This is a genomic window from Psychrobacter sp. NPDC064578 (genome assembly GCF_044901245.1).
Classification (GTDB): Bacteria; Pseudomonadota; Gammaproteobacteria; order Pseudomonadales; family Moraxellaceae; genus Psychrobacter; species Psychrobacter cibarius_C.
The window spans coordinates 1-115,343 of the sequence record NZ_JBJDPI010000002.1 but is presented as its reverse complement, the minus strand read 5'-3'; the positions used below and the strand labels follow the sequence as shown (position 1 = coordinate 115,343).

At 42.1% G+C, this 115,343-nt stretch carries 86 protein-coding genes, 3 tRNA genes and 1 other RNA gene (1 of these 90 running past the window's edge); 48 read left to right on the top strand and 42 right to left on the bottom strand.

Annotated elements, in window-relative coordinates:
- Together ACI2JM_RS02455 and ACI2JM_RS02450 are read left to right on the top strand one after the other, a co-directional pair.
- Positions 1-1,169, top strand: partial view of a hypothetical protein gene (locus ACI2JM_RS02455; RefSeq protein WP_404641850.1) — the 3' portion only. The gene continues 331 nt to the left of window position 1, outside the view; 1,169 of the gene's 1,500 nt are visible here — the last part of the coding sequence; its start codon lies off the left edge, out of view; it ends in the stop codon at positions 1,167-1,169.
- 185 nt (positions 1,170-1,354) lie between these two features.
- A complete protein-coding gene (locus ACI2JM_RS02450) occupies positions 1,355-2,257 on the top strand; it encodes an AAA family ATPase (protein WP_404641848.1) in 903 nt (300 codons plus the stop codon).
- A gap of 65 nt (positions 2,258-2,322) precedes the next feature.
- Here the strand turns inward: ACI2JM_RS02450 and ACI2JM_RS02445 are convergent, their stop codons facing one another.
- The 3 genes from ACI2JM_RS02445 to ACI2JM_RS02435 all read right to left on the bottom strand — a co-directional run bounded on the left by ACI2JM_RS02445 (position 2,323) and on the right by ACI2JM_RS02435 (position 5,379).
- A complete protein-coding gene (locus ACI2JM_RS02445) occupies positions 2,323-2,523 on the bottom strand; it encodes a hypothetical protein (RefSeq protein WP_404641846.1) in 201 nt (66 codons plus the stop codon).
- A 186-nt stretch (positions 2,524-2,709) separates the two neighbouring features.
- Complete coding sequence (creC, locus tag ACI2JM_RS02440) at positions 2,710-4,551, bottom strand: two-component system sensor histidine kinase CreC (protein WP_404641844.1); 1,842 nt, start codon at positions 4,549-4,551, stop codon at positions 2,710-2,712.
- 45 nt (positions 4,552-4,596) lie between these two features.
- The gene (locus ACI2JM_RS02435; protein ID WP_404641842.1) at positions 4,597-5,379 is read right to left on the bottom strand and encodes a response regulator; all 783 of its coding nucleotides are present in this window, start codon (positions 5,377-5,379) and stop codon (positions 4,597-4,599) included.
- Positions 5,380-5,752: 373 nt separating this feature from the next.
- On the opposite strand from ACI2JM_RS02435, the gene ACI2JM_RS02430 reads away from it, so the two are divergent.
- Together ACI2JM_RS02430 and ssrA are read left to right on the top strand one after the other, a co-directional pair.
- The gene (locus ACI2JM_RS02430; protein WP_404641840.1) at positions 5,753-6,424 is read left to right on the top strand and encodes an alpha/beta hydrolase; all 672 of its coding nucleotides are present in this window, start codon (positions 5,753-5,755) and stop codon (positions 6,422-6,424) included.
- An 85-nt stretch (positions 6,425-6,509) separates the two neighbouring features.
- Positions 6,510-6,887, top strand: a transfer-messenger RNA (tmRNA) gene (gene ssrA, locus ACI2JM_RS02425).
- A gap of 77 nt (positions 6,888-6,964) precedes the next feature.
- Here the strand turns inward: ssrA and ACI2JM_RS02420 are convergent.
- From ACI2JM_RS02420 to ACI2JM_RS02380, 9 genes are all read right to left on the bottom strand, one after another.
- On the bottom strand, positions 6,965-7,879 hold the full coding sequence (locus ACI2JM_RS02420) for a hypothetical protein (RefSeq protein WP_404641838.1): 915 nt from the start codon (positions 7,877-7,879) through the stop codon (positions 6,965-6,967).
- Positions 7,845-8,180 carry a transposase gene (locus ACI2JM_RS02415; RefSeq protein WP_404642203.1) on the bottom strand — a complete coding sequence of 112 codons (336 nt, stop codon included), beginning with the start codon at positions 8,178-8,180 and terminating at the stop codon, positions 7,845-7,847. Before ACI2JM_RS02415 ends, ACI2JM_RS02420 begins: the two co-directional genes overlap by 35 nt.
- Before the next feature lie 163 nt (positions 8,181-8,343).
- Complete coding sequence (locus tag ACI2JM_RS02410; RefSeq protein ID WP_404641836.1) at positions 8,344-8,682, bottom strand: IS630 transposase-related protein; 339 nt, start codon at positions 8,680-8,682, stop codon at positions 8,344-8,346.
- A 141-nt stretch (positions 8,683-8,823) separates the two neighbouring features.
- Positions 8,824-9,804: a hypothetical protein gene (locus ACI2JM_RS02405; protein WP_404641834.1), complete on the bottom strand. Its 981-nt coding sequence runs from the start codon at positions 9,802-9,804 to the stop codon at positions 8,824-8,826.
- 1 nt (position 9,805) lies between these two features.
- On the bottom strand, positions 9,806-11,929 hold the full coding sequence (locus ACI2JM_RS02400) for a LysM peptidoglycan-binding domain-containing protein (RefSeq protein ID WP_404641832.1): 2,124 nt from the start codon (positions 11,927-11,929) through the stop codon (positions 9,806-9,808).
- A gap of 13 nt (positions 11,930-11,942) precedes the next feature.
- Positions 11,943-13,364, bottom strand: coding sequence for a DUF2345 domain-containing protein (locus ACI2JM_RS02395; RefSeq protein WP_404641830.1), 1,422 nt, complete (start codon positions 13,362-13,364; stop codon positions 11,943-11,945).
- A gap of 504 nt (positions 13,365-13,868) precedes the next feature.
- On the bottom strand, positions 13,869-15,158 hold the full coding sequence (locus ACI2JM_RS02390) for a DUF2931 family protein (protein WP_404641828.1): 1,290 nt from the start codon (positions 15,156-15,158) through the stop codon (positions 13,869-13,871).
- Between the two features lie 136 nt (positions 15,159-15,294).
- The gene (locus tag ACI2JM_RS02385) at positions 15,295-16,620 is read right to left on the bottom strand and encodes a T6SS phospholipase effector Tle1-like catalytic domain-containing protein (protein WP_404641826.1); all 1,326 of its coding nucleotides are present in this window, start codon (positions 16,618-16,620) and stop codon (positions 15,295-15,297) included.
- Positions 16,620-19,490, bottom strand: a complete 2,871-nt coding sequence (locus tag ACI2JM_RS02380; RefSeq protein ID WP_404641824.1) for a contractile injection system protein, VgrG/Pvc8 family — start codon at positions 19,488-19,490, stop codon at positions 16,620-16,622. The genes ACI2JM_RS02385 and ACI2JM_RS02380 overlap by 1 nt, the downstream gene beginning before the upstream one ends.
- Before the next feature lie 216 nt (positions 19,491-19,706).
- Between ACI2JM_RS02380 and ACI2JM_RS02375 the strand changes: the two genes are divergently transcribed.
- The 18 genes from ACI2JM_RS02375 (at position 19,707) to ACI2JM_RS02290 (ending at position 42,669) form a co-directional block, all read left to right on the top strand.
- On the top strand, positions 19,707-20,153 hold the full coding sequence (locus ACI2JM_RS02375; protein ID WP_404641822.1) for a hypothetical protein: 447 nt from the start codon (positions 19,707-19,709) through the stop codon (positions 20,151-20,153).
- A 19-nt stretch (positions 20,154-20,172) separates the two neighbouring features.
- Positions 20,173-20,952, top strand: a complete 780-nt coding sequence (locus ACI2JM_RS02370; protein WP_404641820.1) for a hypothetical protein — start codon at positions 20,173-20,175, stop codon at positions 20,950-20,952.
- A gap of 21 nt (positions 20,953-20,973) precedes the next feature.
- Positions 20,974-21,486, top strand: a complete 513-nt coding sequence (tssB, locus tag ACI2JM_RS02365; RefSeq protein ID WP_404641818.1) for a type VI secretion system contractile sheath small subunit — start codon at positions 20,974-20,976, stop codon at positions 21,484-21,486.
- Between the two features lie 3 nt (positions 21,487-21,489).
- The gene (gene tssC, locus ACI2JM_RS02360; protein WP_404641816.1) at positions 21,490-22,980 is read left to right on the top strand and encodes a type VI secretion system contractile sheath large subunit; all 1,491 of its coding nucleotides are present in this window, start codon (positions 21,490-21,492) and stop codon (positions 22,978-22,980) included.
- Between the two features lie 51 nt (positions 22,981-23,031).
- Positions 23,032-23,535, top strand: coding sequence for a type VI secretion system tube protein Hcp (locus ACI2JM_RS02355; RefSeq protein WP_025651832.1), 504 nt, complete (start codon positions 23,032-23,034; stop codon positions 23,533-23,535).
- Positions 23,536-23,635: 100 nt separating this feature from the next.
- Positions 23,636-24,127 (top strand): type VI secretion system baseplate subunit TssE, encoded by a 492-nt coding sequence (gene tssE, locus ACI2JM_RS02350; protein ID WP_404641813.1) that lies wholly within the window; start codon positions 23,636-23,638, stop codon positions 24,125-24,127.
- 77 nt (positions 24,128-24,204) lie between these two features.
- Entirely contained in the window at positions 24,205-26,028 is a 1,824-nt protein-coding gene (gene tssF, locus ACI2JM_RS02345) for a type VI secretion system baseplate subunit TssF (protein WP_404641811.1), read from the top strand.
- Positions 25,992-27,047: a type VI secretion system baseplate subunit TssG gene (gene tssG / locus ACI2JM_RS02340; RefSeq protein ID WP_404641809.1), complete on the top strand. Its 1,056-nt coding sequence runs from the start codon at positions 25,992-25,994 to the stop codon at positions 27,045-27,047. The genes tssF and tssG overlap by 37 nt, the downstream gene beginning before the upstream one ends.
- Before the next feature lie 287 nt (positions 27,048-27,334).
- Positions 27,335-30,289: a type VI secretion system ATPase TssH gene (gene tssH, locus ACI2JM_RS02335; RefSeq protein ID WP_404641807.1), complete on the top strand. Its 2,955-nt coding sequence runs from the start codon at positions 27,335-27,337 to the stop codon at positions 30,287-30,289.
- Complete coding sequence (gene tssA, locus ACI2JM_RS02330; protein ID WP_404641805.1) at positions 30,289-31,446, top strand: type VI secretion system protein TssA; 1,158 nt, start codon at positions 30,289-30,291, stop codon at positions 31,444-31,446. Before tssH ends, tssA begins: the two co-directional genes overlap by 1 nt.
- A 106-nt stretch (positions 31,447-31,552) precedes the next feature.
- On the top strand, positions 31,553-34,264 hold the full coding sequence (locus ACI2JM_RS02325; RefSeq protein ID WP_404641803.1) for a type VI secretion system Vgr family protein: 2,712 nt from the start codon (positions 31,553-31,555) through the stop codon (positions 34,262-34,264).
- A gap of 54 nt (positions 34,265-34,318) precedes the next feature.
- Positions 34,319-35,239 (top strand): hypothetical protein, encoded by a 921-nt coding sequence (locus tag ACI2JM_RS02320; protein WP_404641801.1) that lies wholly within the window; start codon positions 34,319-34,321, stop codon positions 35,237-35,239.
- A gap of 18 nt (positions 35,240-35,257) precedes the next feature.
- On the top strand, positions 35,258-37,870 hold the full coding sequence (locus ACI2JM_RS02315) for a T6SS effector BTH_I2691 family protein (RefSeq protein WP_404641799.1): 2,613 nt from the start codon (positions 35,258-35,260) through the stop codon (positions 37,868-37,870).
- A 2-nt stretch (positions 37,871-37,872) separates the two neighbouring features.
- The gene (locus ACI2JM_RS02310; RefSeq protein WP_404641797.1) at positions 37,873-39,075 is read left to right on the top strand and encodes a DUF6708 domain-containing protein; all 1,203 of its coding nucleotides are present in this window, start codon (positions 37,873-37,875) and stop codon (positions 39,073-39,075) included.
- A gap of 62 nt (positions 39,076-39,137) precedes the next feature.
- A complete protein-coding gene (locus ACI2JM_RS02305; protein WP_404641795.1) occupies positions 39,138-39,392 on the top strand; it encodes a hypothetical protein in 255 nt (84 codons plus the stop codon).
- Between the two features lie 257 nt (positions 39,393-39,649).
- Positions 39,650-40,225: a hypothetical protein gene (locus ACI2JM_RS02300; protein WP_404641793.1), complete on the top strand. Its 576-nt coding sequence runs from the start codon at positions 39,650-39,652 to the stop codon at positions 40,223-40,225.
- 30 nt (positions 40,226-40,255) lie between these two features.
- Positions 40,256-41,317: a hypothetical protein gene (locus ACI2JM_RS02295; RefSeq protein ID WP_314885279.1), complete on the top strand. Its 1,062-nt coding sequence runs from the start codon at positions 40,256-40,258 to the stop codon at positions 41,315-41,317.
- A gap of 50 nt (positions 41,318-41,367) precedes the next feature.
- Complete coding sequence (locus tag ACI2JM_RS02290; RefSeq protein WP_404641791.1) at positions 41,368-42,669, top strand: hypothetical protein; 1,302 nt, start codon at positions 41,368-41,370, stop codon at positions 42,667-42,669.
- 189 nt (positions 42,670-42,858) lie between these two features.
- Here ACI2JM_RS02290 and ACI2JM_RS02285 read toward each other — a convergent pair.
- The 6 genes from ACI2JM_RS02285 to ACI2JM_RS02260 form a co-directional block, all read right to left on the bottom strand.
- Positions 42,859-42,945, bottom strand: a tRNA-Leu gene (locus ACI2JM_RS02285).
- 163 nt (positions 42,946-43,108) lie between these two features.
- Positions 43,109-43,182 (bottom strand) — tRNA-Cys (locus ACI2JM_RS02280).
- 238 nt (positions 43,183-43,420) lie between these two features.
- Positions 43,421-44,518, bottom strand: a complete 1,098-nt coding sequence (locus ACI2JM_RS02275) for a formate dehydrogenase accessory sulfurtransferase FdhD (protein ID WP_270895147.1) — start codon at positions 44,516-44,518, stop codon at positions 43,421-43,423.
- Positions 44,519-44,603: 85 nt separating this feature from the next.
- A complete protein-coding gene (locus tag ACI2JM_RS02270; protein WP_404641789.1) occupies positions 44,604-46,976 on the bottom strand; it encodes an FdhF/YdeP family oxidoreductase in 2,373 nt (790 codons plus the stop codon).
- Between the two features lie 233 nt (positions 46,977-47,209).
- Positions 47,210-48,178 carry a c-type cytochrome gene (locus ACI2JM_RS02265; RefSeq protein WP_404641787.1) on the bottom strand — a complete coding sequence of 323 codons (969 nt, stop codon included), beginning with the start codon at positions 48,176-48,178 and terminating at the stop codon, positions 47,210-47,212.
- Complete coding sequence (locus ACI2JM_RS02260; RefSeq protein ID WP_404641785.1) at positions 48,178-49,554, bottom strand: cytochrome c; 1,377 nt, start codon at positions 49,552-49,554, stop codon at positions 48,178-48,180. Before ACI2JM_RS02260 ends, ACI2JM_RS02265 begins: the two co-directional genes overlap by 1 nt.
- A gap of 266 nt (positions 49,555-49,820) precedes the next feature.
- Between ACI2JM_RS02260 and ACI2JM_RS02255 the strand changes: the two genes are divergently transcribed.
- Positions 49,821-51,926: a PhnD/SsuA/transferrin family substrate-binding protein gene (locus tag ACI2JM_RS02255; RefSeq protein ID WP_404641783.1), complete on the top strand. Its 2,106-nt coding sequence runs from the start codon at positions 49,821-49,823 to the stop codon at positions 51,924-51,926.
- 36 nt (positions 51,927-51,962) lie between these two features.
- On the top strand, positions 51,963-52,640 hold the full coding sequence (locus ACI2JM_RS02250) for a response regulator transcription factor (RefSeq protein ID WP_404641781.1): 678 nt from the start codon (positions 51,963-51,965) through the stop codon (positions 52,638-52,640).
- Positions 52,641-52,740: 100 nt separating this feature from the next.
- On the opposite strand, the gene ACI2JM_RS02245 is transcribed toward ACI2JM_RS02250, so the two are convergent.
- The 6 genes from ACI2JM_RS02245 to ACI2JM_RS02220 all read right to left on the bottom strand — a co-directional run bounded on the left by ACI2JM_RS02245 (position 52,741) and on the right by ACI2JM_RS02220 (position 61,375).
- Positions 52,741-53,535: an ABC transporter ATP-binding protein gene (locus tag ACI2JM_RS02245; protein ID WP_045446787.1), complete on the bottom strand. Its 795-nt coding sequence runs from the start codon at positions 53,533-53,535 to the stop codon at positions 52,741-52,743.
- Between the two features lie 31 nt (positions 53,536-53,566).
- Positions 53,567-54,466: an ABC transporter permease gene (locus tag ACI2JM_RS02240; RefSeq protein ID WP_045446789.1), complete on the bottom strand. Its 900-nt coding sequence runs from the start codon at positions 54,464-54,466 to the stop codon at positions 53,567-53,569.
- 430 nt (positions 54,467-54,896) lie between these two features.
- Entirely contained in the window at positions 54,897-55,937 is a 1,041-nt protein-coding gene (locus ACI2JM_RS02235; protein WP_404641778.1) for an ABC transporter substrate-binding protein, read from the bottom strand.
- 146 nt (positions 55,938-56,083) lie between these two features.
- Positions 56,084-57,136, bottom strand: a complete 1,053-nt coding sequence (locus ACI2JM_RS02230; RefSeq protein ID WP_198329733.1) for an ABC transporter substrate-binding protein — start codon at positions 57,134-57,136, stop codon at positions 56,084-56,086.
- A gap of 313 nt (positions 57,137-57,449) precedes the next feature.
- Positions 57,450-59,561, bottom strand: coding sequence for a methionine--tRNA ligase (gene metG / locus ACI2JM_RS02225; protein ID WP_404641775.1), 2,112 nt, complete (start codon positions 59,559-59,561; stop codon positions 57,450-57,452).
- A 398-nt stretch (positions 59,562-59,959) separates the two neighbouring features.
- On the bottom strand, positions 59,960-61,375 hold the full coding sequence (locus tag ACI2JM_RS02220) for a GntP family permease (protein WP_404641773.1): 1,416 nt from the start codon (positions 61,373-61,375) through the stop codon (positions 59,960-59,962).
- A 347-nt stretch (positions 61,376-61,722) separates the two neighbouring features.
- On the opposite strand from ACI2JM_RS02220, the gene ACI2JM_RS02215 reads away from it, so the two are divergent.
- The 8 genes from ACI2JM_RS02215 (at position 61,723) to dcd (ending at position 69,409) form a co-directional block, all read left to right on the top strand.
- The gene (locus tag ACI2JM_RS02215) at positions 61,723-62,436 is read left to right on the top strand and encodes a CoA transferase subunit A (protein WP_055124355.1); all 714 of its coding nucleotides are present in this window, start codon (positions 61,723-61,725) and stop codon (positions 62,434-62,436) included.
- A gap of 175 nt (positions 62,437-62,611) precedes the next feature.
- Positions 62,612-63,241, top strand: a complete 630-nt coding sequence (locus ACI2JM_RS02210) for a CoA transferase subunit B (protein ID WP_404641771.1) — start codon at positions 62,612-62,614, stop codon at positions 63,239-63,241.
- A 61-nt stretch (positions 63,242-63,302) separates the two neighbouring features.
- A complete protein-coding gene (locus ACI2JM_RS02205) occupies positions 63,303-64,103 on the top strand; it encodes a 3-hydroxybutyrate dehydrogenase (RefSeq protein WP_404641769.1) in 801 nt (266 codons plus the stop codon).
- A gap of 171 nt (positions 64,104-64,274) precedes the next feature.
- Positions 64,275-65,627: a magnesium transporter gene (gene mgtE / locus ACI2JM_RS02200; RefSeq protein WP_404641767.1), complete on the top strand. Its 1,353-nt coding sequence runs from the start codon at positions 64,275-64,277 to the stop codon at positions 65,625-65,627.
- A gap of 171 nt (positions 65,628-65,798) precedes the next feature.
- Positions 65,799-67,022, top strand: coding sequence for an iron-sulfur cluster carrier protein ApbC (apbC, locus tag ACI2JM_RS02195; protein WP_404641765.1), 1,224 nt, complete (start codon positions 65,799-65,801; stop codon positions 67,020-67,022).
- Positions 67,023-67,104: 82 nt separating this feature from the next.
- Positions 67,105-67,542, top strand: a complete 438-nt coding sequence (locus ACI2JM_RS02190) for a hypothetical protein (RefSeq protein WP_404641763.1) — start codon at positions 67,105-67,107, stop codon at positions 67,540-67,542.
- A 12-nt stretch (positions 67,543-67,554) separates the two neighbouring features.
- Positions 67,555-68,697: a DUF2804 domain-containing protein gene (locus ACI2JM_RS02185; RefSeq protein WP_404641761.1), complete on the top strand. Its 1,143-nt coding sequence runs from the start codon at positions 67,555-67,557 to the stop codon at positions 68,695-68,697.
- Between the two features lie 136 nt (positions 68,698-68,833).
- Positions 68,834-69,409 (top strand): dCTP deaminase, encoded by a 576-nt coding sequence (gene dcd / locus ACI2JM_RS02180; RefSeq protein WP_011513914.1) that lies wholly within the window; start codon positions 68,834-68,836, stop codon positions 69,407-69,409.
- A gap of 107 nt (positions 69,410-69,516) precedes the next feature.
- Here dcd and ACI2JM_RS02175 read toward each other — a convergent pair whose 3' ends face one another.
- From ACI2JM_RS02175 to ACI2JM_RS02150, 6 genes are all read right to left on the bottom strand, one after another.
- The gene (locus tag ACI2JM_RS02175) at positions 69,517-69,954 is read right to left on the bottom strand and encodes a ClpXP protease specificity-enhancing factor (RefSeq protein WP_045446801.1); all 438 of its coding nucleotides are present in this window, start codon (positions 69,952-69,954) and stop codon (positions 69,517-69,519) included.
- A 254-nt stretch (positions 69,955-70,208) separates the two neighbouring features.
- Positions 70,209-70,823 (bottom strand): glutathione S-transferase N-terminal domain-containing protein, encoded by a 615-nt coding sequence (locus ACI2JM_RS02170; RefSeq protein ID WP_198329725.1) that lies wholly within the window; start codon positions 70,821-70,823, stop codon positions 70,209-70,211.
- A gap of 195 nt (positions 70,824-71,018) precedes the next feature.
- Positions 71,019-71,735 carry a cytochrome c1 gene (locus ACI2JM_RS02165; RefSeq protein ID WP_045446804.1) on the bottom strand — a complete coding sequence of 239 codons (717 nt, stop codon included), beginning with the start codon at positions 71,733-71,735 and terminating at the stop codon, positions 71,019-71,021.
- On the bottom strand, positions 71,735-72,955 hold the full coding sequence (locus tag ACI2JM_RS02160; protein WP_372815435.1) for a cytochrome bc complex cytochrome b subunit: 1,221 nt from the start codon (positions 72,953-72,955) through the stop codon (positions 71,735-71,737). The genes ACI2JM_RS02165 and ACI2JM_RS02160 overlap by 1 nt, the downstream gene beginning before the upstream one ends.
- 7 nt (positions 72,956-72,962) lie before the next feature.
- A complete protein-coding gene (gene petA, locus ACI2JM_RS02155) occupies positions 72,963-73,547 on the bottom strand; it encodes a ubiquinol-cytochrome c reductase iron-sulfur subunit (protein WP_045446807.1) in 585 nt (194 codons plus the stop codon).
- A 471-nt stretch (positions 73,548-74,018) separates the two neighbouring features.
- Positions 74,019-75,962: an ATP-binding cassette domain-containing protein gene (locus ACI2JM_RS02150; protein WP_404641757.1), complete on the bottom strand. Its 1,944-nt coding sequence runs from the start codon at positions 75,960-75,962 to the stop codon at positions 74,019-74,021.
- 241 nt (positions 75,963-76,203) lie between these two features.
- Between ACI2JM_RS02150 and ACI2JM_RS02145 the strand changes: the two genes are divergently transcribed.
- The 7 genes from ACI2JM_RS02145 to ACI2JM_RS02115 all read left to right on the top strand — a co-directional run bounded on the left by ACI2JM_RS02145 (position 76,204) and on the right by ACI2JM_RS02115 (position 90,434).
- Positions 76,204-76,476, top strand: coding sequence for a SlyX family protein (locus ACI2JM_RS02145; protein ID WP_045455183.1), 273 nt, complete (start codon positions 76,204-76,206; stop codon positions 76,474-76,476).
- Positions 76,477-76,712: 236 nt separating this feature from the next.
- Positions 76,713-78,107, top strand: coding sequence for an outer membrane protein transport protein (locus tag ACI2JM_RS02140; protein ID WP_201501507.1), 1,395 nt, complete (start codon positions 76,713-76,715; stop codon positions 78,105-78,107).
- A gap of 406 nt (positions 78,108-78,513) precedes the next feature.
- Complete coding sequence (locus ACI2JM_RS02135) at positions 78,514-79,920, top strand: hypothetical protein (protein WP_404641754.1); 1,407 nt, start codon at positions 78,514-78,516, stop codon at positions 79,918-79,920.
- A gap of 504 nt (positions 79,921-80,424) precedes the next feature.
- Entirely contained in the window at positions 80,425-81,813 is a 1,389-nt protein-coding gene (locus tag ACI2JM_RS02130; protein WP_201605251.1) for a hypothetical protein, read from the top strand.
- A 242-nt stretch (positions 81,814-82,055) separates the two neighbouring features.
- Entirely contained in the window at positions 82,056-84,095 is a 2,040-nt protein-coding gene (locus tag ACI2JM_RS02125; RefSeq protein WP_404641752.1) for a transferrin-binding protein-like solute binding protein, read from the top strand.
- Between the two features lie 686 nt (positions 84,096-84,781).
- Positions 84,782-88,744 carry a transferrin-binding protein-like solute binding protein gene (locus ACI2JM_RS02120; RefSeq protein WP_404641750.1) on the top strand — a complete coding sequence of 1,321 codons (3,963 nt, stop codon included), beginning with the start codon at positions 84,782-84,784 and terminating at the stop codon, positions 88,742-88,744.
- 139 nt (positions 88,745-88,883) lie between these two features.
- Entirely contained in the window at positions 88,884-90,434 is a 1,551-nt protein-coding gene (locus ACI2JM_RS02115) for a surface lipoprotein assembly modifier (RefSeq protein WP_404641748.1), read from the top strand.
- A gap of 90 nt (positions 90,435-90,524) precedes the next feature.
- Here ACI2JM_RS02115 and putP read toward each other — a convergent pair whose 3' ends face one another.
- Both putP and ACI2JM_RS02105 read right to left on the bottom strand, forming a co-directional pair.
- The gene (gene putP / locus ACI2JM_RS02110; RefSeq protein ID WP_045446819.1) at positions 90,525-92,024 is read right to left on the bottom strand and encodes a sodium/proline symporter PutP; all 1,500 of its coding nucleotides are present in this window, start codon (positions 92,022-92,024) and stop codon (positions 90,525-90,527) included.
- A 472-nt stretch (positions 92,025-92,496) separates the two neighbouring features.
- On the bottom strand, positions 92,497-93,369 hold the full coding sequence (locus ACI2JM_RS02105; protein ID WP_045446822.1) for a LysR family transcriptional regulator: 873 nt from the start codon (positions 93,367-93,369) through the stop codon (positions 92,497-92,499).
- A 476-nt stretch (positions 93,370-93,845) separates the two neighbouring features.
- Here ACI2JM_RS02105 and leuC point away from each other — a divergent pair, with 476 nt between their 5' ends.
- The 6 genes from leuC (at position 93,846) to ACI2JM_RS02075 (ending at position 100,375) form a co-directional block, all read left to right on the top strand.
- Positions 93,846-95,264, top strand: coding sequence for a 3-isopropylmalate dehydratase large subunit (gene leuC, locus ACI2JM_RS02100; RefSeq protein WP_404641745.1), 1,419 nt, complete (start codon positions 93,846-93,848; stop codon positions 95,262-95,264).
- A gap of 25 nt (positions 95,265-95,289) precedes the next feature.
- On the top strand, positions 95,290-95,754 hold the full coding sequence (locus tag ACI2JM_RS02095; RefSeq protein WP_404641743.1) for a hypothetical protein: 465 nt from the start codon (positions 95,290-95,292) through the stop codon (positions 95,752-95,754).
- Between the two features lie 47 nt (positions 95,755-95,801).
- Entirely contained in the window at positions 95,802-96,452 is a 651-nt protein-coding gene (gene leuD / locus ACI2JM_RS02090; RefSeq protein WP_055124341.1) for a 3-isopropylmalate dehydratase small subunit, read from the top strand.
- A 141-nt stretch (positions 96,453-96,593) separates the two neighbouring features.
- Positions 96,594-97,343, top strand: coding sequence for a hypothetical protein (locus ACI2JM_RS02085; RefSeq protein ID WP_404641741.1), 750 nt, complete (start codon positions 96,594-96,596; stop codon positions 97,341-97,343).
- Positions 97,344-97,644: 301 nt separating this feature from the next.
- Positions 97,645-98,748, top strand: coding sequence for a 3-isopropylmalate dehydrogenase (leuB, locus tag ACI2JM_RS02080; RefSeq protein WP_404641739.1), 1,104 nt, complete (start codon positions 97,645-97,647; stop codon positions 98,746-98,748).
- A 430-nt stretch (positions 98,749-99,178) separates the two neighbouring features.
- Positions 99,179-100,375 carry a L,D-transpeptidase family protein gene (locus ACI2JM_RS02075; RefSeq protein WP_404641737.1) on the top strand — a complete coding sequence of 399 codons (1,197 nt, stop codon included), beginning with the start codon at positions 99,179-99,181 and terminating at the stop codon, positions 100,373-100,375.
- Between the two features lie 304 nt (positions 100,376-100,679).
- On the opposite strand, the gene infA is transcribed toward ACI2JM_RS02075, so the two are convergent.
- The 7 genes from infA to dinB form a co-directional block, all read right to left on the bottom strand.
- Positions 100,680-100,901 (bottom strand): translation initiation factor IF-1, encoded by a 222-nt coding sequence (infA, locus tag ACI2JM_RS02070; RefSeq protein ID WP_045446828.1) that lies wholly within the window; start codon positions 100,899-100,901, stop codon positions 100,680-100,682.
- A gap of 121 nt (positions 100,902-101,022) precedes the next feature.
- The gene (truA, locus tag ACI2JM_RS02065) at positions 101,023-101,862 is read right to left on the bottom strand and encodes a tRNA pseudouridine(38-40) synthase TruA (protein WP_198329719.1); all 840 of its coding nucleotides are present in this window, start codon (positions 101,860-101,862) and stop codon (positions 101,023-101,025) included.
- 58 nt (positions 101,863-101,920) lie between these two features.
- Positions 101,921-103,006: an asparaginase gene (locus ACI2JM_RS02060; RefSeq protein ID WP_404642201.1), complete on the bottom strand. Its 1,086-nt coding sequence runs from the start codon at positions 103,004-103,006 to the stop codon at positions 101,921-101,923.
- Between the two features lie 177 nt (positions 103,007-103,183).
- Complete coding sequence (locus tag ACI2JM_RS02055) at positions 103,184-104,812, bottom strand: FimV/HubP family polar landmark protein (RefSeq protein WP_201501496.1); 1,629 nt, start codon at positions 104,810-104,812, stop codon at positions 103,184-103,186.
- Between the two features lie 51 nt (positions 104,813-104,863).
- Positions 104,864-106,618: a FimV family protein gene (locus ACI2JM_RS02050; RefSeq protein WP_404641734.1), complete on the bottom strand. Its 1,755-nt coding sequence runs from the start codon at positions 106,616-106,618 to the stop codon at positions 104,864-104,866.
- A 111-nt stretch (positions 106,619-106,729) separates the two neighbouring features.
- Positions 106,730-107,950 carry a tRNA preQ1(34) S-adenosylmethionine ribosyltransferase-isomerase QueA gene (gene queA / locus ACI2JM_RS02045; protein WP_404641732.1) on the bottom strand — a complete coding sequence of 407 codons (1,221 nt, stop codon included), beginning with the start codon at positions 107,948-107,950 and terminating at the stop codon, positions 106,730-106,732.
- Between the two features lie 166 nt (positions 107,951-108,116).
- Entirely contained in the window at positions 108,117-109,202 is a 1,086-nt protein-coding gene (dinB, locus tag ACI2JM_RS02040) for a DNA polymerase IV (RefSeq protein ID WP_193836969.1), read from the bottom strand.
- A 508-nt stretch (positions 109,203-109,710) separates the two neighbouring features.
- Here dinB and ACI2JM_RS02035 point away from each other — a divergent pair.
- Complete coding sequence (locus ACI2JM_RS02035) at positions 109,711-109,956, top strand: hypothetical protein (protein ID WP_193836968.1); 246 nt, start codon at positions 109,711-109,713, stop codon at positions 109,954-109,956.
- A 65-nt stretch (positions 109,957-110,021) separates the two neighbouring features.
- On the opposite strand, the gene ACI2JM_RS02030 is transcribed toward ACI2JM_RS02035, so the two are convergent.
- A tRNA-Leu gene (locus tag ACI2JM_RS02030) sits at positions 110,022-110,107 on the bottom strand.
- Positions 110,108-110,250: 143 nt separating this feature from the next.
- A complete protein-coding gene (locus tag ACI2JM_RS02025) occupies positions 110,251-111,024 on the bottom strand; it encodes a ferredoxin--NADP reductase (RefSeq protein ID WP_055124273.1) in 774 nt (257 codons plus the stop codon).
- A gap of 509 nt (positions 111,025-111,533) precedes the next feature.
- On the opposite strand from ACI2JM_RS02025, the gene tsaA reads away from it, so the two are divergent.
- Positions 111,534-112,424, top strand: a complete 891-nt coding sequence (tsaA, locus tag ACI2JM_RS02020) for a tRNA (N6-threonylcarbamoyladenosine(37)-N6)-methyltransferase TrmO (RefSeq protein WP_404641729.1) — start codon at positions 111,534-111,536, stop codon at positions 112,422-112,424.
- An 85-nt stretch (positions 112,425-112,509) separates the two neighbouring features.
- Complete coding sequence (locus tag ACI2JM_RS02015; RefSeq protein WP_087815020.1) at positions 112,510-114,297, top strand: GspE/PulE family protein; 1,788 nt, start codon at positions 112,510-112,512, stop codon at positions 114,295-114,297.
- Positions 114,298-114,350: 53 nt separating this feature from the next.
- On the opposite strand, the gene ACI2JM_RS02010 is transcribed toward ACI2JM_RS02015, so the two are convergent.
- A complete protein-coding gene (locus ACI2JM_RS02010; protein ID WP_404641727.1) occupies positions 114,351-115,016 on the bottom strand; it encodes an acyltransferase in 666 nt (221 codons plus the stop codon).
- Positions 115,017-115,343: the final 327 nt, after the last annotated feature.

Sequence of the window (115,343 nt, the reverse complement as noted above, 5' to 3'; positions counted from 1 at the left end):
GGAAATCAAGCTATTCAAGAATTTTTAAGAAGTTATGCTGGAGTAGAGCACCAAATATAGAATTGAAAACTAATATTTTTAGAAGCGATCGAACTCAGCAGCAAGTTGAGATAAAAATAGGTTTTGAAGGGCAAGATATTGATTGGATATGGAATCAAAGTAATGAAAGTCATTCTCTGTTAAAGTCTATATTCGTATTCGATAGTGAATGTAGTGAAGTCTATATAAATAAAGATAACCCAGCTGAATATAAACCTGTTGGCATAGATTTGCTCGAAAGCTTAATCGATGTTTTTAATCAAATACAATCTAAGCTAAAATTGGAAATTTCACAATATAATGCAGGCAAGCCCGCTTTGCCAGATTCACCAGTTAACGTACCAATCTCTAGCTGGTATAGTCAGATTGAGAATGTTGATAATAAGCAGTTAAATGATTCTATCCAATTTAATCAAAGCGATATTGACAGAAAAATTTTTTTAGGAAGTATTTTAGATAGCCCAAACCCAAGCAGAGATATACAAGATTTAAGGGTTATTAAAAGCAACTTACAAAGTTACTTTCAAAAAATATCAGGAATTAAAAATTATTTCAGTACTCAAGCTCTAGTTAATATTCGAGATTTAAAGCAAAGTTTTGACGATACTAAACAGGCTTATGAAATAGCTAGCAATGAACTGAATGATTTAAATACTTTCCAAAGCTTTGGTACAAGCCCATGGAGAATTCTGTGGAGTTCAGCTCAGGATTTTGCTCACAGTTCTAATATGTCTGATGGACAAACCTTTCCATCAAATGAATCCTTGGATAAGTGTGTATTGTGTCAGCAAGATCTTGATGAAAAAGCTAAGAGGAGAATGCTACAATTTGAGCAATTTGTTCTTAATGACATATCAAGTCAACATAATGAATTAAATCGAGTATACGATAATAAAAAAATGCTTTACTCAAACATGTCTGTTTCGGCTTATGACAATATTGATGAAATAGAACGCTATGTTAATAACTTTAATGAAATATTTCAGAAATTTGAACAAGAAGTTCGTTTTGCTATCAATTCAATTTTGACTTATTTAGAAAATGGGGGAGGATTGGTATTCCCTATTCCAGTGATGCCAGTAGATATCGAGCCTATATTAGAAGATATTAGTAAAAAATTTACGAACTAGCTCAGGTACAGCAAAATAGAAATAATTTCTGGATTGAATATCACAATATTGCTGCAAAAGAATTCATATTTAATAACAAAGCTATTATCATCCAATATCATAAAGAATTTAAGTATAAACAATGGTTAAGCCATCTAATTAAACAGTTGAATACCTCGATAATATCTAAAAAAATCGGTGATATTATGACTGATGAAGCTATTAATCTACAGCATGATGAGTTCATCGCTCATCTGAACTGTTTTAATTCTGAACTATCTAATAAAGTAAAGATTTCTAAAAGCAGAACGACTATAGGTCAAGCTTTCATGAAATGTAAGTTCAGTGAAGTTAGCGACGATATGGGTACTATTCTAAGTGAAGGCGAACAACGTATTGTTTCACTCTCAAATTTCTTAGCAGAATGTACGATTGATAATAAATTAAATAGTATTATTTTCGATGATCCTGTTACTTCTTTAGATACGGATTATAGAGAGCTTATCGCAGTCAAATTAGTTAATTTAGCTCAAACTAGACAGATTATTGTACTGACGCATGATTTATCCTTTATGCGATTGCTTATGGATATTCATAAAACTGAGACCTCAAATGATTGTGAGATAATAGGAATTGATAAATATAACGGAGTAACAGGTATTGTAACAGATGAAATTCCATATTTAGCTAAGAATCTTCAGGAAAGAATTAACTCAATCCAAAGAATACTCAGAGAGCATGACTCACTTTCAATAACAAATGCTCATGAGCGGGAAGTTAAGTTAGACTCTGCTAGGAAAAGGTTCAGAATGCTATTAGAAAGGTCTGTTGAAGAAGTGCTATCAAACCGTACATATGAACGCTTTTCAAAGAATATTAATTTGAAAAGAAGCCACTTATCAAGCTATGTCGTTACTGAGGAAACTGATATTAATTTCATATTAGATTTGTTCGGTAAATATTCTATTACTGAACATGATGGAGGGATATCAACTATACCTAGGTTACCTAGTAAAACTGACATAGAAGATGATATTAGAGAATTTAGTTTGTGGAAAAATAGCTTTAAAACTAAACTTAAAGCATTTAGAGATACCAGTGTGGGTTAATTTTTGGTGAATCTTAATATTTTAAAGTTAATAAAATTTATTCCGATTTTAGATGACTAGAATCACTAAGCCGCTACTTGATAGTGGTCAATAGCCACGCATTGCTGATGACGAAATACCAATAGCAGTTGTTGACTGGGAATGGCTAACCAATGCCCAAAATCAATACTATCAATCCCTTCACCTGACAGCGCTTGTAAGCAAAAATGACGACTACCGCCTAAGCAGTTTTCTATAATTTGATTTTGTTCAATAGCGTCTTTCATGGCCTTTCTATCCTTAATAGGGATTACGAATTTGAATAACGCTATCGTAAAACAAGCAGATAGAAAACCTGTGTAGGAATGATGGAAAATTCATGGACTGGCATTATTGCTAATCGAAAATAATTTAATGAATTTGAGTAACTGTCTATTTTATCTATCTTATCTTATCTAAGCTAAGCTAAGCCTCTATTCTTTAGTCAAAGGCAAGGTAATACTAACCATCACGCCTGAATATCGCTTAATAGCAGCGTTTTTTTCATTACTATTTTGACTACTGTTATCGCTATTTGCTTTAATATTAGTAATGGCAACATGACCGTCATGATGCTCAATAACTTGCTTCACAAGGGTTAAACCAAGGCCAGTGCCTTTTTTTAAGGTATTACTTGTGACATTGGGCTGCTGTGCTTGTTTGATTTCTAACTTGGAAGATTTATCTGGTGCATGCTCTGAGGCTTTTTCAGCAGCTTGGCTCTGATGCGATAAGCTAAAATAACGGTCAAACGCTTTATCAACGGCATACTCAGGGAGCAATTTACCATTATTAAAGATATCAATAGTCACAGTTTGCGCTGAACCATGTTGCGCGATGCTGTGCAGATAAATAACGACTGTGCTATCGGCAAAATGAATGGCATTGTCCAATACATTTTGCAGCACTTGTACCAACCAAAACTGGTCAGCGAAAACGCTGGTATTTGCCAAGGCATCTGGTGATAAAAGGTCTGTTTCACTAACCCGTTTATTATCAAGATAGATGTCGATAGGCGCTAGGTGCTGCTGTTGCAATTTAGCGCTATTGTCTTTTGCAAGGGTTTGCAACAACGGTAATAGAGGGGTCAGCTGGCGATTCAGCTTAAAAGTCGGTTGCTCAACTTTGGCAAGTAATAGCAGCCGATCAATCAATTGCTGCATTTTGATACTTTGTTCACCAATGGACTGTATGAGCATCTGTTGATCTTCTTTATCGAGCCCATCATCTTCTAGCAACTCACTACTGGCACGAATGGCGGTTAACGGACTTTTGAGCTCATGGGTCAGAGTATGAACATAGTCAGTAACATAGGCGCGATTTTCCAATCGATGTTTCATAGACTCAATGGTATCCGTTAGGCTATTAAGTTCATGACCTAAGTAAAAATAGGGCTTTTTGGTGTCTTCTGCCAGTGCACTGGTATATTGGGTCACAAGGCTGATGCTTTGCTTGAGCCACCAGGCGACCAGTCCTGCTAATATAAGGGCAGCAATACTCATGAGCAGCGCTGTGATAAGCATGCGATTGCGCGTATCGTCTAAATAAGGCAACACGCTAGCGACAGGTTTGCCTACGCTAATGATACCAATCAAGTTGCCAGTGTTATCCTCTATTGGCTGTGCCACATACATCACCGTACCATCTCGCTGATTATGATCTAGCGTTGTACTTCTCGCGCCATACTGACCATTTAACGTTAGATAGACATCATTCCAGCGGCTGTAATCTTGTCCTTCATCATTGTCAGGTTCGGGTAGTGAGTCGTATATGACAACGCCTTTATCATCGGTGACATATATCCGAAAGCTACTAGGGCTTTTATTTTTATATTCTGGATCTGTTGTTTTACTTATCGTGGGCGCACCGATAAATGCCGCATCGAGTTTCGTTTGATACTGCTCATCGTATAGCTGTCCTGAAGATAATGGCATCTTTAAACTTGCTGCCAGCAATTTGCTGGTATCTAACAACGTATCTTCGATGACTTGCTGCGCCGTCGGTTTGACATAACCAAACAGCTGAGTAAATGCGACCACACCGCAGATAATCAGCACTAACGCCAACGCGAGCCAAATCCTAAAAAATATACTTAAATTCAGCAGTCGTTTTGGTTTAGTCGTTTGCTGCGCGGTGCCGATAGGATGCAGTTTTGCATACCAATTGCTTTGGCTGGCATGCGCGCTGTTATCAGCCTTATTAATATGAGTATTAGGATGGCTGTTAGCACTATCGTTGGTTTTATGATTCATATTTTTAGGTGTATTATTTGACATTATAGAAGGTCGGTTTTAATCAAAATATGGCTATGGGTAGTGCAGCTAGGCGGGACACAAGGCGTAACCCAAGCCGCGATGGGTATGGATAACATCAATGCTCGCGTCGACGGTCGCTAGTTGCTTACGAATGGACTTGATATGACTGTCTATAGTTCTCGCCAAGCGATGATCAGGGTAATCGCTCACCGCGCTCAGCAGTTGCTCACGGCTAAAGACTTGATTGGGCGCTTTTAACAGGGTCAATAAGATTTTGCGTTCGGTGTTACTCAGCTCAAGCTTCTGCTCTTGCCACATCAACGAGTAATTAAGCGGTTGGTAGTGCCAGATGCCAGATTGACATTCAAACGTTAAGGCTTGCCCCGACATATTGCTAGAAGAATTGTCATTAACGGTATTATCTGCTGCTGTTGTATGATTAGTAGACTGCTGAGACAATAATTGCTCACGTCGCCAAATGGCTTTTAGACGGGCGACCAACTCGCGCGGGCTAAATGGCTTGGCACAATAGTCATCGCCGCCTACCTCTAAGCCTAAAATACGATCGACCTCATCGCTACGCGCCGTCAAGAAGATGATAGGAATGTCTTTTAAGCCGTCAATATCAGGGGTGTGGCGTATTTGTTGGCAGAGGCTAAGACCATCACCATCTGGCAACCCAACATCCAAGATAATCGCTGATAAATCTTTTGCCTCATCGCTATGTAGCATCGGCAGGACGCTACTGGCATTATCTAGCCATGTAATGTTCCAGCCTTCACGCTTGCAAGTGACTTTCAGTGACATCGCGATAGCAGGATCGTCTTCTACCAATAAAATATGGGTCATAAGCTCTATATCGCTATATAAAGAAAAACTGTTTAAGATAAAGGGGTTATTAATATCTAATGAGATAGGAACATTGAAAAATGATAGTAGGGCATCATACAGTAGCTAGAGTCGGTAGCTAGAGTGCTATCTAAGTTGACGAATTTATCGTAGCACAAAAGTCGCACTCGCTTTTGCTATCAGGCCTTAAAAGATGTGAAAAGTTGATGGAAATTGGCATTATTAGCGAAGACTTTTTTGACTAGCAGTTTTGATGAAAGGCTGTAAAATAATCAGTATTATTATAAAAAATATTGAAATATAGTGCGAATGTCAGTTTTACTAAAAATAGGTTTGATGCGCCTACCATTTTTATTGAAAGGAATTTAAAGATATGAGTAAGTATTTAGATGCGGTCATCGTTGAGCATAATCCAACGCAAAAAAAGATAGACAGAGCCATTATTTGGCTGCATGGTTTGGGCGCGAGTGGTCATGATTTTGAGCCAGTGGTACCACAGCTCGGTTTAGCGGATGATATGGCAGTGCGTTTTATTTTCCCGCATGCACCAAAGCGCCCAGTGACGGTGAATGGTGGTATGATAATGCCAGCATGGTACGACATCTTAGAGATGAGCCTAGAGCGTAAAGTCGATGTCGCTCAGATTGAAGAGTCTGCGCAGCAAATCCGTGATTTGATCAGCCGTGAGATAGAGCGTGGTGTTAAGCCTGAACACATTGTAATCGCAGGATTTTCGCAAGGTGGGGCAGTGGCATATCATGTGGCACTTGGCTACCCGCAGCGTTTAGCTGGCTTGATGACACTCTCTACTTATCTAGCGACTAATGATAATATTAGCTATAGCGCTGCTAATAAAGATATGCCAATATTGATTGAGCATGGTACGCATGATCCAGTTGTTCCTGTAATTTTGGGCGAGCAGGCGCAGCAGTTATTATCCGCTAAAGGCTATAATGTTGCTTATCATACTTATCCGATGGCACATCAAGTTTGCATGCCGCAGATTCAAAATATCGGTAAATGGCTCAATAAAGTACTGGCTTAGAGAGATCAGCTGTAACGTAATGTAATATAAATATTATATATGTTGAAAGTCGACCTATAAGTCCTATATAATAGATGACCTTATTGGGGATGTTCTGGCTTCGACGCTGGTAATGAAACTCAATGATGCATGTCGAGAGTATATGTCCTCTCGTTAATCAAACATATATTGTTATAGTCGCAAACGACGAAAATTACGCTCTAGCAGCTTAAACCCTGTTTACATGGTTTAAACCTGTTTACTTAGTTGCTGATCACCTACAGTTGGTCAACTAAGTTGAAGCGTCCGCATGTAGGCTCGCCACAAGTGATTGTCTCAATCGCTTGGGTTCAAAAGTAGAGAATCGTCCAATCCATCCTGACTGTCGGATCGGTGCGGATTAAATCTAAAGACAGAAACTAAACATGTAGATTCATGAGCGTAATGCTGGCGGACGCGGGTTCAACTCCCGCCATCTCCACCAAATATTAAAAATCCGACCACTTAATGTGGTCGGATTTTTTTTGGTTTAATTTTAAATGTAGATAGTTGAAATAAAAGTTAAAAGGGACAATTAACTGATTCTTCATTAGCAAAAAAAGTTATTTCGTAATTATAAGTATTATTGACGCAAATCTGTGCATCATTGACAGTAGTAAATTGCTCGGCGGTTAGAGTAATAGCCATTGTAAAATCGATCACTTGCTGTGGCGATCTCAAATCTTTAGTTAAGTCATTAGCAGTAAAGTGAATCTTAGCGATGTGGTTCTCAATATTCACTGTAAAGCTATCATTGCCAAAATTACTAGACTCAAACCCTAGTTTTTTCTCTTCTGGTGTTAAACCGTTCAAGTATTCTTGAATAGTGTTCTTTAGTGGTGAATCTTTATCTACATGTCGAATAACATAGCCATAGTCATCCATATTTGGGTTTATAAAGTATACTTTGACCGCTAGTTTATCTTTAATTGACTGCTTGCTCATTTTATTAAGATAGCTTTTATAGTTTTTGGTATATATTTTTTCGATGAGAGTATCAGGTTCATTAGCAAGATGAGGTTCTGTAGCAGCTATATATTCATCCACGAACGGCCATAGAAAATAGGATGAACAAGCATCACTTTGACATATCAAGTTTAAATTATTATGATTTTTATCAATTAATTCAATTCTAGAATTAGGATAGATATTCGCTTCATATACCTTATCTTTGTATGTAATTTTAGTGGAAGCTGTAAATGCAAAATCAATAGGAGACAAATCACGAATATTATTAATAGTGCCGTTATATTCTTTAAGGTTTTTTAAGTTTATGATACTGTCAAACTCATTAAAATTCTTCCAGTAGTCACATAATAAGAGTTGATCATTATTAAGTTCGAAATCATCACAGTTTAAGGTAATATTATATTGAACACTATTGGATTCTCGATTGATATAGTCAATCCAAGATAAAAGAAGTACAGCCCATATCATGAAACAGTTTTGGTAGATTATTCTCCATCCAACCTTGGCGTAGAAACTTAGCTTGTGCCCATTTCTTTTCAATAGGATTCAAGTCAGGGCTATAAGGTGGTAAAAATAACAGGCGATGGCCGTGTCTATTAAGTAGCTTTTGCACGCGTTTATGAAAGCTTGCATTATCCATTACGATTACGCACTTGGTTTTCAGGCTCGGTATTAGCGTGTACTTGCACCAGTCATAAAATATATGGCTGTTGATATTCTGTTCAAAGTAATCAAGCGCAAATAGCATCTTTTTATACAAAGCACCGATGACATTAGTACGCTTTTTTGCTTGCCAGTTGTAGCTGTCGATACAGGGTTTGCCTCTCGGTTACTATCCGTAAGGTCTGATAGTTTCAGCTTCAAAACCGCTTTCATCCATATAAACGATGGGATAGCCTTGAGTCATATAATCATTTAAATGATTGAGATACTTAGCTCTTTTTATCAAACAGGCTTTTGGATGTTCTAAGGTCTTTTTTTTGACTGATACCTAGCCGTTTTAATGCGGCTTCTATACCTGATTTACTACAGCCTAAACGCCGTGCTCGCTCGTACATATAATCGTCTGGATGCTGCTCAACATCTTTCAATAAGGCTTGATTTGATATTTTAGTCGGTGCTTTATTTCTGGTGGTTTTAGGAACTAAGCTCTGCTGCCAGCTGTGAATCGAGCTTGTGCTAAGCTGATAAAAGTTAGCTGCTTCTCGAATGGTCATGCCGTCTTTAATGCTAAGCAGTACTTGTTTGCGAAAGTCGATTGAATAAGTCATCGTTTGTTTCATTTAATGCAATTGTTAATAGGATTGTATCTGTTTTATCTAAGATTGACTATACCGTATTCAATACCTGAGCTGTCCGTTTTATGTGGTTTGATATTGATATTGTGATTTTTACAATCTAGTCAATGGGTATCAATTTAAAAAATAATCACACTCTCTGTGCTCCTTTATTAGCTTATTACTTTTTTTATAGCGATAATCGCAATCGACTAATTGAAATTGGCTACCATTGTTTTCTAAATTTAATTTAAACTTATATGTTAGGGTTTTTTCTCTACTGAAATCAACTTGAGAGTTCTGTAATCTTGGAATATTATTAATATTAATTGTATAAACTCCATTCTTTACTTTTACATCGCCTAGGTATATTTCGTCTCTTTCATAGTCATTTTTTTTCGTGACCCCAGTACGTTTGATATCTTGCCTTACACAGCCTTCTGGGTAAAAATCCATGATTTTATTCGACTTTTTATGGTAAAGGTATAAGCAAGAACTCCAACTATAATCTTCAAAATGTAAGGCAGACCCTTCGCTTTCAATACTTAGTATTGAAATATTGTCGTCGGAATAATTTGAACTTATATGAATGTATTCTTTATTCTTAAAACTAACATTCAGTCTTTTCTTACTTTTTCCTGATACAAAATATGTATCAAAGTTATTACTAAATACTTTTCTAGCTTCTTCTTGACCATCAGTAATTGTAGGAACCTTAATAACTTTAATAGGATTGGAATTCGTTACAACAGCAATAGGCGTAGCATTTTCAGATGGAGGGTCTTCTGAATATATCTTAGTCAAAAGCTTCTTACTGTACTGACTCGAAGGGTAATCCATTGCACGAATAAAGAAGTCATCTGTTACTTCGAGATTAATATTATTTGATAAAGGGTCTATCTCAAGTATGCTTGTAGACTCTTTGTTGCTAGTTTCATGAGTTTCGTAAGATGATGGTGCATTAATATTTTTCTTTTGCTTTTCAGTTTGAGCTACAGAATTATCTTCAGAATATTTATCTGATAGATCCTTGTTATGCTGTTTGGCTTCACCAAAACTACAAGCAGTACCGCTCAGGCAGATGCTCATTGGTATGAAGAGTAATTTAATACTCATTTTATTGGACTCCGTTTTCAGTAGTTGAGCAATTATCTAATAGGGGAAAAGGATCATATCGATATTCAAGTTTTGTATTACCACCTAAAGACTTAGTTACTTCATCTCTGACTTCAAAATGAAGATGAGAACCTTTAGAGATAGAGGTCATACTACCTGCATTACCTGAATTACCGCTAAGACCAATCGGTTTTGTAATGTCTTCAATTAACTCATCGGCGTCAACCTTAATTTTGTTTAAGTGACAATAGACGAAATATACAATATCTTTATCAAAGTTTAATTTATTTTTTAGAATATTCTGTTTGCTTTTTGGTAAATCATCAATATTACACTGTAAAATTATCGAATTACCATAGCTACCGTATGAAGTGGCAAATACGATACGTCCTTTACAAACCGTATAGACAGGACTATTGAGGGCTGCTTCTAAGTCGTTGCCCTGATGCAGCTTTGAATGACGCTTAGAAGTTTTACCGTGTCTTGATATCTCATTTGTAGCTAACTCTAAATTCTTTTTGTTATAACTATTGCTTTTATAAGTCAACGGAGCAGAGCCATAACCGAAGCGTCTAACTTGGCAGGTATCAAGTGGATTTCGCCATTGATTCCCTCCACCCACATTAGCAGTGTTTTTTGCAGGAGCAGGAGCAGGAGCAGGAGCAGGAGCAGGAATACATTTTTCATTACTCTTACTTTTATATGAAACGCCTCCCAAGATGACAATAATAGCGTCAAGACTATTTATACAGATATTATCAGGAATTTTATGCATAAAATTTTTAACATTTATGTACGAATCAATATAATCTCTAATCCAAGTTTGATAAGCTTTAACCCCATTTTGATTAGCTTCTTTCATATACTTTCTAAACTTGTCTTTTTCTCCTATTTGTATAATGAGCTTTTTTTTCATTAAGCTACTACTTGTGTACTCATTTTTTATTAGTCTTTCAGAACCTGATGGTCCATCATGATGAGCAAGATAAGCTATCTTAGCTAAATCAGCTTTACTAGTGATTTTATTAATAGGTAAACGTTTTCCTAGAGTCTCAAGATTCATTTTAGCGTAGACCATTCCTGCATCAATCGAAAGTTCAGGATTATATTTAAGTTTTAATAATTGCGCATCTGTGAGAGGATGCTTTTGTTTGTACTTATAAAGTAGTGAGTCAGACCTTTTGGAAATGTCACGCCAAGTACCATCTAACATTTGAGTCATTCCGCCTGCTGATGTTGTTGGATTCTGAGAGTCTGCTTTCCAACGACCTTTCAATGAACCACTGCCTATTTTTGCTGATTCTGCGTTAATTATTGCAGCTGTAGTAGGAGCATTGAATCCATGCCTTTTAGCTGCACTAATTATAAATTGACGATATATTTCGTTATTTGGATGAAGTTTTAAATTTTCATCATTGAAGAATTCTGCCAATACATGGGTCGGAGTGCCGCCATCTGTACGAATTACTTCATTGTGATCTTTCACAGGAGAGTTTTGATTATTAGTTTTTGTTGGAGCTTTACTTGATGTTTTGGACTTATCGGTTTGAGTGCTTTTATTATCATCCGACTTACTTTCAACTTCCTTTTGAATAGGAGGAGTTGGTTGTCGGTTTTCTTTTTCTAAGACCTTGCTTAAGTCTTTTAGCTTTTCTAATTGATGCCCTTTTTCTGGAAGATTACTCCCAGAAACTTTCATCATTCTTGAGGTTAAAGTCAAACTTTTTTTCCCTAAAGGAAGAGTAGTGTGATGAGCAATTAATTGAAACTTTTTATGGACATTTAAAAAATAGATCTTGATACCTGTATGTCTATCCTTGATCAAAATATCTACAGTTATACTGTTAGTAATTGCGATAGTTTCGCATTTACTATCATATTCGAGTTGAAGAGTAGCTTTATTGATAGGTTTAAAAGCAGAGTCCAAAAGTTTTATTCTTAAAGTCGTATCATAACTTTCACTTTCGTCAAGGTGTAAAAATATTTTTTGTCCAATACTTAATTGATGTATTTTTTTACCCTTAATTTTATTCCAGTCAGCTAACTGTTTGACACTAACGTCATAAAATTGACCTATGCCCCAGAGTGTGTCGCCTTTTTTTACAATATGTGTTTTTTTAGTCATTATAAAGCCTTAATTAGGGTTCTTGAGAACCATGTTCACCTAAAATAATTTCTTCATCCTCATCCTCATCTTCGCCTTCAATATCTTCGTCTTCAAAATGACTTGACCATTGATCAAAGCCAATTAGAGAATCATATTGCAGATAATTATCATCTTGTAATAGCATAGTCATGCCTGAGTTGTCTGTTTCCGCTTCAGAAATAATCTCATGATTGTCTGGGTTAAAAAGAATAACTTTAGCTTGTTCAATTCCTTTACCAAGTAAACTCATAAAACTAAACTGAACTACAAAAGGAGGAGAGTTTAAAAACTCTAAAGGCTTGTAACTAACCCTTGCCCCACTAACAAGAGCTTTCTTCACCGCCTGCACTTTAATCGTCCCCGGACATATCAGCTTAATCCCGCTGTCATCGATGGTAATCGAAGCACCAGCTGACGTTTGCAGCTTAATGCGCTTAGGACTACTTATGTTAACCTGTCCCGACTCACTACCAATCGTCATACCTCGCTTGCTGTGCAATTGCAACTCACCGCCTTGTGCTTGTATGGCAACAGGTTTGGTATTGGCACTAATATGTAATCCTGACAGATCGACTTGACCACCTACGCCTGAGAGTGAGTCAATCGTATTTGCCGTCAGCGTATAATTGCCTGCCACCACATCCGACTGGGTGCTGCCTGATTGTCTGACGATTGTTTTTGCTGTCCATAGCGTATTGCTTGCAGAGGCTAATATACTGTCTTTACTAACCAGTAGCACATCTGCTGCACCAAGTACTTCCGTATTTAGCGTCTCATCGATGATTTGCGCACTGGTTTTAAAGGTTTCTATCGTTTGGTTGGCATCGCTAAGTGCTGCCGTGGATTGCAAGTGTGCCTGCTTGGCCTCCTTGAAGGTCTCGCTCAGCTCAGTGCCCAGTTTTAGTTGACGTTGTCCTGCATCATTGACCCAAGCAGACTCGTGCTTGCTTTGACTATGTCTGATACCGAAAGTGGAGAGTAGGACACCGGTATCGCCAATGATCTGTAGTCCATGGTCGGTTGCTAGATTAATACCTTGTCCACTGGTTGATGATTGATGATTGCTAAAGCGATGACGCAGTATGCCAAGCTCAAGCACATGCTCATCAGAGGCAAAGGTGGCGCTAGAAGTGATGGTTGGTGTCTCAGCATTGGCTTTGCTGCCCGTATTCACCGTCCACTGGAGACCGACTTTATTAGGCGTGTCATCGAAACTTAGGGTCACTTCAGAGTCTGAAGTCAGCCCATATTGAGCGATACCTGATAACCAGCCACTGTGTCCATCATCTTCATTAATTTGCGAATGACCCAAACCACCACCATGCCATCTAGGGGACGCGCCGCCTTGTAAGTTATGTCGATTAGATAAGCCTGCATCCCGAGTGGTGATGTCTTTGTCATCGACATCGCCCATACCGATACCGTCATAAAACGATCTGCTAATTACAGGACTGTCTATATCACCGTACCAATGGTTAAGCAGTACCGACTGTCCAAGCCTTAGCGCAAACTGCCAACCATGCGTGTTACCGGATGACAGTTGTAATGCACGCAGTGGCGGGGTAGTGCCATCATCATGAGGGCTGATACCTGACCAGACAGGCGTGGTGATGGTTTGCTGTATATTGTCAGTGCTGACACTAGAGTTATAGCTGGGGGAGGCTGATAAACCTGTATCACCAGTACGTGCTTGGGTGAGACCCGTGTAAGTGCTACTGGCAAAGGATAAAGAACTGGGATAAGGGCAATAAGGAATAGCAGCGTCAAGTAACGTCGCTGATACCCAAACCCCAGTATTGCGCCATCAAAATGATGGTAACTGACGCTTCGTATAAGGCAAATACGGTAGCTAGCAGTGCGATCAGTGGAAAATATGGTCAAGTTCATTGTTGCGATATAATATTTTTAGCTTAAACAATTAGTTTATATTCACAAAAGCAGGATCACTTAAATTTTTTATTTTAGGGGCAGTGATAAATTGTGGATAACCAGTTTTGGCGACATACTGCCCTTGTGTAGGATCTATTGGTGTACGTGAGAACTGATACGCACCTTCAATCGATATTTCCTGATTACCTTTTTGTAAATAAGCGCTTTCTAACACTAAATCTTTATCAAAATCTAGCTTGAGCGTTGCAAAATCATTTGCATTAGCAGGTTGCTCGTTAGTAGCGAGCGAACGCTTAGGATACAGACTATCAAAATATTTGAAAAAATAGTTTAAATTTGGATCTTGATAGTAAGGTCTATAGGAGGCTTTGCCAATACCTTGAGCTGCCCACTGTGGTCTAGGAAATAGATGTACTTCAACTTCGATGCGCTCACCAGTGCCTTTATTGTCTACCCAAGTTATAATCTTAGTTGGTACTGCTTTGAGCGTTTTACTATATTTATCAAATTGGTCATCCAGTACCGCAAACCTTTCGGTGTTGGCAAATTCAGCGTAGTACTCCCCGTTCCACTCTTGTCCATCAATGGTTATAGACAGATTCCAAGGATACTTGGTCTGCATCTGCTTGTACCACTCTGATGAGATCGTCCATTCCCCTGATTGCCATTGCTCATAACCTTTTGGGCTTTTATTCTTGAAAGCAGCAAGGTTATCATTTTTGCTAACGTCTTTATTTTTTAGGTAGTATTCGTAATCGATAAGAAGGTAGTCGTCACCGCTAGATATCTTCTCGCCTTCAATGGTTGCTGAGTCAGGCTCGATAGGCGTGGCTTGAAATGAGGTAATTTCTTTACGGCCAGACCAACCAGTGACAAAAACAATTACCCAGCCCTTGGGAGCAAATCCAAGTTCTATGGCATAATAGTTTTTATCAGCACTATCAGATCCTGGATTACTGTCGATCTGCTTTCTATTGGTGCTAGTCATCAGTGCATATATTTTAGCAGTGGGTAGCAGGTGCTCACCTTGATAATATTGGTTGGCTACCTTATCCAAGTAGGTAACTTGTACCTTATCTGGCAATGGCTGCTCGAACTCATTGCCCCCTAGCGGTGCGCTGCCATAGCCCCAAAAATCCCCACTACCGTGTAGTGAGCGTAACCAAGTGCCGTCAGCTAGATAAAAGCTGGTACTATAACTGCGTATTTTATCTGACTTCTGCAAACTCACGCTATTGGTAAGATTGTCTTGTTTGTATAGGGTATAGTCTGCTTCTGAGACATGAGCCCCCCATTCGACCACTCTATCGTCTCTCATTTGTTTTTCCTTGTATAGCCACACAAATTCCAGTGATGACAGCACAAAGATAGCGATCGTTATAAGCTTTATCGTTGTAGACCATTTGGATGACATCATTGTTTGAACTCAATTGTTAATTTGATAGATACTGGTATCAACCATTTATCGTTTTTCTAAAAGGTACGCCTTCACCATTTTTTAAGCGTCTTAGACCAAAACCTAAATCAGCTGTTGCGGAGCCTTTAACGTATTTTGCTGACCAGTGTATATAGCTGTTTCTAAATCCCTTAGTTGTCTTACACTCGACTAGACTTAGATTTAGAAGGCCTCCCCATTTAACACCTTTTATTACTTTATCTGGCAATTTACCCATCGATTGCCTAATACCGGGTCTCAAACTACTATAATAAGTGATTAATTCTGGCATAAAGCTCATACTGCCATAGGTTGTTGCCATGCGAGCTGTCATGTTTAAAGATACTTTATGTATGTCGTAATAAACGGCATTGGTACGCTCGGCTTTATAATAATTACTCCCAATAGTTCGCTTGATCAGTTTTATTTGATCGGCTTTATAAAACTCTTTAGTTATTAGCCAAGTTTTTAGAGTCTCATCTCCTTCTTCAATATCATATTTTTTACCTTTAGTACTATCAGGGTAGGCACCACCAACATCGGCATGTGCCCCATTCATTATTACTTCGTAACCAAAGCCACCATTAATCGCCGATCTAATATTGGTGACTGAAAAGTTCTCGCGATACTCGTCGGCAGCTATAATATGAAAGACTTTAGTGATTTTTTTATCATTGGCATCCAAATTTCGAAAGTCTAACTTCAGCTCTGATACATCATTATCAAAATTATGGTTAACAGCCTGTCCGACAGGTATTAATCCGCTTATTAAGCCAGATCGTAAACTGACATATTGATAGGACGAAACGGTGTCAAACAAACCGACAAATTTAAAGCGAATTTGGCTTGCTGATAAGTTCCACTTTTTGAAAAGCTTAGGGTTTGATTTGGCTAAATGAATAAAGTGACGAGCGGTTGCAGCTCCACGGCTAAAGCCAAAAACATTGATATAGAGTATAGTGGGTTTTCTTCCTACCTTTCCTTCTATTTTACCAAATGCTTCTTTAGCACGTTCAACTACACCCGTATCACCATCACCAAAAGCAAAACCTAACAGTTCATCATCTTCATCACCTTGAACAGTACCAATTCCTTCCATATAGATCCAAAATTGAGAGCCGTTTTTACTTCTGTTTAAAAATAAATGAGTCACATTAGAGTAAGCGTTGGAATAGCTGGTCTCGTCCTCGTTATGCTCTTTTTTCTGTTTTGCAGAAAAACCTTTATAGGTATCGGTGTTATATAAATTATTTTTAGTCCCATCAAAGAATAAATTCACTGTCTTACCATCTTGTACTACTGGTACAAAGGATCCTTTTCTTTTATTGCTTTTAGCGCTCGTCATTATTTATCCTCTTCATTAGTATCGGCGGTTAATTCAAATTCAACCGACTTATTCCCTGTACCAATCCGTATTGTTTCACCCTTGTCATTTGTTACCCCGCGATAAACTTTGCCCTCAGAGGTCTTAATTTTATAAGCGAACCCGGCGATGATATTACCTAAAGTATCTTTAACCACATACATCTCATTATAAGGCTCTTCAGGAGGAGTGTAATGACACCATGCTCCCGCAACCAACTCTTTCTTCACCGCTTTGATCTTAATCGTCCCCGGACACACCAGCTTAATACCACTGTCATCAATCGTAATGGATGCTCCTGCTGACGTTTGCAGCTTAATGCGCTTAGGACTACTTATGTTAACCTGTCCCGACTCACTACCAATCGTCATACCTCGCTTGCTGTGCAATTGCAACTCACCGCCTTGTGCTTGTATGGCAACAGGTTTGGTATTGGCACTAATATGTAATCCTGACAGATCGACTTGACCACCTACGCCTGAGAGTGAGTCAATCGTATTTGCCGTCAGCGTATAATTGCCTGCCACCACATCCGACTGGGTGCTGCCTGATTGTCTGACGATTGTTTTTGCTGTCCATAGCGTATTGCTTGCAGAGGCTAATATACTGTCTTTACTAACCAGTAGCACATCTGCTGCACCAAGTACTTCCGTATTTAGCGTCTCATCGATGATTTGCGCACTGGTTTTAAAGGTTTCTATCGTTTGGTTGGCATCGCTAAGTGCTGCCGTGGATTGCAAGTGTGCCTGCTTGGCCTCCTTGAAGGTCTCGCTCAGCTCAGTGCCCAGTTTTAGTTGACGTTGTCCTGCATCATTGACCCAAGCAGACTCGTGCTTGCTTTGACTATGTCTGATACCGAAAGTGGAGAGTAGGACACCGGTATCGCCAATGATCTGTAGTCCATGGTCGGTTGCTAGATTAATACCTTGTCCACTGGTTGATGATTGATGATTGCTAAAGCGATGACGCAGTATGCCAAGCTCAAGCACATGCTCATCAGAGGCAAAGGTGGCGCTAGAAGTGATGGTTGGTGTCTCAGCATTGGCTTTGCTGCCCGTATTCACCGTCCACTGGAGACCGACTTTATTAGGCGTGTCATCGAAACTTAGGGTCACTTCAGAGTCTGAAGTCAGCCCATATTGAGCGATACCTGATAACCAGCCACTGTGTCCATCATCTTCATTAATTTGCGAATGACCCAAACCACCACCATGCCATCTAGGGGACGCGCCGCCTTGTAAGTTATGTCGATTAGATAAGCCTGCATCCCGAGTGGTGATGTCTTTGTCATCGACATCGCCCATACCGATACCGTCATAAAACGATCTGCTAATTACAGGACTGTCTATATCACCGTACCAATGGTTAAGCAGTACCGACTGTCCAAGCCTTAGCGCAAACTGCCAACCATGCGTGTTACCGGATGACAGTTGTAATGCACGCAGTGGCGGGGTAGTGCCATCATCATGAGGGCTGATACCTGACCAGACAGGCGTGGTGATGGTTTGCTGTATATTGTCAGTGCTGACACTAGAGTTATAGCTGGGGGAGGCTGATAAACCTGTATCACCAGTACGTGCTTGGGTGAGACCCGTGTAAGTGCTACTGGCAAAGGATAAAGAACTGGGATAAGGGCAATAAGGAATAGCAGCGTCAAGTAACGTCGCTGATACCCAAACCCCAATATCGCGGGCGATGTCAAAGCCATGATCGAGTACAGTCAGATGAATGGCGTTTGTAGTATTGTGCTGCATATAATGAGCAGTGCGCTGTAACCACTGTTTGATAAATATTTGATGATGGTATGAAACGCTATCGTTGTCAGGCTCAATACCGATTAAGGTAACCGCGATACAATGCGTCGATAAGCTTCCAATAGAGGGTAGGTTATTGATACTCACTGGGCTACCGACACTTAGACCACGCATGGCTCCAGTCGCTTGATAAGTTTCTCGCTGACAGTGATTGGCAGATATCCATTGCTGTGCAAGATGAGCAGCGGCATCATCGCTGTGCACGCGAGACGGCGCACCAATTAATACCGTCGTGTCATCTGTCGCAAGCGGTGACTCATCTACTGCTTGACCTTCATAAATAGTATCTGCCGCTAAGCCATCTGCTCGTACCATTACCCTATCACTGCCAAGTTGCTGGGACCTCATTTGTAGCGTATGGACACTATCTTGACCTGATTGTACGGATGACTGAGCATAATTATAGGTCAGCGGTATGAGCTCGCCTGTGTCTAAACCATCAACCAACCACCACGTGCCAAGCTCATCGACGGAATTCCCTGACACCCATAAAGTCGATATACCAATATCAGCAAGCAGTCCAGTAACAAATTCATAGTCGCTGACATCCGACTGTATACGCATGGATAAAGGTGCCGATAAACGTGCGGATGATTCATCATCTGAGGACAAAAGAGACTCAGATATTTGCCAATTTAAATCGTAATCACTAAGGATGAGGGTAATAATATCGAGCGTCGATTGATTGATAAAACTGCGGGTATGTATCGACTGTGCCAACTGCCAATCGGGGCTAACAACTTCTAAAGTATAAAAGTGCATCGCGCCATCAGATTGCTGATAACGGATGCCGCGTATCAGCCCAGTACGACAGCTAGCGGTACGATCAGCGGAAAACGTGGTTAAGCATATCGGAGCATTGATTAATGATAAACAAGCGTTCGATTCGATAAAATTATAACTAAACACTAGTATGTCAATATTGTCGGATCGATTAATACCGCTTGCACCGCAAAACGCAACAGGGTAAAAGGTGTTTATCGTTGAATTATCAGTATGAACGGTAATATTATGTAGACGATTGGTCTTAGAAGGCATAAGAAGGGTACCGTTACTGCTTATTTTATACCAAGAAAATGGCTTGAATGGGTGGCTTACTAAATTATTTATTAAGAAAAGTATAGAGTTTATTGAAATATTGTCAAGTATATGTATAATCAACCTCATTGATTTTTCATGATTAATGAACTTTAGTCATATTTATTTCTTTTAAAAAATCTATCCTTTTATATTTTTAGTGATGATACTGTTGTTATGAATCCTATTTATCGTACTAAACTTGCCACCGCAGGTCTGCTATCAGTCTTACTTAGCGCGTCTTTATTGACAGCGGGTTGTGGCACCACTGCTAAAAAAAATGTACAAACCACGGTCAGCAAACCGATAGTGAAGCAGTTGAGTGAGCCTTCGCTTGCCTATTTGTCAAACGGCAACCAGCTTAGCAGTGAAGCGTGGATGACTATTGCCAAAAATAACTATGAAAAAAAACGCTATGCACGGGCATTGAGAGCAGCTAATGAAGCTCTAAGCGTTGGTAATGAAAGGCTTGATGCACGTCAGCTTGCCATGCTTTCAGCAGTTAAAGTGATGGAAAGTAATATTGATGCTTATCACGATAATAGTTTGATGAATAGTGATGATAAGGCAACACTGAATGAAACGCTCACCAATATCACCACTTTAGTTAACGCGTCTAATTAAAATAATGTTGAGCAGGCACATGTATTTATCTCACACCAATAATGGCGAGCACCGACTTACAATGACCAGTATCAGAAGCAATATTAGAGTCAGTTTTACGCTATCCAAAGCGTTTTTGGCAGGTCTGTTCATCATGGGTTCAGCAATGACTACCGCCCATAGTGAGCTTGTCATACAAGAGAAAGACCCCGGTTCTAGCATCATAAATCAATTTTCGGCACTCAAAAATGCTGATGCAAAATCATCGCAACTGCATCAACTGGTCGCGGATTTGAACCAAAGAGTATCTCGTAATCCTAATGACTCGCTAGCATGGGAGATTTTGGCGCAGATTTATTCTAACAATGGCTATCATGCTTATGCTGTTTATGCAGCCAGTGAAGCCAGTGGTCTGGGTCAAAGCACTGCTAAGCTAAAAAAGATACTACTCAATAGCAGCGCTATCGTCTCCCAAAACCAACTGCAGTCAGATTATCTCACTGATGAAGTGGACGCAGCATTTTTGAAGGAGTATCAGTACGCTTTAAGTAAAATATATGGTGATATCTATGGTTTCAATTACGATGAGTCTTTGCCAAAACCACCAGCGCCAGTCGTCAAGCCTAGAAGCGGTAAATCAGGCACTAAATCAAAACCTCAGCTCCAGGTGTCTGTAAAAAAAGCATCGAAGCCTATGAAAAAACCAGCCGTAAAAAAACCGCCACGACCACCAAAAGTTAAGCCTGTTACTAAACCTTCACCTACCAAAAAAAGTAACGCCAAATCGACTGATCCATTCAGTATATTGCGTTCAAACTAGACATTGCTGAGGTAACTTATTATGGCAAAGCAAGACAGTGTACAAAAAAAACTCGCAAAAGTACGTGCGCCTCGGGTGCATCTGACTTATGACGTTGAAGTGGGCGATGCGATCGAAACCAAGGAAATTCCTTTTGTGGTTGGCGTTTTGGGAGAGTTTTCAGGAGATTCCACCCTTGAACAACCACGTTTTAAAGACAAAAAGTTTGTCGAAGTGGATTTGGATACCTTTGATGAGGTGATGTCAGGTCTAGCACCGCGTGCGACCTTTCGAGTAAGCAATGACTTGAGTGATAAAGGCGGCGAGTTCGCGGTTGATTTGGCATTCAATAGTATCAACGATTTTCGTCCTGAAGCGGTTGCTGAGCAAATTGAGCCACTAAAGCAATTGGTACAAGCACGAGATCGCTTGGCAGATTTACGCAACAAAATATCGGCCAACGAAAAACTTGAAGACCTATTAGATGACGTGCTTAAGAACACTGAGCAAGTCAAAAAAATGGCGGAACAAAATCAAACCGACGGTGAGGATTAAACGATGAGTGCCCAAGCCCAGCAAAATCTAGCACCTGATGCGTTAAATAATGACAGTTACGACTTACTCGAAGAAATCGTCAATAAAAGTAACGTTGCCAAGTCTGATGACGAAAAAAATCGTGCCAAGTCGCAAATTGCAGAGCTTGCCAATGAAGTCATGCAAGGCACTGTAACGTTGTCAGATAATTTGGCCGCATCGATTGACGCGCGTATTGCCCAAATTGACGCGTTGATCTCCAAGCAGCTGACCACCGTCATGCACGCGCCCGAGTTTCAAAAGCTAGAGTCCAGCTGGCGTGGCTTGCATTATTTATGTAGCCAGACTCCGTCGGAATCCATGCTAAAGATTCGTATGATCAATACTACGAAGCGCGAACTGACTAAAGACTTTCAATCGTCAATTGATTTTGATCAAAGCACGCTGTTTAAGAAAATATACGAAGAAGAGTTCGGTAGCTTCGGTGGTGAACCTTATGCCGCTATCGTTGGTGACTTTGAATTTACTCGCCAAAACTCAGACATGTATCTGCTTGAGCAATTGTCTCATGTTGCGGCCGCTTCTCATGCACCCTTTGTGTCGGCGGCTTCCGCTGAAATGTTTGGTCTCGACTCCTTTACCGACATTGGTCGCCCGCGTGATTTGTCAAAGATATTCGAAACCGCTGAATATATACGCTGGCGCGCGTTCAGACAGTCAGAAGATGCGCGATATGTTGCGTTAACTGTGCCTAGCTTTTTAGGTCGTCTGCCTTACGATCCTAAGGATGGCACGGTGGTTGAAGGATTTAACTTTACGGAAGAAGTCTCTGGTAATAATCATGATGATTATCTATGGGTGAACGCGGCTTATGCGTTCGCTTCACGCTTGACGGCTGCTTTCTCTGACTATCGTTGGTGTGCTGCCATTCGCGGCGTTGAGGGTGGTGGCTTGGTTGAAGGGTTACCTGTTCATACCTTTAAGACGGATGAAGGGGATTTGGCACTTAAGTGTCCAACGGAAATCTCTATCACCGATCGCCGAGAAAAAGAGTTGAGCGACTTAGGATTTATCCCGTTAGTCCATTGCAAAAATACCAATTACGCTGCTTTTTTTGGGGCGCAGTCGGTGCAAAAAGCCAAAACTTATCAAAACGATGATGCCAACGCCAATGCTGCGCTATCGACGCAGATCCAATACATTATGGCGGTGTCACGTATTGCCCATTACCTAAAAGCAATGATGCGCGATAAGGTAGGCAGCTTCTTAGCACCTGGTAATGTTGAGTCGTTTTTAAATGACTGGATTTCTCGTTATGTGTTGCTAGATGACGGCGCCTCACAAGAAGCAAAAGCCCAGTACCCACTGCGCGAAGCTTCTGTACAAGTTGTAGAAGTGCCGGGTAAGCCTGGTGTCTACAAGTCCGTGGTCTTTTTGAGACCACACTTTCAACTTGACGAATTGTCTGTTTCTTTGCGTCTGGTCACTCAACTGCCGCAATCTAGCAACAGCTAATCGTTTATTAAAAACTAACGTGAAATTTAAATTTTAAAAAAGGTATGTGATATGAAAGATATTTATATTCAGTTCCGCGGTAAATATAAAATTGATGGCGAGTCTCGTGATAGCGAGCATAAAGGTTGGCTTGAAGTAAATACTTGGGATCACTTGATCCGTCAGCCAAAATCAGCGACAGCAAGTAGCGTTGGTGGCCATACTTCTGAGCGTTGTGAGCATGCTGACATGACGTTTATGAAAGATTTGGACTCAACCAGTCCTAAACTATGGGAAGCGTGTTCTGCTGGTTATACTTTTGATGAGATTCAAATTGATTTTTATCGTGCCAACGGTGACAAACGCGTTAAATATCTTGAAGTAAAACTTAAGCATGCGCTGATCGCAAGTGTCGAGCCAACGGTACGTTCTGAAGGCGTACCAATCGAAAAAGTCGGTATCAAGTATGCAGCTGTTGAGTGGACTTATACCCAGCAAGATATCGATGGTACTGCTAAAGGCGCTGTGACTAAAAAATGGTCACTAGCTAATAACACTGCTACTTATACCGCCTAATTTAGGTTGTATCAGGTGTCATTTATTGTGTCGTACCGAAAAAGAAAGGTTTATATCTAGGCCTTTCTTTTTTGTTTGTTAAATAGGAATGATTATATCAATGAATTACGCCACTAACGCCTCTAACAAAGAAATTGGATTTCGCCCAAATTTGTTCGAGCAGTTATTTGATGATCAGCCTCGTCATTTGTCGCATGAGCTCGTGGTTCGTCGTCTTAATATCGATGAGCTAAAGTCTTCGGTCGCACGAGACCTTGAAGCTTTATTAAATACGCGCTGTGTGGTGTCTAGTAGATTGCAAAAGTATCAGCATGTGCGCTCATCAATATTGAATTTTGGCATATTGGATTTTGTGGGACTCAGCAGTGCCAATCCTACTGACTGTGATTATATCTGTCGCCAAATAGCTCAAACAGTCGAGCAGCAAGATACCCGACTAAAAAACGTTCGCGTCTCGTTAGATATTGGCGCTGTTGATATCAATCAACTGTGTTTTTCTATTGAAGCGTTATTAAAGGTTTATCCAGCACAAGAGCTGGTCAGTTTTGATGCATTTTTTGAGCCAAGCTCTCAGCGTTACTTAATAAAATAATCATTATCCCATTAATGAAATAACTACTACTACCGCTCAATTTATACAGTTAGCAGCGATCAATATATTGAGGCGTCATGGACAGTTTACTTCCTTACTTTGAGCATGAGCTTAGTCTGTTTAATAAACAGTCAAAAGAGTTTGCCAAAAAATACCCCAAAATAGCCAATCGGTTGTTGATGGGGCACGATACCGTCGATGATCCGCATATAGAACGGTTGATACAGGCTTTTTCGCTGATCAGTGCGCGTATCAATAAAAAATTGGACGATTCATACGCTGATTTTACTGAGTCGCTATTAGAAGTCGTTTATCCCGATTATCTCAAACCTTTTCCATCGGTCTCTATTGCACAGTTCAATCTAGGCGTACAGGGCAATGCGATGAGCGAGGCAGTCTTAGTCCCTAAAAATAGTGCGTTCGCCAGCCAAAAAACAAATGGCACGCCTTGCCAGTTTCAGTCAACCCAAGATGTGACCTTGCTGCCGCTACAGATAGATAGCGTCGACTTTGAAACTCGTCAAGAGGTGTATGACAATCAGCATGGACTACTGAATGGCTGTATCAGTATCAAGTTTAAGGCTCTTAATTCGAGCTTTGACTATCAAGCCTTATTAAACCACTCGTTAGATTTGTATATAGACGAGGACGCCAGTCAGGGCACCAGTCTATGGGATTTACTAGGGTGTGATATCAAGCAAACGCATCTGCATGGTAGGCAGGTCAATAAGATTACGGGCAGTCCGTTTGAGATTATAGGCTTCGATCTTGAGCAGCAAATTCTTCCGAGCCATCGAGTGAGTAATGCCGCTTCTGCCTTATTAAAAGAATACTTCTACTTCCCCGAAAAATTTAATTTTTTACGTCTGAATCTTGGCAAGGTTTGTCCAAATTTAAAGATCGATAGCAATAGCTTTGAGATTCGCTGTTATTTTAAGTTTGATAAAAAAAATACCATCCGCCTAAAAAACTTGCAGCAGCTCAGTGCCAGTAGTATCAAGCTGTTTTGTACGCCCGTTGTCAATTTATTCAAGGCGGCTGCTAAGCCTATTCAAGTTACCCATCGTTCTGTCTATTATGATTTGGTGCCTGATACTCGTGCGCTGTTTCAACATGAAATCTATGAGGTCAATAAAGTCATAGAGTCGAAGCAAAGTGACAATCGTTTGATACAACGTGAATATCATCCATTTTATGCGCTCAATCACTATGAGCAGCAAGATGATGGTCGTTATTATCACATTAAACGTGATAAGGATATGGCTGAGTTCAAGCAGGGTTTTGAATATCAGATTATGTTTGTAGAAAAAAACCGCGAAGATTTAGCTGGTGCGGTGAGCATGAGTGCGTCTTTATTGTGTACCAATAGAGATTTGCCGGCTCAAGTGGTATTCGGTCAAAGCCGTGGCGATTTGTTTAGCGAAGGGATGACGGGCTTTAGCAGTTTGTCTTTGTTAAAGCAGCCAACTCGGACTGCAAGGTTTGACTATACAGGTGAAGAGCGTTGGCGCTTGATATCGCTGATTAGTCTGAATTTTTTATCGCTTGCCGCCCAAGATGCGGAGCTGATGAAAGAGTATTTATCGCTATACGACATTACCCAGTCTGCTTCTAACAAACTGTTGGTCGAAGGTATTGTGTCTGTCGAAACCAGTATCGAAGCTCGACGTATTCAGCGCTTGCCACAGCCTGGGTTTGTGCGCGGTACACTGATCAATATTCAAATCAACCAAAAGAATTTTGCTGGAGTGAGTATCCGCCAGTTTGCCCATTTATTGGCGCATGTGTTTGGCTATCACGCCAGCTTAAATAGCTTTGTTGAAGTGTCCATTAGTGATGCCATTACTAAAGAGGAGATATACAGATGTCAGCCACGCAGCGGTCTCAGTCCTCTTATTTAACGGCTTTAATGGCGGCGCCGCAATCTTATGAGCTATTGCAAGCGCTCCGTTTGGTTCGTCATGAAGCCAGTATGGGATACGTGCCCATTGAGGTGCGTTACCGTGCTTCGTTATCACTGGCATATCCGCAAGCAGAAATTGAGTCAATGTCGCTTATTGCTCAAGATAACATGGGAGACAGTGGCAGTTCAGTAGAGGATAGTCAAATAAAGGCCGGTTCATTAAAGGCTAGTTCATTAAAAATTAGGCAAGTAGAGGTTTGTCCAGCAGTTATTGGGCTAACAGGGCCGTTATCAGCTTTGCCAGCGATGTATACCGACCATCTAGCCTCGCGAGTCAATCATGCAAAAGACAAAGCAGCACCCGCTTTTTTGGACTTATTTAACCATCGATTGACGGATTTGTATGTGCAAGCGAGTTGGTTTTATAACTTGCCATTACAGTACGAGATAAACAATAAAAAAGACAACTATCTACTGAGCTTGCGGGCACTGGCGCGTCAGCCTAAGAAGTTAACCGCCATCGATAGCTTGATTGCCTATGCTGGCATGATCGCCCCAGGACGCCTAACAGCCGATCAGTTGTCACATGTACTGTCGCATTTTTTAGACAGCACGGTCAGTGTCGAGCAGTTCGTACCGGAGTGGTTTGATCTACCAGCCAGTGAGCAGACTGCGCTCGGTGGGAAGCATGCTGCACTTGGGTTGTCGGCGTTTTGTGGTGCGCGCGTCGTACAGTTCGATAGCAAAATCAGAATAGTATTTCATCAGTTAGATGCTAAGCGTTACTTAAGACTGTTACCAGCCGGTGATATGTATCGAGTTATTATTGATTTTATCCGTAAATGGTGCGGTGTCTGTCTTGCCGTTGAAATGCAACTCGAGTTGGACAAGCAATACATCACCCCTTTGTCGTTATCTGAGAGCAGTTTTGGTAGTTTGGGTCAGGGTGGGTTTTTGGTGTCACAGCCTGCGACGCAGCATCATGATGACACTCGCTATGCGCTGCCGATTCAGTAGAAAGGTATTACTAAAAAAACACGGTTAATAGTTGTATATAAGCAGTTTTAAAGTGAATCAACTATAAATTGCTTGTTTACTAATAATGCTCAATAGCTGCTCTAATTTTGTATATCAGCTTTATATTGCCGTTTAATAAAAATAATTTTATACCATTCACAGAAATTAGAGTGGCAAGAAAAACGAGTGAAAGTACTACGCCTTGTAGGCTAAGCGAGTTTGGCACAGCTAATCTTACTTTTTGGGTTTGGTATTAAGTCTAATAAGAATGCTAAAGGAAAAGATTTATGAGCCAGTTAAAAGCTGTAATTACTCGCTTGAGTCCGAGCTGTCGACAGTGTTTGCAGCAGGCCGCTAGGCTTTGTATCAATAATGGACATCGTGAAGTCGATACGGTTCATTTACTACACGAACTGATTGCGACGCCGCACAATGATGTGGCTCAAATTTTAAAAGTAAATAAGATTAATCAGCAGTTATTACTAGCAGACATCACCGATTTGCTAAATACCTTTGGTCAGGCAACAGGCTCAACGCCAGTATTTAGTCAAGGTTTGATGGCGTTACTAGAAGATGCGTGGGAGCTAGCCAGTAGCCAATATAATCAAAGCGCTGATAATAACAGTCCACTAGAAATCCGCTCTGGTCATATATTGCTCGTGCTATTGGCTTATGAGCGTTATCAGTCGCTACTCAAAACTCTTCCTGAGTCACTACAGTATATCGACCGCTTTACCCTAAAAGATGACTATGAGCGTCAATGTCTCGGTAGTACTGAAGGTAATGGCTCGACCAACGTTAATAAAAGCACAAATAAAGCCATCAATAAAGATACTGAGGCTAATGCAGGTAATAGTGCAGCCAATAACACAGACGGGCAGGTGTTTTTAGACGCAAAGCAAGCCACCACACAGCCCACACCCGCGCTAGATAAATATACTTATGACTTGACTGCTAAAGCCAGTGCAGAGCAAATAGACCCTGTCATTGGCCGTGAGTTTGAAATTCATCAGTTGATCGATATTTTGATTCGTCGTCGTCAAAATAACCCTATTTTGACGGGTGAGGCAGGGGTAGGTAAAACAGCAGTGGTAGAAGGATTGGCGCAAAAGATAGTCGCCGGTCAAGTGCCTGATCAGCTCAAAGACGTGACGATACGTAGTCTTGACATGGGCTTGCTGCAAGCAGGGGCAAGCGTCAAAGGGGAGTTTGAGAACCGTCTTAAGCAAGTCATTGAAGAAGTACAAGCCTCGCTACAGCCTATTATATTATTCATTGATGAAGCGCATACTTTGATCGGTGCTGGTGGGCAAGCGGGTCAAAACGATGCGGCTAATTTATTAAAGCCTGCGCTGGCTCGTGGTGAGCTTAGAACCATTGCGGCGACGACGTGGTCAGAGTATAAGAAATACTTTGAAAAAGATGCAGCATTGTCACGTCGCTTCCAAGTGGTGAAAGTCGATGAGCCTGATATCGATACGGCAGTGGCGATGATTCGTGGTTTGAGTGCCAAAATGCAAGCGCACTTTGGCATATTGATAGACGATGATGCGCTACAAGCAGCCGTTGAGCTGTCAGCACGTTATATCAGCGATCGACAACTGCCTGATAAAGCGGTCAGCGTATTAGACACGGCAGCTGCACGGGTGAGCTTGTCTAAGACCGCCATACCCAATCAACTTGACAGATTAAACGCCAAAGGGTTGCAGTTAGAGCAACATATCAATAATCTCAGTCAGCAGCTCGAGCGTATCGGCGGTGTGGATGAAAAAGAGAAAGTCAGCCAAAAGATTGCGGTACTTGATGAGCAGCGCCAAGCCAATCAGCAAAGCATTGCTGATATGACCAACCGCTGGCACGAACAGCGTCAGCTCAATGACCAGCTCGATGCCTTAAATCAGCAGTTGAATGACAAGACAGATGGTTCTGATGCCCTTAGCGCAAAAGAGCGCTTAGACAAACAAGCTGAGTATCAAAATATTGAGCAGTCGTTAAAACAAGTACAAGAGCCGCAGCGCTTGATTCATGCGGTATTAGATCGACAGGTTATTAAGCAGATTATCTCAGATTGGACAGGGATTCCATTGACCGATATGGCAGGAAATGAAAAAGACCATATCTTGGGTTTGGCTGACACCTTGCAAGCGCGAGTCATTGGTCAAGACCATTCGGTGGCTGCTATCGTCAAGCGTATTCATACGGCGAAAGCACGCCTAGACGATCCTAATCGCCCGCAAGGGGTATTTATGCTAGTCGGGCCAAGTGGTGTGGGTAAGACAGAAACGGCACTAGCATTGTCAGAGGTGTTGTACGGTGGTGAGCGCAACCTTATTACGATTAACCTATCAGAGTATCAAGAAGCCCATAGCGTTGCCTCGTTAAAAGGCTCGCCGCCAGGTTATGTTGGCTATGGTGAAGGTGGTGTGTTAACCGAAGCGATTCGTCGTCGCCCTTATAGTGTGCTCTTGCTTGATGAAGTCGAAAAAGCCCATCCAGACGTATTAGATTTGTTTTATCAAGTCTTTGATAAAGGGGTAATGGAAGACAGTGAAGGGCGTTTAATTGATTTCAAAAATACGCTTATTTTATTGACCAGTAATGTTGGTTCGTCTGCGATTATGCAGGCATGTATCAATACAGATCCAGCCGTCACTGACTTTAGCCTGCCAGACAGTGATAGCCTAAAACAAGTCATTAATCCGCATTTGTATAAAGCCTTTAAGCCCGCGTTTTTGGGTCGCTTAACGGTCATTCCTTATTATCCGTTGACGGATGATGCGCTCGCAGAAATTATTCGCTTAAAGCTGGACAAAATCACTGGTCGTATTCATGATAATTATGATGTGCCTTGTGTCATTGATGATGAGGTGATTGAGCTGATTTTATCGCGTTGTCATGAGGTCGATTCTGGTGCACGTAACGCCGATGCGATTATCAGTCATACCTTGCTGCCGCAGCTCGCAGGTCAGCTGCTGGCTCATGATGACAGTCAAAGTGTGTTAAAGAAAATTACCGTATTTGTCGATGCGGACGATAATTTTGCTTATCGTCTGGATACTGATGCCGTTGTGGCGCTCAATCAAATGGTGCAACACAGCGAAGATGAAACTGAAAATCAAGTTGAAAAATTGCCAAGCAAACCCCTTTCAGCTAAAAAGTCTGCCGTTAAGAAGCCTGATGTTAAAAAGTCGACAGTGAAAAAAACAGCCAGTAAAAAACCTATAAAAGAGGAGTCACTATAATGAACACTGATCACTCTTTAGCAACAAATATTGACACCCTTATTGCGCCGATTGAAGGCAGTCGTCATGGGGTCGGTGAAGACTTGATATTTGATCCACGTATTGATGCCATCGTGGCCGCTCGTCAAGAAGACGATCCGTTACTGGCACAAGGCAATTGGGTCACTGAGCTAAAAATGGCTGACTGGGATTTTGTCAAAAACCAATGTGCTGATTTGCTCAGCCATACTAGTAAAGATATGAAGCTGGCACTTTGGTATGTCGATGCGTTGAGTCACACCGACCATTTAGCAGGTATTAGTCAGGGGTTAAGTCTGCTACAGGCACTCAATGACGAGTATTGGCTCACTATGTATCCGCCGCTAGATGGCGAGGAAGATAGCATGGATATCAGAGTAGGGCTGCTGTCATGGTTCGTCAAGGCACTCACTGATGATATTAAGCAGCTATCACTTTCTGATACAAAGACAGAAAAATATAACTACAATTACTATCTAACCGCGCGTGATCATGATAAGCAGCGGCAGCAAAACCCCGATAACGAATCGTCTAACCAATTAACACTAAGTGATTATAATCACGCTATAAAAACCAGTAGTGAGACTTGGCAACAGGTACTGACGAGCAATCTTAGTAAAGTTACTGAGCAGTGGAAGGCGCTGACTGATCAGCTAAATGATTTGATGGGCATGGACGCGCCAGTCTTCGCACCAGTCACGGATTTATTGGTTGCTCTGACCCAACATTTGCGACCGTTGATACCAGAATACTCTGATAGTACTAGTAGTGTTTCTGCTCAAGAAAGCGTAGCAGATACTATGGACAGCATCACTGACAATGAAGGTACGATATCAGATAGGAGTGGGCAATCATCTAGCACAAAAAATATTAGCTCAACCAGTTTTAATCCTAGCAACCGTGATCATCAAAGCAATCGTCAGCAAGCGCTTAAATTATTAGGTCAAATTCAAGATTATTTTGCGACCAATGAGCCGCACAGCCCGGTGACGTTTTTACTCGGTCGGGCGATTGATTGGGCTGATATGCCGCTCGACCAATGGCTCACTCATATCATCAAAAACGAAGATCAGTTAGCGATACTCTCTGACATGATTGGCATTCAGCCAAAACGTGATTCATCTGACGATGGCTATTAATTGGATCAACGACAAATGAATACTTAGTTAACGGGCAATCTGTGCACAAATTATAATCTTGCAATATTAAACTTTCCACCTTTGGATTGATAAAAAAGGGCTTATCATGGTATGGACTCAAACAAAGCGGCATGTGCAACTGAGTAGTGCCCATCCTGATATTGCCACCAGTCTCATTCAACAGGCTGACTTGGTTGAAAGCTTACTTGGCATGCCATTGCCCGACAGCGTTTGGAGTAAGCCCGCTCTTATGCCAACGCCTGACGCTTATCCAAGCCCTTATCATCAAGATCAACGACAGCAGTCTTATCAGCAGCGCCAGCTAGCCCTCTATTGCGGCTACCGTATTAGCATTACTCTACTGCATCCACGAGCAGGACTGGATACAAAGCAATGGCTAGGGCAAAGTCTCTCGATACATTGGCATACCGGGGATACGCTACTGCCAAGCCAAACCCGTCACGGTATCATCACCGAAGTCGTTGCCCTCGGTAGTAACAGTGGTATGGCCGCCTACCGCATTACCTGCGAGCCTAGCTTAAGTCAATTACGCCTGAACAGTCATAATCGCCGTCATCATCATCTCAGTCTCAGTGAGCTAATTACCCAAATCATCAGTCCATACGATATGAACGTTGAGATTGACGAGCGTCTCAGTAATGACAGTAACTATCATATACAGCATAGCGTCCAATACAACCAAACCGATCTGGCTTATCTAACCCAATACCTTGCTCTCTATGGCATCACAGGCTATTACCGTCACGAAGCAGACAAACATACCCTAGTCTTACTACCTAGTGATGGAGAAGAATTGCGTCCTGATGTCAATGATATCCAAAGCATCCTCAGTCAAAACCCTGCCAACCTTTCTGATAGACAAGACCGCATTACTGCCATTCGTCCGCGTATTACTCAGCATACTCAGCAAAGCGACCTACATCGTTATGACAGTCGCTTGATGAGTACCTATACTGGCAATAGCAGTAGCGAGCAACCGATCGATTCATCAAACAGCACGCATCAGCGCTTTTTACACAGTCATAGCCGTTTTGATGATAAAGGTCTCGATAAGCTTGCTACTCGCTACCAGCAGAACGCACAGCAGCGTGCCAATCTAGGCAGCCTAACCGGTAACATCCGTCATCTGAGTTTGCCAAGTAGCCACTATATCGATGGCAACCCTTATTTGACCGATCCGATCAGTCTGGTGTCTCTTCATCAGCATATTAATAATCATATTCCTACGGATTGGTTGGGGGCAGCACCCTTTGATCCCATTACCTTACAGTCCAATACCAACCATGATAATGATGACGACAATGACGACAACGTCCATCATATCAATGCCTGCTACCTGCCATTTCCGCACCATCACCATATTCCCTATGGGGAACAGCTGGACAAACTTGGACAACCACATCCGAGTCTGACAGGTCTGATGAGTGCCAGTATTATTGATACCGATAGTAGCGCCATTACTCATGACCGTAATCACCGTGCGCATATTAGATATCACTGGCAAAGCGAAGGCGACGATAGCGCACACTGGATACCCATTGCTAGTCACCTCGTCGCTGACCACATGGGACAGCTCCATCCTTTGCGTCATGGACAGCAAGTTCTCATCGATTTCATCGGTGGTGACATCACTCATCCCATCATCATTGGCAGCACCCATAACGGCCAAGGCAATTCTGATGCTCAGCACAACAGTATCGTCAGTGACTCAGGTAGCATTGACGCCACCAGTCCCGCTTGGTTTATCAATCAAAGTCATACTTATCCCATAGACGGTATCAAGACTCAAAGTATTGATAGCAGTCGAACAGGTGATGCCACCAAAGACAGCTTTATCAACGGCTATAACCAGCTCATGTTTGACGCCCATCCTGATAGTCCGCAGATTAACGTCTATAGCAGCAGCTTCCAGTCTAGCCTGACCATCGGTCATCTGTATCAGCATAGCGACCACACTCGTGGTCAAGCCCGTGGACAAGGCATCAGTATCGAGACCCAAGCCGCCGCTAATGTGCAAGGTAATACGGGTATTCATATCAGTAGCCATCAATTAGCCAGTGAATCAAAGCGGCACATGAGCCATGAAAGTCATAGTAAGCTACAAACTGCTGATCAACATCAGCAAGCTTACGCCCAGCTGGCTGATACTCATCAGCCAGTGGGACTAGAGGGAAGCAGAAACAATAAGAGCAATAGTAAAGGCGATAGCCAAATCCCTTTTGATCAGTTTAACAAAGATACTAACGATAGTACGCTTAGCGAGTCCGGACAATGGCAACAACCTCATCTACTGATCGACTCCCGGCGTCATCTCGCCATGCTAAGCGGACAGCATAGTCAGCATACCAGTACCCAAAGTACCCATAGTCATGCGATAGACAACACTCATTATCATAGTCAAACCCAAATGAATAAGTTGGTGTCAGGCGATATTCATTATTACAGTAACAAAGCCCAAACCCACACCGCCGCTCATGGCGATGTCACCATTCAAGCCCATCAAGAACAAATGCGACTCGATAGTGAGCAAGTACTGCGGATCCATAGTCGAGACAGTATAGAGATTATCGCGCCTGATACGCTGACCCTAAAAGCGGCAGGCAGTGGCATTGAGATATCAGGGGGTAATGTGACGTTTATTACGCCAAGTCAAGTGGGCTATAAGGCGAGTAAGGTGGATTGGGGCAGTGGGGGTGGAGAAGCTAAAAACTTAGTGATGAAGCAAATGCAGTTTGAGGCTTGTGAGAAGTTGTCAGAGCAGGCTGAAGACAATCATGCTGCTAGTACTGACTTATAATAAAAATGACTTTTACTCAAATATTACACGCAGATATAAAAGTATGACAGTCTCATGATGAACCAAATAGAGAAACCACCGAACGTAAGCTTACAGACTCAAAGCCTCGATTTTCGAGCACTTAGTACCTTTGATGTCATGATTGTTCATCATAGCCAGACAGAGCTGATCGGCGAGATTAATTCTGCTTTCCCCGACGCTATACATTCATTACAGCAAGAGTTGCTTAGCTATCATATGATCGATAGTCCAGTCATGATCACGCTAAGCTCAGATATAAGTAATATCATAGAGGTATATTTGCAGCAGTGTGAGCTGCTATCTTGTCATCATGGCATACTCACATTACTGGATTATACCGCACCTAATATAAGGGCAGAAAAAACTAGAGTCAGTGCAAAAGAGTATTTGCCAGACTATCCGGAATGGCAGCAGCCCATAGTTAATGCAACTGATGTAGATGCCTTCAAACCAGACGCTAAGCAAATTGCTCGCTTATTAGGTCTTAATCAAATTATCCAAAAAGGTAGTCAAAAAAAGCATTTTCGCTACTTAGATGCACAGGTACTTATTCACCTGTTACCGCTGAAACAGCACCACTATATCGCCAATCGCTATGGCTATCCCAAGCGGCTTTGGCTACCAATAGATAATGAGTGGTACAGCTTAGATAATATTTATCATTATATCGCTGACTCTAAAAATTATATCCAATATCAGTCAAACTACTGCCCAATAACTCAAAACCAGTTAGACGACATTAGTATTCTCAACCGCTTCTTTGCTAAAAAAGGGATTGAAAGTAGTGATTTGATAATTAATCACTATGGGATATTACTTAGTTGGTTGGACAAGGCAAATATTCAACTGACAGCTGCCACGCATCTGACTAATCCTGTTGACCGTATGACAATGATTAACAGGTGGCTGTATGAGTGCTATGAACAATCTGGTTCAGCAGAAATGGATAGTTAAAGGATAAGGAATAAGGCCATGGCAGAGAGATGTGAACAGTGTCAAGCGCAGGGGATTACGATATTGCCTGTACGTTGGGGATACCGCTTTAAAGAAAAAGAATTGAAATCTGTATCGAGATTGCTTCATGAAGGCTATATTTATATTCTTGATAATAATCGAGAGTGGTATGGATTTGTTGTCACACAAGGTCGCTATTTAAAAAGTTTTACGGTGACTGGTATATCAGGTATGCCGCCATATTCAAATGAGCCAGACTTGCCATATGCAGACTCAACATGCTTGGCAGGGAGTAACTGTCAAGCATTAAACAGCTTTATCCGTATTCCCAATCCAAACAAAGATATCGACACATTATGGGTCGCTTATAGCCCTGTTAAATGGACGAAAGCAGTCATTGAAAGACATCAAAATAATACTGATGGCGCTAAAACTAACAATATGATTGAAGTACCTGTATCTGTCACCCAGTCAAGTAGTAAATCATCTTTAGAACTTAGTGAATCACAAAATGGCGGAGGCTATAACTTATGGGAGTATGACCCAGATGGGGAAGGAAAAGAGCCAATCACTCAGTATTATGCCATTGAATATTTAAATTATATCAATCCGTTCACTAAACAGCCTTATGCTCCAGATAAATCACATGAAAAAAAGAGTCTCACAACTGAATTATCGAAGATAGAAGAAAGTGGAAATCGTGTTTTGAATGTTTATTTCAATGACGAAGTTGGAAAGCTAATTGATTTAAATGAAATGATGCTGAATATTGAAGATTACTATGACTCAAAATTATTAAAAAGTATGTTTACTAATTCATTCGATAAATTAAATCAGAAACAATTAGTTGCCAACACCATACTTGATATAGAAAAACAAATAAAAGCTAATGCTCCAGCATATGTTGCCAAGCAGAAATCTGAAGCGTTGAGGAAACCTTATGGTTCTGATGCAACTTTATTGAGCTCTAGAGAGGATTTGATAAGAGGTTATTATAAAAGAAACTGGGAAAATGGATTCAAAGATTCAATAAGATATGATGAAATGTTGAAATGGCTATCTTTTTATAGTTCAACTCAGGCTAGCAATAACGAAGAAAGAAAAAAGCAATTAGCAATGATAGTTGAAAGATATAACAACATGTGGTTTTCAGAATATCTAAATGATGAAATGACTTATAATTTTGATAATACTGATACTGATAGTTGTGCCAGCTATACGCTTACCGTACAAAATTTCGTTGGTTCAACAGCTAAGTACTCGGAAGTAGCAAAAAGTTATATGTATATGTTGTCACTATATTCACTCCTAGAACCTTATAATTATCTAGGACGCGCCTGCTGTTTTAATAATGAAACCATTATTAGTGAAGTAGAGTCTATCTCTACTAGTGATGGTATGACTATTGACGGTATTGTCACTTTGTCATGGTCTGCTGCTGCAGGTGAAGTACTATCAAAGATAAAAAATCAATATCTAGAAAAAATAAAAATGTCTGGTACTACTATCACCCTAGAAAATCTTATTTTTGATCCATATCTCTATATTCGTAAAAAGGGCATTGAGAGAAAAGCAACCAGTACTTCATACCCTAACATACGGCTTGGACGCAGTGATTTATTAATGAGTATATTTACTAGAAGACCTTTGTCTGTGGTTACTGTTGAAGGCAACATTAGAGATATTACTAAAGGTGTTTATGGACTATTGAAAACAGAGTTGAGCAAAAATGGAGGTAGTCAATTAAGTAACAATAAACTCAAAGGTGCCGCTACGCAATTTGTTAATCAAATGAAAAGTGAAGGCATTAATATAGATAAAAATATCTCTACCAAAGTGACTGCGTTTGTAAGTATAGATGCTTTGACTAGTGCTAACGATGCTAAGAATTCAGCAGGTGTAGCAAAATCTATGATGACTGACCGAAGACTACAGTTTGAAGAATTTAAAGGCTTCTATAAAAATCAAGCATCCAAATCGGGTGTTGGTAATTTCGGCGGCGTGCTGCAAGTATTGTCTTGTTTGAGTTTGTTTAAAGGTGTTATAGGGTCTGCTGATACCGATGCTAAGGAACCTTTACATAAGTTCGGTGGCAGTATAGCGATACTTGCAGGCGGCGTGGTACAGCATAGAGCGGATGTTGTGGGCTTAAGAAGAGAGCTTTACGGAGCAATATCAACCGATAGCCCCCATAGACAACTCAAATTAGATAAAATGATAAAAGGTAATAAGCGCGCTTATTCAGGTCTAAAAGCAGGTGCTAGGGGACTCAATATTGGTGGGGCAGCCGTCTTTGCTTATTATGATTATCAAGCGGGTATGACGAACATCGAAAATGATGATGTCGCAATGGGAGTCCTATATTTAACATCTGCTGGTTCGGGCGTTATATCAACTGGCTTACTTGTATTTGGCGTTAGTGGTTCGTGGGTACCAGTAGCGGGATGGGTCATTTTAGGGGTATCTATTGTTACTGGTTTAGCCATCATGTGGTTTCAAAAAACACCACTGGAAAAATGGGTGAAGTATGGTACTTGGGGGATGGATTCTAATGAGTGGTCATTAGACTTTGAGAAGGCACAGCTGGAAAAAGCTTCTGAAGGCATAGAAATTGACATTAAGGACAACTAAAAATGAGTGCATATCTTGTAGACATGGAAGGGAGGTTTCGATTAACCAAGAAGCTGCCATTTTTGACCCCGGGATATCAAGCGGTTGGGCAGAAGCTTGCAGACGTCAAAGGCATTCATGAGACAGTGCCTTTGGATAAATATAAAACCTATGATGTGCCATTGCACCCGCAGCAAACGGTGGTACAGTTTAACTCGACTTATCTTGAAACCACAGGGCGTAATGAAAGACGTCGCGGCGATGCCGTAGGATGGGGGCTGTCTTTAGGATTTGTTGGAGTGTCTGTGAGCAATGGTATCCTATATCTGATTGTAAAATCCACAACAGATTTTGATATTGTATCTCTCAGTATTGGTCTTATTCTCGCTTTTTCTATGACCTTATTCTTTGTTCCATTAATCAATGTGCTCTCAACCGAGTTATTTACCACACGGCATTCTCCTATCCGCTTCAACCGTAAAACCCGTAAGGTCTACGTTCGTCAGTATAATCGCAAAGTAGAAGTATATAACTGGGATGACTTAACCTTTTTTATTGCTTATATCAATGAAGATAAAGACATCAGAGCGGTGACATTTGATAAAGACGGCGAAACCATTACCGGTATGTTTGCACTTGCCTTTCAAGATGAAGTTTTTGATAAAAGTTTAATCAGTTATTTTGAGTTTATCCGTCGTTATATGGAAGGCGATGACCAGCAACTAAAAGAAGTCAAAGAAGCAATACGTTACATCTACCCTATACATGAAAAGCGTGAAACCCCACTGATGTCATTTAAGCGTTTGATACTCAATGAGGTGCATCATGATCATGAGAACATGGAGTATCCAGAACGGACTTTTGAGTTTCATCCTGTGACCTTAGTGGTTCTACCTTTATTAGCACTGCGCTATGTAGGGCGTGTAATCTCCATGCTGACCAGCTACCGCCATCAGTTTAGCAAAGCTATTGAAGCGGAATGTCAGATTGATCCCAATGACCCTTATGATTTAAACAAACATTTACCAGAGGGCAACCTTGAACAGAATAACCAGCCTATTTGGAAGACCATTGTTTACAGTGTAGGTATTATTATTGCTACTATTATCATGCTGTTTATCGGTGCATTTATTATAGACATGATAGGCGCGGCAAGACCACATGGTGACTATCCGAGCATGGTCGATAAACTCTGGTATGTGATTGGTTTGGGGTGGTTGTCTTAATAAATCATTGGCTACCTTTTTATTACTGCATATGATTGCTTAGAAAAATAAGAAGGCGGTAAATGCAACTACGCGATGATTTCGCTACCCACCTTAGTGAGCTTCACAATCCTATTGACCGTCCTTATACCGCCAGTATAGACAAAAGCTTATTAAAGAGCACTGAAGAGATTGAACATCTTAACAAAGAAATTCATGATGTTAATCCTGATTACTTAACCTTCCTACCCGCATACTTCTGGGTGTTTTATTTTGCTGTTGGCTGGGTTTATTTTTCTTCATTTTGGTTAGGTAATTATTTTCTTCATTTTGGTTAGGTAATTATTTTCTTCAAGATATTGGAGAGGTTGTCTTTATAGATGGTGAATTTAGTATTTTTGATATAGTATTCAGCTTCTTATGGATTGTTGTATTTGGTACGCCACTAATTTTATTTCTCTATCAACTCATCAGAAAGCGCTTCATTCGTACCCAGTACTACTTTTTAAAAAAAGAACAGAAAATAGCTTATTATTACCGTCCATTATGGAATTTTAGACAGCCTTATGAGCTTAAGATAGTCGACTATAAAGATGTGCATCCAGACTTACATCAAGACCCATATAATCGAGCCTACACACCGCTTAATCTGTATGTCGCTGATCCTGAGACAGGCGATATCACCCATCATCTCAAGCTAGAAGATTACAGAGTAAACCCACGCGTACAATGGGCGTTTATTCGTACTTACATGGAAGGCCCTGCGGATGATCTGCCAATAGACGCTCAGTTCTGTGAGGCTTATCCAGCTGATACAAGTGGTTCACTATTTGCCTGCGCTGATATTGTCTTTCGCAAAAACGGTATACTGCCGAGTGATCATTCTGGCGGTGGTCAGATCATGGTCTTTATAATAGGCTCAATAATAGCTTTAGGTAATCTATTTCAGGCTAATCATTACCAATGTACCAAGCGAGCCATCTTACATCCTGACGTGCAAAAGCTTTTGACATGGAACGGTCAAAACAACCCTTACCCGATACAGCCAATTACGCCAGAAGCTCAAAAGGCTTTTGATGGTAAAAATTGGCAAGTGAATATCAGATGGATAGTGGCGATATTAATTAACATAAGTTTGTTTGTATGGGTGGTGGTGGCTTATAATAGCTAGCAAAAATTGCTAACTACATATTGTATAACTATGATCTTACCTGTTCCTCCTATACCTCCTGTCGGTAAAATACTCAGTCGCCCTTATGAAGGAGAGATTGGTAATTTCCAAGAAAAAAAAGCCAGTATTGATAGAATAAGTACACTTATTCATGATGTGAATCCAGACTATCTGCTATTTCATCCTATCATTAACTCTATTCAAAATGTATGGCTTTTAGCGTCATATTGTGGTGCATGGTTGTTTGGACAGTTTTTATTTTTATTTTTATATGTAGTTCTTAAATATTTTTTTATTGAAGAGTTTGAGCTAATAGTTTTATTTCCAATTATTATGCTTATAATATTCCTAACAATGCTTGGCTTTTCACCATATTTAACTCTAAAGCAACTAAAAAGAAAGCAATCTCGATACCATAAAATTCTACTACTAAAAAATACCCAGCAGATTGCTTACTACGAACATAACGGTAAGCAAGCCCCTATCTTTCATCTGATTAATTATAAAGATATCACAGCCTCCATAAGGCGTAATGAAGGTTTGGTGTATGAAGTACTGAATCTGCACATCATCGATGAATCAACAGGAGAACCAAGCTTATCTATTAACTGTGAAGACATGCAACTAAACCCTTATGATCAGTGGGCGTTTATTCGCACCTATATGGAACGTCCCGCTGAAGAGCTACCGCTTGATCCAAGGTACGCCCACGCCTGTCCAACAGATATTAGCACCTCATTACTAGCCTGTGCTGATATCGCTCAAGAGAAGAAAAACAAAGGTTTGACTGGTCTAAGGCACGAGGTGACTTTTATGGGTTGGTTGCGCGCTTGTACGGTTAGCTACTTAGATTTAGCCGAGGGTAATATATACCAGTCGAGCGCTAATCCTGCACTACATCCGGAAGTTCAGCGTCGGCTTATGTGGGATGGTCAAAACAACCCATATAACATCTTGCCTGTCACCGCAGAGCGCCAAGCAGCTTTTGCAAACCAAAATCAAGCCGTTAAGCGGAAATGGTATTCAGGAATGGCTATTAATGCGACTTGGTTTATTGGTTCGATATTGTATGTGATGTTGGTGATTGCTTAGATAAAAACTTATCAGCCAACCTCTATTAAGCAGTATGAGAACCGCTAAAAATGAACAACTACATCATCAGACCGCAAGAGATTTACTTATTAGAGCGTTACAGCTCACCCGCCTACTTTAAAGAGATGCGCGATGCCTTTGCGAATATGCTAGAAGCTGCTGAATATGCATTGGAGCTATTTGTCAATGATTTACCCTTTGATTACCGCACGCGCCCCTTAAACCAACAACCTGATATCGTTTGGGTCGAGCGGGTATTACCGAATTTACGTGATACTTTAGATAGTCTCAATGTTGGCTATCAAGAGCTTTTAAAAGGGGATCTAGCGGCAATAAGATATGGCGGTAATGTTGAGAGTGATTTTCGGGCTATCAGTATGGATTATGATATCGATTGGATGCCTGAGCAGCAACAACTTGATTATGAAAAATGGCGGAGAGAGGTAAGCACGCGCGCTTTTAACTTAGAAATAACCAGTTATTTTGGCTGGAAAATTGGTAGTTTAATTGAACGCTATACTACTGAATCGCGAGGACCACTTAACCCACCCGAATCGTGGCCTATTTATCGTCTTAATCCAAAATCTAGCGTTGAGTTAGATGAAGTCGTCCCTGTGGCAGGTATTTATGTTCCAGATAGAACAGATGCCAGTGCCCAAGTGCTGCTAGATGGCATGTTAGCAAATGAAGCTTACGTCGGTTACGATCCTGAGACCATGCAAGCGGTCGGCATGGCGCCAGTCACTTGGATGCTCGTTGAGCGTATCGCGGATAGTGGTGGTGGCAGTAGTGTAGTACTGGAATCTTCACGTTGTGAGGCAAATCAGCCTTGTCCGCAGACAGGATATTGGTGGTCACCTGCCAGTCAGGAGTTGCAACATTTTCAAGCAGAAGACATCATGCCAGACATGACTAAAGGAAGGTGGGAAACCATTTGGTATTTTAACGCAACCAACCCGATGACTATTCAACCTACCACGAGTTATATAAAAAGGAAAAGAGCCAGGCGACCCAAAGTTTACCAACGACACAATGGAAATGCGTATTTAAATAGCTCTGTTAAACATGCCTTTTTCACTATGATCATCGTAGATATATCGATTCTGCTGTTTGTTGAACAAACTCGCGGTCCTTTAATCTATGAGCAATTATTAAAGGCTATCTTTATGCAGGCACTGTGTTTATTTATGCTCACGGATTCCAAATTAATGCTTGCGCTGGCTAGTGTCACCAATAGGCCGTTAAGTACTATGAAAGTGGCTGCTTTTTTTATCATGTTAGGGTCGTTCTATCTATTTTTTATTACGACACAAGGTTTGCTTTTGCAGAACGGGATAATAGAATGTGGCTAACTATTGATTATATACAATTGATATAGCTTATTACCCTAAACGTGAGAAGGACGTTTAACAGTAAAGCTAGCAGGTGATTACTAGCAAATTGTCTAAATAGTGGAAAATCTACAGAAAAAATTTAGTTTAATAAGAGAAAGTGCACAATAAGAAAAAGGCTTCCAATTACTTGGAAGCCTTTTAATATAATGGTACCCGGAGCCGGACTTGAACCGGCACGCTATTACTAGCGAGGGATTTTAAATCCCTTGTGTCTACCAATTTCACCACCCGGGCAAAACTTGTATTATCTAAAAGTAAGCTTTCTACTTGTTAGATAGTGGTCGCTATTATAAGCATTTATATTAATAAAGCAAGCTAAAATTAATATAATATGAATAAAATTAATATTATATGAATAAAATTAATATAATATGAATAAAATTTTAACCTAAATAATTGGAGGCTGAGGTCGGAATCGAACCGGCGTTAACGGAGTTGCAGTCCGCTGCATGACCACTCTGCCACCCAGCCAATCAAGGACGCCTATATTAGCAAATATAATTTAAATTACAAGTTATTTTTTAGCTAAATGCGAATTATCTATTCAATTCTCCTTATTTGACCATAAATTAATGGCTATTCAAAGTATGAAGAGGTCAAATTAAGCCATTATCAAGCTTAAAAATCAGGGTTATATCTCTGTAATCAAAGCGCTGCAAATAAGGGTTTATGAATGAGTGTGCTTAATGAGAGAGTCGAGCATAAAACTTTATAGGTTTGAATAATTCGAATAGTAAGTGACTCTGTTATCACGCAAAAAACCCGCTAATCCTAAGCCATAACGCTCAGCGACACGCACTGCCGTACTGGTAGGTGCAGACATACCAACTAGCCAAGGGATGCGCCCACGAATCGATTTTTGTACCAGCTCAATCGATAGGCGCGAGGTCATAAGGACGCAGCTAATCTCTATTTTATTGCGCAGTTGCCAACCGATCAGCTTATCAAGCGCATTATGGCGTCCTACATCTTCGAATAGGTATAGCTGCTGATTATACATCGTCGCAGCGGCGTGTACGGCACCAGTCAATTGGTGCGTATGCTGCATCGCATCGACTTGCTGGCGTATTGCTAATAGACAGTCAAGACTTGGTGTATCTGCCTTTTGTCTGTTTTGACGATAGATACTCAAGTCAGGCAGTGCTTGTGTTAGCCCTGTGATGCCGCACATACCACAACCTGTACGCCCTGCTAGCTGACGTTTTTGCGCTTGGATACGCTGATGGCAACGCTGGTTTAGTACTAGCTCCACCACATAAATGTCATAATCTTGCAGTGACGATAAGCTTTGTTCAAATGCTGCAGATTCTAAACTTTCATCCGTAGAATCTCTTATAAATCGTTCCTTTATAAATGAGTCTTGCGTGAATTGTTGATAATTTCCAATATCATTCAGTTGGGTAACTTCCCAATCAAGCAGCTCATGACTATGTTGAATTAAGCCTTCGCTAAACAAAAATCCGACGGCTAAATACTCTAGCTGGTGAGGGCTTGCCATCAGTACCGCATAGTGAATACCATTGATAACGATAGCAACCGCAGCTTCCACTGCTAAGCTAGTTGATTTGCAATCGATACTGATTTGCTGCATAGGGGTCTGTGCAATATTAGTCTTAGCAACACGGGTCTCAATAATGTTGTTAGGGTTATATTTATCTGTCGGATAATGATGCTTTTGCGCCCAATGATTACGTGCAAGCGGCGTTGCAGATGCCTTTAGAGTTTCTGATGTCTTATCTGTTAGGGTATTTACCAAAAAACTATCGCTATATTTTGCGTCAGTTTCAGTATCACTTTGGGCAATCATAATACCTCGTTATATCGTATGGTCATTGCCAAAGTTATCATCTCCTTTAAATATATGCATCATTCAATGATCCGCCCGTTGCTGACTATGCATGATCGGTCGTACCAGCATTTGCCTCAACGCGTTGCAAAACAACGGTCGTCGATTTATACGCTGGTATGTGAGAGTCTGGTGCATGCGTGTCTAAATCAAATAAGTTATTACATTCAGGATAATAAGTTGCGACAGCGTTAGCGGCGATATCTATCTCAGTCAATACTAACGGCCCTAGCGTGCGTGGCTGAACGGTACCGTCTGTGTTATTTGAATCATTTGAGCTGGCATGGCGAGATACCATTACTCGGTCACCTGCTTGCCAACCCAAACGAGTCATTTCATCTGGGTGCATAAACAACACATCACGGCGAGTGGTTTGGCGATAGCGATCTTCAAATCCGAAAATCATGGTATTAAATTGGTCATGGCTACGGACACTGGTCAATTGCCAAATTTTTTGTTCGTTGTTTGGCGCACTATTAGTCTTATCATTAGGTTTTTTGTCATGGTGAAAGGCTAATGAGGTCTCTGCCATTTGTGCTGCGACGTAGGTGATAGGGTATTGTGGTACTTCAAATTGTGCTTTGCCACTGTCAGTATTCCACACACGATGACGTGCAGAATGGTACAAATGAAAGCCACGCTCGGTTTCGCGAATACGCTGATTAAAGTCTTCAAAACCGTCAATCGCTTGGGCGATATAATCACGAACGATGCCAAAGTCTTCACTCATTGCTTGCCAAGGAATGGATGAATCAGCACCAAGCACGTGAGTGGCGATATCTGCTACAATTTGTGCTTCAGATTTCAACGTATCGCTGACGGGTTTCAGATTGCCTCGAGTGGGTACAATCTGACACATGGAATCTTCGATAGTGGCAAATTGCTCACCTTTGGCAGTAATAATACGTTCGGTACGACCTAAGCAAGGCAAAATAAGATTGTTCGCGCCCGGATACAGCATAGTTTCATTAAGTTTAGTACCGACAAAAATATTGAGCTGAGTGGTGGTTAAAGCGTGTTGAATCGCACTGGTATCAGGTGCTGCCACGGCATAATTACCGCCCATACTCATAAAGACTTTGAGCTTACCGGCAATCAATGCTTTTGCACCAGAGACCACATCAAAGCCATTTTCTTGCGGCATCGGACGTTCAAACACACGCTCAAGGCTGTCTAGTAGCTTTTGTGCAGGACGCTCATGGATGCCCATGGTACGGTCGCCCTGTACGTTAGAGTGACCACGAACGGGAGACGCGCCTGCGCCATCAATACCAATCATCCCCATTAATAATAATAGGTTGGTAATCATCGCTACATTGTCATCGCCTTGGACGTGCTGAGTGATGCCCATGCCCCACGTGCAAATGGTCGCAGGGCTCGCCGCTACCAGTTTTGCTATATTAATGATTTCCTCTTTACTGATACCAGATCCGCGTTCCAAATCTGGCCATGATTGTTGGCGAAGCCACGCGTCGAGTGCCTCATATCCTGACGTATGCTCATCGATAAAGCTTTGATTGATTTTATTGTTTTTAGTCAGCCACTTAGCGATACCGGTTAAGAGCGCTGCATCGCCGCCGATCTGAATTTGAATGACCTCATCGACCATCGCATCACTTTGACCTGCCGCCATATGCGTGGGCTTTTGCGGATTTCTAAATTTACGTAAGCCTTGTTCGCGCATAGGGTTGATTGAGAGGATCCGACAGCCTTGCTCGTGAGCATGAGCAAGCATTTCAAGCATGCGTGGATGATTGGTCGCAGGATTTTGTCCAAACATCAATATCAGTTTGGCTTGCTCAAAGTCTTCCAATTTCACGGTCGCTTTGCCAATACCCAACTGTCTACCGAGCATTACCGACGTTGGTTCGTGACACATATTGGAGCAATCGGGTAAATTATTGGTGCCAAAACAGCGCACAAACAGCTGATACATAAAGGCGGGCTCGTTGGTCACACGGCCTGAGGTATAAAATAGCGCCTCATCTGGCGAATCAAGCTGTCCTAATTGCTCAGCGATACATGTATAAGCGGCTTCCCAAGAGATTGGTAAGTAGCGGTCTTGCGCGGCATCATAATATACAGGCTCTGATAAACGACCACTATGCTCAAGCTCATAGCCCGACCAGCCTTGTAGTTCGGTGACGCTATGTCGCGCAAAAAACTGCGCATCGGCTTTTTTTGTCATAGTCTCACTGGCGATGACTTTGATGCCGCTTTCACAGACATCAATGGCTTTATGTGACTTATGATCTGGCCAAGCGCAGCCCGGACAGTCGAATCCGCCTTTAGGTTGGTTGCTTTTTAGCACACTCAAACCACCACGTAAAAAAGTCTGATAATCCATCAGTTTACGAGTAGAGGAAATCAGCGCAGGCCAACCGGCAGCAGGGTGGGAGTAAACAGGAATTTTGCGCATGACAGACCTCACAGTAAATGGCGGTAGCGGACTTTGATATACAGCAACTATATAGTGACGAGCGAGAAGTTTGTAGAAGCATTAACTATAGATAACAAAAAAACCTTTAAGAAAAATGTATTTTCTTAAAGGTTTATCGTGTCAATGCTCACTCACAAGCGAGCGTAGAATGATGTCTTCTTAAGTGAAGTCCTATTAAGTGAAGTCTTTATAAATATCGTCTTCTTAAGATATCAGTAACGCGCGTCTTTAGGTTTTTTACCATTTGGCCAATCATTGACCTTGCCAGCAAAGTCAGGGCGCGGCTGATGAGTAAAGAAGTGCGCCACATCGACGGCATCTTGATCGCTCAGCACATTTCCGTGACCCCATAAGCCTTTGGTCTGAATACCCATCGGCATGTTGTATTTTACAAAGGCCGCTGCCTTGTAAGTACGTGCCATACCAGCACCGATGTTAAAGGATTCATCGCCCCATAGTGGCGGGAACACGATATCGCCGCGACTGTCTTTGATGCCTTCGCCATTATCACCATGACAAGTTGCACATTGAGCTTTATAAATTTGTTCGCCGCGGACAGGATCTGGGATTAGTGATTCATCCACTTTACCTGCATTTTGGATATCGACTTTTTGCTCTTTTGGGGTATTTTGCGATAGCCACTTCATATAAGCCAACATTGCCAGCATTTCAGGGGATTCAGGTTTCAACGGTTTGCCATTCATTGAGCGCTGGAAGCAGCCATTAATGCGCTTGGTTAAATCGACTTCCTTACCAGATCGTGGCATCACGCGCGGATAGAAGTTATAACTATTGATATACGGGTCGCCAAGTGGAATTTTACCTTGTGAGATATGGCAACTGTTACAGTTCATCTGCGCGCCAACATGCTCTGGCAGTAAGCGCTTGGTTTCGTTTAATAAGCGTTTACCATAAAATATCTCATCAGCATTTGGCTCATCCAAGATAGCCGTATCTTGCGGCAGCACATAAGTGCCGATATCTTCGTTGGCATCATCAGCGGTGACTAAGCCGTACTCAGGCGCATTCTGCTCGATAGGCTCGGGCTGCGAGCAACCACTACTGATAGCGGCGATACTAAGCGCTGAAGCAGTAAGGATAGCGTTGGTTAAGTTGCCCATATTGATTTTTTGAGAGATAACGCGAGCAATAGTAGGCAAGTTGAGTGGAGATTTTTTCATTATTCTGCTCCTTTTGTTTGCGCATCAATACTTAAGTCTGGGGCAATATCCGTACTGGTTTTTGGTTTTTTGGCGAGGAAAGCCCGCATTTTTACCACATCATCGACATCGATTTCAGGCGCTTGGTTGGTCCAGCTATTGCGGACATAATTGACCACCTCTGCCACATCTGCATCGCTAAGATTGCTGAATTCAGGCATAGTAAACGCCATACGGTCATATGGGGTTTCAGGCATACGACCACCGCTTAAGGTAATCTGTAGTACCGAATCGGCATTGTTAGAATAAACCGCACTATTGCCATCAAGCGCTGGGAAAATACGCGCGACTCCTTTACCATCGACACGGTGACAAATTTGGCAATATTCGGCGTACAAAATCGAACCGCGCGAATCATAGTCGCCATCTAGCAGTTTTTGCGTAGTGATGTCTTTTTTCGCAGGTAGTGTGGCTTCTTTGTTTGGTGCTGGCGTTAACGTTTTTAGATAGGATGACATGGCGTTGATGTCGTAGTCGGTCATATACTGGGTGCTATGCTCAACCACTTCGGCCATGGCACCAAAGGCAGCAGTGGTATCAGTACGCCCAGTTTTGAAGAAGTCATTTAATTCTGAAACTGTCCAAGTGCCAAGTCCGCGATGCTCACCGCGGATACTTTTGGCGCGCCAACCATCGATGATGGCACCGCTCAAATACTTGTTAGAATCTGCATTACTTAGAGCGATTTCTTGAAATCCAATACCGCGCCCAGTATGACAAGAGCCGCAGTGCCCAGGACCTTCGATTAAGTATTGACCACGAGTCAATAGGGCGTTGTCAGTTTCAGGGACAAAGTCACGTTTGCGATCAAATAAGACCTGCCAGTATGCCAAGGGCCAGCGCCAGTTTGCTATCGGAGGTAGCTCGCTTTTTAGATTGGCTTGTTTGACGGCTTTGACATCGGACATAAAGAAAGCGTACATCGCGGCTAAGTCTTCGTCTGGCATGAGTTGGTAAGAGGGGTACGGCATAGCAGGGTACAAGGCTTTATTATCACTGCGTACCCCATGCTTCACGGCGTTTTTAAAGTCGTCGAAACTATAGTTGCCGATGCCAGTTTCTTGATCGGGTGTGATATTGGTCGAATAAATTGCCCCAAGTGGCGTTAGCATAGGCAAACCGCCTGCATAAGTCTCGCCATCGAGCGTGGTATGACACGCGACACAGTCAGCAGTGCGCGCGATATATTCGCCCTGCTTGATGAGAGCAGGATCAGTGATATTGACCTCGATATCGTTACTGCTGGTGCGCATATTTGGCAGTAATTGCCCAATAATAAAGGCAACCACCAGCCCGATGATGGCTGCTATTATTATAATCAGTGGCCATTTTTTCATAAGCCCGCCCTCCATAAGATATTTTTACTAAGCTTATAATTCATCACCCATATTTCATGAGGTGTATTAATCATTCTTATTGAAATCAAAATTCAAATCAAAATTGAAATCGAATATTTGTGATTTAAGCTCAGCGAATTAAAAGTTACACAACTGTCATATAGTATAGGGTAGCGGGTAATATTGTGATATTGTGGAAAACCACATTATAATTAAGGTTTTTACTTATAATGTACGTTTAGTAGGTCAAATATAAGGCTAGGTGTATGCATAAAAAGTCTAAAATTTGGACTATCTTAAAGACTTGTTTTATTATCGTTGTAGCCTCGGCTGCTTGGTTACCGCTATCTAAGGCAACCGCACAGACTTACTATTTGGGTGTGCTGGCACCTCAGGGCGAGACAGCCGCGCAAAATCGCTGGCAGCCATGGCTTGACGAGCTTAATGATCAGTTGTCAGATGACACCGTGATATTGGTACCTTTGGCGCTGGAGAATTGGCAACAGCAAATAGAGGCACAGCAGTTTGCGCTAGTGCTTGGCCCGCAAGTACAGTTTATAAAAATGAATACCATCAGGTGGCGCTGGCTGGCTACCTTACAAACAGAGACGGCTCAATTAAATAGCAATGCGCAAAACGCTCGTGATAAAAGTTCTCGTGATAAAATTTTTAGCAATCAAGGATTTGATGCTGAGGGTGTTAATGGGCAACAATCCCAAAATCAGCTATCGACGACAGTCACCCTCGCCAATGAATTTAATAAGCTAAATGAATATACGCCATTAAAACAGCCGAGTGCGATGGAAGAGGTCGCCAGTGCTCTATGGGTCGCTGCCGACAGTGATATTTATCGTTTGCAGGATTTGGAGCAACGTCATATTGCTGCCGTCGACACTGACGCATTTGGCGGTTATTTATTGGGCGCGCATTTATTACAGCAAAATGGCATTATGCCAAGCCACTATCAAACACAGTTTGTCGGTTATCCGATAGAGCGCACTTTGCATGCCTTGGCTAGCGGCAAGGTAGACGCTGCCATTACGCCGCTTTGTTTGATGGAGGAGATGGCAAGGCGCGGTCAAATCAATGACAAGCAATACCGTCTCATTCATCCAGTCGCCACTGTATCCAGCTGCCACTCTTCAACGAAAATATACCCAAATTGGACATTGGCAGCGACCGAGCAAGCGCCAGATGCTTTGGTGCGCCAGATCAATCAACATTTATTTGGCAAGAATCAAGCAGAGCAGCGTTGGCTGCCAGCAGAATCGAGTAGCGATGCTGAGCGCATTCTTTATGAGATGAATCGCCATCCCGCCCAAAAGCAGCTGAGCGCGTATATGGTCGACTGGATAAAGGCGCATCGATTATGGATGGCTGTGATTATTTTGGTTATCCTGATATCGACAGTAAATTATGCTTGGATGAGCTGGCTGGCATGGCGGCGGCAAAAAAAGATAGTGCGGCAAAATAGACTAATCCGTGATTATGATCAGCAGTTACACCAATCAGAGCGCTTTGCGGTCATCGGTGAGATGAGCGGTGCTATCGCTCATGAAATCAATCAGCCGCTGGCAACCATTCAAAATTATGCGCAAGGGTTATTGATACGCAGTCAACACGCAAGTTTGTCTAAAAATGCTATCGACATAGCGCCACTTGATAATGCGGCAACAGAGAATGCTCTACAGCAGATTGTCAATGAAACAGAACGCGTCGCTGCTGTAGTGACTAATATTCGTCGCTGGGCTGGACGGTCGCAAGCGAATGAAACTCGTGTCGATATCGCAGCTATCTATCAACAGTGCATCTTATTATTGGATGAGCAAGCAATAGGTGTCAATTTTTGGCTGGCAAGTGATTACCAGCATTTAACCTTGCCAAATTTAGTATTAGATCAGTTACTGATAAATAGCATGACCAATGCTGCGCAGCAAGGGGCGACCAATATCATGCTCCGCTGTCAGGCAGAAGAACATGATGGCAAGCAATGGCTAGTATTGCATCTAAGCGATGATGCTGGCGGCTTTGATCAAGCCCAGTTGCAGGGGCAGTATTTACCAGAGAACCTACCCAGTCAGTATGCTACTCAATCAACGAAAGCAGACGGTCTAGGATTAGGACTGATGATATGTCAGCGTTTGTGCAAGTCATTGGGCGGTATGATGCAGCTAAACAATATTAATGCCAAATGTGAAATTGAGCAAGTTTACGAAGTAATGAGCAGCGAGCAGCGATGTTTTAAACGTACCTTAAATGGTAAAATCCAGCTGCTACAAACCAATGCTAATTATCAGCTGTCAAACACGGTGGGCGCACAAATATCTTTTTATCTGCCATTATCTTTAGCGAATAATGACGAAAAACTCTAATGAATATCAATAATGTATTTAGCCATAAGGTCACATATGACGTCTAATCAACTCTCAAATGAGCCTACGTGCTGGCAAGATAAAAACAGTCATCTGTCTGACGATTCATCAGGCATTACGCCAGAATCGCTTATTATTCATATCATTGATGACGAAGAAAGTGTGCGCATGTCCTGTGATTTTTTGATTAGCAGCTTAGGGCTGTCGACCCAAGTGTGGGCAAGTGCGCTGACGTTTTTGCAGCAAGTTAATATCTATCGTCCAGCAGTGATTGTGAGTGATTTGATGATGCCAGAGATGAGTGGTCAAGCGCTACAAGTGCATCTTAGTCAACAGGATAGCCCTATGGCATTGATAGCGCTAACTGGAAATGGCGAGATTGCTGATGCTGTCAATATGATGAAGCAAGGTGCGGCTGATTATCTAGAAAAACCGATTAATAGCCGCCGGCTACAAGAAGCGCTTGCATGTGCGCAAGACCTCACTCTAAAACGCGCTACGCTTTATGATATTAAAAAGCTCTATGCGCAGCTGACCGATAAAGAAAAGCAGGTTGCCAATGAATTGTTAGAAGGTAATTTGAATAAAAATATCGCTGATCATTTAGACGTTTCTGTCCGTACGGTAGAGGTGCATCGTTCACAAGTGATGAAAAAAATGCAGTCACAACATGTCAGTGAGTTGATTCAAAAATTAGTATTGCTTGATGCTTAAAAATTAAGACAGTCGTATCAATTAAAGCAGTCATAAAAAAACGCCTGATATTAAACAGACGTTATATTTTTTCAAGATTTGAAGAATTTTGCTAAGTTATTTAACTCAATATCAAGCTATCGTCTTCGACTTTTTCGCCGCGCGTTTGCTCAAACATATCAAGTAAGTCATGTACAGTCATGCCTTGACGTTTATCGCCAGCCACATCCAATACCACTTGTCCTTGATGTAACATCACCGTTCTGGTGCCATGCGCCAATGCCTGCTGCATTGAATGCGTGACCATCATGGTCGTGAGCTGATTGTCCGTCACAATCTTATCGGTCAATTCTAAAACGAAAGCCGCAGTCTTAGGGTCGAGGGCAGCAGTGTGCTCATCAAGCAATAAAATTTTGGAAGGTTGCAGTGAAGCCATCAATAGGCTAACAGCTTGACGTTGACCACCGGATAACAGACCCATACGGTCGGTCAAACGATTTTCTAGCCCCAATTTTAATACTGATAATTTTTCGCGAAATAAATCACGGTTATTTTGGTTGAGTGCAAAGCTCAAACCACGTTTGCCGCCGCGCTTATAAGCCAGCGCCATATTTTCTTCGATGGTTAATGCTTCACAAGTCCCCGCCATCGGGTCTTGGAAGACACGAGCCACCCAATGAGCGCGTTGGTGCGCAGTCTTTTTGGTGACATCAATGCCATTTAATAAGATTGAACCGCTATCGACGCGCGTGGTACCACTGACTGCATTTAAAAAGGTTGATTTACCCGCGCCATTGGTACCGATGACGGTGACAAATTCACCATCAGCGATATTAAGATTGATACCGCGTAGGGCAGGGTTTTCAATGGGCGTTCCAGGATTAAAGGTCAACCGCAAATCTGTAGCTTGCATCATAATAATTATTCCTTATGGTTGCACATTGACATTAAGCCCGAACTTTACGACTTAAAAATTTATTTTTAGCTTTTGGCAATACCAAGGCAAATACGACGAGTAGCGCTGTAATCAAGTTTAAATCTTGCGGACCAAAACCGATACTACGTAGCGTATCGCTCGATAGCGCCACCTGAATAAACAGCTTGTACAATACCGCACCGACGACCACGGCAAAGGTAATCAGCCAAATCCGCTTGGCAGGAATGATGGTTTCACCAATGATGACCGCTGCTAAACCGATGACAATGGTACCAATACCAATCGAGATATCTGCGCCACCTTGAGTCTGCACAAACAATGCACCTGCTAGAGCAATCAAACCGTTAGAAATCGCCATACCAATGATGGTCATCCATGAGGTGTTAATGCCTTGCGCCTGTGCCATGCGGAGGTTGGAACCCGTCGCCCGCATCGAAAGACCCGTTTCAGTACTATAGAACCAGTTTAAAAATAACATGGCAGCTATCACCACGACACCAATAATTAGACAGCGCATCCAATAACCGTTGCCATCCGTGACCAAGGTGCTAAAGACCGTGGTTTCACCCAATAATGGCAAGTTCGGCGCACCCATAATCCGTAAATTGATAGAGTATAGTGCGACCATTACCAAGATACTGGCAAGTAGTTGCAGGATGCCAAGCTTGACGTGTAGCCATGCCGTAACAATACCAGCGACAGAACCTGCCAACATACCAAAAGCACAGGCAAGCCATGGGTTGACACCAGCGATGATAGAAATACCGGCGACAGCGCCACCTAGTGGAAAACTACCGTCAGCGGTCAAGTCGGGGAAGTCGAGGGTGCGAAATGAGATCAGCACACCAAGTGCTACTAGGCCATAAATCAGACCGCTTTCAAGTGCACCAAAAAAAGCAATTAAAGACATAAGAGATCAGTAAGTCATAACCAAGCGTTTAGCCACTAACGTTCTAATGTCGATTCATAGAATGAGTGCGTGATATAGATCAGCGCTGTCTCATCTATACGTCAATTTTAGCTAAACGACTAAGCGGTGAATTTAACAGATTAAACAATCTGCGGTTAGGGTAAACCAAAACATGTCACGATCAACAGCTATCATAAGCTACCTAGGTTCAAAGCTTTGATTAAAAAAAGGGCAAATTTAGAAATGACGCAAATACTTTATATTTAATCAATGTGGTTTAAATAAGAAGCCCAGCCTACTGATTCATAGCTGGGTTTCTGATGTTAAACATTTAGCCTCATCGCATAACGGTAGATGACGGCTGACACCAAATCCATCAAACTCGGTATCTACCTTATGATAGCTGTAACGAGCTAGCTATAAAAGTGCGTTATTCTACCACTTCTTTTGCTTTATCGATAACCGCTTGTGACAAAGTAATGCCTTCTTCTTTGGCATGCTTTGGACTAACGTATAGATCCAACATTTGCGGGGTGTAGACAGGAATAGCACCTGCTTTTTCACCATTTAAAATACGTACCACGATTTTGCCTGTTTCGCGACCAAGCTCGTAGTAATTCACGCCCAATGCAGCAACGGCACCACGCTCAACTGAGCTAGTGTCAGACGCAATCAGTGGGATTTTGCTCTCTTTAGCGACTTGATATAGTGATTCGTAAGCCGATACGACGTTATTATCGGTTGAGGTGTAGATCATATCGACCTTACCTTCGAGGCTACGTGCTGCCATCGCAATATCAGTACTACGCTGGGCAGGCGCTTCGAGTACATTGATACCTAGTGGTGTCAGTTTTTCTTTTAAGTTTTTCAAGATAATCGTTGAATTGACTTCGCCTGGGCTATAAACATAGCCGACATTTTTCAGGCTAGGAATGATTTGACGCATCAGCTCAATTTGTGGCTCATAAGGCAGTGCATCAGAGCCGCCAGTGACATTGGTGCCAGAGCCATCTAGTTTTGTTACTAGTTTGGCGGCAACTGGGTCAGTAACTGCTGAGAATACTAAAGGGATACTGCTAGTAGCAGCAGCTACTGACTGCGCTGATGGAGTACCAATCGCAACGATAACGTCTGAATTGTCTGCGACGAATTGCTTAGCAATCTGTCCAGCAGTGGCAGTGTTACCCTGTGCGCTTTGGAAATTAACCGTTAAGTTTTCACCATCCTTAAAGCCTGCTTCATTAAGCTCGTCGATAACGCCCTTACGGACGTCATCAAGCGCTGGATGTTCGACGATAGCCGTAATTGCGACGGTCTTCATCGCTGTGGCTGCATCGCCAGTAGCAGTTGCATCAGTGGTGCTGGTATCTTGTGCTGATTGATTACAGCCAGTTAAGATGGCCGTACAAACACCACCTAATAATAGTGCTTTACTAAAGTTAAAATGACCAAAACGATTTTGATACAACATGGGTCTCACTCCTGAAAATAATAATGTGTCCGTACATTATTTAATTTATAGATAAAAGGTATAGATGGATAAAGGGTAAAGCAGTTATCTGTATAGAAGGCTAAATGTTATTTTTCAGTGCTACTTGTCAAAACTATTTATCTGTACTATTTATCCGCACTCTGCGCTTGTTTGTCGACATTAATGGCATTTTTTAGCAGCTCATCAGTCAGACTGACGCCTTGCTCAGCAGCATGTTTCGGGCTTGCATATAAGGTCAAAGTATTCATCACTTCAGGCTTAACGCTGCTAACTGCTTCGCCATTTAACACACGATACACCATTTTGCCTGTGGTACGACCGAAATCATAATCATTGACACCAAGCGCTGCAGTCGCACCACGTCGCACACTGAACTCGTCTGAGGCAATGACAGGAATATCAAGCTCATTGGCAGCACCTGCCATCGCTTCAAAGGCGGATACCACATTGTTATCTAGTGAGGTATAAATCACATCAACACGACCAGCAAGGCTACGAGTCGCCATGGCCACATCCGTCGGGCGATTGGCGGTGACGTCTAATATCTTAAGCCCACGCGCAGGCGCAGCTTTTTTAAGTTGATTGAGTACCACCACCGAATTGACCTCACCTGGACTATAAACATAGCCAATGGTTTTTGCATTGGGCGCAATTTTTTGAATATTGTCTAGTTGCGGCTCGATAGGTAGCTCACTAGACAGTCCTGTCACATTAGATTGGATAGGCGTATTGTTCTCATTAATGAGCTTTGCCGCGACAGGGTCTGAAATAGCCGTATAAATAACCGGAACCGTCTTAGTTGACGCAACGATAGACTGAGCTGATGGCGTCGAGATTGCCACGATGGCATCTGGATTGTCTCCTGCAAACTGCTTAGCAATCTGACCTGCTGTCGCTGTATTGCCCTGAGCACTTTGAAAATTAATGGTTAGATTTTGGCCTTCAACATAGCCGTTATCTGCCAACTCATCAATAATGCCGCGGCGCATCGCATCTAATGAAGGATGTTCGACGATTTGAGTGATGGCTAATGTCTTGGCAGGCTTATCAGAATCTGCGGCGGCACTTGTATCTGTCGTTGCAGCAGTGTCGGTCGTGTTTGAGCAGCCAATTAATCCAAGCGCGGCGCTCATAGCAGCACCGAATAGGCTGAAGCGTAAAGTAGTAGCAAAGGTCATTTTATTGGGGCTCATAGGTTAGAGAGTGCAGGTTACCCGAGTCAATGTTATGTGCATGCTGAGATAACGGGCTAACATCAAAGTAATCAATCCATTGATCATTACGTCCATATTATGACAGTAATGTAACTTATGGCAATAAGAAATTAAAACGCGTTTGTCATTACCTCTGTAAAGAACGTACTGAATCAATATTCATCGATATTATCTTCTATATAAGCACTGATTTTGGCGATTGACCAGCGATAGTTTTGGGACAATAAAAAAGATGCCCAGCTGGACATCTTTTTTGTTTGTTGAGTAAGCCTAACTATTAAGCAAGCACATCGCCAATCACGCAGTTGTCAGGTAAAGTAACCACTGTCAGCTGAGTTTTTGGATTGCCAGTTGATAGCACCATACCTTCTGAGACACCAAACTTCATCTTACGCGGGGCAAGATTGGTCACGCAAATGACCTTTTTATCTAGCAATTGCTCAGGCTCATAGAACTTACGGATGCCGCTAAACACATTGCGCGGTTTGTCTTCGCCAACGTCCAAGGTAAATTGTAAAAGCTTATCTGCGCCTTCGACATGATTGCAGGCTAGAACGTGAGCGACTTTCATCTCAACTTTGGCAAAGTCTTCGATGCCGATATAGTCAGCTTGCTCAGTATTTGTCTCAGCATCTATATCAGTAACAGCTTCTTTTGCTGGCTTATTATCTTTTTTAGCAACGGCTTTGCTAGCCACTGGAGCAGCAGCTTGAGCCAAAGACTCTTTTGACGCCTCAACCATCGCGGCAACGTCTTTTTCTTCGATACGCTGCATCAAAGGCTTGAACTTATTGATCTTGTGCCCCAGTAGCCACTCATTACGGCTGGCAAAGCTTAAGTCGTCAATGTTCAAAAACGCTTTGGCATTGGCGGTTAGCTCAGGCAATACTGGCGCAAGATAAACCATTAATTGACGGAAGATATTAATCGCGACCGAGCAAACATCTTGAACTTCTTGCTCTGCGCCTTCAACCTTAGCAAGCGCCCATGGTTTTTTCTCATCGATATATTCATTGGCTTTATCAGCACATTGCATAATCAAACGCATGGCACGAGAAAACTCACGGTTCTCGTAAGCGGCAGCAATCTCATCGCCCGTTTTGGTAATATCTTCTAATAAACTTGGCTCAGCGCAGACTTCTGTGAGCATGCCATTGTACTTTTTGACCAAGAATCCAGCGCTACGACTGGCGATATTGACCACTTTACCAACTAGATCAGAGTTAACCTTTTGCATGAAGTCTTCTAAATCAAGGTTGATATCTTCGACTTTATCAGACAATTTACTAGCAAAATAATAACGCAAGTATTCAGGATGTAAGTGATCAGCATACGTTTCGGCTTTAATAAAAGTACCGCGTGACTTACTCATTTTTTCGCCATTGACCATCAAGAAGCCATGAGCAAAAACACCCGTTGGTGTACGGAACTCACTACCAGCAAGCATTGCAGGCCAAAATAGCGCATGGAAATAAACGATGTCTTTACCGATGAAGTGATACACCTCGGTTTTATGTTCGTTTTCTTGCATCCAATAACGATCGAAATCAAGCGCCTCGTCTGTACCTGCGCGCTTATCGCATAGGTTTTTGAAGCTCGCCATGTAACCGACTGGCGCATCTAGCCATACATAAAAATATTTGTCTGGCTCATCGCTTGGGGTATCTGGAATCTGAAAACCAAAGTAGGGCGCATCGCGGGAAATGTCCCACGTTGCCAGACCTGCTTCAAACCATTCTTGTAGTTTATTGGCGACCGATGTTTGCAAGCGATTGTCACTACGCGTCCAATCCTTTAAGAATTGCTCAAATTCAGGCAAATTAAAGAAGTAGTGCTTGGAGGTTTTCAGAATAGGCGTGGCATCTGATAACGTTGAATGCGGGTCTTTAAGATCCGTTGCATCATAGGTGGTACCGCAGACTTCACAGTTATCGCCATATTGGTCGGGCGCTGCGCACTCAGGGCAAGTACCTTTGACAAAACGATCGGCTAAAAACAACTGTTTTTCAGGGTCAAATAATTGTTCGACATCTTTGGTACTGATATGCCCAGCATCATTCAAGCGACGATAAATCAGCTCAGAAAAATGCTTATTTTCTTCTGAGTGCGTGGAGTGATAATTGTCAAAGTTAATCAAAAATTTAGCAAAATCTGCTTCATGCGACGCTTTCACCGCGGCAATTTGTTCCTCTGGCGTGACGCCATTTTCTTCAGCTTTTAACATGATACCAGTACCATGAGCATCATCGGCACAGACATAGGTGACTTGATGACCTTGTGCTTTCATCGCACGCACCCAAACGTCAGTCTGTACATGTTCTAAAAGATGGCCTAAATGAAGATCGCCATTGGCATAAGGAAGAGCACTGGTTACTAGAATCTCACGCACTTTTATCACCTATATTTTTATATAAACGGGTTGGTTATCAAACGTCTTAAGCGGTTTTGAGCTATTAGACGCGATACTATTAATATCAAACTATCAATGCTAAAACGTATTAAGCAAATAAAAATTTAAAAAAGTGTGCCTATGATACCGTAATTCAGCCAAATTTGTGACATTACCTGAGTAATTAATATAGTCGCTAATAAAGCGATTAACTCTATACGGTATATAGAGTGTCAATCAATTATGAGAGATAAATAGTCGGTTGTATTTAGAGGTAATAATGAAAGAGCGTCCATAAAAAACCCACCAAGCAATCGCTTAGTGGGCTCTTTGGTATCAAGTAATAATCGTTAAATTTAATTATCTTTAAGGTTTAATAAATGCCTCATTCCAGAACATTAGAACGAGCCAAACATCGTCCCTAAAATGATAACGGCGACCACAGCAATAAGTGGAATCACCATCGTTACCATGGCGACGTTTAGATAAGACTGCTTATGGGTCAAACCACAAATCGCAAGTAAGGTGATGACCGCACCACTATGCGGTAGCGTATCCAAACCACCCGCTGCCATCACAGCAACACGGTGCATCAATTCTGGGTCAATACCCGCTGCGACCGCCATTCTTAAATAGTCTTCACCCAACGTCGAGAGGGCAATGCTTAAACCACCAGACGATGAGCCAGTAATACCAGCCAGCGTGGTCATCGCCACCGCTTCTGAGATTAAAGGATTGTCAGGCGTTAGATTTAAGATACTATCACGAATGATAAGGAAGCCTGCTAACGAGGCGATAACCGCGCCGTAACCAACTTCTGAGGCGGTATTAAAAATAGGCAACATCGAATCATAAGTACCACGGTTGATGGTTTTTTGTAGGTTATTCCAATGACCGATACGTAACAAAATTAACACCGCACAAGCCACGACTAACGAGATGATAATTGACCATAAACCCAGTGAGCCTGCGATATTTAGATCAGGAAACTGAGCTTGTAAGCCGCTAAAATCCACTGATGGAAAGACAGCGTAAGTTAATAAAGCATTTAAGCCAATGACCAACACCAGTGGAATCATAGCAATAGTAAATGAGGTGTGATGCGTATTTAATACATCAGTCTCTTTTTTGGCCGCGCCAACGCCGCCCACATCCTCTTCGTCATGCTGACCATAGCCTTCGCCTGCTGCATTGGCTTTTCTGGCGCGTGATTGAAGCCATAACCAACCACAAATAAACATGATGGTACCGCCGATAATACCCAAGATAGGCGCGGCAAAAACGTTGGTATTATAGTAAGGAATAGGAATGGCGTTTTGAATGGCAGGCGTACCTGGTAATGCCGTCATCGTAAAGGTGAATGAGCCTAAGGCAATCGCTGCCGGAATCAAGCGCTTAGGAATATCAGCGGCTTTAAACAAGTCTTTGGCGATGGGGTAAATAGCAAATGCCACCACAAATAACGAGACGCCACCATAGGTTAAAATGGCACAAACTAAGATAACCGCTAAGATGGCTTTGCTAGCACCAAGCTTTTCGACCACGGTTTTGGCAATCGCAGTCGCCGCACCAGAGTCTGCCATCAAACGCCCAAACAGTGCACCCAACAAGAATATAGGGAAAAACTTAAGTAAAAATCCACTCAATGCGCCCATAAAAACATCGGTATAGGCCGGAATCGTGCTTAAAAAATCACCTGATAATAGTACGGCTAATGTCGCCATAATCGGTGCTAATATCAGCACGGAATAACCACGATAAGCAAAAAACATCAGTAATAATAAAGTAATGACAATAGCAAAGGTACTAAACATGATCGCCCTCCTTGGCAAAGTTCAGTCAGCGAGTATGCAGAGCATAGTGATATTGGTCAATAAAATTACTTAAAATAGCCAATATTTGATATTTTATTAAACATAAATCCTGTCTTAATAAGATGTTGACCCATCATATATACCGCTACTGCGCTGGCTTGTATGTTCTTATGGTTATTCTCTTCTCGCTACGAGAATAATATGGTAAGTTAGCACAAGATTTTTAATTATGATATATCGATAGAAACTGTATTAATATAAATATGGAAATATTGAGTGATGTAACCCACTCATAATCATTGATGATAGAAGTTAATAACAAAAAATAGACTTGCAAGGAGATAAGCATGAGTCAATCAAAAGTATATAGCAGTGCCGAAGAAGCGCTAAAAGGTATCGTCAGCGATGGACAAACGCTCGCTATCGGTGGTTTTGGTCTGTGCGGTATTCCGGAAGCGTTAATCGCCGCATTGCGTGATAGTGGTGTTAAAGGGTTAACTTGCATCAGTAATAACGCTGGGGTCGATGATTTTGGCTTAGGGTTGCTACTACAAACTCGCCAGATTAAAAAAATGATTTCATCCTATGTCGGTGAAAATAAAGAATTTGAGCGTCAATACTTGGCAGGCGAGTTAGAAGTTGAATTAACGCCGCAAGGTACTTTAGCGGAAAAACTACGTTCGGGCGGCGCGGGTATTCCTGCGTTCTACACCGCAACTGGTGTCGGCACACTCGTCGCTGAAGGTAAAGAAACCCGTGATTTTGATGGTCGCACTTATATACTTGAGCACTCATTACGCGCTGATGTGTCATTAATCAAAGCGCAAAAAGCGGACAAAGCGGGCAATTTAATTTTTAACAAGACGGCGCGTAACTTTAATCCAGATTGCGCCATGGCAGGCAAAATTACCATTGTCGAAGTTGAAGAAATCGTAGAGACGGGCACGTTTGATCCTGATGACGTGCACCTGCCGGGTATCTTTGTGCAGCGTATCGTCTTGAATAGCAATCCTGAAAAGCGTATCGAAAAGACTACGACTAAAGCAGTCGAAAGCGCTTAGTTAAAGGCTTTATAGATTTTTTAAAGTGTTAAATTAATAATAGAATATTGTAATACTATTCCTAAAAATTTGAGTGGCAAGGAAAACGAGTGAAAGTGCTACATCTAGTAGACTAAGCGAATTTGACACCGCTCATCATATTTTTTGGGGTCGTTATAAAAATAAGGAAGTTATCATGGCATGGACAAGAGAGCAGATGGCACAGCGTGCCGCACAAGAGCTACAAGACGGCTATTATGTCAACTTAGGTATTGGACTACCAACCCTAGTCGCTAACTATATCCCTAAAGATGTCGATGTTTGGCTACAGTCTGAAAATGGTCTATTAGGTATCGGCGAGTTTCCAACGGCAGAAAATGTCGATGCAGATTTGATTAATGCGGGTAAACAAACCGTCACTGCCGAAGCGGGTGCCAGTTATTTTAGTAGCTCAGAGTCGTTTGCGATGATTCGCGGCGGTCATGTTAATCTTGCGATATTGGGTGCGATGGAAGTGTCAGAAAAAGGTGATTTGGCCAACTGGATGATTCCCAAAAAAATGGTTAAAGGCATGGGCGGTGCAATGGATCTAGTCGCAGGTGTACAACGCGTGATTGTCTTGATGGAACAGGTCAATAAACATGGCGAGCCAAAAATCCTTACCAATTGCGAGCTACCATTGACGGGCAAAGGGGTGGTTGATCGGATTATTACCGAACTTGCTGTACTAGACGTCACTGACAACGGTCTAAAGCTAGTTGAGCTGGCAGAAGGTGTTAGCTTTGATGAGCTACAAGAAAAAACGCCAGTGAGCATTGCTCAATAAGCTTGTTAGATATATTTGGCACAGACCTCTAAAAAACCTATTTGATAATGGACTATAAAATATGGCGACCACATTACAACAAGATTTGACCGGCAAAGTGGCATTGGTCACAGGCGCTGCCAGCGGTATCGGACGTGATATCGCTGAGACTTATGCCAAAGCAGGCGCAGCGGTTGGTATTGCAGATATTAATCTTGAAGCGGCTCAGAAAACCGTTGATGCTATTGAAGCGGCAGGCGGACGCGCATTTGCCATTGCCATGGATGTGACTTCAGAGGAGGCGGTAAACGCTGGTGTGCAGCAGCTTGTCGATACCTTTGGTGGTATTGATATTCTTGTCTCTAATGCTGGCATTCAAATAATTGACCCGATTCATAAAATGGCGTTTGAGGATTGGAAAAAAATGCTTGCTATCCATTTAGATGGGGCGTTTTTGACCACCAAAGCGGCGATACAGCACATGTATAAAGATGACAAAGGCGGTACGGTCATTTATATGGGCTCAGTACACTCGCACGAAGCCTCACTTTATAAAGCACCTTATGTCACTGCTAAGCATGGGTTACTTGGGCTGTGCCGTGTATTGGCGAAAGAAGGCGCTGAGCATAATGTACGCGCGCATGTAATTTGCCCAGGGTTTGTCAAAACGCCGTTGGTCGAAAAGCAAATTCCGCAACAAGCGGCTGAAAAAGGTATCAGTGAAGAATCTGTAGTCAATGATATTATGCTGGTGAATACCGTCGACAAAGAATTTACCACCGTTGATGACATTGCCCAACTGGCATTGTTTTTAGCAGCATTTCCGAGCAATGTCTTCACAGGTCAGTCTATCGTTGCCAGTCATGGTTGGTTTATGAATTAACTGAGTGGTGAATTAATGGGTTTGCGGGTTGTTTGATTGGTTTAAGAATCATGGGCTTGCTAATAAAAGACCAATCCATTAGCATCTAGTTTTATATTAATTTGAGCCAATTAGATTGGCTCTTTTTTATGAGCGCTTGAATACCGTTTCGGGTCGCACGGAGTAAGTATAATGAATGATAAGGATTTTGCAAAAACGCTTGCAGCAAAATTAAGCCGTGCTATCGAGCAACAGCAGTTTGAGCAATCGATCAATCAACTTCAAAATTTGCGCCCGATTGATATTGCCGATGTTCTGGCAGTCATGGAGCCAAATCTTGCATGGCAGCTACTTGAGCATCTGCCCAATCGTTCTACCGTGTTCTCCTATTTAGAAACGGATATTCAGGTTGCACTTGCCTATGTATTTCCTCGGGCTGTATTAGCAAAGATAGTAGGCGAGATGCCTGCGGATGAGCGTACCGACTTATATAAGCACCTAAATCAGGAGCAGCGGGATGCTTTGTTACCCGCCTTGGCACAGGCACAACGTGAAGATATTCGTAAGTTATCTGCCTATGAGGAGCGCACTGCTGGTGCGTTGATGACGTCTGATTATGCGACTTTAGCTGCTCATATGACTGTCTCTGAAGCATTGGCAGCACTGCGCCTAGAAGCACCTGATGCCGAAACTATTTATCATGCTTATGTGATTGATGATGAGCGTAAATTATTAGGCGTTGTCTCTTTACGAGTACTTATTTTAGCGGCTCCTGAACAGCTGATTAATGACATTATGATGACTACAGTAGTGTCTTGTAATGTCAATGATGATCAAGAAGACGTTGCGAAAGTCGTGGCTCGCTATGACTTAATTGCGCTGCCTATTACTGATGATAGTGGTGCTTTGGTCGGTATTGTTACCCACGACGATGCGATGGATGTGGCGAGTGATGAGGCAACCGATGATTTCCATAAGTCGGGCGGTGTCTCGACAATGGTTGGCAAATTAAAAGATGTAAGCGTTCGAGTGTTATACCGTAAGCGCGTACTCTGGCTAGTGTTTTTGGTATTTGGTAACTTGCTCTCAGGCTTTAGTATTGCAAAATTTGAAGATGTGATTGCTGCCAATTTGGTATTGGTGTTCTTTTTACCTTTATTGGTCGACAGTGGCGGTAACGCTGGCTCACAGTCAGCGACCTTGATGGTGCGAGCTTTGGCGACTGGCGATGTGGTCATGCGTGACTGGTTTTCATTATTGGGTCGAGAGGCAGTGGTTGCGTTGATGCTTGGGGCGACGATGGCGGTGGCTATCTCAATCATCGGTTATGTACGTGGTGATGCAGTGGTGTCGTTAGTGCTGGCACTGAGTATGATGTCGGTGGTGATGATTGGTTGTGTGATTGGTATGAGCTTACCTTTTGTGCTTAATAAATTGGGTTTTGATCCTGCCACTGCCAGTGCGCCTTTGATTACCTCTGTCTGTGATGCCTCGGGCGTACTTATTTATTTGTTTATTGCTTCACAGTTTTTGTCTATCGGTTAACGCTGCTATAAAGCCTAGTCCCACTAGCGTTGTGGTTTTTTTATAGTGGCAATTCAGCTACACTGTCACTATAAAAGGTCTGGCTAATACGCTCACGAGCGGTATTGTTCACGATAGTATTTGCTGAGTTTTTGCCATGCCCACCCACTTGTATAGGCAGTAATAGTCGCTATGTTTAACTTTATGAAGAAAACCTCCACCAAAAAATCAGAAACACCAGAGCAGCGAGCAGAGCGCGATAGTGCCGTGGACAAGGTGCTGCTTGGTTATGAGGTAGGTACTGTCAGTATTGCCACCATGGTAACGGGGCTCGAACGTGATGGTGACCAGCTCACCTTAGACTTGCGTCTACCCGTAAATAGTAATCCTGAAATTATCCAACAAGAGCTTGGGCAACTGTTACATCCGCACGGGATTAAGACCATTCATATGAATGTTCGTCTGCCTGCACCGACGAAAGGCTCGGGGTCAAGTCTGCCAAAAGCAATGCCAAAAACCACTAATGCCATGGACAATCAATATAAACCAGCGGCAAATTCTGATAGCAATACTACTGTTGAACCACCAATTACCAAAGCCGCGCCGACACAAGCGTCACTCGCCGCGCATCCGCGTATTCGTCATATTATCGTCGTGGCATCGGGTAAAGGCGGTGTTGGTAAATCCACTACCACGGTCAACATTGCTTTGGCATTACAAAAGCTAGGCAACCGTGTTGGCGTACTTGATGCCGATATTTATGGTCCTAGTATGCCAACGATGCTGGGCGTCGATAATGTCAAACCTGAGCTGGAAAACGAGCAGTTTGTTCCTATCAATGCACACGGCATGGCAATGTTATCGATTGGTAGCTTGCTCGATGGTGACAATACGCCTGTCGCGTGGCGCGGACCAAAAGCCACTGGTGCGCTGATGCAGCTGTATAACCAAACCAACTGGCCGCAGCTGGATTACTTAGTGATTGATATGCCGCCAGGTACAGGCGATATTCAGTTGACACTAGCGCAGCGTATTCCCGTAACGGGTGCCGTGATTGTCACGACGCCGCAGCATATTGCCTTACTTGATGCGCAAAAAGGTATTGAGATGTTTAACAAAACCAATATACCAGTACTCGGCGTAGTCGAAAACATGGCACTACATACCTGTAGTAACTGTAATCATACTGAAGCTATCTTTGGTACAGGCGGCGGTGAAAAAATCGCTGAACAGTATCAGGTGCCGCTGTTAGGGCAATTGCCATTGGCCAGCGGTATTCGTGCACAAGTGGATAAAGGTGAGCCGAGCGTATTAGCCGATGATGAGTTTGCGCCGTACTATCTTAGCATTGCTAAAAATATCGAAGCCACTATTAATAAATTCGCCAAGCCTGTCAATGATAAGCGTATTTTTTAATAGTTTTTAATTGCTTCTAGTAATAGTTAAATAGCCTAAGCAAATAAAATTAGAGGGCTTAGATTTTCAAAAAGGAGGTATTGTGAGCTTATCTATTTATCAACGCCATTTAGACGATATTCCCACGCAGTATATATTTTTGAAATTATTGCGCCCGCCGATATACGTGATTGAGCTCTCAAACAATCAAGTGATTGCCGTTTGCTACTATAAAGATGGGAGTAGCAAACGGCATCAAGTTAATGATGACTTTAGTAATCGCCGCATGGTGATTGCTAATTTTAACAAATTCTCACAGGCGTTAACTGACCTGTTACTTAAGTTTCCTCGGCATTTTTTATGGATGAGCGCGATAGCCGCTACCGATGTGACAGAAACACTGGCAGATGGATTGACCAGCATTGAAGTTAAGGTAATAACGGAAGCGTTTTTTGTGGGTTCTGCGAAGGCAAAAAGAAAAACTGTACATACTACCGTGAGTTATCAAGGAAAAATAGTACCTTTAGAAAAATTTGGCTAGGATGCCTCAATCATGAATCAAAATAGCAACGAGCAAGATCAGCAACAATTATCTACCAGCATTAAGCCAGTTGTGTTCGATGAGCTGATTAAAAATGGTCAGCCTACTTTTGGCATCTTTGCTCACGTTAAAAATATCAATTATTTGGACTATCACAGTCATCTTATTTCGCAAAAGGCGCTGCCAAACTGGCGCAAAGAGTTAAAAGCCAATCAATTCTGCTTTATTCAAATTATCCAGCCGCCTTATCGGGTTTGTCTGGCATTAGCGACGATTAAACTGGCCACCAGTGCCTTTGTTTATCTTTATAACGATGAGATTAAGCAGTTAGAGGTTTGTGAAGCATTGCAGCCGTTGACGAGGCAAACACAGTTAGAAGGCGATTGCTATCAAGGGCAAATGGCATTTACCCATAGTAATCTCACATTAACATTGGATTTTACGCCTTCACAAATCGCAGTAGCATTGGATAGTGAACACATTACGCTTGATGCGACGCTACAGCGGCAATCAGCGCCATTAGCAGTCTGCACACCAACGGGCAGACGTGGCTGGACCTTCACCCAGAAAGAGCCGTTGACGGGTATATCTGGTTGTTTACTTATTAAAGCCCATTCAAAATTTAACACTGATGCTCAAGCCAAACAAATTCACTTTTCCGAAACGACTATCGCCAATCTCGATTGGACGCTTGGCTATATGCGCCACAAGACCAATTGGTTTTGGAGTTGTATCAATAGCTATTTGCCAGACGGTCGTCATTTTGCCCTAAATCTAGCAATGGGCGTCAATGAAACAGGGGTTAGCGAAAATGCGTGCTGGCTGAATGGGCAGATTTATTATTTGCCACCTGTGATGTTTGTTCGTGATGGTTTAAATTTGCCAGCTAATGAGCAAGATGATACTGCTAAAACCATAGATAATACGCGACAGCCTTGGCGCATCTATCATCAAAACCTAGGCTGGAGCAATGTTGATATTGACTTAACCTTCACGCCGATAACCGTTTATAAAAAGACGGATAATTTTGGTGTGCTTGCCAGTATATTTGAGCAATGGCTTGGCTTTTATAGTGGTGAGATTCGTCTAAAAGATGACGTGATTAAAATCGATAAGATAATGGGCTTAGCAGAAGATCATTTCGCAAAATGGTAGGCGGTTGTCGTATTGATTGTAGATTTATATTAAACGCAGGCAAGCCTATAAATTGAGCGCTCAATTCCGTATAATCGTCGCTATCAAAATACACTTCATATCATAAATTTTATTTTATAGCTGCTAAGGAACAACAATGTCTATCAAGTCTGACCGCTGGATTCGTAAAATGGCTGAAGAACACGGCATGATTGAGCCGTTTGAAGCGGGTCAAGTACGTTTTAATGATGCAGGCGAGCGTCTGGTTAGCTACGGTACGTCAAGCTATGGTTATGATGTACGCTGTGCGCCTGAATTTAAAGTTTTTACCAATGTTCATTCAGTGATTGTAGATCCAAAAAACTTTGATGAAAAAAGCTTTATTGATGTCATCGGTGACGAGTGTATTATTCCGCCAAACTCGTTTGCGCTAGCACGCACCATGGAATATTTCCGTATTCCACGTGATGTATTGACGATCTGTCTTGGTAAATCAACGTATGCCCGTTGCGGAATTATCGTCAACGTGACGCCGCTGGAGCCTGAGTGGGAAGGGCATGTCACTTTGGAATTTAGTAACACCACCAATCTACCAGCGCGTATTTATGCAGGCGAAGGGGTGGCACAAATGCTATTTTTCCAAAGCGATGCTGATGACGTATGTGAAACCAGCTATAAAGATCGCGGCGGTAAGTATCAAGGTCAACGCGGCGTGACATTGCCAAGAACCTAGTAATCTTATATGCTAACTGAAAGTGCACAACGATAAATCTTTTAGATTAATCACAAAAAAGCTGACCGTATATAATACGATCAGCCTTTTTTATACCGAAAAATTGACTATTTCAATACTTTTAAACCTGCTTTATTATCACGTTTGGCTTTAGGTGTCGCAGTAGGGCTCTTCTGTGAGCTTACTATCGCATCATCTTCGGGTTGATAGTTGTCATATTCATTGGGGTCAAAAAACATCCCTTGCGAGTTTTCTTTCGCATAAATACCTAGTACCGACGTCATTGGTACCCAAATCTCTTGTGACACGCCGCCAAAACGCGCACTAAAATGAATGTAATCATTTTCCATACTCATATTACCAGTCGCACGGCTGGCAATATTCAATACGATACGACCATCTTGCACGTGTTCCCTTGGAATCTGTACGTTTTCGGCAGTTGCATCAACCATCAGATAAGGCGTTAGTTGATTGTCTTCTATCCACTGATAAAGCGCGCGCACCATATAGGGACGTGTTGGGGTAATAGAGGTGGTTTCGCTCATCTAAGGGTTTCCTATACTGATAATTTGAATATAATAACTTAAAGGTATTTTGTTGTTTTCTATTTTAAGACAGCTATTAAGCATTGTCTAGGGTGTGTCCTGCTCTTGCAAATTGTAATAAAAATTGCAGCCAAACAAGGAAAGTAGTACTGATAATATCGAAATATAAGCAAGCTATTTGACACAGTTTGACAAAGATTTAGTCATTTTTGACCCATTTAAGGTTTAATACCCAGATTGAGGATACACCCTAATTAACGCACACTTTTTTGAAAGCTAGTACGCTCAAAGACCCGCTGTTGATAATCAAATAAAGGGCGACTAATCGCACGTGGCAGCTCAATTCCCATTTCTTCAAGTCGCCATAACAAAGGTGCTAACAATACATCACACCAGCCAAAATCATCTGCCATAAAATAAGGTTTATGAGCAAACAGTGGTGACAACGTAATCAAAGAATCGCTTAACTGTTTTTTCGCAATAGCAGCTTGTGCTTTATTAAAGCTATTAGGATGCATGAGTAGACGCTTACCGAGTACCAGCCAATCATGCTGAATACGCCAAGCCAGCTGGCGAAATTGGGCACGCTCTTGCGGGGTATCCGGCAGTAGTTTGTTTGTATGGTAACGCTCTTCAAGATACTCAAAGATAACATTGATCTCATACAGTGCGATTTCACGTTGTTGCAGAACAGGCAAGGTGTGATAGGGATTCAGCTCGGTTAAATCTTCAGGCCGTTCAGAGTGCAAGCGTGATAGATAATAGGCAAGCTTTTTTTCCTCAAGTAATAGGCGCACTACATGACTGTCGTAGCCGTCATCAGCGTATAAAATCAGCTGACTACTTGGAATGTCGTTCGCATCAATCATGAAAGCCTAATGTTAATAGTAAAGCCTATCATCGTAAACAAAGTTGCCCTGATTATCAAGGCAAGGTACGTAAACATTGCGGGTGAGCCTTGTTTTAAATAATGGTTCAGTGTTTTATGGTCTTTTAAGAGACAAAAAAAGGCACTACCAGAGTAGTGCCTTTTCTTCGATAAAAATATATTTTTTAATACTTAATTATTTTACATCTTTCCAGAATTCTTTGTTCAATAAGTAAACTGGAATGAGTAATACTAATAAGAATAAAATCACAAAGAAGCCAATCACTTGACGGTCATGACGGTTGGGCTCTGCCATCCACGCCATAAAGTTAACCAAATCACCCACTTCAGATTCAAACTCTTCAGCACTCAGCTCTTCTTGCATATTATGCAAGACATGAGGCATCGCCGCATTGGCAAGTACTAAGTTATTGGCACCCCAAGGACGGCTTGGGTCTTCATAAAACGATAACAGGTAAGTATATACCCAGTCATCGCCACGTAGTCTGGTTTCAAGTGATAGATCAGGAGGCGCTGCGCCAAACCATGATGCTTGTACTTCAGGATCAATTTCAGCATTGATATGATCACCGATTTGATCGGTGGTGACCATCAAATACTTTTCGACCAACTCAGGTGGTATCTCTAGATCTTTAGCAATGCGCGAGTGACGAACATACTGTGCAGAGTGACAACCAGCACAGTAGTTCATAAAGATTTTCGCACCGTTTTGTAGCGAGCCCTTATTGGTAAAATCAATAGGAGCAGTACTACAAGCTAAGTGTTCTTCAACACCCTCAGCATTGGTGAATGTGCCACATCCACCGCCACCAGCTGCCAGTGCAGTACCAGCCGTCAAGGTTAATGCCGCGCCTAAGCCTAGACCCGCTAGGGATTTAATTAGCGTGTTCATTAGTGACCTCCGGTAACGCGTTCTGGTGGCTGTTTACACTTCTCAATAGAGGTATAAATTGGCATCAGTAAGAAAAACAAGAAATACAAGACAGTGAAGATACGAGCCATCAATGTTGCTGTTGGAGTCGTTGGCGTCGCGCCTAAGTAACCTAAAACTAAGAAACTAATCGCAAACACGGTTAAAGCAATTTTAGATAAAATGCCTTTATAACGTATAGAGCGTACAGGCGATCTGTCTAGCCATGGTATCAAGAATAGTACGGCAATCGCACCACCCATCGCAATCACACCACCCAACTTGTCAGGAACCGCACGTAAAATGGCATAGAATGGCGTGTAATACCATACTGGTGCAATGTGTGCTGGTGTTTTCAATGAATTCGCTGTCTCAAAGTTTGGTGGCTCAAGGAAGAATCCGCCGCCTTCTGGGAAGAAGAATACCACTGCAAAGAACAAGATAAAGAAGACCACGATACCAATCATATCATGCACTGTGTAGTACGGATGGAATTCAATACCATCTAACGGCACGCCATTTTTGTCTTTTAGCTTCTTGATATCAATACCATCAGGGTTGTTCGAACCCACATGGTGTAGCGCTACAATATGCATGAATACTAAGCCCACAAGTACGAGCGGGATAGCAACCACATGTAGAGCAAAGAAGCGGTTTAGGGTGATACCTGAGATAATATAATCACCACGTACCCATTCTGCAAGCCCATCACCAATCACAGGTAGAGCAGCAGGAAGGTTCAAAATAACCTGTGCACCCCAAAATGACATGTTGCCCCAAGGAAGTAGGTAACCGAAGAAACCTTCTGCCATCAATGCTAAGTAAATACCCATACCGATGAGCCAAATAAGCTCACGTGGTTTCTGATATGAACCATATAGCAGTGCTCTAAACATATGCAGATATACGACCACAAAGAACGCAGATGCGCCAGTTGAGTGCATATAACGGATGAGCCAACCACCTTTGACATCGCGCATGATGTATTCAACAGACGCAAATGCCCCTTCGGCACTTGGGTTGTACATCATAGTCAGCCAAATACCTGTTACCAATTGGTTAACCAATACCACCATTGATAACACGCCAAAAAAGTACCAAAAGTTAAAGTTTTTTGGTGCATAGTACTTTGACATATGGTATTCATAGGTTTCGGTCGCTGGAAAGCGTGCGTCCACCCAATGCATTAACTTTTTACCCATGCTCATATTAAGCCTCCCCAATCGTCAAGATGGTACCATCCATGTTGTAATCTGGGACAGGTAAGTTAAGCGGTGCAGGAACGCCACTATAAACGCGACCCGCCAAGTCATATTTAGACCCGTGGCATGGGCAGAAAAATCCGCCATACCAATCATTACCACCCAAGTCAGCCGCGCCAACATCAGGACGGTAGTTTGGTGCACAACCTAAATGTGTACAGACGCCTTCTACTACCAAGACTTCTGGTGAGATAGAGCGTTCTGGATTTTTACAGTATTCAGGTTGTAATGACGCATCAGATTCAGGGTCAGACAGTAAAGGTTTTACTGACGCTAAAGTCGCTAGCATGTCTTCTGTGCGTTTGACCACAAAAATGGGTTTACCGCGATATTTGACAACGATCATCTGTCCTGCTTCGATAGAACCAATGTCTTGGGTCACTGCAGCCCCTGCAGCCTCAGCTTTAGCGCTTGGGTACCAAGAACGGACAAAAGGTGTTGCCACAGCAGCTACCCCAGCTGCACCAATCGCGGCAGTCGAGGCAATAAGAACTCTACGGCGTTGTACGTTAACGCCTTCGGCTTGGCTCATTAATACTTCCTCCAGGTGAATGAAATGGGATTATCCCACACTGGGTTTGTGGCTTAGAAAATGTACAATATCAAGCCACTTTGGCTGTGCCTAATTTTGCTAATTGTTGCTATTCTAAGCTATTTCGGTGATAAAATAAATTATTGCGTTAAAAATAAAGCAACCTTGATAGAACATACTCTAAGGTTGAATAGGAGAATTGATGCAAAATAGCTGCATTATCAATGTCTCACATAGATTTTTTGGCAAGGATTATAAGCGTGATGACCTTATAATTAATAAGGATATTTTGCAATAGCGAATGATACTCGAAATTAAGGTAATGTTCACTAACTTTCACTATCTAACTACTATGTAAGTAGTCGTAAACCAATAATCACCGCTTTATAAGAAAAAAACGGTGATTATTTCATTATTTTTCATGTTTTATAAAACTCCAAGTTTTATAAAACATGGCTTTAGTCGCTAACGTTAGCTCTCAAGCTCACTCCAACGCTCAAGCTTACTCATCATCTCATCTTCAATCGTGAGTAGGCGCTCACTTGCGGCAGTCGCTGCATTAACGTCAGTGGTGAACCATGAGCCATCAGCCAGTTTCTCTTGCAATTGGGCTTGCTCAGCTTCGAGTGCAGCGATTTCTTTTGGCAAATTGTCCAGTTCACGCTGTTCATTGAAATTGAGCTTTTTGGCAGCTTTGTTAGGTTTTGCTACGGTTGTCTTATTGGTAACTTTACTGGCAGTACTTGCATTATTGGCTGGTGCTCTAGCCGCGTGTGCTGCTTGCTCACGGTTTTTCTGTACCAAGTATTCTTGATAACCACCGACATACTCTTTGACGATACCTTTGCCGTCTTCATCTTGGTCAAATACCCAAGTAGAGGTAACGACATTGTCCATAAATGAGCGGTCATGACTGATGAGCAAAATCGTACCGCCAAAGCTGGCGACTGACTCTTCTAGTAGCTCAAGTGTCGCCATATCCAAGTCGTTGGTTGGCTCATCAAGTACCAGAATGTTGGCAGGCTTTAATAGCTGCTTGGCAAGTAGTACGCGGTTACGTTCACCACCTGATAGTGCTTTGACTGGGGTACGCGCACGCTCTGGGGCAAATAAGAAATCTTGTAGATAGCTCATGATGTGTGTCTTACGACCACCCACTTCGACGAAGTCTGAGCCTTCTGAGACGTTTTGCGCCACACTGGCTTCAAGGTCTAACTGATCGCGCAACTGGTCGAAGAAAGCGATTTTTAGGTTGGTACCTAACTCAACACTACCAGTCTTTGTGACTTCGTCATCAGACATATCGAGTAGGGCTTTAATTAGTGTGGTTTTGCCCGCACCGTTGGGTCCGACAATACCGATTTTATCACCGCGCATAATAGTGGTTGTAAAGTTATCAACCAATACGTTGCCATTATACTCAAGATGTAAGTTTTTGACTTTACAGACCAGCTTACCGCTTTTCTCGCCTTGACCCATCGTGATATTAACGTTACCGACTTGCTCACGGCGATCGCTACGCTCTTCACGCAATGCTTTTAGCTCGCGGACACGGCCTTCGTTACGGGTACGACGGGCTTTGATACCTTGGCGAATCCAAACTTCTTCTTGTGCCAGTTTTTTATCAAAGTTGGCGTTATTTTTTTCTTCAGCGAGTAACTGTAGCTCTTTTAGCTCTTGATAGCGTGCATAGCCACCTTCGCCTTGAGTGACGTCATAACTGGTCAATTGACCACGATCTAGCTCAATGATGCGAGTCGATAGTTTATTGACAAATGCTCTATCATGGGTGACAAACAACAATGTTAGACCTTGCCAATCCAATAAAAAGCGCTCTAGCCATTCAATACTATCAACGTCCAAATGGTTGGTTGGTTCATCGAGCAGCAGTACATCAGGTTTGGTGACCAATGAACGTGCTAGTAGTACACGGCGCTTACGACCACCTGATAATGAAGATAAATCATCATCTGGATCCAGCCCCATGGTTTTGATAAGGCGGGTGGCTTCGCGCTCTAAATCCCAACCGTGTACCGCATCGATATCATGCTGCAAATCGGCCATACGCTCACAAGCATCCATGTCGCCATTGGCACATAAATCTGTTTGGGCATTGTAGTTGATAAGCAGCTCAGCCGTACGGCTGCTACCACCCATAACGATGTCTAGGATACGTCCGCTTGTCTCGGGAACGTCTTGTTCTAGCATCGCCACGCGCACGCTGCTATTGATAATGACTTCGCCGCTATCAGGTTGTAAGGTGCCGTTAATTAGCTTAAATAAGGTGGATTTGCCTTCGCCATTACGGCCAATTAAACAGACACGTTCACCTGCTTCAATAGCAAAATCAATGCCATCAAGAACAGGAGCGACGCCAAAAGCAAGGTGGATATCTTTTAAATGTATCAGAGCCATAGAATATCTTAAGCTTATATAATAGTGAGGTAGGGGTTGCTACAAAATTGCGAGCAGTATAACATGCCATCACGTGACTGTAGTGAGCGTAAATGATTTTATCCGCACTATTTATGGCTTTTATTAACGGCTGTTATTTTATAAAGAGCATCGTCGTCTAATTGCTACTTTGTATCGGTCATCGAGCCATTTTATTAATGAATCCTACCAGTCTTATGTTTATGATAATTCAGAGAAAAATATGAATCAATTTAATCCTCAAGATAAGGCTCAGAACGAGGCTTTAGCTGTGCATGCTGATCTACAAACGCAACAAGTCATTGATTTACAGATGAGTATGGCGCATCTAGAGATGACAGTAGAGCGACTCGATGAGGTGATTGCGCGGCAAGATAAAGATATTCAGACATTACAACGACAGTTGCAGCTGATCTATAAACAAGTGGAAAGTCAGGATCCTGAAGGCGGCATTGCACCTTTTGATGTAATGGCAGAAAGACCCCCTCATTATTAATACCTGCAAAATTAATACCTGCAAAATTAATATCTGCAAAAACTAAATGATTGAAAATTTATAACTATTATATCCGCATTGTGAAATACAGACACTGTTCAGTCATAATCAGGAAATAATGTGTTTTTGCAGTTGTTTTAATGTTCGAAAATCATTACTATCCTCCACCTCGGATGCTGCTTGCTTATTAAAATTAAGTAAAGTAGTAAAACAATGCGGACGTTTGGAGATACATAATGCGCGCAAATTTTCATTTGAAAACTCTCACAGTAGCTGTTGCTGCTCTTTCTATTGCTAGCGTTGCTAGTGCTGCTGGTCTTGATCGTTCAGGTCAGGATATCACCGCATTCTTACAAGATGGCACCTACGCCGAATCTGTTTATACTTATATCGATGCTGATGTGAGTGGTAAAGACTTGTCAGGCAATAAGCTCAATGATATCGCAGAGTCTTATGATTTTTTCCGTTATGGTGTAAAAGCAGATATTAACGACACGTTTAGCATCGGTATTTTATATGATGAGCCTTTTGGTGCCGCCGCTGATTATAACGGTCAAAACGATTTCGTTACCGAAAGTGATCGTGACGCTATCATTCAAGACTTTACAAAAAACCCTAATATTACCGAAGCTTACGTCGATAACGTATTAATACCACAATTGCAAGGGGCGCTTGCTCCAGGTAATCCAGGTGGTTTAACCGCTGAAGAATTACAAGCCGCTCAAGGTCAGCTTATTGGTCTTGAAGCCGCTAAAGGTCTAGCAGCAGTAGCGGGCGAAGCGACGCAAGTAGAAGTACGTACTGAGAGCATTACTGGTATTCTTGGTGCTAAATTTGGCGCTAACAAAGAGTTTCAAGCTTATGGTGGTCCAGTGGCTCAGCGCGTGAAAGCAGATGTAAAATTGCGCGGTGATGCATACAGTTCAGCCAAGGGTTATACCACTCACATCAGTAATGACCAAGACTATGGCTGGATCGCTGGTATGGCTTATAGCAAGCCTGAAATTGCACTTAAAGCTGCTTTGACGTATCGCTCTGAAATCAAGCACAATGCAAAAGCTTTTGAGACTTTTCCAATTGCTACGGCTGCAGGTGCTACCGCTGGTCTAGCGTTGCCGACTACCAGACATTCTGATATTGAAATCAATACGCCAGAATCAGTCAACTTTGATTTCCAAACGGGTATCAATCCGACGATGCTAGCTACTGCGAAAGTCCGTTGGGTGCCTTGGAGTGATTTTGCTATCGTACCGTCACTATACAATGATGTCAGTAAAGTATCGACAAAAGATGATGAAGGCTTGGCATTAGTTAGTTATGATGAAGATCAATGGCAAGTTGAGCTAGGTCTCGCTAAGCGCATGACGCCAGCATTAGCAGTGACAGGTACTGTCGGTTGGGATAGTGGTGCTGGTAACCCTGTAACCTCGCTAGGTCCTATCGAAGGCTACTACAGTGCTGGTTTGGGTGCCAAGTACAATGTGACTGAAAACTGGGCAGTATCAGCTGGTGGTAAATACCTATGGTTCGGTGATGCTAAAGGCCAAATTCCGACTAAAGCCGTGGTTAGTAACTTTGAAGACAACGATGGTTTTGCACTTGGCGTGAAGCTTTCTTACCAAGCAAACTAATGTTATGTGTAATTTGCTAAATTATAAATCCATAGTCTAAATAATAAAAAGCGATCCTGATTGGGTCGCTTTTTTTTGCTTAAAATAAAGCAATTTCGACTTAGAGAGTTTTTTATTGAATATATTGGGCATTCTCAGAGGCTAAAATTAATGAACTATAGTTTAATTATTTTATATAAGTATTTATGCCTCAGCTTATAGTAAAACAATTGTTTAGATAATTGCTAATAAGATAAAACGATAACGTTATAAAAGACAAAATAATTTCTTTTAAATATTGTTTTACGATTGAAAAGTCATTACTATCGAAAGCAGGACACCTTTTATGTAAAGCAATCTTGCGATTATTAATGTCGCTTATAGTTTATGTAAATGGTTAAACAACTGGGATGTTTGGAGATAAACAATGCGCGCTACTTTTCACTTAAAAACTCTTGCCGTAGCTATTGCTACTATTTCTGTAGCTACTATGACCAATGCTGCAGGTCTTGATCGTTCGGGTCAAGATGTCACAGCCTTCCTCCAAGATGGCACCTATGCTGAAGCTGTTTACACCTATATCGATGCTGACGTTAGTGGTTATGATAGTGCCAATAATGTTCCTAGCAACAATACCTATGTTAGAGGTGATAAGACTGGTGATATCGCTGAGTATTATGACTTTTTTCGTTATGGTGTAAAAACAGATATCAATGAAACCTTTAGTGTCGGTATTTTATATGATGAGCCTTTTGGCGCAGCAGCGAAATATACTGGCGATAACAATTTTGTGTCGAAAGGCGATCTTGATGCTTCTGTCGCTGCTATTACTAACAATCAAGCTCCAACTTATGCCGCAGCTTTGGCTGGAATAGGTGCGCTCACGCCAGGAGAAACGGCTGGAGTCTTGACAGATGAACAGCAAGCGCAGTTAGATGGTTTGCGTGGAGCAGTAGGTATCGCAAATGCTGAAGCAGCTAATGCTGGGGAAGGTACTAATGTTGAAGTACGTAGTAACAGCCTGACAGCTATTCTTGGGGCAAAATTTGGTGCCAACAAAGAGTTTCAAGTATACGGTGGTCCAGTCGCTCAGCGTATTGAGTCTGAAGTGAAATTACGAGGTTTGGCTTATGGTCCTGCTACTGGCTATACCTCACGTAACAGCCCTGATATGGACTATGGTTATATAGCTGGTATTGCCTATAGCAAACCTGAAATTGCCTTAAAAGCAGCGCTGACCTATCGCTCTGAAATCGACCACAACATGAAGATTGCTGAAAATTACCCGATTGCAGGTGCTTTAGCTGGTGATCCAGCTGCAGCCAATCGTACCAGTAATATGGAAATTACTACTCCTAAATCCGTAAACTTTGATTTTCAAACGGGTATTAACCCTACAACGTTAGCAACTGCAAAAGTGCGCTGGGTACCTTGGGGTGACTTTAAGATTACGCCACCATTATATAATGAAGTTAGTAAAAGATCTTATGGACCTGATGGTTTGAACTTGGTTGAGTATGAAGAGGATCAATGGCAAGTTGAGCTTGGTCTTGCCAAACGTGTTGCACCAGCACTTGCAATTAGTGGTACCGTTGGTTGGGATAGTGGTGCTGGTAACCCTGTCACTTCGTTAGGTCCTATCGAAGGCTATTACAGCGCTGGTTTGGGTGCAAAGTATAACGTGACAGAAAACTGGGCAGTATCAGCGGGTGGCAAATACTTATGGTTCGGCGATGCCCAAGGTGTGTTGCCAAGTGGTAAAATTGTTGGTGATTTTCAGGATAATGATGGATACATATTTGGTGTGAAATTGTCCTATCAAGATATTAAATAGTGAGAAAATATCGCATATTAAGTGAACACTTGTTTTAATAAAATTGTATTCAGCATGATTGAAAAAGAGCAGCCCTTTGAGGCTGCTTTTTTTAATTTGGTTTTTTTATCATAAAATACTACTGTTAATCAATGCTTTATATAGATTTCGAGAACTAAACGCAAGTTCTTTTAATGACTGATCATAAAAAATAATGGTTTACATAGTCCAAATCATTATAATTTTTATAATAAATTAGTTAACATAAATCTATCTTCACAAAAAATTAAAAAGGGTGTTGCTATAGTGCTGAACTTTAATTATGATACTGAAATCAGTTACGTTATCTTACATAGTAGTAATGTCTGATAACAACGAAAGTGTAATCTTGTAAGCGATAGTTACATTCAATCGTTAAGTATAAAAGTCGTTTGGCAAAGGATTGCTCAGCATAAGCTTTAGTGACTAGTCGTTATATAGCAACTAAGCTACTTGCCAGTTATTTTATTCATGGAGGATATCTAAGTGTCTCATCAGTTCCCTATCTCTAAACTCACTCTCGCTCTTATTACCTTATCGGCTGCATCGTTGACGCAGGCGGCTGGTCTTGATCGTTCAGGTCAAGATATTAAGGGCTTTTTTAACTCTGGCACTTATGCCGAAATTGATTACGCTTATATTGATAGTGATGTTTCTGGTAACGATAATGCAGGTGCTATTCGTACATCTCCCACTACAGAAATACGAAATGGCATAACGTCAGATGAAGCTTCATATGAGAAAGGTGCGCCTACTGGTAATATTACTGGTGATACCTATTCTTTTATGCGCTACGGTGTAAAAACGGATATCAATGACAACGTTAGTATCGGTGTGTTTTATGATGAACCTTGGGGTGCAGAAGTAGAATATACTGGAAATAGCACTTTTGTATCTCAAGCAGGAAAAGATACCATAGCAGACTCATCTTCAGGTATTTCAGTGCCAAATGAAGTTATCAATCCTTCAGTACTAGATCCTGACTACGATAAAAATACTAATGTTCGCGTCCATACCGAGACATGGACAGGCTTGGTTGGTTTTAAATCTAATGGCTTCCAAGTATATGGTGGTCCAGTATTGCAAAAAGCGGAAGCGGAAGTACACTTGCGTGGTCAGGCGTATGGACCATTGACTGGCTATGATGCGAATGTAAATAACGATACTGCTTATGGTTGGGCAGCTGGTCTTGCTTATAGTAAACCTGAGATTGCATTAAAGGCCGCACTAACGTATCGCTCTGAAATCGAGCATGAGACACCAATAGGTGAAAGAGTGCCACTATTAGGGTCACCTCTAAAAGGCGTAGTACTAGATAAGCTTGGAATTGATCCAAATTCTGATCTTGGAAAATCGATTGGTGAGTATGCTACGACTGATGCTACTGTCACTACGCCAGAATCTGTCAATTTAAATATTGAAACTGGATTAAGTCAAAAGTATCAGTTATTAGGTACTTTAGATGTACGTTGGGTGCCGTGGAGTGATTTTTCTATTGTGCCGCCACTTTACAATGCCTACTCAAAAGCAGCTGTTCCAGAGGGACTACCTCTACTGTCTTATGATAAAGACCAATGGAAAGTGGATGTTGGCTTAGCTAAACGTTTTAATGAGAAGCTGGCTGGCTCAGTGGTGGTTGGTTATGACTCTGGTGCAGGTGACCCTATAAGCTCACTTGGTACTATTGATGGATATTACAGTCTTGGTGGTGGTGTTAAGTACAATGTGACACCTGAATGGGCAGTTTCAGTGGGCGGAAAATATTTAAAATTTGGCGATGCTACAGGACAGCTACCTAACGGTAGTATCGTTAGCAAGTTTCAAGATAACGATGGCTACATCGCTGGTGTAAAACTCTCTTATCAGAGCCAGTAATTTATCATCTGACTATAGCCTCTCAAAATAAATGTTAGAAAACAGCTTGTTTAACCATTGAGTTAGGTAAGCTTTATTTAGGGTATGTCATCATTTAAACATTCATCGTTTGAATCGAGGACATGTTCGAATATGAATAATTTGTATGAATCAAATTTGGTCATCTACAAATATTGCCCAAATACTAATTCTATAATTAGTAGATAAAGGAATATCTATCAATCATCCATGGAGGAAGACGAATGTCACCTAACCGTCATTCAATATCAGCTGTACCTACAGCCAAGAAACTAAAAACCCCCTTAAAAGCCAGTGTTGTCATACTAACTTCTGTCATCTTGTCCGCATGCGGAAGCAGTGGAAGCGATTCATATACCTTAAATGATATTTTTGATGGTAGTAGCCCAGTAATCACACCGACTCCAACACCGACGCCAACACCGACGCCAACACCGACGCCAACACCGACGCCAACACCGACGCCAACACCGACGCCAACACCTGAAGACACAAGAACTGGCGTTCAGTCACTAAATATCAACGCAGGCTCACTCGGTGTATTTAACACAACTACCCGAGACTTCACCATTAATGAAGATGGTTCTACTGTCGATGCAAGAGCAGATATTGCTTCACAAAATCCAGCCACACCAGACCAACCTGGTTTACTACCGAAAGTTGCTATTAACACATCAGGCTCAAATGACACCGAGCTTCAAAATGGTTTTAAAGCTCATAAAGACAGTACCGATATAGTTGTTGCTGCTCTTGGTCAAACGCTACCGTTAGACTATACCTCAACGTATAAAGACTTTGGCGATGACCTGCGCATCGGTCATATCGATGGTAAAGCAGAAGTCGTTGCTTTAGGTTCAACATTACCCGTAAATGGCGTTATCGTTACTGGTAATGCTACTCAAGCTGCCAATATACCAACCGAAGGTAAAGTAGGTTATACCGGTGATGCTACTTATCGTGAGCTTGGTCTAGACAAAGCTATTGAATATGGCACCTCAGCATTCACCGCAGACTTTGTTGCTAAGAACGTCAAAGGCGATCTCACTTTTAGTGATAAAAACATTGGTTTATCCGCTGATATCACAGGCAATGAGTTCTCAGGCACAGCAGCAGCTAATAATGGTTACAAGACCGAAGGTGGTTTTTTCGGTGGTGATGCCCAATACCTAGGCGGTGTTTACGAAGGTAACGGTGCTCAAGGTACATATGGGGCAGAAAAAGATAAGGTTGTAACGCCGACTCCGACGCCAACGCCGACGCCAACGCCAACGCCAACGCCAACGCCAACGCCAACGCCAACGCCAACAGCGCCTATTAATCCAGATGCTAAAGTGGATACTGAGTTTACTGGCTTCCAAAGCAATACGTTAAGTAGTAAAAAAGGTAACTTTACAGCTGACGCCATTGGTTATGCAGAAATACGTGATGACAAGTCTGACTTTAAAGAAACGGTAGATGTAGACGGTTCTAAGGTGCCAGTAGATAATCGTGCTGGAAATAATTTCACTGGTTATGATAAATTCATAGCTCGTGCTGACATGACCAAACCTGACTCTGTGAAAGAGCAAGTTTTAATCAATATAAGTGGAGACGCAGACACAGATTACGGTAATGGATTTAAGTTGCATACTGAGTCTACTAAAGTTCAAGGTCCTGTAGCATTAGACCTCAATTACTCATCTGTTTATAAGAACTTTGATTCGCAAATGCAGATCGGTCATGTTTATGGTGATCCTAGAACTGACCTATTTGGTTTAGGTGACTTAGCTCGTGTTTCTACTGTTTACGTACAGGGTAACGGTACCAATCTTGACGACATGCAGTACATGAAAGACTTAGCACAATACAATATCGATAATAATATCAATGACGGTATGGTGGCTTATGGCGGTGTTGCTACCTACATGGAAAATCTACATCTAAAAGATGGTGTTCGTGGTGGACCAGTAGTTGATGGTACTTCAGCATTTGACGTAGACTTTGTTGGTGGTAAAGTTGCAGGTACGCTGTCTTTTGCAGCAGGTGATTATAGTTACATGCCTACTGGTAACAAGATTGATATCAATGCAGATATTACAGGAAATACTTTCGCTGGTAATAAGAATGGTATCGATACAGCAGGTGGTTTCTACGGTGAGGATGCTAACTTCTTAGGTGGCGTTTATCAAGAGGCTCTAACTCAAGGGGGTAAAGGTGCTCAGCCAGGTGAAGGTACTACTTTCCAAGGTACTTTTGGTGCTGAGAAGCAGCCTAATTCCAAATAAAGATCATATAAATTCTTAATTCAGACATAAAAAAAGTACCTTAGGGTGCTTTTTTTTATGTCTGAATCTATATACCTGATATTGTGACTGTGAAGATGAGCAGAGGGTTCTTATAAAATGATAAGAATTTTATTGATTAACTAATGTTTGTCTATATAGTCAGATTTTAGTTATATTATATAAATAATAATAATAAAATTTAAGGATATTATTTTTGAAGTAGTTGTTTTTAATAATCAATATAACTTTTTAATGTATTTATTGGCTGATATTCTATTTTTTACCTATTTTAATAAAATAACGCTATCTGTCGCTGGCATCAACCTTTTTAAAATGAAATAAATTTTTAGTGATTTTTATAGTTAAAATTATGATTTTATTGAATATTAAGGATAGTTTTTTAGGATTTTAATTAACAATAATTCGTTTTTATTTTTTATAAAAGATAAATTTTCAGTTATACATTATATTAAAATTTTGTTGTTTATTGTTTACGTAATACGATTTATATCATTTAACTTATTGATTGAATTTATTTAGTAACTAAAGGTTACCGACATTAATATTTGAATAATATTAATTGACTTTTTATATTACATTTGTTTATCTATTCAAGGCACTGAATATATGTTGTGTCTAAGTTAGTAAATAATGGAATATTACCAGTTCTTCATGGAGGAAGACGAATGTCATTTAATCATCATTTGATACCAGCGATATCTGCCGTAAAAAAACTACAGACACCGCTCAAAGCCAGCGTGGTTATTTTAACCACTGTCATTTTAGCTTCGTGTTCAACGAGCGGTAGTGATAGCACGGTTACGCCTAAGTCGTCACCTGTAATAGGATCAGAAAGTGGCGGAAATGTTGATAGTGGAGGCAATGTCAGCAATGCTGACGCAGTAAAGGCTATCAAAGCTGCAGAAGCAAAAACTAAAGCTGCACAAGAAGCGCTCAAGGTTGCAGAAGCAAAAACCAAAGCTGCGCAAGATGCTCTTAAAGCAGCCCAAGAGAGTTTTGGAAAAGAGTCAGAGAAGGTAATGGCGGCATCTAAAACAGCGATAGATGCTGCAAAAGATGAAGCTGCAAAAGCCAAGCTCTCTGCAGAAGCCGCTCGAGTAGAGGCGGTAACAAAAATTGAAGCGGCTGCAAAAGCTTCTAAAACGGAAATAACAGCCGCTAAAAAATCCGCCGCCGATGCAGTTGCCAAAGTGAAAGCGGCTGAAGAAAAGGCTAAAGCCGCAGATAATCGTGCAACCGTAGCAGAGGCCAAGGCTAAAGAGATTGAGACATCTTTGAAAGCTGCAGAAGAAGCCAAAACTCAAGCAGAAAAACAAGCCACAGCTGCCAAAACCCAAGCTGCGCTTGAGAAACAAAAAGCAGATAAAGCCCAAGGCGAAGCAGACAAAGCTAAAGCTGATTTATTGAAAGCAACAGATGATCTAGCAGCTGCAGAGAAAGCTTTAGCCGCCGCACTTGCCTCAGGTGGCAACACCGAAGCTTTACAAGCAGAAGTTGACCGTCGCCAAGTCGCTCTTGACGCCGCTAATGCCCAAGCCGCTGCAGCTCAGCAAGCTCAAGCCGTTGCCTCTGCTCAAGCTTCCGCCCAAGTAACTGCGGCTCAAGCTGCCGCCCAAGCTGCTAAAGATGCCTTAGCTGCCGCCACCATTAAGAATGCCCCTGAAGCAGAGAAATCTGGCGTGCAGTCGCTGAATATCAACGCTGGATCATTGGGTGTATTTAATACCACCACCCGCGACTTTGACATCAGCGCAGATGGTTCCACAGTAGATGCTAGAGCTGACATCGCTTCACAAGATCCCTCCACGCCAGATCAACCTGGTCTACTACCTAAAGTCGCTATCGTAACATCAGGGGCCAACGATACTGAAACTCAGAGCGGGTTTAAAACCTATGAAGGCGATACTGAAATTATCGTCGCAGCAATTGGTCAAACCTTACCACTTAACTACACCTCAACTTATAAAGACTTTGGCGATGACATGCGCATCGGTCATATCGATGGTGCCGCTGAAGTAGCATTGTTAGTCTCAACCCTACCCGTGAATGGTGTTGTCGTTACTGGTAATGCTACTCAAGCTGCCAATATACCAACCGAAGGTAAAGTAGGTTATACCGGTGATGCTACTTATCGTGAACTTGGTTTAGGTAATGATATCGAATTTGGCAAATCAGTATTCACCGCAGACTTTGTGGCTAAAAACGTAAAAGGGGATCTCACATTTAATAAAGCCGGTAAAATTGGTTTAACCGCCAGCATTAATGGCAACCAATTCTCAGGGACTGCTGCTAACAATGCAGGCTATACAACCGAAGGTGGATTCTTTGGTGGTGATGCCCAGTACCTAGGCGGTGTTTACGCTGGCAATAATGCCCAAGGAACTTATGGCGCGACCAGCGATAAACAAACCGCTGCTGAGCAGTCTGCCAAAAACGCTCAAGCAGCCGCAGCTGCTGCTAATGCTGCCATCGCTAATGCTCAGGCACAGGCAAATGCTGCTAAAGCTGCTGCTGATAAAGCTCAAGCAGACGCTGTCAAAGCACAAGAAGCCTTACAAAGAGCAGAAGACGCTCTAGCCAATGCTGGTAATGGTGAAAAGCAATTAGCTGCTGCCCTAGAACGTGCATCCGCAGCAGAAATGGCTGAAGCCGCTGCATTACAAGCCTTGTCGACGGCAGAAGCTGCAAGAAAAGCTGCGGAGACTGCAAAAGACGCCGCATTACAAGCTGCACAAGCAGCACAAAATGCTGCAGACAAAGCGATTGGTGAGGCCAAAGTGGAAGCGGATAAAAAAGTCGCAGAAGCCAATCAGCAAGCCGCAGATGCGACAGCACAAGCTGCTGCTGCTCAAACGCGCGCTGATGAAGCTTTACAAGCGAAAGCAGATGCAGAAGCTAGAGCAAAAGCTGCAGAAGAGGCTCTTGAAGCATCGCAGCAGTTACCACCAGCACCAACCAATCCACAGTCTCCAGTGAATGCAACAATAAGTGGTTTCCAAAATACGATCTCAGGTAGTGACAATAGCGCTATCAATACCAATACTTCTGCTAACTACGATACGCTTAAAGTTAATTTATTAGAAACTGGGTCTGGACGTTTTGATAAAAATACTACTACTAACTTTAAGTTACGAGATGCAGGTGATGAGGACTACGAAGCAGGATTTAAAAAGAGTGCTTTATATTCATTGCCAGCAGGGTATTTGAACAGACGTTTCAAATATACGTCTGTTTATAAAAACTACAATGATCAGATGCAAATCGGTCATTTATACGGTGATCTCAAAACGACAAACAATGGAATTCGATTAGACACCTTATCTAATGTCTACGTACAAGGTAACAGTACAAGCACTGACGATATGCAGTACATGAAAGGCTTGTCACAATACAATATTGATAATGGTATTAATGATGGCAAAGTAGCTTATAAAGGTGATGCCACTTATATTGGTAATAGTGAGCAAGAAATCATTGGTGTTAATCCGATTATAGGTACCTCTGAGTTTGATGTGGACTTTGTCGACAGTCAAATAGATGGTACGTTATCATTTGAAGGTTCTAATGTCAGTGAGAAGAAAATCAAAGCCGAGATTATTGGAAATACCTTTGCTGGTAATTGGAATGGGGTTGATACTAAAGGGGGTTTCTTTGGTGAAGATGCAGGTCTATTAGGTGGTGTTTATCAAGTTTCTGGTGGTAAAGGCACTTATGGCGCTAGCAAAGTAGATCCAAGCGCTGCTCCTGCTCCAGTAGAGTCTACAATGACAGGCTTCCAATCTACCGCCTTAAGTAGCAAAAATAAAACATTACCATTGGGTCAAGGTCAACTGGTAGACGCGATTGGTTATGTGGAAATCAGAGATGATAAATCGGCATGGACAGAAACGAACGTTAAGGATGGTTCTAATGTCCCAATAGACAATCGCAAAGGCAACAATTTCAATAGCTTTAGTAAAGGCAAAGTACTTGCTGATATGGTTAAGCCAGACACGGTCCTTAAACCAATAGAGGTGTCTTTGACCAATGCAACTGGCGCAGTCACAGTTGATGCAGGGAGAGGTAACCTTAATCCAAGTTATCAATACAGCGCTGTTTATGAGAACTTTGACAATCAAATGCAGATTGGTCATGTATATGGCAATCTTAACTCATCGTTTGCAGGCGATGTCTCACGTGCAGCCAATGTATATGTACAAGGCTACTTAACCTCGCAAGCAGGTATGGACAGTCTGAAAGGTGTTAATGATGGTAAGGCTCAATATACAGGCAGTGCGACTTATATTGAAAATATCCATTTAGCGGATAATGCTTCGACAGCCCCAGTTAATGGTACTTCTGCTTTCAACGTTGATTTTGTCAATGGCTCAGTCGATGGCACATTATCATTTACTGGTACGGACTATAAATATATGCCTGCTGGCAATCAGATCAAAATTGATGCAGATATTGCGGGCAATACTTTTGTGGGTAATAAAAATGGCATCGATACCGCAGGTGGTTTCTATGGTGAAGGTGCGAAGTTCTTAGGCGGTATTTATCAAGATGTATCTGATCAAGGTGGAAAAGGAACTGCAGCTGGTACGGGGACTAAATTCCAAGGAACGTTCGGTGCGGCAAAGCAATAAGATAATATGACTGTATGATACAAAAGAGAAAGCGTCCTAGGGCGCTTTTTTGCTCGATTAAACCATTAAAATCCCTTAGGATGACTAAAGTTGGGAAAGTGTTTGGAAAGTTAATGATCGTACTTAGGTAAGGATACCCATGAATAATCAATATATACGTAAACCGCTCACCGCTTCTGTTTTACTATCGATGATGGCGATTTCTCTACCCGTTATGGCAGCACCAGAATTACCAGAAATAAAACCCGATCTTGATCAAGCTGCGGAGTTGCTTAGACGCGAAAATCAGACTTCTGTGTCAGATCCTACTGCACCCTCTACCGCTATATCAGATTCTGAAGCACAAGATGCTATTAGAAGTCGTCAGCAACTTGCCAAGGCAACGGCTTATAATCTAGAAGCGCTAAAAGCCAATCCAGCAGCGTTTAGCAAGTATTTAAATGATGCATTGTCTGCACAAGATATGGTAACGGTTAAAGAGTTATTGCCGCATTACAAAGCGTTAAAAACCAATGATCCAATGCTGATCAAATTCGCTGATGCGCTCATATATCGCAGTGAAGCCAAAAACAAACAAGCCATTACCATTTATCGTGACATGCTTGCAACTGATCCAGACTTTCATCCGGTACGTTTGAATATGGCCATTGCCATGCAAGCAGACAAGCAGTATGTGGCGGCAAAGGAGCAGTTTCTAAAATTGCAGGCAGTTGAGTTACCAGCACCTGTCATGGCTAGGGTGCAAAACTCATTGGCGCAGATCAATAGTTCAGAAAAATGGCAATTCAATGCCTCTGCCAGTTATGTAAGAGAGAATAATATTAATGATGCGCCATCGTCATCTATTCAATCTGACTTAGGGCGCTCGATTGAGCAAAAATCAGCCAATGGCCTTCAGTTGTCTGCTAGCGCGAATAAACGCTTTAACTTACCGAATAATTTCTATGCCACAGTGGGTGGTAATGCATCCCTAAAAGGATATTGGGATGAGCCTGACTATAATGATTATCTATTCACTGCCTCTACTGGAGTCGGCTACGATGATGCCAAAAACGACGTTTCTTTGACCCCATTTATCACCAAACGCTATTATGATGAAGCGCCCTATAGTTTGCGTAAAGGCGCAACTGTCAGCGGCTCACGCTGGGTTAGGCCCAAGCTAAAACTGTCAGCGACTGGTATTTTGTCCAAAGAAACCTTTGAAGATGATAGCAATGCAAATCGCGAAACAGATGGCAGATTCCTTGGTTTAAATGCTTTTTATATTAAGGATGCCAAGGAATACTTTTATGGGGGTGTAGGTAATTATCGAAACGATGTGCCCAAGTCGAGTATTATTAGCTATGATCGTAATTCTATAAACGCTGGTTGGGGTCGTGAATGGAGGCGTGGACTCTCAACATTAGCAACAGTAGGTTATGGTATCAAGGACTATGACGATCCTGCCGATGCTTATCCAGCAGGAAGTGGCGCATGGAAAGGCTATTATAATGCGGTAGGCGGCGTGCCGGGCTCAACCAGAGAAGACAAATCCACTTCATTAGGTTTGCAAGTCTGGAAACGTGATTTTACCTTGTATGGTTTGACACCGCGTTTGGTCTTTGATTATGAAACAACTTCAAGTAACTTTGCTTACTATGATGATCGTGATGAAAAGTCTGCAACGGTGTTATTAACAAAGACCTTTTGACGTAACCTATTTGACGCTTTGAGCCAGTAATAAAAAAACCTCACCAATGATGGTGAGGTTTTTTTTATAGTGATGATTGTAGCGATAAGCCTATTTATTTAAATTGAGTTCCATTTCTTTAAATTTCGCAGTAACAGAGGCTTTTGGACCGCCTGTCATGATACTTACCGCAAAAATGGCGATTGTACTTAAGATAAAGCCTGGAACGATAGCATATAACCAGCTATTGAGTGCCATGCCGTTCATCTGGAAAGGACCATAAATCCATAGAATAACCGTCAATGCACCGACGACCATACCAGCAACTGCACCGTTACGGTTCATACCGCGCCAGATTAGGCTGAAAATAACCAACGGTCCAAATGCGGCACCAAACCCTGCCCAAGCGTTAGAAACCAAATTCAATACTGAGCTTTCTGGATTAGACGCCAGTAAAATGGCAACAACGGCGACAATGATTACGGAAATGCGGCCGACCAATACTTGACGCGCCTCAGGTGCATCTTGATCAAAAAACAACTTATAGACATCTTTAGTCAATGAGCTTGATACCACCAATAGCTGTGATGAGATGGTACTCATAATCGCAGCTAAAATTGCAGCTAATAAGAAGCCTGAAACCAATGGATGGAATAAAAACTGCGTAAATACTAAAAAGATGGTTTCAGGATCATCTAAAGTCATCGCTGTCTTTTGCACATACGCACGACCAGCAAAACCTGTCATCAGTGCCCCGATAAGGCTGACAATCATCCAGCTCATACCGATGTTACGGGCAGTAGGAACATCTTTGACTGAGCGAATGGCCATAAAACGTACAATGATATGTGGCTGACCAAAATAACCTAAACCCCATGCCATCAATGACACAATGCCAAGGATACTCATCCCATTAGTAATGTTAAGCAAGCTTGGATCAATATTTCTAACCGCTTGTGTGGTGGCTGAAATACCACCCAGATCAGTGAAAGCGACGACAGGAACAATGACCATCGCAAACAGCATGATGATACCCTGTACAAAGTCAGTCATCGAAACGGCTAAGAAACCACCGAATAACGTATAAGCAACGACAACGCCAGCGGTGACCCATAGACCAGTGCTATAAGAAAGATTTAGTGAGCTTTCGAAGAGTTTACCACCGCCTACTAGGCTTGCAGCAGTATAAACCGTGAAGAATAAAATGATAACCACGGCTGAGATAACACGCAGCATGTGCGACTTATCTTCAAAGCGGTTGGCGAAATAATCGGGTAGAGTGATGGCATTGTCAGCCACTTCGGTATAAACGCGAAGGCGAGGTGCCACGATAAGGTAGTTTAAAAATGCACCAAGTGTCAAACCAAGTGCGATCCATATACTCACGACACCGTCAGCATACATATAGCCGGGCAAGCCAAGTAGTAACCAACCTGACATATCTGATGCACCTGCCGATAGTGCAGTGACTGCGGGACCTAAACTGCGTCCTCCTAACATATAGCCTTCAGTATCATTGGCTTGCTTAAAGTAAGCGTAAATGCCAATACCAATCATCACTAAAAAATAGGCGCCAAGTGATACCAGCACGCCACTAGAAACTCCGTTCATATAAATTGTCCTTAACCAACATGGTTGGCGGTAATTATTTTAACTATAAAGATTAAGTGTTATAGGACGATGTCCCAAACAATATCTAAAGACGAAAAAAGCCATTAAGTAGGACATAATGGCTTTTATTCAATATCTGCTGTTAGTTTTATATGATTGATGCTGTTCTAGGGCTAATACGAATTCGCAGTGCTTAGAGATCAATAAGAATGCCATATTACATCGACTGCTCGCATTTGCGACTCATTTATCAGTATTGGCCACCTATATAACCAATCATTTAAAACCATTAAACCTACTGTTAACCATCATATATTACTCGAAGTGTTCAATATATGACTATCAGTGTTCTTATAGTAAATTTTTGTTATAAAAACAACGTCAAGCGTATTATAACGCATGAGGGTTGTAAATGCGAATAGCGTGCTTTTTAGATTCCATAGCACGCTCTAATCCTCATTTAGCGAGAGTCTTATTCAATAGGCGCTAACAAGTCTAACAAAGCAGTAACGCTGCTAGATTGCGTCAATTTCGGATTGATAACCACACCCAAATAGCGTTGTAACTCTATATTGTCTGCCATATCGATACGTTCTAAATCTTGACTAATCATGGTTTGCGGTAATACAGACCATCCCAGACCAACAGAAACCAGCATGCGAATAGACTCAAGAGGATTGGTGCTCATCGTGGCATAGGGTTTCAGATTGTGCTTAGCGAATTCAGCCAAGGTAATTTGACTGGTAAAAGTGTTAGCAGACGGTAAAATAGCAGGATAGCGCGCCAATTGCTCTAGTGTCACATTAGATTTGGTCGCTAAAGGCGATAGCGTACCTGTCATAAAGTAAAGAGGGTCTGACCATAGCGTATGATAGGTCAAGCGCTTATCATAAACGGGCGGCAGTGTTAAAAATGCTAATGATAAATCGCCATCGAGTACGGCTTTGTGCGCTTTTTCTGAATCAACAAAATGTACTTCTAGTTGTACGGCAGGATAAGCTTGGATAAAATGCTTAAGTACAGGCGCTAAATGGTGCAAGCCAATATGATGACTGGTGCCGATCACTAATTTACCAGATACGATATGCTGAGAGTGTTGCAGATTAATCTTAAAATTCTCATAATCTTCTAGCCACCGCTTGGCATGCGGCAGCATTTCATTGGCTGCTTGGGTTGGTACAATGCCGCGTCCCACCGTATCAAACAAAGTAATGTTGAATTCATCTTCCAAATTTTTGATGCGTTTACTGACGGCAGGCTGTGTGATAAACAGTTTTTCTGCGGCACCTGAGATGCTGCCAGTGTGCATAACGGTAACGAATGTCGTCAAGTTTGTGGTGTTCAAACGGATGTCCTTAGCTACTTTGCGAGCTATAAATAAAAGTTGGCTGACCCAATCACAATGTATTAGAAATAAAAGTTTGCGTCTGGGCAAAAATCATCAATTATTATTATAGGATTAGCCTGCTATAATCACAAGACATCAAGGCGTATTGTGACATATTTATTCTATTAAATTGACTATTTGCAGCTCATCGCACGTTTTAAGCGCTGATAATGGTCATCAATGTAAAATCGCCAATATAAAAATATCGATTTTGATACAAGCGCTGCTGACGATGCCGCTGATGATAAAGTATCGCGACGTATAAAATTTTTACCATAGGCTATAGTCGATTCAATTTAAAAGTAGTACAAGGCAACCGAGTGTAGATGTATATTTAATACTTCAAGCGAGGTTAACGCTGTAATAATTTTATAGTGGAATGACTATAAGCAAGTAAAAAAACCAGTAATTAGCAACCAATAAAGGATAGCAACATGGCAGGTCAAACGTTATATGACAAACTTTGGAATGCTCACGAAGTCACCAAGCGTGACGATGGTTCGAGCCTGATTTATATCGACCGCCATCTGTTGCATGAAGTGACCAGTCCGCAAGCATTTGAAGGCTTGGAGCTGGCCAATAGAGCACCGTGGCGCCTGTCGGCTAACATCGCCAGTCCTGACCATAACGTACCCACAGTCACTAAAGAGCGTTTAGAAGGCGTGCCTGGTATCAAGGACAAGGTATCACGCTTGCAGGTAGTGACATTGGATGAAAATTGCGCCAAATTTGATATCGCTGAGTTTACGATTAATGATGCTCGTCAAGGCATTTTACACGTCGTTGGCCCTGAGCAAGGTTTGGTGTTACCGGGTATGACGGTTGTTTGTGGTGATTCGCATACTGCCACTCATGGCGCGCTGGGCTGCTTAGCGCACGGTATCGGCACATCAGAGGTTGAGCATGTATTGGCAACTCAGTGCTTGATTCAGAAAAAATCAAAAAATATGCAAATTCGCGTCACTGGTAAGCTTGGTGCTGGCGTGACCTCAAAAGACGTGGTACTTGCTATCATTGCAAAGATTGGCACGGCTGGCGGGACAGGGCATGCTATCGAATTTGCTGGGCAAGTATTTGAAGAGATGAGTATGGAAGGTCGTATGACCGTTTGTAACATGGCGATCGAAGCGGGTGCTCGCGTGGGTATGGTTGCGGTCGATGACACAACCATCGAGTACGTCAAAGGTCGTCCTTATGCGCCAACCTCTGAGCAATGGGCGCAAGCCGAAGCTTACTGGCGTACCTTATATTCAGATGATGACGCGGTATTTGATACCGTGGTTGAGTTGGATGGTAGCCAAATAGCGCCACAAGTCTCTTGGGGAACCTCTCCTGAAATGGTTGTCGATATCACTCAATCTGTACCAACACCTGATCAAGCAGTAGATGAGGCGCAAGAAGAAGGCTGGTTACGTGCTTATACCTATATGGGTTTAGACGCTGGGCAAAAGATTACCGATATCCAGCTTGATCGCATTTTTATTGGTTCATGTACCAATTCGCGTATTGAAGATTTGCGTGATGCCGCCGCAGTCATTAAAGGTCGTAAAGTCGCTGACAATATCAAAGAAGCCATCGTTGTGGCAGGTTCTGGGCAAGTGAAGTTGCAGGCTGAAGCAGAAGGCTTAGATGCCTTGTTTACTGAGGCTGGATTTGAGTGGCGTGAGCCGGGTTGTTCGATGTGTCTTGCCATGAATGCGGATAAGCTTGAGCCACAAGAGCATTGCGCTTCAACGTCTAACCGTAACTTTGAAGGTCGTCAGGGCAATGGTGGTCGTACCCATTTGGTCAGTCCAGCGATGGCAGCTGCAGCAGCGTTAGCCGGTCACTTTGTCGATGTGCGTACGTTTTAACTTTTCATTTCTATAGAGCATAAAAATGAAAATGCTGTTTGTTTTATTTTGCTTACTGGGTAGCTCTCAGCTAGCGATGGCTCGTGATTACTGTAATGGAAGATTTGCCTATTGTGTCGATGTGCCAAATCAATTGGCATGGTTGCCTGAGGCAGATAATGGTGATGGTCGTCATTTTAAGTTACCCAACTCTAATGCCCCTATTTTGGTCTTTGGGAGTAATACACCAACTGTTTTCTTTTATACCGATAGCGATTATCTAAAAGAGAAGCAGCATCGATATAAAACAGGCATGACAGTTACTTACGAGCTGTTAAAAGATAAAACCTATACAGCAAGCGGCTATAGAAAAGACGGTCAAGTTTTTTATCATGTTATTAAAGTTAAGGATGGTCAGGAAGCAGTATTACATCTGAACTATCCTGAAAGTGAAAAAACTAAAATGACAAGTATTGTTAAACAAATGGCACGCTCTTTTAAGATTCATTAGACCGTCAAAAAAATTTACGTTAGTAATCGATATTTTAAGGAAAAAACATGCAAGCTTATAACACCCAAACGGGTATCGTTTGCCCACTTGATCGCGCAAACGTCGATACCGATCAAATTATTGCCAAGCAGTTTTTAAAGTCTATTAAACGCACAGGATTTGGCGTCAATTTGTTTGATGATTGGCGTTATCTTGACGAAGGCTATCCGGGTCAAGACAATAGCACACGCGTTATCAATCCAGAATTTGTGCTAAATAAGCCGCGTTATCAAGGCGCGACTATTTTGCTGGCACGCCGCAACTTTGGTTGTGGTTCTAGTCGTGAGCATGCGCCTTGGGCGTTGTCTGAATATGGTTTTCGTACGGTGATCGCGCCAAGCTTTGCAGATATTTTTTATAACAACTGCTTTAAAAACGGCATGCTACCAATTGTCTTGGATGAGGCAATTGTAGATACATTAATGAAAGACACGCTTGCTAATGAAGGCTATGAGCTAACTGCAGATCTTGAACGCCAAGTCGTCGTCACCTCAACAGGTGAAGAATATGCATTTGACGTAGATGCTTTTCGCAAACATTGCTTGTTAAATGGGCTTGATGATATTGGTTTAACCTTGCAGCAAAGCGATGCCATTAAAGATTATGAGCATAAGATGATGCAAAAAACACCATGGATATTTAACGATGTACGAGCATAAATAATGAATCTGCAAGCCATTACTCATAAAACTGCTGAACAGTAATAATGTAACGTTGAGTTATGGCGGTGAACTGGCTAAAATGAAGGGTAGTTTTTTTACGATATTTTATTATTTCTCTCATAAATAGTAGCCGCCATTATGAATAAAAAACGTTATGCTTTATGGACAAGTACGGTTGTTGCCGCAAGCTTATTGTTGTCAGGCTGTCAGCTATTGACTGGGTATCAGAAAATAGATGAGGCAGAAAATGCTAAAGCATGGGCAGGTAAGATTCAACCGATTGCGGGTGAAGTCAATATTGCCTGTATAGGAACTTATCATTGTGAAATTGCACGGATAGATAAGACACGAGTGATAGGGGCTGATACGCATGAGCCTATCAATCCTGCCATGCTGGTCGCGATGCAAGATATGAGTGCAAAAGGCAAAAGTCATACCAGCAATAAGCATGCACAAATATCAATGCACGCAAACATAGATATGACACCACTCGCTCATAAAAATGAGATTAAAATTGTACCTTTGTCTGCATCAGGCATGCCAGATCTAACCAATTATTATGCGCGAGTAAAACCTGCAAAACGCGAAGTACAGGTGAATTTCTATCCAGAAAATAATCTGGGCTATGTTGAGCGTTTTACTTTAATTCACGATTTTATTGACGCTGATACTTATCAATTACGGGCTTATCAGAAAAAATCTAACGATAATTCTGGTAGTTTATTAGACACCGCTTCACCACAGCCGCTATGTGTTGATCTGTATCAAGGCAACACTGTACAGCGCCGCTTTTGTAAAGAGCTGTCTGCTGAGCATCAAGGAGAGTTTGTAGAAACTCGTATCGTGAAAGCATTGCCTGCATCATCGAAAGTAAAAGCCAAAGCTTAAAGCCTATTTGAGTTTCAAAAAGAGCAAATAGACCACGGTTTTTTGTGCTATTGAAGGCACTAAGAATCGTTTTTAGGAAAATATCGTAAATTTGTAGTATTAGGGCGTGTCCTCAATTCAATTGACCATCCTTTAAATGAGTTAAAAATGGCTAAATTTTGCTAAACATCGTTAAATAGCTTATCAATATCTCGATATTATTTGCGCTACTTTCCTTGTTTGACGGCAATTTTTATCACCATTTTTAAAATGAGGACATGCCCTAACATAAATAAAAAACTACCTACCCACAAGGATTAGTATGGCAACGATTTTAACATTAGCGGGCGATGGTATCGGTCCCGAAATCATGACTCAAGCCATTGACGTACTGAATGCGGTCAATAAGAAATTTGCGTTAGATTTGACACTTGAATCTGGATTGATTGGTGGTGTGGCCATTGATGCAACGGGTGAGCCTTTGCCAGATGAAACGCTAGACCGTGCCCGTGCAGCAGATGCGGTATTGTTAGGAGCGGTCGGTGGCCCTAAATGGGATGGTATTGAACGCAGCAAGCGCCCTGAACGTGGTTTACTTAAAATACGTGGTGAGCTTGGTTTGTTCGCTAATCTACGTGTGGCAAAGCTTTACCCGCAGTTGGTCAATGCGTCTAGTATTAAACCTGAGATTATTTCAGGCTTGGATTTGCTTATCGTTCGTGAGTTAACGGGTGGTATCTATTTTGGTGAGCCACGTGGAATCCGCACACTAGAGAATGGTGAACAGCAGGGCTACAATACCATGGTCTATAGCACAAGCGAGATTCAGCGTATCGGCAAAGTTGCTTTTGAATTGGCAAAAACCCGTGCGCAAGCAGCAGGCACGGCAGCGAAAGTTTGCTCAGTGGACAAAGCAAACGTATTAGAAGTCACCGAACTGTGGAAGCAAACGATGACCCAAACGCAACAAGCAGATTATAGCGACGTGGCGTTATCGCACATGTATGCTGACAATGCTTGTATGCAATTGATCAAGAATCCTAAGCAGTTTGATGTTATGGTGACAGGCAATATGTTCGGTGATATCTTGTCTGATGAAGCTGCTATGCTCACTGGATCTATCGGTATGCTGCCATCAGCCAGTCTTGATGAAGCAGGCAAAGGGATGTATGAGCCGTGTCATGGTTCAGCGCCTGATATTGCTGGGCAGGACAAAGCCAACCCATTGGCGACTATTTTATCGGTTGCGATGATGCTGCGTTATACTTTTAAGCAAGAAGCAGCGGCACAAGCGATTGAGCAAGCAGTGAGTGATGTCCTTGATGATGGTTTGCGTACGCTTGATATCTTGGACAGTAGTGAAGCTGGATTGAAGCAAGTGGGGTGCCAAGAGATGGGTCAAGCAGTGTTGGCTAAATTACTCTAGTCCCACTATAGTGATATAGATTGAATTTTCCCCTGTTTTATTTCGATAGGGATAAACTCTCATCTTTATCTTTAATCGTCGTTCTAAACCCATAGTTTGCTCAGCAAATTATGGGTTTTTTTATGTTCATTTTAATCACTTTCTAGCGGTAACACACTAAACCAGATAGTTGTAAAAAAGTACTTGTTTTAACACAGACACCGCAGGACAAGGGCTTTATTAACATAAAGCTGTTATATGCTCACAAGGTAATATGACACTATAACAGCTTACAAACCACTAGAATCGCAGACTTTCACGTTAGAAGAGAGCTGATGAAAAGGTGTTTGAGTAAAGTTGGTTATGAAGGCGTTACAACTCAAAATAACAAGCCTTGATGACAACATAACAAAATAAAACTTATTATTTTTATAAAAATTAGGAGCATGAGGTGTATCAATTAAAAAAAATCAGCACAGCAGTAGCGATGATTGGTTTTTCTACGGCAGTTTTTATGGGGCAAAGCGTTGCAGCACCACTGGATAGTGTAAATGCTAACAATCAAGCAACGACCAATAACTTTGACAAACAAGCACCGACCAATAACGATGAAGCCAGTATTAGCAAAAATAATGCTAATAAGGCGAATGCTGCTGAAAAAGGCAGCCCTGTGACCAATGGCGTTAGCCAAAAGCTAGAACGTGATAGCAAAACCGCAAATGCTTCGAACAAATTTTTACCTACCATCAAGTACACGACAGACAATTTATCAGTTGCTGCGCAAAAGGTGAATGATGCCACTTGGAAAGAGGGGATGAATATCGACCGTATCATCGGTACTAAATTGCAAGCCTTATTGAATTGGCACCACAATGGTGTGGGTCCTGTTGATGGTTATTGGGGCAAAAATACCCGCAAGGCCATGCAAGCGTTTCAACAAGCAAATGGTTTGGCAGTCACTGACACGCTAAACAACGAAACATGGCAAGCGCTGACAAAGAATGAAAAACTCGCGGTGCAGCCAGTGCTAGTCAGCTATCAGATAACTGATGCGGATGTTAATATTAAAATGACAGAAATACCAGCTGGTGCTGAAGCCAAATCCAAACTTGAGGGATTGTATTATGAGAGCATCACGGAAGGGTTAGCAGAAAAATTCCATATTAGTGAAAGCTATCTCAAAGCGTTAAACCCTAAGGCTAGCTTTACGGCGGGTGAAACCATCACAGTTTATAATCCTGGCAATCCAAATACCAAGCCTGTCAGTCGAGTCGTTGCTGATAAAGCCACTGAAACGCTATATGCCTATGATGATAAAGACAACTTAGTTGCCAGCTATCCGACCACAGTAGGTAGTACGGCAACACCGTCACCAACAGGGACGCATACGGTAGAGGTGAAGGTACATGAGCCTAATTATACTTATACTGCTAAAGACGGTAGTAAGTCTATTCTTCCACCTGGCCCTAATAATCCAGTGGGCTCGGTATGGATCGGGCTTAGTAAGCCTTCTTATGGTATTCATGGCTCACCAGATCCTGACCGTATCAGCCGTCAAGCCTCAGCGGGTTGTATACGCCTGACAAATTGGGATGCACTTGCTTTGCTAGGGGTGATTCAAAACGGTGCGACTGTCGAGTTTAAATAGTACCTCACTATTTCTAAATCATGCTACTTATTAATCATGATTTAGAAATTTGAAAGTAAGTCAACTCATAAAATTTAGACAAAAAAATACCGCTGAAATTTAGCGGTATTTTTTATGATAAAAACAAATAACTAAGACTGAATAACTAAAATATTGATAGGCAATAATGAGCAGGTTAGCATTTTCATTATTATTATCAGTTAAACCACCCAAGCGTCTATATCAGCTATCAGCGAAAAGAAGCTATTTAGAAACCAGCTGTATTTATATAAATGCTTTTATAACCATTTTAGTGTGTAAGAAATTAGTTTTTGCCACGATAAGTAATACGACCTTTTGATAGGTCATAAGGTGTCATTTCGACCTTAACTTTATCACCTGTCAAGATACGGATATAATGCTTACGCATCTTACCTGAGATGTGAGCAATGATTTCGTGTCCGTTTTCTAAACGAACTCTAAACAGGGTATTCGGAAGGGTGTCAATGACTTCGCCTTCAAATTCAATAATATCGTCTTTTGCCATAGTTGGTATCAATCAATTAAAAATAAGCCCATATTATACGTAAGTTAGCGGATTAAAGCAATACAGCACTAGGTTTTTACTTGACAGCCTGTAATCGTTATGTATGCCAACTCCTATTTATTTAGTCAGGTAAATTTAGCCAAATGGGGGTTAAAGGAGCATTTGGCAGTCGTTGTTGAAAATGCTCAGGATAGTAAGCATTGATAAAATATAGACCATCACCAGAGGCAGTAGGCGGTGCGATAGTACGATCTTTTTTGGCTAAAATATCTAAAAAGGCTTCCGGCTGCAACTCGTGGCGACCGATGGCATACAAGGTGCCCATTAAGTTACGAACCATATGATGCAAAAATCCATCTGCTTGAATATCAAAAACGATAAACTGACCATGGGCAAAGAGTCTTGCGTGACTGACTGAGCGTACCGGTTGATTAGACTGGCAAGCAGCGGCGCGGTAGCTACTAAAATCGTGAGTACCGACGATCTCAGCCGCCGCCAGTTGCATCGCTGCTAAATCGAGCGGTTCATAGATGTGAGTGACTTGGTGATTCAAAATAGCAGGGCGCTGTGCTTGATTCAGCGTGATGTAGCGATAGCGACGGGCAATGGCACCAAAACGCGCATGAAAGTCGTCAGGCATTGGTTGAATCCAGCGCAGGGCGATATCATCAGGCAATAGACTGTTTACTCCGCGCAGCCAGTTATGAGTAGGACGATAGGCACGTGTCGTAAAGTGGGCAATCATATTACTGGCATGGACGCTTGCATCGGTACGACCAGCCGCGACGACTTCTACCGCCTCATTTGCGACTTTACCGATAGCGGTTTCTAATGCTTCTTGTACGCCTAATACTTCTCGTTGTCGCTGCCAGCCATGATAGCGCGTGCCCAAGAACTCAATTGCAATGGCTAATGTATAGGTTGTGGGCGTTTCAGCGTTGCTGCTGTTAATCTCGGACATGTTAATCTCGGACATGATTGGTATTGGTTCTTATAAAGTAAACATATTTAACGATAGTCTAACGTTTTTTGATAGTGGTGCCCGCCTGATTGACATTGTTCAACCAACGTTGTCTGCGCCGAGCGGGATTGTCATAACGCAGCAATAGCCATAATAATCGTGCATAGATAGCAGGAATCGTTAAGCGTCCGCCAGCAATCACATGATACTCATATTGCCAACTACCAGCCGCATAGCTGTCACTGACACCGCCAAATGGAGATTGGCTAGCGCATATCACCATGTGGCCATTTTTATAAGCAAGCTCTAGTGCCTCTGCTAGCGCTTGCGAATAAGGAACATTACCTGCGCCAAATCCTAATAGGATAATGCCACATGGCGGCTGTGATAATAATGCCTGTAGCTGGCTAGTCATTACCTCAGTGTCGTTTGGCAAACAATATAAAGCATGAATGCGTGCTTGCTCAGCTCGAGATTCGATATGGTCAATCATTGCTTGCTGATCATCAAGCCAATGCTGGCGGCGGGTATCCGGTAAGTTTTTGATATAACTATTGGCAGGATAGGCGGCTCTGGAGTGACCCGTAAATGCCATCAAATCATGGCTATGAATTTTTTGTACCGTTTGCGCAGGCCAAGACTCACCGCCAAAAGCAATCTTCACACCTGACTCACCAGCAGCAGCCAGTTTTAATGAATCGCTGAGGTTATCCCATGCGTCGCTATGGTCATCGATATCATAGGAATGTATCACCTCGCTGTCTAACAATGGGCGCATACTACCAGTGACGACTATACAAATATCACTACCAGCAAACGCTTCTGCTAAAAACGCACCCAAATAACTCAAAGTATCTGTACCAGTGATAAGCACAAAACGCCTGTCGCCTTGTGCATAGGCTGCTAGCAAAAGCTGATAAAAATGTACAAAGTCGTTAGGGGTAAGTTGGCTACTGTCTTTAATTAAGGTGTTATCCAGCCATGAGATTTGAGGCAAGTGGTTAGCGTTATCTTGGTCAGTCAATAGCTTTTGTAAAGTCGGTAAGAATACTTCTGCTGATAACGGTGCTAAGGGTCGTCCATAGCTACCAAAAGTACCGCCAGCATAAATGAGTTTGACAGGATTGGATAATGTATTTGTCATAGCAGAAAATGGCATAGTATGAGCCGTAATAAAGAAGTATGTGATAAAAAAGAGAAATTAAGGTTGGATGCTAATAGCGCTCAGTAATAATAAATAGTATAAAGGTTAAATGCAAAAAAAATCAGCAAGTATTCTTAGTGTTATAGAATACTTGCTGACAAAAGAACGATGGGGCTTTTACGCAGTACGATCTAGTAAGACTTTTGCTTGGTTCTGTTGCTCACTAGTGCCCTGAATTAATACCTCATTTAATAAGCGTTTGGCACTGTCGTATTCACCCAATTGTAAATATTGGCCTGCCAAATCTAGCGTAACTTGAGTGCTATCTAATGATTTTACAAAGTCAAAGTCGGCCGCAAAGCGGGAGGAGAAGTCTTCTGCTGTTTCAGCGGCATCTTCGGCGGTAAGGGTAGACTCGTCCTCAATTGGAGCAACTGGGCTGAGTGCTGTTGAAGAGTGAGTATCGAATTCATTGTCTAATAAAGAGTTATCATCGAACAGCAACGGGGCTGTCGGTGTGACACTAGATTCTTCAGCAAGAGCATATTCTGAATCATTATTATCAAGCGATTGTGCTTCGAGATTAATATTTTCAAAGCTCTCAGTGTCAAAGCTCTCAGTTTCAAAACGATCTTCTTCAATAATGAAGTTATCAATATCACTATTTTCTTCAAGTACAGGCGCTTCGCTTTCTATTAATGTTTCTATGTTGTTTGGCGCATCGAGACTGTCTAAAGACAAAGTGAAATCATTTTCTTCGTCATTCTGGACAGTGTTGATAGACAATGCTTCAGCAGTTTCGTCAATATCTTTATCGACATCAGTTGCTAGATCATCAAAGTCTAAAATGAACGCGTCATCTTCTAGCGTCATTTCATCGTTAATACTATCAGGGCGTTCTGGAATGACAGAATCCGTTGCCTGCGCATCAGTTTCTTCAGATGAATCAAAGCTGAAGTCAAAATCACTAAGATCATTGAGATCATTATCTTCTGCGGACACCGCGACATCATTATCAGTTCTGTCGATATTGGCAGTGTTTAGGCTTTCATCATCTGTCATCTCTAATGATGAAGTGACTGGCGCCGTATCAGTCGCCTCAGATGCGCTAATATTACTCTCTAAATCACTCAGCGTAAGATCAAAGTTATCTTCTACATTGTCGCTAGTAAGACTGGACTCATAAGATGTGTTTGTTACTGCCGAGTTAGACAGGCTGTCATCTATCAGCGTACCATGGTTATCTTCAGAGGTTGCTGGCTGATCAGATAGCGCGTTCTTACTATCGATTTGATTAATCGGTAAGTCAAAATCTATGCTTTCAAAATGGCTATTATCTTCTACGGGTGCCTCTTTTGCTGCGACTTGATTCTGCTCTTCCGAAAATAAAGCTTTTAACTCATCAGCTAGCGCAAGACTTTTTGAGTCGCTTTGCGTCTTGATGGCATCATAAACTTTGTTAAAGTTCTCTGGCTGATTAATAGTCGCGTAGATGCTGAGTAATTTAACAGATAATTGACCATCATTCGGTTTTTCGCTTAGGCCGCGACTGAGGGTTTCAATGGCTTTGTCATAACGCTGTTGATCCATGAAGCGCTGGGCAATCGTAATATGATCAAACTTATTGTCATCATCTTTGTGGCTTTGGGCAGGAGTGTTGTGATCCGTTTTTGGCATCGGAGCTGGCGTGGCGGTACTCATTCCCAGCTGCGCTGAGGGCTTTTGCGCTTTCTTTTTGTACAATAGTAAACCGGCTACTATTAGAATAAGTACCAATCCGGCGATGATATATAGCATATTGTCCATAGTTACTCCCACGCCTATGATCACAGCACACTGCGTTGATCAGTTAGGCAATTATTGATTGCGTAGTTTTTTGAGACGAGCTTGGAGCTCAGCCAGTTTTTGGTTTTGTAATTGAATTTTTCTTGTATAGCTATCAAGTGCACTGCTGGTTTTTGACAGCTGCTGAGCTTGAGCTGCCGTACTTTGTCTTGAGGCCTTGAGCGTGGCTAATATATCTGTGCTGAGACCATTACCTGTTGCCGCTGCTGATGTTGCTTGGGTGCCATCTGCGTTGCCATTACGACCAGGTGCGAGCACTGAAAATTGTGCTTTTGGCAGCGTTTGTGTTTTAGTAATCATGGGTTTTTTGCGCTGTTTAGCGACTTGATTTGTTTCAGACGGTTTTTTAGAGGGTGCTTTTGCGGCCTTTTTTACCACAGGTGTGTTTGCTCTGCGGCTATATTGTCTTTGCGCCTCAATCGCCGCTTCTAGTTTTTGTTGTGATGGTACAACATCGTAACTGGGCAAGCTAAGCTTGGCATCCGCTTTGAGTTGACCCGCGTCTTTATTAATAAAGGCGTCAGGGTTTTGCTTCTGAATCTGCTTCATTACTGTTTGAATGTCTAAGTTATTTTCTTGCGCAATTTGCTGTGCAATAATCCATAGACTGTCGTTGCGCTGTACTTGATATTGGGACGCAGTAGTAGTGCTGGCTGCCGTACTGATAGAGGCGTTGTTGGTGACACTAGATGGGACAGTGGCGATAGCTGTATTGCTGGTATCAAGACTGGCTTTTGGTGTACTCGCTTTGTTGTCACTCGGCGGTGGCATAATAGGAGAAGCGGCCATCATGCCAGCTTCTGATTTGCTACTCGGCTGTATCTGGCGAGTGACTTGGATATTCAGAATATCGAGCTGTTTATCAGTGACAGCTGTAGCTGATAGACTATTGTCTATTGGCATGGTGTTGTTATTGACTAGGGCTGTATCATTCGCTACATTCTTAGCAGAATTGAGGTCGATATTGCTGTTACCCATTGTGGTAACGTTGCCATTTGCACTCAAGCGACCATTGTCTAATCGACTGGTTGGATTACGATTATTGTCGTTAGCGTTAAGAGTGTTGTTAACGTTGTTTAAACGACCGTTATCTAGCCGGCTAGGCGCATAAGCAAGATTGTTGCCTTGCGAGGTAGGAGTCGTTGTAGGTGCTTGGATATTAGGTGCTGGCAATTTAGACGCCACCAACTCGCTCGTTGACGAGTGAGTAGTCGCTAGTATGGGCGATAATGTTAATGGCGGCGGTGCACCTTCTCTAACAGTCAACGGTTTAGCCGTATTAGAGGACACGCTGGGTAGATTCGGTTTTTTTGCGCCAGTAACGATGTCTTTAGGCGCGTCAATGGGCAAACGGCTATTGAGCGGCATCAACAATGTCTTGGGAATGACGTTGCGTTGACCCTTATCATTTATGTTTAAAACCACATCAGCAAAAGGTGTAGATACAGGTTTTGAGGTAGTAATAAATACTTGACCGCTGGTCGCTGAGGTAGGCTTGAAACGTACGGTCATCGAATCAGTTTGGGCCAAGCCCATTTGCTGATAAATAGTAGAGTTTGCCAAACTTGCTGAAAAGTCAGCGGCTCGAATATCACTGACCACAATGCTCGCAGCTAGCGGCTCATGTTGGGCAGAGGTGACTACAGTCTTACCAATCGTTGCAGCTTGTGCACTCGATACGAGAGCCGCATAGCCTACGGAACAAAGTAGTGCCATCGAGACCGCGCGATGTACCGTAGTCAACCGATGAGATAAATGACAAGACATGTGCAGACCTTTAAGATATAAGTTATCTGTGCTGTTATAACAAAATACCATTTAGTTTACCAGTTTATTTCACAACTGTTGTGGACAATACAAAAAATGTTTGAGTATTGTTTAATACGGCTTTCTATCCAGCAGCATTGCATCGCCATAACTAAAGAAGCGATAGTGTTCTTTAATCGCATGTTGATAAGCATGCTCAATGGCATCTTTACCCGAAAATGCCGACACCAGCATTAACAACGTTGATTTGGGTAAATGGAAATTGGTCAACAGTCGATCTATCACACCAAACTTAAACCCTGGGTAAATGAATATATCGGTATTACCTGACCAGCTGGAGAGAGGCTGCCCATTAACGGCTGTTTTTTGATAAGCCGTTTCGAGCACGCGTGTGACCGTGGTGCCAATAGCGATGACTTGTTTACCATTCGCATGGGTTTGATTGATGAGCTCAGCGGTTGCTTGTGGTAAATGTGCATACTCACTATGCATGGTGTGATTGAGCAAGTTGTCCGTTTTTACTGGCGCAAATGTACCAGCGCCAACGTGCAAAGTCACAAAAGCAGTACGAATACCTTTTGCCGCAAGTTTGCTCAGTACCGATTCATCAAAGTGTAAGCTTGCAGTCGGTGCAGCCACGCTCGCAAGCTTGGTTGGATCATGAAAAACCGTTTGATAACGAGTATTGTCTGTCTCATCCGCATGGCGTTCAAAGTAGGGGGGAATAGGCAGTTCGCCATAAAGCTCTAAATGCGGCAAGATCGGCGCATCAAACGCTAAAATAAATAAGTTGTCTTGACGACCAATCATCACCGCCTTCATATGACCGTCAGCAAGCTGCAAGTGTTGTCCAAGTTTGAGCGCTTTACTGGCTTTAACATGGCAAAGTGCAATATGTTCTTGATTCACGGGTTTGTCATTTGCAGCTTCTACAGATTTTTCAGCCTCTACATATAAAGTCGCTGTCTCTAAATCTGAGATATCAACCAAACGTTCAATCAATACTTCAAGCTTACCGCCAGTATCCTTTTGTCCGAAGAGGCGTGCTTTCATCACTTTTGTATCATTAAATACAATCAAATCACCTTCATTTAATAACTCAGGTAACTCAGTGAATAAGCGATCTTCTACAAGCGTAGAGTCTTTTTGATTATTGGCGGGCAAATACAAAAGTTTTGAGGCAGAACGCTGTGAGAGAGGATAGCGTGCAATCAGGCTGTCTGGCAGCTCATAATCATAATCATCAACGCTCAAATAATTCAAATCATTGTTGTTTTTTTCGGCATCAATTGAGGCGGCAGTAGTAGAGTCTATAGTGTGAAAATCGTTCATAATTAATCTTTAAATGAATGTAAATTTTGGCGTAATTGTAGCAGAAACCATGTCATGAAAGGGCAGTTTAGTAAGGACTTATGCGCACAAAAGGGTTTGTATATTAAATAGCCTAAGCATTAATTGTTAGAATAAATAATTAATAAAAGCGATGAGCGTCAGTATGTTATTCAAACAAATTTAACTGCGGCAACAATTGGGCGGCAGGTGCTAATGAAGAGAAAGTAACACCGACTAAGCGGATAGGTAGCTCACGAGGAATGTCTAAAAACAGTTTGTCCAACCAATAATGGGCAGAATCAGCACTGTTAAAGGCAGTCGATAGCGTGTGTGAGCGGGTGATTTGAGTGAAGTCTGCGTATTTAACTTTTAGAGTAATGGTATAGGCGACCAGCTGTTTTTGTTGCAGTTGATGAAAGGCATCAGCATTTTGTTCGTAAATTTGTATACGTAATTCATGGTTATTACTTAGATTGTCTTTGAATGTGGTCTCAGAACCCACAGATTTATGCGCGCGCTCAGATTTGACAGCACGCTCATCACGCCCATGGGCAATATCGTGATAAAACTGCCCACGCTTGCCGAACTCTTGCACCAATACAGCCGCTTGCATTCGCTTGAGATCCGCGCCAGTACTTATACCCATTGCATGTAAGCGCTTGGCAGTGGCTTTACCAATACCATGAAAGCGCTCGATAGGTAGCGTACTGATAAAAACATCAGCGTCCGCCGGCGTGATAATGGCCGTACCATTGGGCTTATTGATATCAGAAGCAATTTTAGCCAGCATCTTGTTAAACGACACACCTGCTGAGGCCGTTAATCCAGTATGCGCTAGTATTTGTGCCCTTAGCCAGTTCGCCATCAAGGTCGCTGAGCCTTTATGGACTTGGAGCCCTGTAACATCGAGATACGCCTCATCTAAAGACAATGGTTCAACGTGTGGCGTTAAGCGGTACATAATCTGACGAATATCGCTACTAACTGCGCGATAAACCTCAAAACGTGGCCTTACAAAAATGACTTCTGGGCAACGTTTACGCGCCTCATAACAAGACATGGCAGAGCGTACACCAAATTTACGTACCTCATAGCTGGCTGCCGCGACCACACCGCGACCACTTGGATCGCCACCAACCACCAATGGCTTACCGCGCAGTTCAGGAAAGTCACGCTGCTCCACACTGGCATAAAAAGCATCCATGTCTATATGAATGATTTTACGAGGGCTAGCATTTATAGAAGTTGTCATACTCACTATTTTACCTGATTCAAGCGCTTTGATTGAGTATCAAAATTTGGATTTATCGATAGACAGCTTTGCTAGGTTAGCAGGATGCTAGCAATGATATATGAATAATTTTATATGTCATAAATCTTATATATCATAGAGTTAGTTAATGATAAACAGTGATGTTAATTCAAAAAAATCGTATTTAGCAAACATATTTTTGCTCTTGAATGATCTAGGTCTACTGTAAATCAAACTCATTTGTACTCTTGCACCATCTGTCGTATCCACCTCACCGTTTGTCATAAATCTCATATTTAGATGTTACAGTTTTGATTCTGGTGTTTTACAATATAGTATCCGCGCTAATGGATGACTGTAAAACAATAAGTAATGCCTTGTGCGCCTCTATGACCATTTAAAAAAGACATTGCTTATCGCTCATGCCAAGATCGAAAATGGAGTTTTGGTAAAATTAACTCTTTAAGAGCTTGATGTTAGAGAGTTTAGAATGACTAAGGAGCTGATGATGAATAATGAACTAAAAGGGAGCAATTTAACAAGGGCGATGCTAGCACGCGGCGATAAAAAAGTATGGTGTGCGGTTTGTGATGATAGTGATGAGCAAGCAATGATGGATCATTGTGGTAATGATTTTACGGCTTATATCGTGTCATTTCGTGACGGACATTTTTATTGCAATGCTGGCATGCCGTGGGAGTTTGCCGTGCCCATTAAGATAATTGCGGTGCTGCAATCTGAAATAGAGAAGTAAGTATAGCAATAATATTACCGGCACAAAAAAACCTCCTAATGAGGAGGCTGATTTGTTATTAATATTGGTACCAGTGGTCGGACTCGAACCGACACGCTTATTAGGCAACGGATTTTGAATCCGTCATGTCTACCAATTCCATCACACTGGCATGTTAGAAGATAAGGTCTATTAGATAGAGATTATCGAATTGGGCTACAGGGTTAACTCTGTATAGGCTGCATATTATAGCAGCCTATTTTTATCCGTCAAGAATTATTTGATATAATTTTCAATTAAATCAAAAAAAATGGTTTAGCCTACAAAAGCACGTTCAACGGCGTAATCTGCTTGGACACCCATACGTGGTGAAACGGTCAAACCAAAATCGTCCAAAATCGCTGAAACTTCAGCATTAAATGGCATGCTACCGCAGATCATGACACGGTCGTCTTCTTTATTCATCGGTGGTAAGCCAATGTCTTCAAAGAGTTTTCCTGAGGTCATTAAGTCAGTCACGCGACCTTGATTTTTGAAATCCTCACGAGTCACTGTTGGGTAGTAGATGAATTTTTCACGGTACCATTCACCAAAGATCTCGTCGTTAGGTAATTCGTTTTCAAACATATCACGATACGCCAAATCATCGATATGGCGCACACCATGTACCAAGATGATTTTTTCAAAGCGTTCATAGACTTCAGGATCACGTGCCAACGATAAAAATGGCGCCAGTCCAGTGCCTGTAGAGAGCATATAAAGGTTTTTGCCAGGCAGTAAATCATCTAGTACCAAAGTGCCCGTTGGTTTTTTGCTGACCAACAGCTCGTCACCGACTTTGATATGCTGCAAGCGCGAGGTTAATGGGCCATCTTGAACCTTGATAGAAAAGAATTCCAAGTGATCTTCGTAGTTCGGGCTAGCAATCGAATAAGCGCGCAATAGCGGTCTGCCATCGACAACGATTCCGATCATCGCAAATTCGCCATTACGAAAGCGCAGGCCATCGTCGCGAGTTGTCTTGATGCTAAATAAAGCGTCATTCCAGTGATGAACCTCTGTGACCGTTTCGGTGCGAAGTTTTGACATAAAGTCCTCGTTAATAAGTTGCTATCGGTTTTATTAAGTTTAAATGAGTGTTAAATTAAAATTTTCAATGAAAGAGGGTGTAGAAGAGTAGTAAATTTTCAATCACTATTGGAACAGCCAATCGTTTAAAACCTCTGTCACGCAAAGTAAGTAGCATAGCCGATGTTTTAACCAACGTCATGGGGCGATATTCTAACACCTTATTAAGCATTTAAAATCAGGAGAGGGACTGATAAAGTCTAAGGATAGATATGATTTAATCTGTCTCCTGTAAAACCACGGCAATGGCTGTTGCTGTAGATGGCTTATAAGGGTTGAAAAATAAAGGCTCTCATCGAATTTATGGCTCATAATACCAAAATTTAAAATAAAAATCCGTCTGGCAGCGACGATGCGGCATGATAAAATGGAATATCGTTAGTGAGTAATTTTGTATCACTGGATAATATGCGCTAAACGCTCTCATAAAAGCAGATGCTTACTATTGAACGGTTTTTTGGAGAAACATGATGTCCGATGATAATATCTCTTTGGCGGGTTACCACCATGCGCCAATGATTGGCTACCATCGTGCCCCGTTGTCACAGAAATTTGGTGCGCCACGCCAGCCGAATTTGGTTGCGCTCACCAGTATCATTGAGATGATAGCGCCTTATGACTCGCCAGCAGCATTTGCCGGTTTAGACGCGTTCAGCCATATCTGGATCAGTTGGCAGTTTCATCATAACTATACCAATAAAGACACTCACATTGGCAAAAGCGGCACTGGCTTTCGTGCGCAAGTCCGCCCACCAAGGCTCGGTGGCAATCAAAAAATAGGGGTGTTTGCCAGTCGCAGTATGTATCGACCTTCAGCGCTTGGGTTATCTGTCGTCAAGCTTGAAAGTATCGAGGTTGTAGAAGGGCGCGTGTTACTTATTATTAGCGGTGCAGATATGATAGATGGTACGCCGATTATCGATATTAAGCCCTATGTCGCTTATAGCGATGCGCTCAGCAATGCAAAAAGCGGGTTTGCGCCAACTGCGCCAGATTTATTAGAGATAATTATCACGGAGTCTGCTTACGAGCAATTTATGACGTTGGTTGATGCTGGACGATGCGATAAAAATGACAATGACAATGACAATGGGACTGAGACTGAGAATAAAAATAATAAGAAAGCTATTCATGCAAAAAATAAGAGTGTAGCGACGCTTATTCAACAAATGCAAGAGCAGTTGCTCATTGCTGATATCGAGACTATTAAAGCGTTAATTGCGCAAGACCCGCGTCCAGCTTATCGTCGCGCGGAGATCAATACGCCGTTTGTCATGCGTTATAAGTCTGTCGATGTGAGCTTCCAGTTGATAGAATCAGGGCAATTGCAGATAATGGCTGTTGTGAAAGTGAGCTTGTAATGTCCAGTGACGCCATTACTGCCGCATGAATGATCCATAAATCACTCCTCAATAAATAACGCATCAATAATAAAAGAAGAAAAATATGTCTGCTCAGAAATATTCAATCGTGATTGATTTACGTTGGTGCTTAGATGAACTATTGGCAGATAAGGTGATTGATCAGCGTGGCTACAATTTAGTGATGACGAGCCGGCGTGATAAAGCGCAGCATCCACTCCTGACCATCAGTGAATTTGGTCTGCCAAACGGTCATGCACTGGATAAAAATGTTGAGCATAAATTGACTTTGGTATGGTTAAATCAATGGTTGGCGGCCAAAGCAGGCATGGCACTTGTCCGTATTGACCCGTTAAAAGTCGATGTCCCAGCCGTCACTCAACTGATGTCCTTTGAATATGCCCGCTCACAGCATATTTTGCCCATTGAAGTGACGAATGATGAAGTCGTCATCGGTACAGACCAGCCGTTTTGTACTGAGTGGCAGACAAGTATCGAAAAATTAATCAAGTCTAAAAGCTATCGTACGGTTTATATCAATCCTGAGCAAATCAATCGCTACCGTCAAGAGTTTTACCAAGTCACCCAAGCGATTGCAGGAGCAAATAGTGTCCATAAGCGGGCAGCGGCTGATGTCACCAATGTCGAGGCATTACTGCAACTGGGCGACAATACCAACCCTGATGCCAACGATCAACATATTGTCAGAGTTGTCGATTGGTTGTTGCAATATGCTTTTGAGCAGCGAGCCAGTGATATCCATTTAGAGCCTCGCCGTGAGACGGGTAAAGTCCGTTTTCGTATTGATGGCGTGTTGCATACCGTCTATGAGATGCCTTTGGCAATCATTGTCGCGGTGACGGCGCGGATTAAAATATTAGGACGACTGAATGTGGCAGAAAAACGCAAACCACAAGATGGCAGGTTGAAAACCCGTACGCCAAAGGGTCTGGAAACTGAGCTGCGCTTATCGACGATGCCGACAGCCTTTGGCGAAAAGCTGGTGATGCGGGTATTTGATCCTGAAGTGCTGGTGCGCTCGTTTGCTCAGCTTGGTTTGTCAGGTAAGCAGCTCGATACTTGGCATGAGTTGACAGCGCATCCCAACGGTATTATTTTGGTCACAGGGCCAACGGGTTCTGGTAAAACCACGACGTTATATAGCACGCTCAAGCAGCTCGCCACCGAGCAAGTTAATGTCTGTACGATTGAAGATCCTATCGAGATGATTGAACCAGCTTTCAATCAGATGCAGGTCAATCCAGGGGTTGACTTGCACTTTGCCGATGGTATTCGCTCTTTGATGCGCCAAGACCCAGATATCATTATGGTCGGTGAGATTCGCGATGCCGAAACCGCCAATATGGCAGTACAAGCATCACTCACTGGACATTTGGTACTCTCGACGTTGCATACCAATGATGCACCAAGCTCACTTACTCGCTTGCATGATTTGGGCATTCAGCCGTTTTTGACCTCAGCGACGATATTAGGCGTCATGGCGCAGCGTTTGCTACGCACGTTATGTCCGCATTGCAAAAAAGCCCTAGACGTGATCCCAGACAGTGAAATTGCTGTGCAGTGGCAGGAATTGGTTCAGCCTTGGCGTGCGCCCGCTCCAGCGCAAATTTATACAGCGCAAGGCTGCGAGCATTGTCGCCATACGGGCTATCAAGGTCGCGTTGGTCTGTACGAGATCATGCCGTTGTCAAATGAGCTAAAAAAACTGGTCGCCGCCGATGCCAATTTAGATGTGCTTAAGCAGCAAGCGTACCGCGAAGGTGTACAGCCGCTGCGATTATCGGGCGCAAAGCGTATTAGTGAAGGGCTGACGACCATAGAAGAAGTAATGCGAGTGGTGCCATTGCATTGATGTCAAATAGCCAGTGCTTGCTTTAGTAAAACGTTGCCCTGTAACTTAACTCTTTAACGCTCCCAGCGTACATTTTGGCGAATGATTTTGGCTGGTGCACCAGCAATCATGCAGTTGGGCGTCTCAACTGGTTTATTGACAAATGCCCCTGCTGCAATGATACAACCACTGGCGATAGAGACGTTTTTAGAAATGGTTACATTGGCGGCAATCCAAATATGGTCTCCTAAAATGACGTTTGTATGTGCCTTATTCACTCGCGCGTTAGTGTCTATATCATAGACCTTGTGAACGTCAGTCGCTCGAATTTCGATACCACGTGATATCATGCATGATTGACCAATGTTCACACTTTTATCGCGCGCCAAAATATAGCAATCAATAGCGGTAGTATGATTGCCGATATAAATATGTAGATGATTACCGACAACCAATAATTGCCCCGAGAATTTAACGTCCTCTCCAATCGTGACTTGATTGTGATTGCCGTTGATGTCAATTTTTAACTGATTAAATTTGCCGCCCTTACCGATAGTGATTTGATTGTCATCACCTTTACGAATGGTGATGGTCGAATTGCCAATGATGCGTGCATCTTTGGCGATATTGATATGATTATTGAGCCCTTTGTCTTGTAATAAAAACCGCTTTTTATAGAGCTGTTTGGGTAATAATGTTTTTATAATCGGAGAAAGGCTGATGGTTTTTTTATGGTTCATAATGATGGGCTTATGAAAAGTGAGTAGAAGGTGTAATGTTTTCGCTAGCGAATGGCTCCTATGGTTGATTAGCTGTCTTTATATCAAGACTCATGTTAAAACTATAGTCAGTTTTGATACCGTTTCAGACACGGTGAACCATAACTCTGATAGTGTACCGCTAAACTTTGCTTGAAAACAGCTGCCGCTGGAGCAATCAATACTCTAAGGTTTTAAACCTAATATTTTTTATGGGGCTGTCCTAGATAAGTAAAATAATCTAGGATAGTCATATGAGAAAGAGCAGATTAAGTTGGTACAAACAAACCAGACTCATTGAACTATTTA

Bases quoted from the DNA above. Each gene is read 5' to 3' on its own strand.
- ACI2JM_RS02450 (WP_404641848.1), top strand. From the start codon at position 1,355: ATGACTGATGAAGCTATTAATCTACAGCATGATGAGTTCATCGCTCAT.
- ACI2JM_RS02445 (WP_404641846.1), bottom strand. From the start codon at position 2,523: ATGAAAGACGCTATTGAACAAAATCAAATTATAGAAAACTGCTTAGGC.
- creC (WP_404641844.1), bottom strand. From the start codon at position 4,551: ATGTCAAATAATACACCTAAAAATATGAATCATAAAACCAACGATAGT.
- ACI2JM_RS02435 (WP_404641842.1), bottom strand. From the start codon at position 5,379: ATGACCCATATTTTATTGGTAGAAGACGATCCTGCTATCGCGATGTCA.
- ACI2JM_RS02430 (WP_404641840.1), top strand. From the start codon at position 5,753: ATGAGTAAGTATTTAGATGCGGTCATCGTTGAGCATAATCCAACGCAA.
- ACI2JM_RS02420 (WP_404641838.1), bottom strand. From the start codon at position 7,879: ATGATATGGGCTGTACTTCTTTTATCTTGGATTGACTATATCAATCGA.
- ACI2JM_RS02410 (WP_404641836.1), bottom strand. From the start codon at position 8,682: ATGACTTATTCAATCGACTTTCGCAAACAAGTACTGCTTAGCATTAAA.
- ACI2JM_RS02405 (WP_404641834.1), bottom strand. From the start codon at position 9,804: ATGAGTATTAAATTACTCTTCATACCAATGAGCATCTGCCTGAGCGGT.
- ACI2JM_RS02400 (WP_404641832.1), bottom strand. From the start codon at position 11,929: ATGACTAAAAAAACACATATTGTAAAAAAAGGCGACACACTCTGGGGC.
- ACI2JM_RS02395 (WP_404641830.1), bottom strand. From the start codon at position 13,364: ATGGGCGATGTCGATGACAAAGACATCACCACTCGGGATGCAGGCTTA.
- ACI2JM_RS02390 (WP_404641828.1), bottom strand. From the start codon at position 15,158: ATGAGAGACGATAGAGTGGTCGAATGGGGGGCTCATGTCTCAGAAGCA.
- ACI2JM_RS02385 (WP_404641826.1), bottom strand. From the start codon at position 16,620: ATGACGAGCGCTAAAAGCAATAAAAGAAAAGGATCCTTTGTACCAGTA.
- ACI2JM_RS02380 (WP_404641824.1), bottom strand. From the start codon at position 19,490: ATGCCTTCTAAGACCAATCGTCTACATAATATTACCGTTCATACTGAT.
- ACI2JM_RS02375 (WP_404641822.1), top strand. From the start codon at position 19,707: ATGAATCCTATTTATCGTACTAAACTTGCCACCGCAGGTCTGCTATCA.
- ACI2JM_RS02370 (WP_404641820.1), top strand. From the start codon at position 20,173: ATGTATTTATCTCACACCAATAATGGCGAGCACCGACTTACAATGACC.
- tssB (WP_404641818.1), top strand. From the start codon at position 20,974: ATGGCAAAGCAAGACAGTGTACAAAAAAAACTCGCAAAAGTACGTGCG.
- tssC (WP_404641816.1), top strand. From the start codon at position 21,490: ATGAGTGCCCAAGCCCAGCAAAATCTAGCACCTGATGCGTTAAATAAT.
- ACI2JM_RS02355 (WP_025651832.1), top strand. From the start codon at position 23,032: ATGAAAGATATTTATATTCAGTTCCGCGGTAAATATAAAATTGATGGC.
- tssE (WP_404641813.1), top strand. From the start codon at position 23,636: ATGAATTACGCCACTAACGCCTCTAACAAAGAAATTGGATTTCGCCCA.
- tssF (WP_404641811.1), top strand. From the start codon at position 24,205: ATGGACAGTTTACTTCCTTACTTTGAGCATGAGCTTAGTCTGTTTAAT.
- tssG (WP_404641809.1), top strand. From the start codon at position 25,992: ATGTCAGCCACGCAGCGGTCTCAGTCCTCTTATTTAACGGCTTTAATG.
- tssH (WP_404641807.1), top strand. From the start codon at position 27,335: ATGAGCCAGTTAAAAGCTGTAATTACTCGCTTGAGTCCGAGCTGTCGA.
- tssA (WP_404641805.1), top strand. From the start codon at position 30,289: ATGAACACTGATCACTCTTTAGCAACAAATATTGACACCCTTATTGCG.
- ACI2JM_RS02325 (WP_404641803.1), top strand. From the start codon at position 31,553: ATGGTATGGACTCAAACAAAGCGGCATGTGCAACTGAGTAGTGCCCAT.
- ACI2JM_RS02320 (WP_404641801.1), top strand. From the start codon at position 34,319: ATGATGAACCAAATAGAGAAACCACCGAACGTAAGCTTACAGACTCAA.
- ACI2JM_RS02315 (WP_404641799.1), top strand. From the start codon at position 35,258: ATGGCAGAGAGATGTGAACAGTGTCAAGCGCAGGGGATTACGATATTG.
- ACI2JM_RS02310 (WP_404641797.1), top strand. From the start codon at position 37,873: ATGAGTGCATATCTTGTAGACATGGAAGGGAGGTTTCGATTAACCAAG.
- ACI2JM_RS02305 (WP_404641795.1), top strand. From the start codon at position 39,138: ATGCAACTACGCGATGATTTCGCTACCCACCTTAGTGAGCTTCACAAT.
- ACI2JM_RS02295 (WP_314885279.1), top strand. From the start codon at position 40,256: ATGATCTTACCTGTTCCTCCTATACCTCCTGTCGGTAAAATACTCAGT.
- ACI2JM_RS02290 (WP_404641791.1), top strand. From the start codon at position 41,368: ATGAACAACTACATCATCAGACCGCAAGAGATTTACTTATTAGAGCGT.
- ACI2JM_RS02275 (WP_270895147.1), bottom strand. From the start codon at position 44,518: ATGATTGCCCAAAGTGATACTGAAACTGACGCAAAATATAGCGATAGT.
- ACI2JM_RS02270 (WP_404641789.1), bottom strand. From the start codon at position 46,976: ATGCGCAAAATTCCTGTTTACTCCCACCCTGCTGCCGGTTGGCCTGCG.
- ACI2JM_RS02265 (WP_404641787.1), bottom strand. From the start codon at position 48,178: ATGAAAAAATCTCCACTCAACTTGCCTACTATTGCTCGCGTTATCTCT.
- ACI2JM_RS02260 (WP_404641785.1), bottom strand. From the start codon at position 49,554: ATGAAAAAATGGCCACTGATTATAATAATAGCAGCCATCATCGGGCTG.
- ACI2JM_RS02255 (WP_404641783.1), top strand. From the start codon at position 49,821: ATGCATAAAAAGTCTAAAATTTGGACTATCTTAAAGACTTGTTTTATT.
- ACI2JM_RS02250 (WP_404641781.1), top strand. From the start codon at position 51,963: ATGACGTCTAATCAACTCTCAAATGAGCCTACGTGCTGGCAAGATAAA.
- ACI2JM_RS02245 (WP_045446787.1), bottom strand. From the start codon at position 53,535: ATGATGCAAGCTACAGATTTGCGGTTGACCTTTAATCCTGGAACGCCC.
- ACI2JM_RS02240 (WP_045446789.1), bottom strand. From the start codon at position 54,466: ATGTCTTTAATTGCTTTTTTTGGTGCACTTGAAAGCGGTCTGATTTAT.
- ACI2JM_RS02235 (WP_404641778.1), bottom strand. From the start codon at position 55,937: ATGTTGTATCAAAATCGTTTTGGTCATTTTAACTTTAGTAAAGCACTA.
- ACI2JM_RS02230 (WP_198329733.1), bottom strand. From the start codon at position 57,136: ATGACCTTTGCTACTACTTTACGCTTCAGCCTATTCGGTGCTGCTATG.
- ACI2JM_RS02220 (WP_404641773.1), bottom strand. From the start codon at position 61,375: ATGTTTAGTACCTTTGCTATTGTCATTACTTTATTATTACTGATGTTT.
- ACI2JM_RS02215 (WP_055124355.1), top strand. From the start codon at position 61,723: ATGAGTCAATCAAAAGTATATAGCAGTGCCGAAGAAGCGCTAAAAGGT.
- ACI2JM_RS02210 (WP_404641771.1), top strand. From the start codon at position 62,612: ATGGCATGGACAAGAGAGCAGATGGCACAGCGTGCCGCACAAGAGCTA.
- ACI2JM_RS02205 (WP_404641769.1), top strand. From the start codon at position 63,303: ATGGCGACCACATTACAACAAGATTTGACCGGCAAAGTGGCATTGGTC.
- mgtE (WP_404641767.1), top strand. From the start codon at position 64,275: ATGAATGATAAGGATTTTGCAAAAACGCTTGCAGCAAAATTAAGCCGT.
- apbC (WP_404641765.1), top strand. From the start codon at position 65,799: ATGTTTAACTTTATGAAGAAAACCTCCACCAAAAAATCAGAAACACCA.
- ACI2JM_RS02185 (WP_404641761.1), top strand. From the start codon at position 67,555: ATGAATCAAAATAGCAACGAGCAAGATCAGCAACAATTATCTACCAGC.
- dcd (WP_011513914.1), top strand. From the start codon at position 68,834: ATGTCTATCAAGTCTGACCGCTGGATTCGTAAAATGGCTGAAGAACAC.
- ACI2JM_RS02175 (WP_045446801.1), bottom strand. From the start codon at position 69,954: ATGAGCGAAACCACCTCTATTACCCCAACACGTCCCTATATGGTGCGC.
- ACI2JM_RS02170 (WP_198329725.1), bottom strand. From the start codon at position 70,823: ATGATTGATGCGAACGACATTCCAAGTAGTCAGCTGATTTTATACGCT.
- ACI2JM_RS02165 (WP_045446804.1), bottom strand. From the start codon at position 71,735: ATGAACACGCTAATTAAATCCCTAGCGGGTCTAGGCTTAGGCGCGGCA.
- ACI2JM_RS02160 (WP_372815435.1), bottom strand. From the start codon at position 72,955: ATGGGTAAAAAGTTAATGCATTGGGTGGACGCACGCTTTCCAGCGACC.
- petA (WP_045446807.1), bottom strand. From the start codon at position 73,547: ATGAGCCAAGCCGAAGGCGTTAACGTACAACGCCGTAGAGTTCTTATT.
- ACI2JM_RS02150 (WP_404641757.1), bottom strand. From the start codon at position 75,962: ATGGCTCTGATACATTTAAAAGATATCCACCTTGCTTTTGGCGTCGCT.
- ACI2JM_RS02145 (WP_045455183.1), top strand. From the start codon at position 76,204: ATGAATCAATTTAATCCTCAAGATAAGGCTCAGAACGAGGCTTTAGCT.
- ACI2JM_RS02140 (WP_201501507.1), top strand. From the start codon at position 76,713: ATGCGCGCAAATTTTCATTTGAAAACTCTCACAGTAGCTGTTGCTGCT.
- ACI2JM_RS02135 (WP_404641754.1), top strand. From the start codon at position 78,514: ATGCGCGCTACTTTTCACTTAAAAACTCTTGCCGTAGCTATTGCTACT.
- ACI2JM_RS02125 (WP_404641752.1), top strand. From the start codon at position 82,056: ATGTCACCTAACCGTCATTCAATATCAGCTGTACCTACAGCCAAGAAA.
- ACI2JM_RS02120 (WP_404641750.1), top strand. From the start codon at position 84,782: ATGTCATTTAATCATCATTTGATACCAGCGATATCTGCCGTAAAAAAA.
- ACI2JM_RS02115 (WP_404641748.1), top strand. From the start codon at position 88,884: ATGAATAATCAATATATACGTAAACCGCTCACCGCTTCTGTTTTACTA.
- putP (WP_045446819.1), bottom strand. From the start codon at position 92,024: ATGAACGGAGTTTCTAGTGGCGTGCTGGTATCACTTGGCGCCTATTTT.
- leuC (WP_404641745.1), top strand. From the start codon at position 93,846: ATGGCAGGTCAAACGTTATATGACAAACTTTGGAATGCTCACGAAGTC.
- ACI2JM_RS02095 (WP_404641743.1), top strand. From the start codon at position 95,290: ATGAAAATGCTGTTTGTTTTATTTTGCTTACTGGGTAGCTCTCAGCTA.
- leuD (WP_055124341.1), top strand. From the start codon at position 95,802: ATGCAAGCTTATAACACCCAAACGGGTATCGTTTGCCCACTTGATCGC.
- ACI2JM_RS02085 (WP_404641741.1), top strand. From the start codon at position 96,594: ATGAATAAAAAACGTTATGCTTTATGGACAAGTACGGTTGTTGCCGCA.
- leuB (WP_404641739.1), top strand. From the start codon at position 97,645: ATGGCAACGATTTTAACATTAGCGGGCGATGGTATCGGTCCCGAAATC.
- infA (WP_045446828.1), bottom strand. From the start codon at position 100,901: ATGGCAAAAGACGATATTATTGAATTTGAAGGCGAAGTCATTGACACC.
- truA (WP_198329719.1), bottom strand. From the start codon at position 101,862: ATGTCCGAGATTAACAGCAGCAACGCTGAAACGCCCACAACCTATACA.
- ACI2JM_RS02060 (WP_404642201.1), bottom strand. From the start codon at position 103,006: ATGACAAATACATTATCCAATCCTGTCAAACTCATTTATGCTGGCGGT.
- ACI2JM_RS02055 (WP_201501496.1), bottom strand. From the start codon at position 104,812: ATGGACAATATGCTATATATCATCGCCGGATTGGTACTTATTCTAATA.
- ACI2JM_RS02050 (WP_404641734.1), bottom strand. From the start codon at position 106,618: ATGTCTTGTCATTTATCTCATCGGTTGACTACGGTACATCGCGCGGTC.
- queA (WP_404641732.1), bottom strand. From the start codon at position 107,950: ATGAACGATTTTCACACTATAGACTCTACTACTGCCGCCTCAATTGAT.
- dinB (WP_193836969.1), bottom strand. From the start codon at position 109,202: ATGACAACTTCTATAAATGCTAGCCCTCGTAAAATCATTCATATAGAC.
- ACI2JM_RS02035 (WP_193836968.1), top strand. From the start codon at position 109,711: ATGAATAATGAACTAAAAGGGAGCAATTTAACAAGGGCGATGCTAGCA.
- ACI2JM_RS02025 (WP_055124273.1), bottom strand. From the start codon at position 111,024: ATGTCAAAACTTCGCACCGAAACGGTCACAGAGGTTCATCACTGGAAT.
- tsaA (WP_404641729.1), top strand. From the start codon at position 111,534: ATGTCCGATGATAATATCTCTTTGGCGGGTTACCACCATGCGCCAATG.
- ACI2JM_RS02015 (WP_087815020.1), top strand. From the start codon at position 112,510: ATGTCTGCTCAGAAATATTCAATCGTGATTGATTTACGTTGGTGCTTA.
- ACI2JM_RS02010 (WP_404641727.1), bottom strand. From the start codon at position 115,016: ATGAACCATAAAAAAACCATCAGCCTTTCTCCGATTATAAAAACATTA.